We start from the raw sequence: 115,343 nt of genomic DNA, 5'->3' as shown, positions 1-115,343 counted from the left end.
TGGAGACCGGCTTCGGCCCGGAGGCTGGCTTGTCCGGCTCCGCCGGCGAACCCCGCGACACCGACGGCCTGGGTTTCTTCACCTCCGTTTTGACCAAGATTGTGGGAGGCGACAAGTGACCACGGAAACCACCAAGAAGTTCAACATCGACACCGTTGAGCATGCTGCCAAGACCCCGGACACGGAACTCCCGTGGGCCGAGCTGGGCCTGAAGCAGAACGAATTCGACGAGATCGTCAAGGTCCTGGGCCGCCGCCCCACCGGCGCCGAGCTGGCCATGTACTCGGTCATGTGGAGCGAGCACTGCTCCTACAAGTCCTCCAAGAACCACCTCCGCCAGTTCGGCGAGAAGGTCACCGAGGAAATGAAGAAGGACATGCTGGTGGGTATCGGCGAGAACGCCGGTGTCACCAACCTGGGCGACGGCTGGGCCGTGACGTTCAAGATCGAGTCCCACAACTCGCCGTCCTTCGTTGAGCCGTACCAGGGTGCCGCTACTGGCATCGGCGGTATTGTCCGAGACATCATCTCCATGGGCGCCCGCCCGGTTGCCGTGATGGACCCGTTGCGTTTCGGCGCAATCGACCACCCGGACACCGCACGCGTCATGCACGGTGCTGTCGCCGGCATCGGTGGCTACGGCAACTGCCTTGGCCTGCCGAACATCGGCGGCGAAATGGTCTTCGACTCCGTCTACCAGGGCAACCCGCTGGTGAACGCCCTGGCTGTTGGCGTCATGCGCCACGAAGATATTCGCCTCGCCAACGCCTCCGGCAAGGGCAACAAGGTAGTCCTGTTCGGTGCCCGCACGGGTGGCGACGGCATCGGCGGCGCTTCGGTGCTGGCCTCGGAGTCCTTCGATGACACCAAGCCATCCAAGCGTCCTGCCGTCCAGGTGGGCGACCCGTTCGCGGAGAAGGTCCTGATCGAGTGCTGCCTGGAGCTCTTCAAGGGCTCGCTGGTTGAAGGTATCCAGGACCTCGGCGCCGCAGGTATTTCCTGCGCCACGTCCGAGCTCGCCTCCAACGGCGACGGCGGCATGGAGGTGGAGCTGACCTCGGTCCTGCTGCGCGATCCCACGCTGACGCCGGGCGAGATCCTCATGTCCGAGTCGCAGGAACGCATGATGGCCGTGGTCACCCCGGAGAACATCGAAGCGTTCGAAGCTGTCATGGACAAGTGGGCCGTCGAGTACTCCTGGTTGGGTGAGGTCACCGACACCGGTCGCCTCATCATCACCTGGGAAGGCGAAGTAATCGTCGACGTCGATCCCCGCACCGTTGCGCACGACGGCCCGGTCTACGACCGTCCGTTCGCCCGCCCGGAGTGGCAGGACTCGGTGCAGGCCAACGCCTTCACCGGTTCCGTTGAGGATGCCGGCCGCCCGGCAGCTCCGTCCGAGCTGGCAGCAGCCGTCACCGAACTCGTTGCATCGCCCAACATGTGCAGCAAGGCCTGGATCACCAACCAGTACGACCGCTACGTTGGCGGCAACACGGCCATGGCCTTCCCGGATGACTCCGGCGTGGTCCGCGTTGACGAAGAAACCGGACTGGGTGTTGCCCTGGCTACCGACGCCAACGGCCGCTACACCTATCTGGAGCCGTACCAGGGTGCACAGCTTGCGCTGGCCGAGGCCTACCGCAACGTCGCAACGTCCGGCGCTGTTCCGATGGCTGTCAGCGACTGCCTGAACTTCGGTTCCCCTGAGGACCCGGACGTCATGTGGCAGCTCGCCGAGGCCATCCGCGGCCTGTCGGATGCCTGCATGGAGCTCGGCATCCCGGTCACGGGCGGCAACGTCTCCCTGTACAACCAGACCGGCACCACACCCATCCACCCCTCCCCCGTGGTGGCAGTCCTGGGCAAGCTCGACGACGTCGCCCGCCGCACGCCGTCGGGCTGGCGCGAGGACGGCCAGGCCATCTACCTGCTGGGCACCACCGCAGCAGAGTTGGACGGTTCGGAATGGTCAAACCTCCGCGGACACCTCGGTGGCCTGCCCCCGAAGGTCGACCTCGCAGCAGAGCGCGCCTTGGGCGAGATCCTGATCAACGCTTCCCGCGATGGCATGGTTGACGCAGCACACGACCTCTCCGAAGGTGGCCTCGCTGCTGCCTTGGTGGAATCCTCGCTGCGCTACGGTGTGGGTGCCCGGATCGCCCTTGAAGAACTCATGGAGCGCGATGGAGTGGACCTGTTCACAGCCCTCTTCTCCGAGTCCCAGGCCCGTGCGATCGTGTCCGTGCCGCGCTCCGAGGAAGTCCGCTTCAAGGACATGTGCACCGCCCGCGGCTTCGCCCACCTCCGGATCGGCGTTGTTGACGCTGCCGGTGGAAAGCTGGAGATCAACGGTGTGGACGAGCTCTCCTTGGACACTCTCCGCGAAGCACACGAAGCCACCCTGCCGAAGTACTTCGGCTAACGACTGGCCAAGCAAAAGGCCCCTGCACGCGCCCGCGAGGACGATTGCAGGGGCCTTTTGACGTCTTACAAGGAGATTACGCCGGCCAGGTCCGCAGCCGGGTCAACTGCTCCGTGAACTCAGCCCCGGGCAAGGGCCTGCCGAAGTAATACCCCTGGCCGCTGGCGCAGCCAATGCTCTGGAGCGCTGCTGCTTCCTCGGCGGTTTCAATGCCTTCCCACACTCCTTCCAGCCCACAGGACCGGATGACCTCCTGGATGGCCGCCAGGAACGCGAGCTGGGAGGGGTCCCTTCCGAGGTCCTTCACAAATTGCCGGTCCACTTTCACCCGGTCCACGGGGAGTTTCCGCAGGTAGCCCATGGACGAATATCCGGCACCGAAGTCATCGATTTCAAGTCCCACACCCAGCCTGTGCAGGCTCGCCAGGGTGTAGCGGTCCAGCTCATTGTTCTGGATGATGGCGCTTTCGGTCAGCTCCAGGACGAGCGATTCCGGCCGCAGGCTTTCCTCGGCAAGGGCTTCGCTGACGTCGTCCACGAACTCGAGGCTCTGCAGGTCCGCAGCGGAGACATTGATGCGCATGGAGAAGTCATGCTGGGCCGTGGCCGGGTTGTCCCGCCACTGCCGCAACTGCCCCACGGCCGTGCGCAGGACCCACCTCCCCAGTTCCGCGATGAGTCCCGTAGCCTCGGCCACGGGAATGAACTGGTCCGGCATGATCAAGCCGTGCACAGGGTGGTTCCACCGGACCAGGGCTTCGCAGCCTTCGATCCTTCCCGTGGCCAGCTCCACGATCGGCTGGTAGTTCAGAACCAACTGATCTGTACGGATGGCTTCGCGGAGTTCACCCACAATCTGCCGCTGGAGCTGCCGGGCGTGCAGCGTGGCGGGATCGAACACCCTGAGCTTGTTCCGGCCCTCGCTCTTGGATTCCTCCACAGCGATATCGGCTTCCTGGAGCAGGTCCTCGAGGGTATGGTGTGGCTCTGCTGTCCGCAGTCCCATGCTTGCACCGCAGCGGACGCTGTTGTTCCCAAGGTCGATGTTCGGTTCCAGCGCGGCCAGGATGCGGTTGCCGACGGCGGTGGCCCGGTTTTGCGGGGTGGCGGGCAACAGCACCGCATATTCGTCGGCACCCAGGCGGGTGACGACGTCGTTCTCCCGTGCGGCCGACCGGATTCGCATCGCCACGGTGACCAGGACTTGGTCCGCCGCGGCAAGGCCGGCGGAGTTCTTCAAAGCCTTGAAGCCGTCCAGGTTCACGAGGAGGAGCGCAGGTTGAGCCGAACCGTGGGCCGCGGCGTTCCGTGCCGCAACGAAGGCCTCCACCAAGGCCAGACGGTTGCCGAGTCCGGTGAGTGCATCAGTGAGCGCTTCGCGGCGCTGCTCATGGCGGACATGGTGGAGCTCTTCCATGAGCGCCTGGACGTGCCGTTCCAGTTTTTCGATGCGGGAGTCAGCGTCAGCGGGGACAAGTCTTCGGGGCTTGGTGCTGGTCACGATTCTTCCAGGCGCCGCAGCGTGGTATCAGCGACAGCCTGCGGCTTGGCGACGGGATTGCGGCGCTCGTCCAGGAACAGCCGGTAGGAGGCGACGTCCATCCTGCCATCGGGCTCCACCCTCTTGCCCGCGCGGTACACGTGGGTGATCCAGGAGCCGCCGAGGATGGCCTCGATCCAGGCGTCGCATTCGGCCAGAGGGAGGTGGACGCGGGTCCCGGTGTTCCTGCGGTGACCCGCGATGGACACCGTGATGCAACTGCCCAGCAGGCCTTTGTCAGCAGTGAACCAGGCCAGACCTTCCACATCGGCCACGATGGTCAGGTTGGCGTTCCCGTCCTCCACCGATTGAACGGGACCCATCCGGACTGACCGGCGGTCCGCATTCAGGGACGTCGGCGTTCCAGCCATGTAGGGAGCGCTGGTGATGTTTTGCCGGAAGGCGGACAGCTCCTGGGTGTGCTGGATCTGGATCCTGGTGGTGAGTTCGTTGAAGGTCATGATCGTGCCTCATCCGCGATAATGGCCGCCTGATGGCGGTCAGCTCCTACAATCCGGTTTCTTCCTTGCGCTTTGGCGCTGTACAGGGCTGCATCCGCCACCTCAATCATGAATTTCATGTCAGCACCAGCGGGGATGCTGGAGGTGACTCCATAGCTGATGGTGGGAAAAGCGACGCCCTCGGGCGCCGGGGTGGCTGCCATCCGGCGGCTGATTTCGGCTGCGATGTCCTCGGCCCGGTCCTGCGTGGCCCCGGGCAGGAACAGGATAAATTCCTCACCGCCGTAACGCCCGATCAGATCGGTGGACCTGACCGAGGCACCGCAGGCCTCGGCAAAGGCCTGGAGAGCCTTGTCCCCGGCTCCGTGACCGAATTCGTCGTTGACGGCCTTGAAATGGTCAAGGTCCGCAAGGACTATGGCTGCGCCGGATCCTGCGGACTGCAGGCGGTGGAGTTCAGTGGTGGCCATGTCCAGGAAGGTTCCCCGGTTAAGGAGGCCGGTCAGGTGGTCGCGGTCGGCCCGTTCCTTGAGTCCCTTGATGAGTTGGTCGCTGGTAAGTGCGGTCATGCTGAAGGACACGGTGACCAGAAGCACCATGGATATCAGTGCCGAAGGTGCAGGTCCAAAGTACGTAGTGAACGTGTGGCTTGACGGGCCTTCCAGTACAAAAACGAGCCACCTGCCCAGGTAATAGCCGGCAAGCAGGCCCGCCGCGACGGACAGGGCTTTGTGGACCTGGGAGTGCGAGGACTTGATGAACCACAAGTCATAGGCGGCCAAGGCAATGCCCACGGTCATCATCGCCAGATAGACGAATCCGCCGGACCATACATTGGTCCCGGGACTATCCAGGAAGGACGCGACGGCGGTAACGGCGGGACCGATGGCCAACTGCCATGGTGCCGCTTTCCGGTCCCGAAGGGTCTTTGCGCCTGCCCAAACGCTGAACGCTCCGGCCACCACCAGGATGTTGCCCACGGGGTTGGCCCATTGCTGGTGAGGGGTGCCGTTGAGCAGGAAAGCTGCGTTGCCCACCATGAATTCCAGCAGGGCCAGGCTCCACCAGCCCGCATAAGGTGAGCGGGTGCGCTGGAAGGAGATACAGAACAGCACCAAGAGCGTCACCGTGACTACGCCTAAACCAACCCGTACCGAGAAAGCATCGAGCACCGTGTCCAACCCCCTCAGCTGGTCATCCTGCGGCTTTGAGTTCAGTGTGGCGAGGCTTACTCAATCCCACTGCGGCATTTGCTCAGGATTTGCTCAAGATCAGGGGCGGATTCAACCGGCCGCGCCTCACCCAACCCAGTGCCCGTCGTCGTGGTATTCAGCCTCCAGCCCGTGCGGCGTCTTCTCCCACTTGTGAGGGCTGGTGAGCATCTGCCAGGCCGCCCGCCAGGCCGCTACTGAGTGCAGCACCCAATAAAACGGGTTGAGCAGGGCGAAGATCGCGATCCTCCATCCGTGCCGGCGAAGGGTAGCGAGACCGGAAACTACGATCATCATGGCGTTGCCGAACAGCATGGACACCACTCCGCCCACCAACAGCCATTCGGGCAGGACCAGGCCAACAATGTCGTAGCCGATGTACGTGACCACGGTGAAGCCCACCACGAGCGGGTAGGCAAGGAACGCCAGCGGGGTTCCCAGGATCAGGCCGAGGAACCCGACGGCGCCGGCAACACCTGTGCTCTTGATGTAACGCACCGTGTTCCGGGTATTGACGGCCGAGGTGACCATATCTCCCTTGATCCAGCGGGTGCGTTGCTTGATCCACGCCGGCACCTGCGAGCACGCTTCTTCCCACGTAGTGGAGTTGATGACGCCCACGCGGTATCCGTCCACGGCCGCCCGGAGTCCCAGATCGGCATCCTCCGTGACGTTCCATGGGTCCCACGCACCGACTTCCTTCAGCAGCGAGGTCACAAAGTGGTTGGAGGTCCCACCCAGCGGCAGCGGGATCCCTGAGTTGTCCAGGCCAGGGAGCATCGAGTCAAACCAGTGCGTGTATTCGATGGTGAACATCCGGGTGAGGACGTTCTGGTCCGCGTTGAAGTAGTTGAGCGCAGCCTGGACGCAGATCAACGGTTTGCGGTCCGGGTTGAGGTGTTCCCGTTCAAAGGCGTCCTGCTTGAACGCGGCGATGGAAGCACGCAGCTGGCCGGGCTCGGGGCGGTCCTCGGCATCGTAGATGACCACGTACTCACCGCGGGCGAACGTCAGCCCGTAGTTGCAGGCCCTTGGCTTGGTCTGCGGATCACCCTTGGGCACGATGAGGATTCGGACGTATTCCGGTGGCCGCGAAGCCTTCGCCGCGGCGATGGTCTCGGCGTCGTCTTCTTCCAGGAGGACCAGGACATCCAGCTTGGAACGTGGGTAGTCCAGTTGGCCCAGGTTGGCCAACAATTTGTCGATGATGTTCGCTTCCCGGAATACCGGAACCAGGATCGTGTAGACAGGCAAGTCGCCATCGGGGACCCGTTCCTCCGCCAAGGGAGGCAGTCCACGCGTGGCCCTCTCCTTGTCCCTGGCTTTGGCCACTGCGGCGTCACGCATCCGGTCGAAGGGGCTACGGAGACTGGCGAGCGTCTTGAAGCCGATGCTCACCAGGAATACGACGTTTGCTGCTGCCAGCAGGACGATCAAAGCCGTCAGCGGAGAGAGCACGAACGCAGTGATTAGTCCCGTGAGCAGGACCACCGGGAGGTAGCGCTGCCATGGGGTCAGGGCGGTACGTGCGGATTCGCCGGGCCGCTCTTCGGCAAGGCGCTCGGCGGATTCGTAGAGGAGGTGGCGCCGGAAGGAACGCTGGATGGACTGGTTGATGTCCCAGTCGGTGGTGGTGCGAAATTCAACAGATGCGGCGCCGAAAAGACGCGCCGCTTCCTCTGCGATGGCCGTTGACGGAGCCACCGCAGTGGCCACCGTCAATACGTCACCGTCCATCTTCCATGGCAGCCACTGCGGCTCGCCCACATCGCTGTACCCCAGCACCTCCATCAGCTGGTCGTCCACCGGTTCAGCCACCAGGTCCACCAGCGGCGCGTCCCAATGCTGTGCCAGGACTTCATAAATCCGACGGCGGTCCAGCCCGGCCTCCAGGATCAGGTGCCTGCCCAGCAGCCCACCTTCGCTCGCCGCTCGATCCAGCGCACGCTGCAGCTGTTCCGGGGTGATGAGCCCCGCCGCAAGCAGCGTCTGGCCAATCGACTGCCGGTTGAGCGTGGAGTCCGCCAAACGTGAAAGGGAAGTCATCAGTGGGAGGACCTTTCATAGATCCGGTGGGTTGGAGTCGAGAATGCCACGGAGTAGCGGACAGTGAACGACGGGTTCGCCACGATCGCCTGGTACACAAGGTCCGTGGGTCCCGAGTCCCGTGCTCCCTTTCCGGCTTCAACGTTGACGAATACCCACTGCGCGTACTTGGCCGGGTCCTTCAGCGCCGGAGCAAAGTAGTCTCCGGAGGCGCGGTTGTAGATCTCTTTAAGGGGAATGCCCATGACAGGAAGCACGGCATTGCCCCGGGCGCTCTCGTCCATGAGGATTCCACCGGACTGGTAGTGCTCTTTAAGCCAGCGCGCCGCGGCCGTGGAGTTAGTGGTGGATTCCGCTGACATCCGCCCCTCCGCCAGGACGGCGAGACGACCCGTGGGATCCTCCCCCCACCAAAGGTTCTGCACCACGAGTCCAGCAAGCAACACGCCGATCAGCACGGGCTTGATGCGGGCCGGGCGGGTGAACTCCTCCACCACCACAGCTGCCAGGATGGCCACCAGGGGCAGCGCCGTCAGCGCGAAGCGGTTGTTCCACCACGTTGACGGCAGCGAATGGTCGTTGTTGATGGCCGTCTGCCCCAGGAAGAGGCTCAGCACCGCAAAAGCATACGCACTGCCGGTCACCGCCACCAGCAGGGTGCTGTTGGCAAAGCCCCGCCTGAAGACCAGCACGACGGCGCCACATGCCGCCAGCGCGAGGACCACCACGCCGACTGTCTCCAGCAGGGACCAATGGAAAGTAGTCAGCGTGAGTCCCAGGTTGCCCTTGGTGGGCAACAGGCCGCCGTCGGTGATGTTCTTCTGCTGCGCGTAGGCGGAGTACTGCCCGAACATAAACTCCAGCGGGTTGCCGTAAATGGCCCAGTTGTAGGAGATCCACCAGAGGACCGCCGCGGCCGGAATCATCACGTAGCCACCGGCCATGATGAATGCCTCCCGCCACGCACCGGTGCGGCGCTTGGCGACGATCAACACCAACAGGGTTCCGGTCATCACCAGCGCCCAGCCTTCGTAACGGGAAAGCACTGCAGCGGCGGACGGAATACCGGCGAAGACGGCCAGCTCTCCGGCACTCATTCGACGGCGGCTGGTGGCCCAATGCGCCAAGCCAGCCATGCCGCCCACGATGCACATGATGAGCACCGGTTCCGTCAACGCCGTGGTGTAGACGTACAAAACCGCCGGGTTGGCCAGGACCACCAGGGTCGTGGCGAGACGTCCGGCCCTGCCCAATCCGAGTCGGGCTGCGATCAGGTACAGGCCGGTGGTGGTGGCGGACAACGCCAGGATCCCCAGGATTCCGGCAGCCCAGCCCGTGCTGAACAGCCACATATTCAGCACGAACGGCGCCAGCAGCAGGTGCGGCATGGGCAGCCACACGGTGCCCAATTGTTCAAAGCCGGGCGCCTTGCTGTCGAAGATTCGCCGGGCGATGGTCAGGTGGCTTTGGGCATCCGAATAGTCCAGGTTGGTGCCCTGGCCGATCGTGTACAGGCACGCGAGGTAGCCCACCAGCAGTGAAACCACGGCTACCACCCTGGTGCCGGGAACCTTGCGCCCTGCCACGGGCGCACCGAGGCGCGCCCAGGCCCACGTGACCAGCCCGGTCACCGAACGCAGCAGTGTCAGAGGCCGCACCGGTGTCAGCGACCGCGCCGCCGGACGCCGGTGGGCGGCCCGCGGACGAGCGGCGGCGCTAGTTGTCATGACCCGGTTTCGCAGGTCCTGTGGCATCTGCCGGTTGTCCCGCCATTTGCTCAGCATCCACATATGCCCGTGCTGCCCGGGCACGACGCCGCAGGAGCACTGTCCGGGCGGCGAACGCCAGGCCCAGGACCACCACTGCCCCGCTGATCCACCAGGCATAGGGACGGTAGTCATCGGTCACAGCCTTCTGCGGAACCAGCACGTTGCTCTCCAGCAGCACGGGAGTTCCCGACGGCTGGGTCACCAGGAGGTTCCGGGACAGCGATGCCCAGCCGCCTTCAACTGCACCAACATGGGAGGCCAATGAAGACTGGAGCGTGGACGCGGCGGCAGCGTCATTTTCAGGTGCCCAAGCACCCAGGAGCAGCAGATTCCGGCCGCTTTGCTCAAAAGCCTCCAACACGCCGTACGGAGCCGAGGCGCCTACGCCGTATTCGACCTCGTCAGGCGAGATGGTGCGGAACTCCGCCAAGCGCAGCGGTGCGGACAGCTTATTTGCGACGTCGGCGGTGGCACCCACCACCAGCCCGGACTCGCTGGAGCCAGCCAAGGCGTCTAGGCCCACCACACGGGTATCCAGCAGGGAGGCACTGTCACGCTGCAGGGAAGCCAGCAGCGTCGCTGCGTTGACGGTGTTGGCTTGGGCGTTGCCATCGCCGAACGCTACCTGAACGCTCTGTCCAAAAGCCTGGGGGAATCGTTCGAAGCCGGCTTTCGTGGATCCGCCACGGACCGCCGTGAGGGTGCTGCCAGAGGTGTCCAGGGTGACTTCCATGGGCATGACACCTGCGGGCCCGGTGCAATCGCCGCCTGCCGGGAGGGCGGCCAGACGGATCCGGAGGCCATTCTTCGCCTGTAGCTGGCCCGCTGGAACCTCAGCATCCACCGTGAAGGTGTCACCGCCGTCGAGGTTCTTGGAACTGAGCAGGTAGTCATTCCAGAAGACCGAGAGCTGCGCCTGTGCGTTGTCCGGGACAGCCGTGTGCGTGCCCTTGAGCTGGACTTTCACCGACGAAACCGGGCCTCCGAACTGCGACTGGGAGACGCCCACAAAGGATTCCGGGGTGCCGTAGCCGGAGAGTTTCAGGGTTGTGCTGCCCAGGTCCTTGAGGCTCTGGACCAGGCCCGGTGCGGCAGGCAGCGCCGAGGTCAGGCCGGTCACGGAGGAGGTCACGGCCAGCGCGGTTTTGTCGCTGGCAAGCGCCCGGGCGGCGGTGCGGAGTTGTTCGTCGTGGCCGCTGAGGATGAGCTGCGGGAGGTCCGCTGCCGTGGCCAGCTTGGTGGCGGTTTCTCCCGGGTCTGCGGTGACGCTGAGGATCCGGCTGCCGGCCGGGAGAGTGGCAGCACGCGCCACCAGCTCGGCTTCCGGAAGCACTGCGACGGCGGCGTCCGGATAGCGTTGGGCCATGGCGGCCGAGGCGGTCATGATGGCGGCGGAAACATCCGCGCCGGGATCCGCGGGGACGGGAAGCACGACGGCGGGCACGGACGCCGGGAAGAACTCGCCCACCGTGGTGGGTGCTTTGGCGGTCCCGCTGAAGTCGACCGTCATGTTGTTCAGGGTTGCCGTGGCGTTGGAGACCACGCACATGGTGTGGGTTACCGGTATGAGCTGCAGCCCCACCGTAAGCTGCTGGCCCATAACGTCGGCATTGCTGACCGCTTCGTCCAGGGGAACCGTGGCTGCAGCGTTCGTTTCGAGGATGACCCGGCCGTTGACCGTTGCCCGGACCGTACCCTCAGGTTTCCCCGACACCGCGATGGTCCCCTTCACCCGGGTGGGTTCCAACCCTGCCGTCACGGGCACCACTACCATCTGCTCAGTCTGGCCCGCGAGCGCTGAAACACTGGAGGATGCCCGGACAGCCGTTCCCTGGCCCGGAGAGGCATCTCCCGGTGAGGCGGAGGCAGGTGCAGCGCCGATTCCCAACACACTGACGGTGGCAAGTGCAAAGCTGGCGGTGGCGAGCAGGATCCGGACCGGATGAGAGGGGGCGTGGGTGCGCGGGCGTAGCCGGGAAGGGGTTTGGGGCACGATGTCAGTCCTGAGTAACTAGCAGCGAATGAGTCCGTCGGCCGGTTGGGCCAACCTCATAGACACTGCCGAACGGAACTCAAGGCGCCTTGCTGCGTTGGCTCAAGATTTGATCAAGTCCACATGGCATACGTCACCTGACCTGCGGTGATAATGGACCATGTGGATCGGATGGATTGAGTTCGACGTCCTTTTGGGCGATGTCCATAGTCTCAAAGAGAAGCGCTCCATGGTCCGGCCCCTCGTGGCCGAGCTCAAACGCCGCTTCGACGTGTCAGCTGCCGAGACCGGGCTCCAGGACCAGCATCGGCGTGCGCTGATTGGAGCCGCGTTGGTGGCCCCGGATCACGCCCACCTGCAGCAGGTGCTCGACGCCGTTGAACGGTTCGTGGCTGCCCGGCCTGAGTTTGAGCTGCTCAGCGCACGGCAACGGGAGCTGCACAGCGAGGACTAGCTACGTGATGGTCAGCTCGCCCATGCGGTCCCAACCGCTGCCTTCGAACTGGCGGCTGATGATGTGCGGAGTTTCCACGAGGGCCTGCGGCATGTCCGCCATGGCCTTCTTGAAGTGGGCGCTGTTGACGTGGGCTTCGGCGGCATCGTCCTGGAAGGCTTCCACCAACACGAACTCGTTGGGGTTATCCACGCTGCGGGACCAGTCGAACCAGAGGTTGCCCGGCTCAGCACGGGTTGCTTCGGTGAAGTCAGCCACGAGGTCCAGCCAGCGCTCGGACCAATCAGGCTTGACGTTGAATTTGACCACAATAAAGATCACGGGCTGCTGCCTTTCGTTGCACTACAGATCCGTTCCATCTTTACAGAAGTTAAACCCGACGGCGGCCGCCACCTCAGGTGACGACCGCCGTCGAACGCTGTCTTTGGCTTGGTTGAACTACTTGGACGTGCCCTGCGAAACGGAACCCTGCAGCTGGCGCTGGAAGATCACGTAGACGATGAGCACCGGGATGACCGTAACGCTGACGGCTGCGAACAGCGCGCCGTAGTCCACTGCGTAGCCCATCTGGCCGGCGAAGGCCGCGAGTTCCTGCGAGAGGACCCGGGGGCCGGCGGCGTTGATGGACACCGGAATCAGGAACTGGTTCCAAAGGCCCAGGAAGTTGAAGATGGCAACCGAGGCGAGGCCCGGCTTGGCCATCGGCAACATGACCTGGAAGAACGTCCTCCACTCCCCTGCGCCGTCAAGCGCTGCTGCTTCGGTGATTTCGTGCGGCAGAGACTTGAAGAAGGAGAAGAGGAAGAACACCGTGAACGGAAGCGCGAAGCCCACATACACCAGGATCAGGCCCGGCAGGGTGTTCAGCAGTCCCATGTTCTTCAGTACGAAGAACAACGGCACCATGGCAAGGAAGATCGGGAACGTCAGCCCGGCGAGCATCAGGTAGTAGATGGCCCTGCTGCCCCGGAAGGTGTACCGGGCCAGGACGTAGGCACACATCGCACCGAGGACCATGACGATCACCAGTGCTGCGGCCACAACGATGATCGAGTTCAGGAAGGCGCTGCCGATGCCGGCTTCGCTCCAGGCCTTGACATAGTTGTCCAGCTTCCATTCACCAGGCAAAGCGAACGGTGAAGCGAAAATCTCGCTGGAGGTCTTGAAGGAGGACATGAACGTCCACAGGAGCGGCAGGATAACTATCAGCGTCCAGATGGTCAGCGCGGTGTGGGACACCGCTCCCACCACTTTGTCGCCCTTCGTGGTTGCCGGGGTCCGGGGCTGGAAGTGCAGTGACTTCATTTCCGGGGTTGAGACTTTGGTACTCATTACAGGCTCACATCCTTATCGCCGCCGGTGAGCCGGTTGACCAAAAACACCAGTCCGGAAAAGATCAGCGTGGCAATGGCCAGCACAACGCCCATGGCGCTGGCGAGACCGAACTGTCCCTTGCTGAAAGCCGTGAAGAACAGTTGTTGTGCCATGACCAACGTGGAATTGTCCGGACCACCGCCGGAGTTCAGCGCGGCCATGTAGACGAACGCGTCCAGTGCCAGGATGCCCATGTAGATATAGGCGGTCTGGATGTTGTCGCGGATCAGCGGGATGGTGATGGACACTGCGGTGCGGAAGCGGCCCGCGCCGTCGATCCTGGCGGCCTCGAAAAGCTCCGCAGGAATGCCTTTGATGCCGGCGACGAACAGGACCATGTAGAAGCCTACGAAGCCCCACACAATCACGAACATCGTGGCGATCATTGCGGTGTTCTTGTCACCCAGCCAGGCGAAGTCCTTGAACTGGTCCAGGCCCAATCCGGTGAGGATGCCGTTCAGCAGTCCACCGGAGGGATCGTAGATCTGCCCCCACATGATGCCAATGGCCACTGCGGGAATGGTGTACGGGAAGAACGAGACCACGCGGTAGAAGCTGGAATTGCGCAGGCCCTTGATCTGGCCTTTGCTGCTTCCACCAACTGTCACCAAGGAGGCAAGGACCAAACTGAGGATGATGGTGATGATCGGGAGGAAGATCACCAGGACGATGTTGTTGGACATCGCCTTCATGAAGATGTCGTCCGTGAAGATCTTCACATAGTTTTCAAGGCCGATGAAGTTCTGGTTCGGCGAAAAACCGGACCAGTCCGTCAACGAATAACCGAAGGCCTGGATGAACGGCCAAATGACGAACAAGAGGTAGATCGCCAACGGCAGTCCGAGGAAGACGGCAAAGAAACTGACCTTGTCCCACGTCAACGGCTTCCGCCGCCGCTTAATCACTTGCGGTGGAGCCGGCGCCGGAACGACGGCGGCCAGGCCGTCGTCGTTCCGGCTCTGCTGAGTTTTCACTGACGTCACTTCACTTCGATCTTCTTGACCGAGCTGTCATTGCGGACCTTGTCGGTGATGTTCTGGAGTGCCGAGGTGAGGGTTGCGACGTCCGACTTGCCGTCCAGGAAGGTGTTCCAAACCACCAGCTGGTCCTTGTTGGTGCCGTACAGGTCGATGAAGTTCCAGGTGTAGATGTTCTCGCCGGCGTCACTGAGCATCTTCGTCTGCGAAACCAGGGCTGTGGACCCGAATCCATCGGCCGGGACGGTGTCCTTGACGATGGTGGGAGCAAGCTTGGTCTTGGCGAAGTTGGTGGCAGCTTCCTTGGAGAGCATGATCCGGAGCAACTCCTTGCCGCCGGCGGCGTTCTTGCCCTGGCTCGGAACAATGAACGGCTCGCCTGCAGCGCTGTGAAGTGCTGTCTGCGGCATCTTGGGGCTGGCGCTCACGGACGGGGCCGGGGCACCCATCATGTTGAAGCCGGCCTTGGTCTGGTCCTTCATTTCGTTCTCGATCCAGGAACCCGAGGGGTAGAACACAGCCTCCTGGGCGTTGCTCCACTGTGCCTGGGCGGCCGTGAACTGGGTGCCGGAACCGCCGGGCTTGAAGAAGCCGGCCTTGACGATCTTGTCCAAGGCCGTGAAGACGGACTGGATGGCCGGGTGCGACCAGCAATCGGCCTTGAGGTTCTCCAGGGCGAGGCGAACGTCGTCGCCGCCTTCCTTGATGGCAGAGGCAATGGCCAGTTCCTGGTAGTACGTGGCAGCTTCCTTGCCCCAGACAAAGAGGTACTTGCCCTTGGCTTTGGCCTGCTCGCCGAGTGCGTACATCTCATCCCAGGTCTTCGGAACGGTCCAGCCGTTTTCCTTGAGCAGGGAGTCGGAGTACCACACGGCAAAGACGGTCAGGACGTAGTTCAGTGCAGCAAGCTTGCCGTCGAATGTGCCCGGAGCCAGTACGCCTGTGTACAGGGTGTCCTTGATGACCTTGCCTTCAAGGTTCTTGGCCTCCACAACGCTGGTGAGGTCCTCGAGCTGGGCAAGGATGGTGCTGAAGCCGATGGCCTTGGCGCCGGAGTTGTCGATCAGGTCCGGCGGGTTGCCACCGACAAAGCGCGGCTGAAGTTCCTGGGCGATATCCGTGGACGGGGAGATCTTGGCCGTGGAACCCTCATGCGCCTTCTCGAAGGCCTTGCCTGCGAACTCGACGTAGTCGATCCCGTAGCCGCCCTTGAAGATCACGGCGTCCACTGTGGACTTGTCTGCCATGCCGAACGGGTTGGTGTCGGAGACAGTGCCTGTGGGGCCGGCGGTGGTGGTGCCGCCACCTGCGGCACATGAAGCAATGGTTCCCCCCATGGGCACGAGCACGGCTGCAGCGAGTGCTCCGCGCAGGAATCCACGGCGACCGACGGACTGGTGCTGAACGTTCATTTCTAAACCCTCCAGTGACTCGTAGTGTCGACTGTTGCGGCGGAAAAGCCGGTCAGTCAGACAGTCTGGGTTGGCGCTCTGGCAGCACCAACCTTCTGTGACATAATTCACCACGAATGATCGAAAATCAATATTTCGCGGCAGTTTCGATCAACATATGTCAAAGCGTGATCTTTCTATGGTCCTTCGGCGAGGGCTTTTCCGCACTCCGTGATGGCTTCCCGGGCCAACGCCTTCTGCCCCTCGGATCCCAGTCGTTCCGCCCATTGTTCGGCCAATTGGAACTCCACCATGGCCTCCGTGAGCCGCTTTTTACCCCTCAGAAACGTCCCGAGGCCAACGTGCAAAGCAATCATCCAGCGCTTGGTCCGCTCATCGCGTGCTGTCGAGGCATATTCGAGGGCACTTCGCATCCAAACCTCGGCGTGCGCGGCATCCGCGAGCGAGAGCATGTGGAGTGCATCGACGGCCAGGAATTCCTCACCAAGGTGGTCCGCCAACTCGGCAGCCTGCTCCAGGAGGGGAACAGCCATGGCGGGACGTCCGCCGGCGTTCAAAACCCGCCCGCGCTCCAGGAGGATGCGCACGCCTACGGTGGGCTCGTCGTCGTCGATGTCGTCCAGCAGCGCATCGGCTTCCTCAAAGCGTCCTTGCAAACTGATGGCCCGCCCAAGCTGGGTTGCCAACTCAGCACGTTCGTCGGCGTCGTACATTTCCTCGATCATCGCGGCACGGAATCTGGCTTCCGAGGCAGCCGGATCGCGAAAGTTCCATAAGTGGTCCAGTGTCTTCTGATCCAGCATCAAACCGCTCCTGACCAGCCCATGGCTGAGGTCTTTAGGTATGCAGTATCAATCTAGCCCCATGTCAGCGCCGTGGGGAGGGTGTGCGCGGGCGTGTCAGTTGCCTTGCGGCTTTGCGAGCCGGGCCCAGCCCAGTTGCTCCTGCTGCTTGCGGCTCAACGTTGCCACCACCAGGTCATAAGAGTCCTCCACCATGTCCCGCACCATTTGGTCGGATAGGCCACCATCCAGGCGAACACCGTTCCAATGGGTCTTGTTCATGTGCCAGGCACCCGTGATTTCAGGGTTTGCCGCCCTGAGCTGCTCTGCCAATGCGGGCTCGCACTTGAGGCTCACGGACCAGTTGTCCAAATCCATCGTGGAAAGGGCGAACATCTTCGCCTCGTGGCGGGCACCCCCGGCGACGGCGGCCCGCACCTTGAACACGGACGTCTCAGGCCCGAAGGGGAAGTCTTCAAAGGCGCCCGGAAAGCCCAGGCAGATGTCGCGGAGGGTGGAAACGTCCATGGAGCGAGCCTACTGGCGCTCCGGGCGCGGGGCCACGTCTACGCCGCTGCCTACGCCACGCCCAGGAAATCCTCCAGCAGCACTACTTCCAGCCCCGCAGCCAACTGGGCCGCGCGGAAAGCAGCGAGGTCGGCGGCGAATTCGGCTCGGAAATGCATGAGCACAATGTCCCCCGGGCGCAGGGAGTTCCCCACCTGATAGTCCATCTTGCCCGCGTTGGCCTTGGCTTCCCAGGTGACGATCGCCTTCATGCCCGATGCCGCCACGGCTTGCCGCATCACGTTGGAGTAAGCCCCTCCAGGCGGCCTGAAGAGCGTGGGCCGGCGGCCGTAGTGCTGGAACGCGTACTCCTGCATTCCCACCATGTCGTTGACCTGCTGCTGGTAACCCCACTGCCGGACCATGTTGATGTTGTGCGTGACCGTATGGTTCTCAATCAGGCTTCCCTGGGCTTTGAAGGCGTTGAAGAAAGCCGGGTTGTCCGCCACCGTGTCCTTGGTGAGGAACAGTGACGCGGGGTAGTCGTACTCCGCCATCAGTTTCACGGATTCAGGCGTCTTGATGTTGCCGTCATCGATGGTCAGGAACACCACCGGGTGCTTCGTCTCGATCTTGCTGATCACTGGCGCCAGGCCGCCCACGATCGGCGGGAGTTGGTAGTCCGGAATGAAGGTGCGCCGGATGCGCTTGGTGGGGGTGGGCGTTGTGCTAGGCGTCGGCGTCGTCGAAGCGGACGACGTCGGAACCTCGCCTCCGACCCCCAGTGCACCGTTCTGCCCCGGCGCCTCGGGCGACCCGGCGGCTCCAGTGGGCGTCAGCGCCGGCGTCGAACTTTCCGCTGCTGTACAAGCTGTCAGGCCGGCCACCACGGAAGCGCCAAGGATGCCGAAAGCGGCCCGCCTGCTGGGAGTGGAAAATGACACCGCAGAATGGCCGCCGAACATGGTTGTCCCCCAAGACTCAAGAATTGATTCAGCTGAAATCTAACAGAGGAACCGGGCCTGGAATCACAAGCCGTAGTGCCAGCCTTCGCGCGCCGGGCAGGAGTTCACTACCACTTCTAGCCCCGCGTCCTTGGCACGCTGGGTAGCTTCGTCGTCGAATACGCCCAATTGGAGCCACACGGCCTTGGCGCCGATCGCAATCGCTTGGTCGATCACCGCCCCAACGCGCTGGGAGTTGACGAAACACTCAACAACGTCGATGGGATGCCTGGCTGCCGGAATATCGGCAAGGGTTGGGTACCCTTTCTCGCCGTGAACGTCCTCCCCCTTGAGATTTACGGGAATGATTTCCATGCCCATGGTGTCCCTGACATAGAGCGAGACCTCATACGCGGAACGCCACTGGTTGGTGCTGAGACCGACGATGGCCCAGGTGCCCTTTGTTCGCATCAAGCGTTCCACGACGTCAGGATCGTTGACATGCATCATCCCCCCAGACTACCTGCCCACCGACGGGCCTTCTGGCCGAATATTCTGCGTCTGTGCCCAGATGGCGGGTGTCTAGCGGTGACCCTGCTTCAGCCACTTCTTCCACTGGTCCGTCACGGGCTGGAACTGTTCTGGGGTGCGTTTGTCGGACAGCGCCGGAAGCAACGCTCCTTGCTTGCCGCTGAGCCCGGGCTTTGCCGGCTTTCCGGTGTCGGTTTTTGACGCTTCAGCCTTAGGGGTATCCGCGCTCTGCCGCCCGAACTGGTCTTCCTTGGCCTGCGGCCCTTGGGCTGCGCCGCCAAGTGATTTGTTCGGCTTGGCAGTTCCTGGATGGGCAGAGCTTGCGTCGGCAGCGCCCGGCTGGGCAGCGCCGGCGTGGGCAGCGCCGGCGTCGGCAGGTTTAGGTACTGGCACTGCCGGGACGGCGTCGGGCGCCTCCGCCTGTGCCTCCGCCTGTGCCTGTGCCTGTGCCTGTGCCTGTGCCTGTGCCTGTGCCTGTGCCACATTGTCGGCATCAGCAGCCGCGGGGAGTGGAATGGTTGCCGCTTCCGAGGAAGGTGGAATCGCCGCGGGGTCTACCGCAGGAGCCGGTTCCGTAGTGACTCTGGGAGCGTCAGGCGATGGCAGTTCGGGTGCCGCGATTGATGGCCGGGGGTGGAAATTACTGATGAGCTGGTCAATGAAGGAAGGGTTCCGGGTGAATCCCGAGCTGGCCGCGGCGACGCCGCTCACCCCAAGTCCCATTGCAGCCACTACCGCGATGCTGACCACTGTGGTCCGGTGCTTGTGACGCCAGCGATGCTTGGACAGTTCATCGTGCGGGCCGGCGATCATGGCAGCGAGTTCCGGGCTGGGAGCGGGAGCCGGAAGGTTGGCGAAGGTACCCAGCGAAACCAGCGCTTGGCGGACGTCTGAAGCGTCGGCGAGTCCGGCGTCGAGCAGTAACTCGTCCACGATCGCTTCGCGTTCTGTATCCCTGCATGTCATGGCGACACATATTCCTTTACTGCCGAATGCTCACGGAGCGCAATGAGGGCCCGGCGCTGTAATTGCTTGACTGCGCCAGCAGTTTTCCCCATGATGTCGGCTACCTGTTCAACCGTCAGGCCGGCCACGATGCGGAGATGCAGGACCTCACGCTGGTCCTCGCCCAGGTTGTCCAGAAGCGCCGCAACCTCATATGGCGCCAGTCTGGACAAAGCTTCGGCCTCTGCAGAACTCGTCTCGCGCGTGTCCCGTTCGGGCTCGAACTCGTGCTGTATCGGCGCCCGGTTTTGCTTCCGGTGCTCATCCACCATCCGTGCATGGGCCACCGAGAAAATGAAAGTCCGCAAGCCATTGACGCCACCACTGAGGTCATCGAGCCGCGGCAACACCGCCAGGAACACGTCCTGCGTACTTGCTTCAGGATCGGGCACGCCTTTGGCCGTCAGGTATCCGAGAACCTGGCCCGCGTAGGCCTGGTAAACGGCGCTGAACAGTTCCGCGGTATTGCCCTTGAGCGCATGAAGCGCTTCGTCGGTCAACGCGTCGGTCACAATTGTGGGACTTTCGATCGGCGGCAGGTCCGTGGCTTTCCAGCCAGGTCACCCGTGTTGAACGACGGACAACCCCACCAAGGGTATCTGCTCTGCCGGGCCATCCCCAGGGAGGACCCGCTTGTCCGGGAAACTACTTTGGACAACTCCTCCGAACAAGGAAGAGCCGAGCTGGAACATGATGGGGGACAAATTCCAGCTCGGCCCTTTCACAGACGTAATCGACCAAGGACGCCAAAGGGTTACGCGAGGTACAGAGTTTTTTTGAAAACTTTTTGAGGGCAGCTGTTGCTACCTCCCTGCATCATGTTCTGGGGGCCGGTGTGGGAAGAGCCGGGCTCCCAACTAGGTAACAGTAAACGTCCCAGTGAGCGCTCAATGGGACGTTTACTGTTACCTAGTTGGGCTGTTGGTCCGGCGCGTCCGTGGGGGCTTCGTAGCCTTCGGGAATCATCGGCACTGCGGCATCCAGCGCTCCGGTGTAGACACGCGCTGAGCTAAGGCGGCCGCCGCCACCCTTACCGCTTAGTTTCACGTGCAACCTTTTTGCGGTGACAACGGGCATCTGGTGAATGCGTCGGTGCCCCACCGTCTGCCCCTCAACAAGCCCCGCTCCACCATCAAGCCCCGCTCCCCCAACGCCGTCATCACCAAACACCGTGTGCTGAGTGATCCGTTGCCCCGAACTCAGGTCCTCCGCGAGTTCCACATGGTTGAACGTCACGGCAGCAGGGAAGCTCAGGGTCGCTCCGCCGTCGTGGTGGTCAATAGTGGCCTCAACCGCGCCGGAGAGGCGACGGTCCAGCTCGGCCTTCCACTCCTGGAGCGTCGCGACATCCTGCTCCGGAAGCAGCCCCCGGGTGTCTGGAGGAAGGTTCAGCAGGAGGTTCGCACCCATTCCCACAGATTGGTAATAAATCGCCAGCAGGTGTTCGGTGGATTTGGGCTCGTCGTCCGGGTGCCAGAACCAGCCGCGGCGGAGGGAAACATCGCACTCCGGCGGTAGATAGTGTTCGATCCCCAGCCCTGAGCTGGACTCCGTGTACTGGGTGTCGGACGTGCGGTCCACCACGTAGTTCACGGGGTCCGACGCCAGCCCATTCTCATTGCCTACCCAGCGGATGGTGGGCTGGCCCATGTTGAAGATCATGGCGTCCGGCTGGTGCTCCTTAACAACAGCGATGATCCGTTCCCAGTCATACTCCCGGCCCACAGACCCGGCGCCGTCGAACCACAGTTCCATAAGCGGGCCATAACCGGTGCAGAGTTCCGTGAGCTGCTGGACGTAGAAGTCGTCGTAGGCCGCGGGATCGCTGTAACAGCCCGCGTTCCGGTCCCAGGGCGACAGGTAGAGCCCCAGTCCGACGCCCTGTTCTGCGCAGGCCTCGGCAACCTCGCGAACAACATCCCCTGACCCACCGCGCCAGGGCGAGGACGCGACAGAGTAGTCAGTTGTCGCCGTGGGCCAGAGGCAGAATCCGTCATGGTGCTTGGCAGTGAGGATCAAGTACCTCGCGCCCGCCTCCTTGGCCGCACGAACCCAGCTGCCGGCGTCGAGTTCTGTGGGGTTGAATTTCGACGGCGGTATGGTGCCGTCGCTCCACTCCTTGCCGGCAAAGGTATTGATGCCGAAGTGGATGAACGCGCCGAACTCGAGTTGCTGCCAGCGAAGCTGCGCGGGCGTGGGCGTCAGGTGGTTCACTGGGCGGTTTCCTGTCCGTGGATCAACCACTGCGCGGTGCGGATGATGGCATGATCGCCTTGTTCGGTTCGTAGCCCCGCGATGTCGGATCGTGTCACGGCCGCTCCCTCAAAGAGGCTGACGATAGCGGCCGCCACTCCCCTCAGGGACGGCTCCGACAGTTCCGGCCGGCCCCGCCGGACAACACCTTGAACGTGCGCAGCGTATTGGTGGTAAAAAGACCGCAGAGCACCGGCCGCCTGATCATCCGAGGCGGCCAGTGCCCAAATCTCCAAGTGCATCCTTACATCAGCCAACTCCGAATGCTCCAGAAGCAGCGCGGTGAGCAGACGGCCGGAATCGTCCCGGGACAACGTGCCTGACGCGTCTGAGCCGAGGCCGAACCCGGCTGTCTCCTCAAGCCGCCGCAGCGAGCGCTCCAGGGCTCGCTCAAGGACGGCGCGGATAAGGTCTGAACGGGTTGGAAAGTAGTGCTGCAGATGTCCGATCCGCACCCCTGCGGCAGCGGCAAAGTCCCGCATTGCAGCGTTCGCGTTGCCCTTGGTGACCAATACTTCTTCAGCAGCGTCAAGGAGCGCAGCCTTCCTGAGGGCGCCCTTGCTTTCGGTCATGACCTCAATATTGTCACACCGTGCGATTCAAGTTCCGCGAGCCGGGATGCAGGATCCGGCGCGGATTCGGGGAAGGAAACACCGGGCCGCGCACCCTCCGCGAGAACTGCGCGCAGCCCCAGCAATCCGCCCAACGCGGTCAGATGGGCCTGTCCCTGCGGATCTGAAATGACGGCCGTTCGTGTTGCCTCCGGCCCATTCACGTCAACACGGATGTGGGCCGTGCCGCCCGCGCCGGGCGAGTACAACAGGGAGCGTCGCAGCGGCGTCCACCGTTCCCCACTCCCCCAGCGGAACAGTCCCACCGCACGTGCGGCGAGCAACGCCGTCGTGGACGTATTGGAGCTGAACCCAATCCGGGTTGCCACCGATCCGGCACCGAGGGTGAGCGGCAAAGTGAACTGTTCAGGAGTGTCGAGCCGTGCCACCTTGGTGCGGTGCCCGGCAATGTCTACCCAGCGGGTGTCGCTCAACGGACGTACGACGGCGGCCTTACCGCCTTTGCGTACTTCAAAGTCCAGTCCCAGCCGGTCCATGAAGTCCACTGAATCAACTCCAGCGCTGTCGTTGATGTCGTAACGGATGGCGACGTCAATCTGGTCACTGCCGCCCGCGTCCTGGGCCAAGGCAGCTGCCACGATGTTGATCACGCCACCCATCCAGCCCGAGCTCAGCAATACAGGAGCAGTGGGCCGCAGGATTGTTGCCAGGGTGGCTGCCCTGGTGACGCGGCTGGTCCAGCGGGTGACATCGACGTACGGAATGCCGGCGCTGACGGCAGCGCGGAGAACTCTGTCGTCGGGGTCGTTGACAGTGCTGATCACCGCCCTGACCTTGGCTTCGAAGGGTTCCGGGCGGCTGAGGTCCCACCTTTGGAGGGTCACATTTCCGCTTGCCAGGTGGCTGCCGCGGTCCGGATTCCTGCCTGTGAGGAGCAATGGCCATTGGGTACCGGCCAGTCGCGTGAGTGCCGTACCGACGGTGCCGTAGCCGCCGACGATCAGGACGGGACCGGTGGGGTCAGATTCAAGGAGATCATTCATGACACTCACTTTAGGTCATTTGACCTAGAAATTCACAAACGCTGGAAACCCTATAGCTGCCACGCAACGGGGAGTAGGCTGCAAGCATCTGCCCGGAGCACTACACCGCGTACGCAAAGGAGAGATCATGACCCTTCCTCCCACTCACGAGCCCGAGCCATTCCCCCCGGACCCGGGTCCGGTGCCACCGCCACCGGACCCCACCACACCGTTTCCACCCAGCCCTATTCCGGATCCAAACCCCACACCCGGGCCATCGCCGGTTCCCGACCCAGGTCCGGTACCACCGCACCCCGATCCGACGCACCAGGAAGCCGATCCGGCACACTAGGAAAGGGCATTAGTCAGTAGGCTTATGTTTGATCAGGTCGGTTGACCGATGCGAACGAACAGGAGCCCCCATGACGGCACACGAGGAAACAGCGCCCGTTTCCGTCCGCAAGCAACGCAAGCCCGACCCCTGGAAGGACTCCTTGGGCCGCGCGTCCGTCCGGGCAGCGCAGGTACTGCTCATTCTGACCCTGACGGTGGTGGCGATCTTCGGGCTGCTTCAAATCCGCCTGCTCGTCATCCCGGTGCTCATATCCCTGATCCTGGCGGCGGCTATAGGGCCATTCGTCAACATGCTTCGACGGCGCGGCTGGCGCGGCGGCCTGGCCACCGGCGTCGCTTTCCTGGGCCTCCTGATAGTGCTCGGCGGGGTCATCACGGTGATCGTCCTGTCGGTGCGCAGCCAGTGGGACGAACTGATCAGCCAGGCCGCGGCCGGACTGGATGAGTTGGAGAATTTCCTGCTGACCGGGCCGTTTCCCATCGATCGGGAGCAGTTGAACCAGGCACGTGAAGCGGCAGTGGAGTTTGCCCAGAGCAGTCAGGTACGTTCCGGGGCGGTTACCGGGTTATCGGTGGTGACGGAGTTCCTTGCCGGCGCCAGCCTGGTGGTAGTGATCCTGTTCTTCTTCCTCAAGGACGGCGCCAAGATCTGGGAGTTCTTCCTGCGACCCTTCACCGGACTGAGGGAAGCCAAGCTTCGCCGGGTTGGAAAGCGAACCATGGAGGTTCTGGGCGGCTACGTCCGGGGCACGGCGATCGTTGCGTTGGTGGACACGGTAGCGATCGGCACGGTCCTGCTCATCCTCCAAGTGCCGCTGGCCATCCCCTTGGCAATCATCGTGTTCATTGGAGCTTTCATCCCCTTGGTAGGGGCGACGGTCGCCGGGATCCTGGCAGCTTTGGTCGCGCTTGTCGCCAACGGCCCCATCGTGGCGCTGATCGTCGTGATCGCAGTGATCGCCGTCAACCAACTTGAAGGTGACTTCCTTCAGCCGGTGGTCATGGGCAAGTCCCTGGAACTGCACGCACTGGTCATCCTGATGGCGCTGACGGCAGGCACCATCCTCGCCGGGATCATCGGCGCCGTGTTGTCGGTTCCCATTGCGGCGGTCGCATGGGCCATTGTGCAGGTATGGACGGCAGAAGATCCGGATCTGGAACCCATGAATCCGGATCTGCCGCCGGCCAACAGCCAACCGGCTTAGGGCCAAGGAAGAGGGCCCCGGAAGCCCGTGATTATCCGAGCGCCTTCTTGAGCAACTCCACGATCCTCGCCTCGACCCCCGGCGTGATTTCCTTGAGGGCAAACGAGGTGGGCCACATGTCGCCGTCGTCAAGCTTGGCGTTTTCTTCGAACCCGAGCGTGGCGTAGCGGGCCTTGAACTTGTGGGAGCTTTGGAAGAAGAGAATGTTCTTTCCGTCCTTGGCGTAGGCCGGCATCCCGTACCAGGTCTTGGGCGTGAGCTCGGGCGCATGCTCCTTGACGATCGCGTGAAGCGCTTCGGCCATGGCTTTGTCCCCCTCGGGCATCTCAGCGATTTTGGCCAGGACGTCAGCCTCGCCGTCGGCTTTGGACGCCTTCTTGCGCGGAGCCTTCTTCAGTTCCTGCGCACGCTCCTTCATCGCCGCGCGCTCTTCCTCCGTAAAACCGTCGTAGGACCTGGTCTTGTCGGTTGTTCCGGTCTCAGCCATGGTGGATTCCTTCTTCTGTCCTGCGTAACTGTGCGGTTAACCCCCAAGTTACGGTGCCAGCGGGACGAAAACTTCTCCGAAACTGCTCAGTTGGGGTTGCGGCGGGTCGAAGGGAAGCCGTCAGCTGACGGCGGTCAGGGCGTCGTCGTAGATCGCCAACGCCTGGCGTACTTCTTCGGGAGTCACGACGGCGGGAGGCACCACGTGCACGCGGTTGTCGGCGATGAAGGGCAACAGTCCGCGGTGGAGCAGTTCGGCTTTGAGCTTGCCCATGAAAGCCGAACTGACCGGCGTCCGGGTCTGGCGGTCCTCCACGAGCTCGAGTGCCCAGAACACACCACGGCCCCGGACTTCACCGATGGCGTCGTGCTTGGCAGCCAGGGCATTCAGGCCGGGCTCGAGGTGATCGGCGCCGATCCGGGCCGCGTTCCCGACGATGTTCTCTTCCTCGAAAGCCTCGATCGAGGCAACGATGGAGGCCGCAGCCAGCGGATGGCCTGAGTAGGTGAGGCCGCCAGGGAAAACCCGTTCGTCAAAGGTGGCGGAGATGTCCTCGTTGATGACGACCCCGCCTACCGGGACGTAGCCCGAGTTGACGCCCTTGGCGAAGGTGATGAGATCGGGCCTGACGTTGAAGGCATCCAGGGCGAACCAGTCCCCGGTGCGTCCGAAGCCGGCCATGACCTCATCGAGGATCAGGACGATTCCATGCTGATCGCAGAGTGCACGAACGCCCTCGAGGTAGCCAGGCGGCGGGAGCAGAATGCCGGCCGTCCCGGGAACGGTCTCGAGGAGCACAGCGGCAACGGACTGCGGACCTTCCAGTTCAATGGTGCGGCGCAGGTGCTGCAGGGCGCGCTCCGCTTCCTGTTCCGCAGTCTCGGCCCAGAACTCGGAACGGTAAAGGTACGGCCCAAAGACGTGGACGTGTCCGCGGGAGTATTCGTTGGGGATGCGGCGCCAGTCTCCGGTGGCCACGATGGCTGCGCCGGTGTTGCCATGGTACGAGCGGTAACGGGAGATGACCTTGTCCCGCCCTGTGTGCAAGCGGGCCATGCGGATGGCATTCTCGTTGGCGTCCGCACCCCCGTTGGTGAAGAACACCTTGTCCATAGTTGACGGCGCGTGGGACAGGACCTTCTGGGCCGCCAGGGCGCGGGTGTGATTGGCATGCGCGGGAGCAACCGTGGTGAGCGTGTCCAGTTGCTGCTTGATGGCTTCGATGAGGCGCGGGTGCTGGTGGCCGATGTTCGTGTTGACCAGTTGGCTGGAGAAATCCAGATATGTCCTGCCGTCGTGGTCCCAGACAGTACTGCCGGAACCACCGGCTATGGCCATAGGCTTCAGCGTCTTCTGGGCTGACCAGGAGTGGAAGACATTGCCAGTGTCCAGCGCGGCAACCTCTGCGTTGGAGGTGGGAACAGCCAGGGCGGTCCGGGTGGGAGACATTGAGGGTCCTCTCGAAAGGGCGGGTGGGGCTTCCCCTTCATCTTGAACTTTTGAACAGATCAACACCTCAGGACATTTGTATAGTTGGCAGGGTGTGGAACTACTTTTTTCCAAGGAGTGCCTGAGCATGCCGCCAACCATCAACACCATCCTTCGCAACAGCTCACTGAACCTGAGGCTGGTGACCCCGAAGGCAGGTGATCCTGCGGTGGAAGCGTCCGTGTCCTGGGTCCACAGTTCCGACCTTGACGATCCCACGCCGTTCCTCGATCCCGGGCAGCTGCTGCTGACAGACGGAACGCAGTTCCCGGGGGGCGACGGTCCCGTGGCGCTCTACAACGACTACGTGTCGCGGTTGGTCAAGCATGGGATCAGCGGCCTCGGTTTCGCCACCCAAGTGATTCACGGGGTGCTGCCACCAGGCCTGGTAGAGGCATGCCGCAACCACGCGTTGCCTTTACTGGAGGTCCCGGACAGGACGCCGTTCATCGCTGTCATTCGATTCGTTGCAGATTTGCTGGCGAGGGAACAGAACGCACGGTCCGAATGGTCGCTCCAAGCACAACGGGCCATCGCGCGGGCTGCCCTGCGTCCCGACGGACTGCGCTCCATCCTGGCCGAGCTTGAGCGGCAGCTGCATGGCTGGGTGGCGATGTTCGACGCTGCGGGAAACCATATCCTGATGCCCAACAACCGTCCCGTGCCGTCGTCGATCATGCCCGGCGTGATGGATGCCGTACGGAAATCCTTGGACCAAGGCTCGCGATCGGTCTCGCAATTGACGGTCGACGGCGAGCAGATCACCTTACAGACGCTGGGCCGCCGGCATCATTTGCGCGGAGTGCTGGTCCTGGGTGCCATCGAACCCCTGGATCCGGCCCGCACCGACATCATCAACAGTGTGATCGCGCTGGCCAGCCTCGCCCTGGAGCAAACGCGCACCCTCGATACCGCACGCCGCCACCTGCGTGCAGGCGTTTTCGAGCAATTGCTGGCAGGAAGCACGGATGTTGCCGAGCGCACGGCCCGCCAGGTCTGGGGCAGGCTGCCCGCCGACCCCGTTGTGGTGACCATGGCCCAACCTCCCGGGCAAGGACAGAACCTCCTGGAGGCGCTGGAACTGTTGTCGGACGACCACCGTGGCGCCGTCTTCTACGCCCAACGGAACGAGAACATCGTGGTGCTGGCAGGTCCGGCACTCCAACAAAAGGTCACAGTCCTCCTGGAACGGTACGGCGCAACGGCGGGCACGTCGGTGGAGACGGACTTCGTTCACCTCGCCAAGGCGTTGAAGGAAGCAGAGCGATCACTGCAAAGGGCTCGGGAACTCACCCGCCCCCTTGTGGCCTTCGAGGAAATCTCCCGGGGCGGGATGCTGGGCCTGCTGCACAGCGATGAAGCCGGCTCCGTTGCCCGGCGACTCATTCAGCCGTTGGCCAAGCACGACGAAACCGAACAGACCCAGCTGCTGCCAACAGTTTCGGCGTGGTTGGCGAACAACTGCGTCTGGGATCGGACGGCACGGCAGTTGGGGATCCACCGGCACACTCTCAGGAACCGGATCGATACTGCGGGCACCGTCCTGGGACTCAACCTGGACAGCCTGCGCGACAGGCTGGAACTGTTCGCCGCCGTCGAGTTCCTGGAAGAGCGTTAGCCCCCACTCCCCTCTAGTTCTGGGGGAAGCCGAGGTTGATGCCGCCGTGGCTGGGGTCGAGCCAGCGTGAGGTGATGGCCTTTTCGCGGGTGAAGAACTGGAATCCTTGCAGACCGTAAGCCTTCGAACTGCCGAAGATGGAGTCCTTGAACCCGCCGAACGAGTAGTAGGCCACCGGCACGGGGATCGGCACGTTGATGCCCACCATGCCCACCTCCACCTCGGTTTGGAAGCGGCGGGCGGCGCCGCCGTCGTTCGTGAAAATGGCCGTGCCGTTGCCGAAGGCGCCCGAGTTGATCAGGTGCAGGCCCTCTTCGTAGCTCTTGACGCGGACAACGGCCAGGACCGGGCCGAAGATTTCCTCTGTGTAGACGCGCGAGGTGACCGGGACGTCGTCGATCAACGTGGGGCCGAGCCAGAAGCCGTTCTGGTCGCCGTCCACCTCAATGCCGCGGCCGTCCACCACAACCTTGGCGCCGTCCTCGATGGCCACGTCGATGTAGGAGGCCACTTTGTCGCGGTGCTGGCGGGTGACCAGTGGGCCCATGTCGCAGTTGCGGCGTCCGTCGCCGATCCGGAGCGTGGACATGCGGGCGGTGATCTTCTCGATCAAGGCATCGGCGACAGGCTCGACGGCGACCACCACGCTGATGGCCATGCACCGTTCGCCGGCGGAGCCGAAGCCGGCGTTGATGGCGGCGTCGGCAGTCAGTTCGAGGTCGGCGTCGGGCAGGACCAGCATGTGGTTCTTGGCACCGCCGAGAGCCTGGACGCGCTTGCCGTTGCGGGCCGCGGTCTCGTAGATGTACTGCGCGATCGGGGTGGATCCAACGAACGAAATCGCCTTCACATCCGGGTGCTCCAGCAGTCCATCGACGGCTTCCTTGTCTCCATGCAGGACGTTGAAGACCCCATCCGGAAGTCCCGCCTCGGTGAAGAGTGCAGCGAGCCAGTTAGCCGCCGTCGGGTCCTTTTCGCTCGGCTTCAACACCACGGTGTTGCCGGCCGCGATGGCGATCGGCAGGAACCACAGCGGCACCATGGCGGGGAAGTTGAAGGGGCTGATGATGCCCACCACGCCCAGCGGCGACTTGGTGGAGTAAACATCGACGCCGGTGGAGACATTCTCTGAATGCTCGCCCTTGATGAGGTGCGGGAAGCCGGTGGCCAGTTCCACGACTTCCTGGCCGCGGGTGATTTCCCCGAGGGCATCGGAGATCACTTTGCCGTGCTCGGAGGTGATGATCTCCGCGAGTTCGCCCTTGCGTTCATTCAGCAGTTCCCGGAAGCGGAAGATGATCTGCTGGCGCTTGGTGATCGACATGTCGCGCCAAGCCGGGAAAGCCTTGTTCGCCGAGGCGATGGCCGACTCGATGTCCTCGGCATTGCCAAGGTTGACCAGCTTGGTTTCCCGGCCAAGGGCGGGATCGAAGACGGGGGCCGTGCGGTCCCCGGCCGACGGCGCCTCAGCGCCCCCGATCCAGTGCGGGACCACCTGGAGTTCGTTGATTTCAGACACTGCGTACTCTTCTCTGCCGACGGGATCGATGTGAAGCATCTGGTTCAACCGTAGGGAAGGGACCTGCCGTCACTGGCACGACATTGAGCGAAAATTCACCAGTAGGGTCGACATATGTACAGGGAAGCACGAGGTGTTCAGACCCTTGGCTATACAACTTGGAGCCGCGCTTGCCCCCGGAGATCGGCTCACCCTCCGTTAAAGGTCACCAAACGGCCAACCTGTCATGACAAGTTGGCCATGGTTACTTTGCCCGCAATTCACCGGACGAATCTACCTTCTGAGGGTCAACGCATCCCGTATGAATGAAAGGTTCCATCATGATTTCCCCCAGCCGCCGCTCTGCCATCGCAGCATCAATCGCAGGGTTGGCCACCATCGGGGCCACGGCCGCCGTCGCATCTCCCGCGCAAGCCTCTGAGAATGGACACGGCTACTGGGCATCCTGGGCAAATACAAGAACGTCTTCGTCTTCACGGCCCACACCCATTGGGCGCTTCAGTTGGCTGACTGGGAAGTTCGCCGCACGGTTCCAGGCACGGGCAACCTGCAGGGATTCCAAGTCATCAACACCGGCGCAGTCCAGACGCTCTGGGAGGACAATGGCGCGGGCGGTGAACGCGCCTTGGATGGTCGGGAAGCCAGTGGGCTGCAAGTTGAGGTCTACAACGACTGCGTAGTAGTCAGGGCCCGCGACTACCGACGAGGTGAATGGATCAAGGAAGTTCAGATTCCGCTGTTCTAGCCGGACCGCCTCCCCCAATCGTTCCCGCCCGGTTAACCTTCGTGCCACCCAGCTTCCCTACTGTGATCCCGCTGGGGGATCGGAATCGACAGAGGGAAGCGCTATGTGCACTGGAGAAGAAATGACGACCACCCACAGCCAGAGTGTGAAGCTGGCCGATGCTGAACTAAGGAGCATGGGGCTGAGCCGCCGGCGCATCCTGCAGTCGGCCGGCATCATAGCCGCAGGCACCGCTGCCACGGCTGCCACGGCCCGGCCGGCCATGGCGAACCCGGGCGGGAACGACCCCCAACTGAAGTGGCTCGTGGGTGACCACCACGTCCACACGCAGTACAGCCACGACGCGAAGTACATGATCAAGCAGCAGCTGGACACCGCGCAGGCCTACGGCGTTGACTGGCTGGCATTAACGGAACACAGCAACTTCGGCCACGCCAACAACGGCGGCGCAGTCAATGCCAACAAGGAAATCAAGGCGCAGCGTGCAGCACGTCCTGAGCTACTGATTTTCCAAGGACTCGAGTGGTACATCCCGGGTGCGGAGCACGCTTCGGTGCTGGTGGCACCGGGGCCCAACGAAGTGAACCTCCTGCGCACGTTCGAACTGGTGTGGGACGGCAAGCTGAACCAGTGGGAAAAATCGACGCCGGGAACGGCCCAAGTGGAAACCTTTGAACGCAAGGCCGTGGAAGCCATCGCCTGGTTGGCCAACCAGAAGCGCTCAGGCTACATCGAGGACGTGGTGGCTTTGGCCAACCACCCCATGCGCCTGGGCATCGATTCCCCGCATGAGCTCCGCGCCTGGCGCGACGCCGCCCGCGACGTCATGATCGGCATGGAAGGTGCACCCGGGGCCCAAGGCTCGGGAGTCAGCCAGTTCTCCAGGGCCGGAGACCAGCGCGGCGAGTACACCAACAACCCCACCCAGTTCAGCTTCCCCGGGTACCCGGCAGACGCGTTCCGACCTTACGGCGGTTTCGACTGGGCCACGGCGACAGTGGGCGGCGTATGGGATTCCATGCTCGCCGAGGGCCTGCCGTTCTGGATCACTTCCAACTCGGACAACCACCTCACGGTCAAGGACACGTGGAAGACCGGACCGTACCCGGCCGAGGAGCCCTATCTCAGCCTGCCCAACGAGTTCGACCGGTGGTCCGTCACCGGCAAACGGCCGGACCCGTTCGACGCCGGCGAAAAGCAGGGCGGCAGCGACTACTGGCCCGGCCAATTCAGCCGCCTGCACACCGGTGTCACCGAGCGCTCCTACACCGGCGTATTGGAAGCCATGCGCCGTGGACGCATGTGGGTGGACCACGGACACCTGCTGCAAGGGTTGGATGTCCGCGTCCGCGAAGTCCGCGGCAATGGCGCAGGCAACAGCAACGGACGCAACGGGGTCACCCTCGGTTCCCGGCTGCAGGTTCGGCGAGGCGCCGACGTCGAAATTTCCATCACCATTACGACGACGGACTACCGCAACTTTGCGGGGATTCTTCCGAAACTCGCCCATGTGGATGTGATCGGCGGCGCTGTGACCGGTGCTGTGACGGATCGCGACACGTTGAAGGCGCCGGGAACCACTGTATGGAAGCAGCTGGACGTTTCAGGCCGCACCGGCACGTTCACCATCAGGCACGTCATCAAGGACGTCCAAAAGTCCTGCTACTTCCGTCTTCGCGGGAGTGATGGAAACCGGCACGGCGCTGGATACTACGGCGCATCCGTAGACCCCGCCGGCCCCATCCGGCACGGTGACAACCTCGGGGATGCTGATCCGTGGACGGACACCTGGTTCTACGCCAACCCGGTGTTCATCGACGTCGTGTAGTCATCACTGCGATGCCGTGCCCACTTCGCCTTCCTCAGGGTCATCGGCCGAACGGACCTCACTGCGGATAACGCCCAACTCCTCAAGCTGGACCGACATTCCTGCGCCATCCGGAGCATAAATCCACGGCACGCCGGGTGTCGGCTGGCCGCCGGACTTTGAACGACCACCCGCAAGCACCGCTTCACCGGCAGAGAGTTGTCGGATGGCGATGGCCTTGACGTTCTCAGGATGACGCTGGGCAAACTCCGAGTAAATGGCTTCGTCATGTTGTCCGTCGTCGCCCACCAACAACCATTTGATGTGGGGGAACTCTTCCGCGAGTCGCTCAAGGGAGTTCCTCTTGTGCTCCTGGCCGCTGCGGAACCAGCGGTCAGGAGTAGGGCCCCAGTCAGTCAGCAGCTTAGGACCCGCGGGATACAAATTACGGGAGAGGAACCGCGACAGCGTCGGAGCGACGTTCCAAGCTCCGGTGGACAAATACAGCACCGGCGCAGACGGCGCCGTCCGGGCGATCCGTTCGTACAACACGGCCATTCCTGGCGTCGGGGTCCTGGCATGCTCGTTAAGGACGAACGTATTCCAAGCGGCCAGGAAGGGACGCGGCAGGGCGGTCACCATCACTGTGTCATCAATGTCGGACACCACGCCAAAGTCGGCATCGTCCGCGACGATCTCCACGGGAGCCTCCACGATCCGCGATTCCCCGGACCGGAGGGTGATGGTGTGCCAGCCGGCGTCAAGAACGACAGGAATCCGCGCGTCCACCACACCTCCACGGTCGGCGACCACCTCGTGAACGGTCCCTGCAATCGTCACCTGCACGGATGCGTTTGCCACGGGCGCACTCGTGAAGTTGCGCCAACCACGCATGCTTTCCTGCAGCGGTTTGGCGTGGCCTGCCGCATCCCTGGGATCACTGCGGACTACGCGCGCCAACACCCGAACCCAGGATGTGGAGCCATAGCCGGTGTACGGGATCACGGTCTCCACCCGGCCACGCCGGATGGCAAGACGTGTCTGAAAACCAAGCCACGCGTCGTCGAGCCTCAGCGCGAGGTGGCGCCGCCCGCTGCTCTGCGGTTTGCCTTGACTATCAACGGCATGGGATTGGGGTCGCGGTTTCATGGGACGGGGAGACATGCGTCCAGTCTTCCATGCCCCCAGGGTTCACCGCAGTCCGGCATGCATGTAGCCATCGACTATTGCGGTGGCAAAGGACTCGCCTGGACGATGATGTTCTTCCCCCAAAGATCAGCCGTGTAGCACGTGATGACCATCAGGCGCCCTGGCTGCTTGTCCCAGATCGCGCTGTCCTTCAAGGTGTCCTTGTACTCGGTGGTGACCGCATCAATCCTGTACCCCAAGTGCCCTTCCGCCGTAGTGACGGTGAGTAGATCACCCGGCTTTGCGTGCTCGCTGATGTTATTGAAGGGAGAAGGCCGGCCCTCCAGGCTGTGGCCAACAATGTAGGTCGTGTTGGTGGAGCCTCCGCCAGGCATCCCATAAGGGCTGAGCCAATAGGCATCTGAAGTGTGCGGCGGAACGATTGCACCGAGCCGGAGTTCCTCCGCGGTGGGCGCCAACGGCACCACGTTTTGGTCCAGTCCCACCGCTCCATAGGTGATGTGCAACGGCGGAGAACCGTCCTTCAACCCACCTTCCTGATTCGGCCCTTCGGATGGTTCGGACGGTACAGGTGGCACCAGGGCCGGGGACTTCGCGGCTAAAGGGTCAGTAGCCGTCGAAGCCGGGGCCTCCGACATGACAATCAGGGCGCCGCGGTTGGCTGAGGTTGTCTGCGCTGTCCACCATGCAGGAAGCAGGAGGGCCGCGGCGAGGAAGGTGGCGAACGCCACCTTCCTCCACCGTTTCCGACCTATCAAGGCCGGAACAAGCGTGCGGCGGTGCCTCCCGCGCTGGACGGGTTGTCGCCGCACCCCGCTACTTCTCCTGGCTTTGTCCGCGTCCGTTCATCAGCAGCCGGACTGCCAGGAAAAGGATGCCCGCCCCGCCGAGGCCGACGAACGTTGTTCCAAGGATTGTTGTCCGGCTTAAGGAACTGGCCTTGGACACCGTGGCGGTGTCCACGTTCGTGCCCCGGTTCCGACCGCCGGTTCCAGCCAAGGGAACCGCCTGATCCGTGGTGGTGGCCTGGGTAGTGGACGTTTCGGAAGGCCCTGTCACAGGTGCCGTCCTGGTAGCAGTCGCGGTCCTCGTCGGTCGGCTGGTCTCAGAGGCCGTCGCGGTTGCCGTCGCAGTCGCCGTCGCAGTCTGGGTTGCCGTTTCGGTCACCGTCGGCGTCGCGGTCGCAGTCGCCGTCTGGGTCGCGGTCGCAGTCGCCGTCTGGGTCGCCGTTTCAGTCGCCGTCGGCGTCGCGGTCGCAGTCTGGGTCGCTGTTTCAGTCACCGTCGGCGTCGCCGTCGCAGTCGCCGTCTGGGTTGTCGTTTCGGTCACCGTCGGCGTCGCCGTCGCAGTCTGGGTCGCTGTTTCAGTCACCGTCGGCGTCGCGGTCGCCGTCGCAGTCTGGGTCACCGTCTCAGTCGCCGTCGGCGTCGCGGTCGCAGTCGCAGTCTCGGTCGCCGTCTCGGTCACCGTCGGCGTCGCGGTCGCAGTCGCAGTCTGGGTCGCTGTTTCAGTCACCGTCGGCGTCGCGGTCGCAGTCGCGGTCACCGGTGGTGCTGACGTCGTCGGAGTCGTGGCGCAGGCAGGGGTAGTGATCACGTTGGTGTCGAGGGCCACCTGACCATTCCGGGCCAGGAGCCGCCCCTCAATCCTCGCGCTGGTTTGTGCTGTGATGGACGTCAGGGCCAGAACAGAACCTTTGAACCTCGAAGCGGTGCCCAATGTAGCCGAGCTGCCCACCTGCCAGAACACGTTGCAGGCTTGGGCTCCGTTAATGAGGACAATGCTGCTGGCTGACGCTGTGATCAGGGTCGAGGCAACCTGAAAAACGAACACAGAGGCCGGATTGCCCTGGCCATCCAACGTCAACTGTCCGCTGAGCGCCAAAGAAGACGTTGACTTATACACGCCCTCCCTCAGTGTTTGGCCTACCAGGTCGCCGGACACGCTGGCCGTGAGCGGCCGGCCTGCCGCGTTGTTGTACGCCGTTGTCAGGTCTGATTGTGCCTGCAGAGCGACAGCGTCGGCTGCGTGGGTAGTTCCGGCGGCGATGCCTGGTGGAAACCCGGTGATGGCAGTGCCCGGGCTAAGGCCAAGGTCTCCTTGGAGAGTGCTCGGACCCGTGTTGGTCACGGTGGTTGCGGCCAACACCGAATACGGCGCTGCGGTACCCAGTTGGACAGTCGCGGCCGCGAAAGCGGGAACCTGTTGCAACATGATGGCTCCCGCAAGGAGAAGAACTCCTGATGCAGCCCCAATCGCGGTTCCTGTTCGGCGGTGACTCGATCCACCGGTTCGAACACGTGGGTCTTTTTGCGCAGAGCTATGTCGCATGGCAGTTCCTTCCCCAGCAGGGCAAACGCCCCAAAGCAACTGCCCGACAGAGTGTGGGGGAGCTATACAGCGGACTGTACGCGCACACATTTGGCGTGCCTAGGGGGCACGGGGGCGGAAAGAAGCCCGGCTTCCAGGTCGGCAGGCGGCCGAAAGAACTGCCACACGAACATCGTGCCTGCTCAGGCCGTCAGCATGCTGATAAGTAGACTGTCGAGGAAGAACCTGAGTGGCCGAATAATTTCTCCAAAAAATTTATAAAAGAGCGGGATCCGGCCCTTATGCTGCCCTCGTCCTAGACAGCAGTGGTTGGTGCTCGGCCTTCGTCGCCATGTTGTTTGCGCGCTTCGGCAACGCGCAAACGGTCCAGTCGATTCATCAAGGGCGCAGTGGTGGCGCCGTGTACCACGATCGACAAAGCCACTACCAAACCGACCATGGCCCACAATTCGCGGGCCTCTGTCCCGAAGTTTCCATGGCTCAGCGCGAAGGCAACGTAGAACAGGGAGCCGATCCCGCGAATTCCGAAGTAGGAAATAGCCAGGCGTTCGCGGGGACCGGTCTTTCCGCGCATGAGCCCGATCCATCCGGCCACGGGGCGGACAACCAGAAGGAACGCCAGGGCGACCAACAGCTCCGCCCAGCCGATCCCCTCCAATAAGCCGCGGGCTATGGCGCCCCCAAGGAGGACCAGGATCACTACTGTCATGAGGCGTTCCAACTGCTCCACATAGCTGTGCAGCACTTGGTGGTACGCGTGGTTGCGTTCGGCGGATCGAATGGTCAAGGCGCAAATGAAAACTGCAACGAACCCATAGCCGGACACCATCTCCGTTGCACCGTAGGCCAGGAACGTCGCCGCCAGGGCCACAAATCCTTCGGAATGCTCGGACAAACGAAAACTCTTGCGTTTGGCTGCGAAAAAGACCAAGCTCAGCAACTTGCCCGTACCGTACCCAATGAGCACACCGGCAACAGTTCGCCATAGAACGTCCACAGCAACCCACTCCCCCAGCCAACCGGCCGGGGAGGCCCCCACGAGGCTGATGAGGATGGCGAGATAAACGAAGGGGAAGGCAAGCCCGTCATTCAAACCCGCCTCGGAGGTCAAGGCGAAACGAACCTCGTCTTCGTCCGGGTCCTCCTCGCTGTCCGCGGGCCTGCCAACCTGCACTTCCGACGCCAGCACAGGGTCCGTGGGTGCGATCGCGGCTGCCACGAGGATGGCTGCGGCGAGCCCCAAGCCCAGCACCCACAGCCCCAGGAGCGTCATCACAAGGATGCACAAAGGCATGACGATGCCGAGCAAGCGCCACGTGGTGGACCATCCACGCCAACGGAATGGCCGGTCCAACGCCAAACCGGCCCCCATAAGGGAGATGATGACGCAGATCTCGGTCAGGTGCGTGGTGAACTCGCCATACTGAACGGGATCCGGGTCCGGCAGCTCGGGAAGCAAGGTGAAGGCGAGGATGCCGCTGCCAAGAAAGACCATGGGCATGGACAGCGGCATGCGTCGCAACAACTTTGGCAAGACAGCAGCGGCCAACACCGCAACGCCTGCCGAAAGGAACAGGATGCTGGGGACTTCAAACACGGATGGTCTTCTTCCTGATGCGCCGTTCGGCGCATCCCAGAAGCCTAGTCCCGGCAGCGCCGTTCTGCTATCCCGCCCCTCCAGCCGGGCAAGATCCGGCCAGACCTCATCCAGCCCAGGCGACACCCAAGGCCGCGTCGATGAGGACCTCAGCCGCTTGACGCGCTTGCCCGGCGGCGTCGGACGTTCCGGCGATGGCCGCTGTCGTCTGGGCGCCTTCGGCGAGGATGGCCAGTTGCGGCGCCAAGTAGCCCGGAGCACCGGCCTCCACCGCCAGGCGGGCGACGTATTCCTGGAATGATTCTTTGTGCTTCCGCGCATACTCGGCGACCTCGGGGCTCACGGCACCCAGTTCGGCGAAGCTGTTAATGAAACCGCACCCGCGGAATGAGTCCTGGCAGAACCAACCGGCAAGGTAGTCGAAGATGGCAAGGAGCCGCTCCCGCGGCGTCCCGGCTTGTTTGACTGTAGCGTCCAGCCCTTCGGTCCAGGACTGATGCCGGTACTCCAGTACGGCCATGACAATGCTGCTCTTTGACGGGAATTCCCCGTAAAGCTTCTTCAGCGAAACCCCGGCAGCGGAACGCAACTCGTCCATCCCAACAGCCTGGATTCCCTTGGCATTGTAGAGCTCGTCAGCAGTGGCAACGATGCGTTCGCGGACTTCGGAAACATTCATGCATCCATTCTACTTGCAAAGAGAACGAACGTTCTCTACGATGGTAAACACCAGAAGAGAACGATCGTTCTCTACTCGCAGAAAAGGGACAATATCATGGGTTTCATCAAGGTCGGCACCGAAAACACCACTGACATCGAGCTCTACTACGAAGACCATGGAACAGGTCAGCCCGTAGTCCTGATCCACGGCTACCCGCTGGACGGCGGCTCCTGGGAGAAGCAAACCGTAGCCCTCCTCAACGCCGGCTACCGCGTCATCACCTACGACCGCCGCGGGTTCGGCAAGTCCAGCAAGCCGACCACCGGCTACGACTACGACACCTTCGCCGCCGACCTCAACACAGTCCTCGAAACCCTGGACCTGAACAACGCAGTACTGGTGGGCTTCTCGATGGGTACCGGCGAAGTAGGGCGCTACCTCGGCACCTACGGCGAAGGCCGCGTTGCGAAGGCCGCCTTCCTGGCATCCCTCGAGCCCTTCCTCCTCCAGACGGACGACAACCCCACCGGCGTCCCGTCCAGCGTGTTCGACGGCATTCGCAACGCAGCCATCGAGGACCGCTACGCCTGGTTCACCAACTTCTACAACGACTTCTTCAACACCGATAACTTCCTTGGCAACCGTCTCAGCGAGGAAGCCCTGCGGAACTCGTGGAATGTCGCCGCAGGATCGTCCTGGTACGCATCCTTCGCCGTCGTGGATTCATGGCTCACGGACTTCCGCGCCGACATCGGGAAGGTCACCGTCCCGTCTTTGATCGTTCACGGCACCGACGATCGCATCCTGCCGATCGACGCCACCGGACGGGAATTCACCAAGCGGCTCCCCTCCGCCGAATACGTCGAGATCGAGGGCGCGCCCCACGGCATGCTGTGGACACACGGCGCTGAGATCAACGAGATCCTGCTGCGCTTCCTGGCGAAGTAGCCACCCCCCGCCCCTTACCACGCACAACTAAAACCGTTACGACGGCGGCAGGTCACCTTGGTTCCAATCGAACCCACCGTGGCCTGCCGTCGTCGTGCGTTGACGTAGCGCACGTCACGTCCTATGCTTTATGAATCGATTCAAGATGTAACCTTCCTCACGCTGAATGACCACTTTGTTCAGTCCTGGATGGGAAGAGTTCTTGTTCCTTGCCAATGACGCCAGAGGAGTACAGCGACGTGACAGTCACGCACCGGAGGGATCCCGCCCCCTCCCCCGAGCACCCTGCCGGGCCCGAACGAACCACCGGCCAGAAGGATCCGAAGAAAGCCGCAATGAGCGGTTGGATCGGAAGCGCGCTGGAGTATTACGACTTCGCACTGTATTCGCTGGCGGCCACGCTGCTGTTTCCCACCATCTTCTTCCCCACCGAAAATCCCACGGTTGGCATCATCGCCTCGTTGGCGACCTACGCGGTGGGGTACGTTTCCCGCCCACTCGGTGCCGTGATCCTGGGAGCCTATGGTGACCGGCACGGACGCAAGAAGGTGCTCGTTTTCGCGATGCTGCTCATGGGCTTCGCTACTTTTGCCGTCGGGCTGCTGCCGACGTATGGGCAAGTTGGCCTCCTTGCGCCAGTCCTGCTGGTGATCCTCCGCCTGATCCAAGGATTCGCCGTTGCAGGTGAGCTCGGCGGCGCCAGCGCGATGATCGTGGAGCACTCTCCTGATGCGAAACGCGGCTTCTTCGCGAGCTTCAGCCTGCAGGGAACGCAGGTGGGTTCAATCCTGGCTACCGCGGTACTGATTCCGCTTGCCGCCCTCCTCCCCGACGAGCAGTTCCACTCCTGGGGCTGGCGCCTGCCGTTCCTGCTCAGCGCCGTGGTGATCGTGGCCGGGTACGTTATCCGGCGCCGCGTTGAAGAGCCACCCGCCTACCTGGCCCACTCCGAAGACGCCAGCGTTAAGCGCCGCTTCCCGCTGGTGGACCTCCTGCGCACCCACCCCTGGGTCCTGGTCCGATGCATCATCATGACCTTCACCAACGTGATCGGCATGGCGACCCTCATCTTCGGTGTCTCCTTCGCTACCCAGAAGGGATACGGCATCGGCTTCTCCAGCAGCGAGTTCCTCTGGGTAACCTTGGCAGCCAACGTGGCCGCAGTGCTGACCATCCCCCTGTTCGGCGCCCTGTCCGACAGGATTGGCCGGCGGACACTGATGGTGGCGGGCGGCATTGCCGGCGGATTGCTGACCGTGGTTTACCTGTGGGCCATCGAACAGCGCAGCCTGCCCCTGGTCTTCCTCTGCGTGGTGATTGTGCAGGGCATCCTCTTCCAGATGTGGAATGCCACGTTCGCCACATTCTTCCAGGAGCAGTTCCCCATGCGGATGCGGGTCACGGGCTTCGCAGTCTCCCAGAACATCGGGCTTATGATCGCGTCCTTCTTCCCCAGCCTGTTCACGGCGATCGCTCCCCCGGGATCGGCGAATATCCCCCTGGTCATCGGCTTGACCACCCTCGGGATTTGCCTCGTCTCAGCCGTAGCCACCCTCATGTCCTCTGACACGAAGGGCAAGTCGCTGGAGGACCTCGAAACCCGCTGACAGGTTTCGACGGCGGCCGTCGCCGAGGGCGGGCCGGCGCCGTCGAGATCGCCGTCCGTGCACCGGGATCGCCGGAAGGGCTCCAGTTCGCTGGTCCTTTCCGGCGATTTCGCATTTCTCCGGCGACTTCGCAGTTAGTCGTTGACCAGCTCTGTGGCAGCATGACATACAGCTTGCAAAGCCCACCAGCAAGGAGAACGAGAGTATGAGCACGCCCATTAAGATCGCTGTGACTGGCGCGGCCGGCCAGATCGGCTACAGCCTCCTCTTCCGGATAGCCAGCGGTGCCCTCTTCGGTGCTGATACGCCAGTGCAACTCCGGCTCCTGGAGATCACGCCGGCGTTGAAGGCACTGGAGGGTGTGGTGATGGAGCTCGATGACTGCGCGTTTCCCGCACTCGACTCGGTCGAAATCGGCGACGACGCCGACCACATTTTCGACGGCGTCAACCTTGCCTTGCTCGTCGGCGCACGTCCTCGGACCAAGGGCATGGAACGCGGCGACCTGCTCAGTGCCAATGGTGCTATTTTCACGGCCCAAGGCAAGGCGCTGAACCGGGTCGCAGCCGACGATGTCCGCATCGGCGTGACGGGCAACCCGGCCAACACCAACGCCTTGATCGCGATGAGCAACGCCCCGGACATCCCCGCCGGGCGGTTCAGCGCCCTGACCCGCCTTGATCACAACCGCGCCCTTGGACAGCTGGCGAAAAAGACCCAAGCCAAGGTGGGGGATATCCGCAAAATGACCGTCTGGGGCAATCATTCCGCCACGCAGTATCCGGACATCTTTCATGCAGAAGTCGCCGGCCGGAACGCGGCTGAGGTGGTGAATGACCAGGACTGGATCGAGAACGAATTCATCCCCACGGTTGCCAGGCGGGGTGCAGCCATCATCGATGCCCGGGGTGCGTCCTCCGCGGCATCGGCAGCGTCGGCAACCGTCGACGCAGCCCGCGACTGGCTGCTCGGCACCCCCGAGGGCGATTGGGTTTCGATGGCCGTTGCCTCCGATGGGTCATACGGGGTGCCCGAAGGTCTCATCTATTCGTACCCGGTGACTACCTCAGGCGGGAACTGGGAAATTGTTGAAGGGCTGGAAGTGAACGATTTCAGCCGCAGGAAGATGGATGCGACAGCCGCCGAGCTTGCCGAGGAGCGGGCTGCCGTGGCGGAACTGGGATTGATCTGATCTCCATCAGCGACGTTCCGTTGGCGTGACCAGCCGTGCAAGGTCGGTGCCGGGTGCCGCCAGCCGGTCAACTGTGCTGAAGATGAACTCCTGCATAGCTGCTGCGGCTGCCGAAGGACCAATGTCGTCGCGTCGGGCCAGGTTGACGGTTCTTGTCAGTGAGGGATTGACCAGACGGGCACTGTGCAGTCCGGGCCGGCCGATGACTACCATTGCCGGCACCACTGCAACACCCAGTCCCCGTTCCACGAACCGCAGCACGGCGTCCATCTCGGCGCCTTCGACGGCGATCACCGGTTCCAAGCCGCTGGCGGAGAATGCCGCCTCGGTGGCCACCCGCAGGTCATAGCTGCGGTTAAAGGCCACCTGCGGAATGCGCGCCAACTCTTCCAGGGTGAGTTCTTCGTGCGCCGCCGATCCCGCGGCGGAGACAACTACCAGCTCCTCAGTCAGCAATGGAATCAGCTCAGTTCCCTTCACAGTGGGGTCCACGCCGCGGGTGACCACCAAAGCCAGATCCAGCGCGCTTTCATTCAGGGCATCAACAAGGAACCGCGAACCGCCTTCAGTGATGTGCAATTCAATTCCGGGGTGCGCCTTTCGGAAAGAGGCCAGCACATCGGCCACCAGTGAGACACACAGCGTAGGCGGGGCGCCCAGGCGAATGCGGCCCCGGCGCAACCCTGCGAGCTCATTCATTTGCTCCCGCGCGGTCTGCGCGTCGCCGAGCATGCGCCGGGCGATGGGCAGGAGGAGCTCCCCCGCATTCGTCAGGGTCGCCCCGGACGGTCCGCGGTGGAAGAGAGCCATTCCAAGATCGGCCTCGAGTGCGGCGATCTGCCTGCTGAGGGAAGGTTGCGCGAGATAAAGCTGCTCGGCCGCGCGTGTGAAATGGCCCACTCGGGCGATCGCCTCGAAGGTGCGTAACTGCTCCAGCTTCATGGTCATAGCCTAAACGCATGATCTTCACTCAAATAATTCATTGGAGACATGAAGCCACTCCTCCTAGCGTTGACATCATGAACCTCAACTCCAATCCAGAACGACTCCTGTCCACCTCGGTGCTGGTGATCGGCACCGGCGGCGCCGGCTTGCGCGCCTCGATTGAGCTCGCCCAGCGGGGCGTGCAGGTGCTGGCGGTGGGAAAGCGGCGCAAGCACGACGCCCACACGAGCCTTGCCGCCGGTGGCATCAACGCTGCTTTGGGCACGATGGACCCGGAGGACAGCTGGCAACAGCACGCCGCCGACACCCTGAGGGAGTCCTACTTCCTGGCCGACCCGTCCATTGTCGAAACAGTTGCCCGCAACGCTGCCCGCGGCATTGAGGACCTTGAACAGTGGGGCATGCCCTTCGCCCGCGAGGAAGATGGACGGATCTCCCAGCGCTTCTTCGGAGCGCACAAGTATCGCCGCACGGCCTACGCCGGGGACTACACCGGGTTGGAGATCCAGCGCACGCTGATGCGCCGGGCGGCAGAGTTGAACGTGCCCATCATCGACACCGTCTACATCACCCGGTTGCTCGTCGCCGACGGCACCATCTTCGGAGCCTATGGATTTGACGTCGTGGATGGGACCCCTGTGCAGATCCACGCCGATGCCGTCATCCTGGCCGCAGGCGGACATACCCGCATCTGGCGGCACACCTCTTCCCGGCGCGATGAAAACACCGGGGACTCCTTCCGGCTGGCTGCCCTGGCCGGAGCCCGGATCCGAGACGCCGAGCTGGTCCAGTTCCACCCTTCCGGCCTGTTGGAGCCCGACGACGCGGCCGGCACGTTGGTCTCCGAGGCGGCCCGTGGAGAAGGAGGGATCCTCACCAACGCCCTCGGTGAGCGCTTCATGGAACGCTACGACCCCGAGCGCATGGAACTTTCCACCCGGGACCGGGTTGCGCTGGCCGCCTTCACCGAAGTCGCCGAAGGTCGCGGGACCCGGAAGGGCGGCGTCTACTTGGACGTGTCCCACCTGCCACGGGAAACCATCATGGCAAAGCTGCCTCGGGTCTACCGCACCCTGATCGACCTGCAGATGCTGGACATCACCACCACCAAAATCGAGATTGCGCCCACAGCCCACTACTCGATGGGTGGGGTCTGGGTTGCCCCGGAGGACCACGGAACAGGAGTGAACGGCCTCTACGCAATCGGCGAGGCATCGTCCGGGCTCCACGGCGCCAACCGTCTCGGCGGCAATTCACTGATTGAGCTGCTCGTTTACGGACGTATCACCGGCGAGCATGTGGCCGACTACGTCCATTCGCGTACCCATCTGGTCCGGGATCCCGCCGCTGTAGGAACAGCCCGCGGGGAAATGCAGTCACTGCTCAGTGAACGCGGGACAGAATCCGCACGGCGGCTGCAGCGTGAACTACGCAACCTCATGACCGAACACGCCGGGGTGGTCCGCACTGAACAGGGACTGGAACAAGGACTCGAGAAGCTGACGGCCTTGGAGGAGCGCGCCCAGCTGGTCACCGCCCACCCGGACATCGCCGGGTTCGATGACCTGGCCCACGCCTACGACCTTCTGGGCTCCCTGCTGGCAGCACGGGCCACCCTCGAGTGCGCCCTTGAACGCCGCGAAACCCGCGGCGCCCACAACCGTGCGGACTTCCCAACGGCAGATCCCTCACTCCAGGGGAACTTTGTCTGGTCAACGGACGAGGGCGTCAGATTCGAAAGTCTGCCTCCGGCTCCGGATTCCTTCCGAGCCCTTGCCGAGGCCTCCGCGGACGATTCCGTCTCCGGGAAGCTCGTCGAGTAAAACACCCGCCAGCTGACCGCGGCCCTTGGTACAGGACGTTTACCGGGTGACCTCTTCCAGCAACTCAAGTACATGCCGGTACTGGGATCCCGTGGCCCGTGTCATGCCGAGCTCACAGGTTCTGTTGCAGGAGGCGTGGGCAGCAGCGTTCAGGTCCGCTACGTCCGCGGCCTGACGCGCTGTTGCCGACGCCGTCAGTTCCGGATGCAACATGCCCCTGTCACCGGCAAACGCACAACAACCCCAGTTCTCGGGAATGTCCACGCGTTCCGCCACTGCACCGGCCACTACTCCCAGTGCGTCGTTGAGTCCCATCCGCGTTGACGAGCAGGTGGGATGCAGCACCAGTGTTTGAAGTTTTCCGTGCTCGGGCAGCAGGGGCAGTATCCGTTCTGCGGCGAAGTCCACGGCGTCAACGATGCGCAGGGGAAGCTGGCCCTCGGCGGGGACGTCGGATTCCATGGCATGGCGGAGGCCCTCCGTGCAGGAAGAGGCGTCGCAGACGATGGGCAACTCGCCGTCACGGGTGGCGTGCCGGAGCGCTGCGACTGTTTTCGCTTCCATGGTTTCCTGGCCGTCAGCCATCCCTTTGGAGGACCATGGCGTCCCGCAGCACAGGCCGTCAATACCTTGTGGAACCAGGAGCGTTAGCCCTGCCCGGGCAGAGAGTTGTTCAAAGCTGTACTGCACGCCGCGTCCACCGGCTTCAGGTAATGCCCCTGCCGGACCGAACATGGTGTTGACGCAGGCAGGGAAATAGACGGCATCAACACGCCCCGAAGGAGCAGGGCGTTTCCGCGGTGAACCTCCGCCTGGAAGCTCCGTGGAGTAGAGGGGTACAGCATCTGCCCCCAGGACAGCCCGCGCCGCTGTATTGGGTGGCTTGATGACGGCCGCTGGGAGCTTGTCCACCACGGTCAGGGCAAGGGCCGCCCCGCGGGTGACACCTTCCCAGTGCTTGGCTGCGGCGTTCCACGCGCCGTTGGCGAGTTTTCCGGCGTCGTTCTTCCTCAGGCGCTTCACCAGTGATCCTGTGTTGATGTCCACCGGGCAGGCGGTTTGGCACATGCCGTCCACGGCGCAGGTGTCCACCGACTCGTACCCGTAGTCTCGCTCCAGCTCCTTCACCAACGCCAAGTCTCCGGCCAGTCGCGCGGATTCAATGGCACGCAGCGTGACGATTCTCTGGCGCGGCGTGAGGGTGATGTCCTTACTGGGACACACCGGTTCGCAATATCCGCAGGAAACGCAGCGATCCACTTCCTCCGCTACTGGCGGGGCTGTCTTGATGTGCCGGAGGTGGGCCACAGGGTCCTCATCCATCACCACACCCGGGTTCAGCATGCCTGCGGGGTCGAAGAGCCGCTTGATGGTGCGCATGACGTCGTAGAGCTCCTCGCCGTATTGACGGCGGACGAACGGGGCCATGACACGCCCCGTGCCGTGCTCGGCCTTCAACGATCCTCCTTCGGCAAGGACAAGGTCCACCATGTCCTCGGTGAAAGCGCTGTATCGGTCCAGTTCGGACGTCGAGGCAAAGCCGTCGGTCAGCATGAAGTGGACGTTGCCGTCCTTGGCATGGCCGAAGATCACGCTGTTGCTGTACCCGTACTTGTCAAACAGCCCGATCAGGCCCCGGCAAGTGCGACCCAGCGCGGGCACCGGCACCACAATGTCTTCCAACAGAGCCGTGGTGCCTTGGGGGCGCGCGCCGGCCACGGAGGCGTACAGGCCTTTTCGCAGTTGCCACAGTTGCGCGCGCTCCCGCGGATCGGCGGTGAACTGCGCGGGGGCGGAAAGCCCAAGGCTCTGCAGGATTCCCGAGCCGCCCGCCCGAAGCTCCTCCAGTTGGCCGGCACTACCTGCGGAATACTCCACCAGGAGGGCGGCATTGTCACGGACCGCAATGTCATGCACGACGGCGGGAGTCCCCTTGAGCGTCTGGCCCACCTTGAGCGACAACGCATCCATGAGTTCGATGGTGGCGGCCCCGGTGTCAACGAGAGCGGGCAGCGCAGCATTGGCTGCCTCGAGATCAGGAAAAACCAGCAGACCCGTTGCAGCATACTGGAGCCGGGGAATGGTCCGGAACACCGCCTCAGCCACGAATCCCAGAGTGCCTTCGCTGCCGATGATCAGGTGCGCCATGATCTCCACCGGGTTCTGGAAGTCGAGCAGGGAGTTCAGGCCGTAGCCCATGGTGTTCTTCATGGAAAACTGCTGCCGGATCCTCTGGGCAGAGTCGGGGTTGCTCCGGACCCGTTCAGCCAACCGCGCCAGGCCACGGTAGAGATCCGGCTCAACGGTGCGGAGCTTTTCCCCGGCGTCGGGCGCCCCGGTGTCCACGACCGTCCCGGAAGGCAACACTACGGTCAGCGACTCCAAGGTGCGGTACGTGTTGTCCACGGTGCCGCAGTTCATGCCGGAGGAATTGTTGGCTACTACCCCGCCTATGGTGCACGCCGCTTCGCTGGCCGGATCGGGCCCGAACTTCCGGCCGTAGCGAGCGAGCCTCGCATTCAGGGCCCGAACGGTAACGCCGGGCTGGACACGAACCCGGGCGCCGTCGTCGAGCACCTCAATGTCCCTGAAGTTCCGGCGAACATCCACCAGCACGCCGTCGGTGACAGCCTGCCCGCTCAAGCTGGTACCGCCGGAGCGGAAAGTCAGCGGCACGCCCTGGGCGGCGCTGGCGCGCAACAAACCTCCGACGTCGGCAGCACTTCCCGCTGTCACCACAGCCTGCGGAATCAACAGAAAATGCGAGGCGTCATGGGCATTGGCGTGACGATCGATGGCCCTGGTGCGTACTGCGGCGGGATCCTGCAGCGCAGCGCGGAAACCAGCAAGGTCAAGGGAAGCCAACTAGGGCACCATCCAATCGAGTACGGGGGTGGACTGCCGGAAGATCAACACGATACGATTGTCTAACAAGTACACATGCCGGTCAAGAATTCTTTGCTGACTTGTCTGGCACGATAGGACGTGGAGATCCACTTCAACCCTTCAAGGAGGCCTCGTTGCAGGGCCGAGTTTCAGCAGTTTCAATCGTCGACGCCATCGCAGCGGACCTCCGCAGCCGCATCTTTGCCGGTGACCTGGGCCCGGGCGATACGCTCACGGAAACGGACGTCGCCACCTCCTACGAGGTAGCCCGGCCCACCGCCAAGGCCTCCATTGAGAAACTCGTACCCGAGGGCCTGCTGGAGCGCGGAACGCACAAGACCGCTCGCGTTGTGGATCTCGGACCAGACTCCGTGCGCGACATCTACCTCGCCCGGGCATACCTCGAAAGTGAAGTGCTGCGGCGGCTCGCCCACAGCAAGACGGTTCCGGAGGGAGCAGTGCAGGCGAACCGGGACATCGCCGCGCTCCAAAGCGGCACTCCCCTGGACGTGGTGGAACCTGACATGCGTTTCCACACCAGCCTGATTGACGCCGTGGGGAACGAGCGGCTCAGCCGGATGTACCGCTCGCTCGTGGGAGAAGTGCGGATGTGCATGGTCCGCGTCCAGTCCCTGCATCTCCTGGATACCTCGCTGATCCATGCCGAACACCGGAAAATACTTGAGCTCATCGAATCCGGCCAGGCGGACGCAGCAGCAGCCTTGCTGGACGAACACCTCGGCCGCGCGCGGGACCGCTTGGCCGAAGCCATGGGAGGGGACCCCGCTGCACGTCCGGACCCTGCACGTCCGCGGCCCGGGCACCCGAAGGGCTAGATATCGATGGGGCGCGCAAATTCGGGAGGGGTGCCGATCTCGTCGACGTGATGGCCCGTACATGGATGACGGGTGGCGGTTGCGCGCTGGATCCGGGTCAGATCAAACCAACGGATGCCGTCACGCAATCTGCACCATGCCACAAGCATCCACCGGTTACCGTTGAGAGCGAAGATCATCGGCTCCACCTCACGCCGCGTGGTGTCGCCCTTGGAATCGGTATACGTCAGTTTTACGGTGACTTGGTCAATAGTGGCTTGCTCAAGCACTGACATCACCTGACGGTGTGGCGCCGGGCCGACGTCGACCCAGATTCGCTGGGACAGTTCAGCGGCTCGACGGCGGGCAACTGGGTCCAGCACGTCCAGCACTTTCCGGATCGCGGCGCGGGCCGAATCGGAAAACGGTGCTTGATTGCTCGCGGACACTGCCGCGCTGAGGGCCAACGCCTGCGCGGCGGTGAGATTCACCGACGGCAGCGACGACATTTCCGTCAGCCCGTAACCGCCGCCTGGACCTGTTCGCCCCCAGACTGGCAACCCGCCGGCCTGGAGCGCGGCCAAGTCACGTTTGACGGTGCGAAGGGCCACCTCAAACTCATCGGCAAGCTGCTGCGCAGTGCGCCCACGAGTGCCTGCCCGGCGCAGTGACTCAGTAAGGGCATGAAGGCGCGCGGTTCTGTTCATTTTGCCACTATCGCAGAAATAGTGACTGAAATAGTGACATGGGGTTGTCCGGAGCGCGCGCGAGCATGGAGACATGGAAACAATCACAACCACTCAAACGTCAATCGTTCTCGTCCCTGGCCACTGGCTGGGTGGATGGGCGTGGGACGCCGTCGCGGCGGATCTGCGCAGCCGCGGCCACCGCGTCACAGCAGTGACGCTGCCGGGCCTTGACCCCGAGGATCCCGAGCGGGCTTCAAGGACTCTGGCCGACCAGGCCGACGCTTTGCGCTTGGCTGTGAGGACTGCCGGCAACGACGGTTCCCCCGTGGTGCTCGTCGTTCACAGCGGCGCCGGAGTCCCCGCTTCCGTCCTCCTGGACCAGAACCCCACCGCCGTCACCAGAATCATCTACGTCGACAGTGGCCCTGCCTCGAATGGCTCTGTCGTCGATGCGTCCGTGCCACCAGATCAACAAGAAGTAATGCTGCCACCCTTTGACCAGCTGGGCGCGAGCCTCGACGGGCTCAGCAGGAGGGACCTTGAACTATTCCGTCAGCGAGCGGTGCCGATGCCCGCGAACGTCGTGCGCGCTCCACTGCATCTTCAGCACGACTCCCGACGAGACGTCCCCTCGACGATCATCGCCTGCTCCTATCCCTCCGAGGTTCTGATGCAGATGGCGCGCGAAGGCGACCCCATGATGGCAGAGGTCGCCACCCTCCGTAACCTCGAACTTGTCGACCTCCCCACTGGCCACTGGCCGATGTGGAGCCGACCCGTCGACCTCAGCATCGTTATTGACGAAGCAACTGCCAAGGACCGCCGATGAGGCGGGGCGACCCGCCGTCGTCGCCCCTTCAGTGCGCGCAGGTCGAGTGCGACTCGGCCGGGACGCCGTGCCCAACGCCGGCCGCTGACGCGGGCACCGGCGGATCGTCGCTGAACTCCCGGCGGGCGTCGTGGACTACGGCGCCACCGACGATTGTCAGATCAGCCCGCTCGCCGAGCAGTTCCGAGGCCTCCAGCGTGTACAGGTTGGCAGACCAGACCACGACGTCGGCCCTGGCTCCTGCGCGGATAACGCCCAGTTCGTTCTCGGCATGCCACGCCCACGCGCCGCCTTGTGTATACGCACAAAGGGTGGTGTCGAGGTCGAGGCATTCATCGGGGGTCCAGGCCGAGCCGCCGTCGAGACCCGCCCTGGTGAGTGCGGTGTAGAAACCCACCAGGGGGTCCATCTCTCCCACCTGCCAGTCGCTGGAAAAAGCCAACCGGGCGCCCGAGTCTGCGAGTGACTTGAACCGCCACGCACGGTCCCAGCGCCCCTCACCAACGTTGTCCATCCACGTGCCGGCCACCAAGTCCGGGGAACAGTGCCGCGGCTGCATTGCAGGAACAACTCCCAACCGGGCGAAGCGGGGCAGATCGGCGTCGTCCAAACACTCCACATGCACAATTCCGTGACGGTGGTCTGTGGTGCGGTTGCTGCGTTGGGCGCTTTCAATCGCATCCAACGCCATGCGCACTCCCCAGTCGCCGGTGGCGTGGGTGTGGGTTTGGAAGCCAAGCCTATGGAGCTCGCCCAGCATCGCCGTGAACTCGTTGGGTGGCATACTCGGGGAGCCGCGGTGCCCTGGTCGGTTGGCGTAGTCTGCAAGCATGGCGGCAGTGTGTGGTTCGATCACATCATCCGCGTAGAGCTTGACCGGACCAAGCCGAAGCATGTCGTCCACCGGCGCACTGTCCACTGCCTCGCGCAGGTCCTTGCGGAACTCTGCGTCGGAACCCACGGGGTGGAAGAGAGCGGTGATCACGCGCGAGTGCATTTTTCCCTCTGCCCGGGCACGATACATAAGATCGAGCTCCGCCAAGGGCACCTGGGGTTCCACCACTGTGGTGATGCCGCTCGCTGCAGCCATCGCCAGGCTTGAGGTGATGCGCCGGTAGCGACGGTCAGGAGAATACATGGGGATATCGCGTTGCAGTCCGCGCAGTCCTGAGGCGGTCATGGCACTCGTGTAGAAGTCGGTGACCCACCCGGTCGGGTTCCCATCGGCATCGACTTCCGGACGTCCCCACGGGATGGATGATTCATGGGTGATGCCCAGCACTCTCAGCGCGGCGTCGTTGAGCCACACCGAGTGCTGGTCGTAGGTGGTGATGAAAACCGGGCGGTCCGTCACTCCACTTAGGTCCGAAGCATTGGGCCGCCGCCCTTCCACCACCGAATACACGGCATTCTCGGCGCAGATCCAGTCCAGCTCCGGCCGCTCCACTGCGTGTTCGGCGATCCGCTTCCGGACTTCGCCCAGGGAGGAAGCACCTTCGAGGCTAACGGCATCCGGGTCGAAGCCGAGGAGCAAGTGGTTGTGACTGTCAATGATGCCGGGAGTCAGCAGGCGTCCGTTGAGGTCGATCCGATGGCGGGCCGCCGGAGCATCATCGTCCGTTCCCACGTAGGTGATGTATCCGCCCGTAATCCCGACGGCTTGGGCCCAGCCGGCACCATCAAAAGTGCGGACAGCCCCGTTGTGAAGCAGCAGGTCAAGCATTGTGGTTCTCCTCGTCAAGAACAGCGTCAAGCAGTAGAAGGTGGGTCCCGCTCCGCGGCCGGAGGTACAGGAAGTAGTAGGCGAAACCGCCGGTCACGAAGACCAGGGAGATGCCCAGGCTGAGCCATTGTGCCGGGTCAAGAATTGCCACGATGAACACCAAGCACAGAGCCGCGATACACACAGCCGGCGGAAGGGGCCACCACGGCATCCGGTAGCCGGTCCGGCTGCCGTTGGTGCGGCGGTGGTGGATGGCTGCCAACGCAATGAAAAGGTAGCTGAACGTGAGCGTGGAACCCGTAGCCGTGAGCAGGACGTCAAGAGGAACGAAGCAGGCCAGGAAAGCAAAGACGCCCATGGCGGCGGTGGCCGCGACCGGCACTTGACCCTTGGCACTGACGCGGCGCAGGCCGCGGGACACCCCGCCGGGCAGGGCCTGATCACGGGCCGCCGCATACAGCAGGCGCCCGGCTTGGAGAGTGATGGCAATGATCGCGTTGATGATGGCAAACGCCACCGCCAGCAGAACCAGCATGGTGACTGCTTCCCCGGCACGCTCGCTCAGAAAGACTTCCACGGGGAGTTCAGAGCCGAACAGCTCCTCTTGGGAGGACGCACCAAGGAGGATCGCACCGAGCGGGACGATCTCGACGGCAATGGTGACGGCCGCGCTCCAGATCACCGCACGGGCAAGGTTGCGCTTGGGATTCTTGGTCTCCTCCGCAAAGTAGACCGCTCCCCCGTAACCGTTGAAGGAGAAGATCCCTTGCGTCACGCAGATCATGAGCCCGGATATCGCAAGCGGCGCCAATGACCCCGTGTCGGGATCCAGGGCTTGGGCCGTAAACAGTGTTTCGACAGGACGCTCAATGTGGATCAGGCCCAAAACCGCCAGGAGCACAAGGGCCGCCAGCTCTATGAACAGAAAGATACCCGTGAGCCAAGCATTGGCCCGAATATTGAAGCAGGCGGTGATGGTGGTGAGAACAACTACGGCAAGCGCCGTCTGCAATGGAGAGAGTCCCGCGATCGCTACTCCCAGATAGTCCGCTACACCCAGTGCGAAGACCGCCACGATCAGGGGCAAGGACACCAAGCTGATGAAGAAGGTGGCGACTCCGAACGCCGGACCCAAGGCCCTTGAAACGAGTGAATAATCGCCGCCTGCCACAGGATAGGCGGAAGCAAGTTCGGCATAGCAGAAGGCCACCAAAATGCTCACGACGCCAGCGATCAGGAATCCCCAGACGACGCCTGTGCCGAAGGCTGTCAGCGCGGCGCCGCCAAGGATGAAGACGCTGGAAGCAGGCGAGATGGAGGAAAGAGTGATGAGGATGTTTCCGCCGAGGCCAAGGCTGCGGGACAGTGAGGCGTCATAGTTTCGGCCGGTCCCGGCGCCCGGGGGACTTGGGGGTTGCGCCGGAACGGAGGTGATGGGCTGTTCCATGGGGATCCATTCGGGTTGAATTAGTTTTTTGACGTCAGTGTCAAATAACTATTGGAGTGTGGCAGCTCACATCGGATAGTGTCAAGAGCATGGCAAGACCCAACACCCAGGAACAGCGCCGATCCGAACTCGTGGAGGCTGCCCTCAAAGAGGCCTCAACCCAAGGTCTGCGCTCACTATCCCTCACCGATGTCGCCAAGAGGGCCGGGCTGACCAGAGGGGCTTTGCTCTACTATTTCGACGATCTGGATGCCCTCCTCGTCGAGGCGCATCGTGCCGGAACTGAGCGGTTCTGCGACCACAGGGACGCAGTGGTGGCCCAACTTTCCTCGCCCGCTGAAAAGCTCCGGGCGGCCATCTCCGCGGGCCTGCCCAGCGGTCCCGACGACGCCCTCATGCGCCTGCTCTACGAATTCGACTTCATGGCCGGACAGTCAGAACTGCACGACACCTTGGTCCAGCAGATGTACCTGCGGCAGACCGCCACCTACCGGGCGATCTTCGAAGAGGGCAACGCCTCGGGCGCGTTCAGCATCTCCACCGACCTGGACCAGGCAACCATGAACATGGTGGCACTTGAAGATGCGTACAGCCTGCACATTGTTGCCGGGAACAGGCTCGTGACAGTGGACATGGCATGCGACGCGATGCTTGCCTTTGCAGAACAGATTGGTTGCCGCCCACTGCCCTGATGCGTTGAGTTCCCACCAGGCGCCCGTAAGCGGTTTCTTAAGAGTCTGTTCAAGCTGGGTTCCCCGTTTGTACCTCATGCGGGAAAGCAAGCTGCCTACCGTCGTGAGGGTGAATACTCCAAAACGGCTTAGCTCCTGTCTCGTGGCAGCAGCACTGCTGGCCACAGCGCTTCTACCCCTCGCTCCCGCCAATGCTGCCCCGGCGTCCCCCGACCAGCAAGTCGAACCGGCGCCTGCCTACACTCAGGACTTCTCCGGCACTGGCCTCCCCGACGGCTTCACTGCTGTCGAGGGAACCTGGAAGGTGGAGAACGGCCGCCTCTACGGAACCAGCACCTCCTCCAACCAGCTTTCGCGGATCACCTTCGGGCCGCACCTGGCCAACTACCGGCTTGAAGCAACGGTCCGCTTTGAGAATGTGCTCAACGCTGCCCGCTGGTCCGCCTTGGCACTGGATATGAAGCCCGATGGCAGTGTCCCCTATTGGATTGCGACCATGCGCTCAGGGAGCACTGCCACCAACGGCTTGGAGTTTGCTGAGCGCAACGCCTCCAACGCATGGAACGTCACCAATACCGCCGCCGCTCCTTCGGACGCTGGTACGGGGAAGGACGTCCGCGTTTCCGTCGAGGTTCGAGGCAAGAAGGCCGCATGGTTCTTCAACGGCCAGAAAGTGATGGAAACCAACCGCCTGATCCGCACAGACAATGGCGTTCTTGGCCTCGTCGCCAACGGTGCAACAGTTTCCTACGACGACATCAAAGTCACCGAACTGCCTGCCACCGAATCCCTGCTGATCAAGCCCGGAGAAAAGCCCGCAGTGATCGCCCACCGGGGACTGTCCTCAGTCATCCCCGAGAACACACTCCAGGCCCTCCTCTCGGGAGGCCGGGCCGGCGCCGACTGGATCGAGATGGACGTCAACACCACGCAGGACGGCGTCCCAGTGGTCATTCACGACAACACTGTGGATCGCGTGACGTCCGGGACCGGCGACGTCTCTACCCTGAGCTCCGGCTACATTGCCGGGCTGGAAGCAGGATCCTGGTTCTCCCCGGCCTATGCCGGCGCCAAGGTTCCCACCCTTGCTGAGTTCCTGGACCAGACCAATACCGAGGGCGCCGGCTTGCTGCTGGAGATCAAAGGCCCGGAAACCCGCTCAGAAGTCCAGCGTGTGGTTGACATGCTCAAGGAGCGCGGCATGCTGGCGCAGACCATCCTGCAGAGCTTCGACACCAACGTTCTGAGCTACGCGCGCGAGTACGAGCCATCCCTGAGGCTCGGCCTGCTCCGGGGTGCCTTGGACGCTGACGTTGTGGCTGCAGCCAAGCAGTTCGGAGCCGTCACGTACAACCCGAGTTGGTCAGCGCTTGCCGCCCGTCCAGATGCCATCAAGGAATTGCACCAAGCCGGCATCGCCGTGATGCCCTACACCGTGGACAGCCCGCAGCAATGGAAGGATATGACCGAGGCCGGCGTGGACGGCATCATCACCAACCGCGCCGGCGCACTTGTGGGCTTCCAAAGCGCTACCCCCACCGCTCCCACCCCTGAGGCTCCGTCCGTCCGCTTCGCAGGAAAGCTCGAGGGCGCCACTCTGAGCCGCGGCGACACCGTCACCCCCGCTGTGGAAACCACCAACGCCGACAATGTCACCATCCAGCTCGACGGGCACACGGTCGCGGAAGGCGACGCCGTCAAGGCACTGACGCTCGCGGCCGGGCAGCACACCCTCATCGCCACAGCCAGCGGCCCGGGAGGAGAGGCGACGGCGTCCATCACCTTCACCGTCCAGGCCAGCAAGTCCGGACTTTACGTCGTCCTCATCTCAGACGGTATCGCCAGCAAGGTGCGCGACAAGCTCATGAAAAACGTGGACCGCGAACGGTGGGCAGACGTCGAGGCCGATGCCAAGGCTGCTTCGGGGAACGGCATCCCCGCGGAGCTCGCCGCGATCATCGCCAGCGACGCAGCAGCGCTCTGACCTTCGACGGACGACATCACGCGTTTCCCGGGATTCCCAGCTAGTCGAAGAAGCCGACGATGTAGCCGATGAAGAACAGCAGCGTCAGCAGCACGCCGGCACCGATGGCTGCCAGCCACAGGAATTGAGTGCCCTTCCTGGGGCCTCCCTCGTCATGGCCCTGCGGTCCGGCGGTGGAGGCTTCGCCAGGAGGGGTCTCCCCCGGGGGCACTCCTCCACCTGGCTCCAAACCGGTGATCTTGTCTTCATATGGATCGGGGTTGCTTCCTGACACGTTCACTCCCTCGATAGCAGCGGCGGGTGCTGTGTTCAGGGTACTCTCATGGTCGTGTCCCGTGTCGAGGTCCGGAGCCGGTACAAGGACGTCGTGGCCGTGAGGTAGAGATCGCGCCCATCAGGCCCGCCGAAGCAGAGATTGGAGACCTTTTCCGGAACGTCGACGGCGGCCAGCAGCGCACCGCTGGGGGCGTAGACGCGTACTGACGAGCCCGCCGACGTCCACACGCGACCCTCGATGTCCACACGGAAGCCGTCCGAGGCCGCATCGTCTTCGAGCTCAACGAATGTGCTGCCCTCTCCGCAGCCGCCGCCCTCAACCGGGTAGACAGCTATCCGGAACGGCACTCCCAAGGCTGGACCCGCCGTGTCTGCTACATACAGGAGTGACTCATCCGGGGAGAACGCCAGCCCGTTGGGGTGTACCAGATCCGTGACCATGGGAGTCAACTCTTCCGTGGCCGGGTCGAAGCGGAAGACATAGCAACCGCCGTACTCCTGCTCACCCTCGTGCCCTTCCACCGTCCCGGGAAGAATTCCATACGGAGGATCGGTAAACCAGACTGTGCCATCCCCAGCCACGACAACGTCGTTGGGCGAGTTGAGCCGATGCTCACCGAACGCCTCAACGATCGGCGTCACCACGCCGTCGTGGTCCCGCTCAATACGCCGGCGGCCGTGGCTGCACTGCACCACGCTGCCGTCACGGTCCAGCGTCCGCCCGTTGGTGTATTCGACGCCGGCGGCGTACTCGCGCGTCGCGCCGGTTGAAGGCGAGAACTCAAGGATCCTGTTGTTGGGAATGTCGCTCCAGCGCACGGTCTGCGACTGCGGAATCCAGAGAGGACCCTCCGCCCACACGGTTCCTTCAAACAACTTTTCCAAGGTGCCGGTGATCAGTTCATCCATGTCTTCGAGACTAGTCGTTCGCGTGTTCCGAGCTGGGTTTCGGGGCCGGTTCGGCGGTGTTGACTTTCCCCTCAGCAGGCATCGCCAGCACCGCCACGACGGTAAGGACTGCGCTGACAAGCACAGCCACGAATACCGCAGTGGACGCCGAAACGGTAGTTTGCGGATCGGGACCGCCGCTGGGGCCGTTGGCATAGACAGCGTTGGCGATGGCCCCGAAAACAGCCACGCCAATGGAACTGCCGATCGAACGGGCAAACAGGTTGGTACCGGTGACCACGCCGCGTTCGTTCCATTCGACGCTGGTCTGGGCGGCAATGAGGCTCGGCGTTGCCACCAGCCCGAGTCCGAGCCCAACGATGAAGCACGCCACTGCCACCAGGATGACGCTGGGCAATGAGGCCGTGAGGGCAAGGAGAGCCGTGCCGATGACTGTGATCACGATGCCGATGATGCCCGTGTTCCGAAATCCGATGCGGAGATACAACCGGCCGGCTTGCGAGGCACTGATGGGCCAGCCAATGGTTAAGGCCGCCAAGGCGAGCCCGGCCAGAAGGGGTGAGGTTTTCAGGGACCCTTCCAGGAACGTTGGGACGTAGGAAGTAAGCCCAAGCATGACGGCACCCACGCCGAAAGAGATCATCGCCGTCGTCGCCAGCAGCCTGCGGGAGACAACCCACGGTGGCAGGATCGGCTCTGCAGCCTTCCTTTCCACCAAGAGGAACGCTACGAACAACAAGGCCCCGCCGGCAAAAACAGAGATGCTGACCGCGGAGTCCCAAGGCCATGCCTGGCCGCCCTGAAGCGCCCCCAGAATGAGCAGGCTCAAAGAAACCGTCAGCAGCCCCGCTCCCAAGTAGTCGATCCGGTGTTTGGTCCGCTCCACTTCCTCGTGGAAGGCCCGGAGGAGCATCCAACCAGCCAGAAGGCACAATGGAATGTTGATGAGGAAGATCCAGCGCCAGATTCCCAGGGATGCGAAAACGCCTCCCAGAGTTGGTCCCACCACGGAAGAAACCGCCCACACACTGGCCAGGTAGCCCTGCACTTTGGCCCGCTCAGCCAGCGTGTAGATATCGCCGGCAATCGTGATCGCCACAGGTTGGACTGCCCCCGCCCCGAGGCCCTGAAGCACCCGGAACGCGATGAGCGCCGGCATGCTCCAAGCCAGGCCGCAGAGAATCGAGCCGAGCAGGAACAGGCCAATCCCGCCCAGGATCATCGGCTTACGGCCCACAACGTCAGAGAGCTTGGCATAGACGGGCACCGAGACCGCCTGCGCCAACAGGTACGCAGAAAAGAGCCACGGGAACGAGGCAAAACCGCCAATGTCCTCCACGATTGACGGCACCGCCGTGGCAACAATGGTGGCATCGATCGCCACCAGGCCCGTGGCGAGCATCAGTGCAATCAGAATGGGTCCCCGCTGGGATCGGAACCCGATTCCTTCTTCGGCCGCTGTGCTCATGCGCGCTTACCCCCGCCTGATGTCCAGTTCCGTTGGTGGAGTCGCTCGAATCCGTCAAGAAGCAGGTCCAGGGCAAACTCGAACTCGAACTGGTCGTCGCAGCCATTCCCCACCACTGACTCGTCATCATGCGCTGCCGCCACAGCGATCCGGAAAAGATTGGGGTAGCTCTCCGCCATGTGCCGGGCCATCGCAGCCTGGGCTTCCGCCGTGATATGTGGCTGGTCCTTGGCGCCGTTCCCTGCCGGGTCGTCAAAGACCTCTTGAGTGAACCCCCACATCCGACTACCCAAGGCGTGCATCACGTGGTGCGTCAGGTCCTCGGATAATCCGCCCGCAAGGAACATGCCCACGAAGGAATCCATGTACCCAAGGACCGCCGGCGTAGTGTTGGTGCGGGTTTCGATGACAGGGCGGGCCCAAGGATGTCGAAGGAGCGCCCGCCTGGCCGAAAGCACCCGGAGACGGACCACGGTCTTCCATGGAGCATCGGGCACAGGTGGGTCGATCTCCCCCACGATGGAATCCACCATGCCGTCGAGGAGTTCTTCCTTATTGGCCACGTGCTTGTAGAGCGCCATCGGAACTACCCCAAGTTCCTGGGCGAGCCGACGCATACTCAGTGATTCGAGACCTGCCTCGTCAGCGAGAGTAACGGCAGCTTGCAGCACTCGGTCGCGGTTCAAGGGCACGCGCTGCGCGGCCTCCGCAAGTTGGGTCATCGGTTGATCCCTTCCCCTCAGCCAAAATCCGGGCCGGGTCTTGACAGGTATACAGCGTACACCTAGTCTTTCGATCATCAAGGTGTACGCCGTACACCTCTACCCCCAAGGCGGAGTCATGAGATCGAAAACCACCACATCGTTCCGGAGCCGCCGCATGACGTGGGTCGTGCCCGCGGCGCTGATTGCCCTCAGTCTCATTCCTGTCATCGCGGGCGCGGCGCGTCTCACTCAGCTGACTGGTGGCGCAACCGTCACTCCGGAGAACGCGAGGTTCTTCGCTTCGCCACTCCCGGTGATTACGCACATCGTCACCGTGACGGTGTACAGCCTGCTGGGGGCTTTTCAGTTCGTCCCTCCTCTGCGGCGGGGCCCCGGACTTCGCCGACGCAGGCGGTCCTGGCACGAAATATCCGGGCGCATCCTGGTTCCTGCAGGCCTGCTCGCCGGCCTGTCCGGCCTGTGGATGTCCGTCTTCTACACCCTCCCGGAAACTGACGGTGAGGCACTGCTGGTTCTTCGGCTGATCTTTGGTACCGCCATGGTCGGGGGCATCATCCTCGGAATCCTGGCGATTCGCCGACGGGACTTCGCAGCGCACGGAGCCTGGATGACGCGCGCCTACGCCATCGCACTGGGAGCTGGAACGCAAGCCCTGGTGCTGCTGCCGTGGATCCTGATGGTGGGCCCCACCGACGAAACCACGCGAGCAACCCTGATGGGCGCGTCCTGGGTCATCAACCTGGTGGTGGCCGAGTACGCCATTCGACGGCGCCATGCAGCGCCCGGTCGCGGAACCCGCCCGGCGGGTCGCGTGCCCACCCCTGCGACGACGACGGCGGGCCACCGGTCGGTTCCGTGAGGAACCAAGGTGACCCGCCGTCGTCGTGACTGGGTAAAACTTAGTCGTTGATCAGGTCGTGAACAACGATCGTCTGGTCGCGGTCCGGGCCGACGCCGATGGCCGAGAAGCGCGTGCCGGAGAGCTTTTCCAGGGCCAGCACGTAGTTGCGGGCGTTCTCCGGGAGGTCTTCCAGAGTGCGGGCGCCGGTAATGTCCTCGGTCCAGCCGTCAAAGTACTCGAAGACGGGCACTGCGTGGTGGAACTCGGTCTGCGTCATGGGCATTTCGTCGTGGCGAACGCCGTCAACGTCATAGGCAACGCAGACGGGGATCTGCTCGATGCCCGTGAGGACGTCCAGCTTGGTGACGAAGTAGTCCGTGAAGCCGTTCACGCGTGCAGCGTGGCGGGCCAGGACGGCGTCGTACCAACCGCAACGGCGGGGACGGCCGGTGTTCACACCGAACTCGCCGCCGGTCTTCTGCAGGTACACGCCCATCTCGTCGAACAGTTCCGTGGGGAACGGGCCGGCGCCAACACGGGTGGTGTACGCCTTAATGATGCCGATGGAGCGCGAGATGCGGGTAGGACCAATGCCGGAGCCCACCGATGCGCCACCTGCTGTGGGGTTGGACGAGGTGACGAACGGGTAGGTGCCGTGATCAACGTCCAGGAACGTTGCCTGGCCACCTTCCATGAGCACAACCTTGCCCTCGTCCAGGGCGTTGTTGAGGACAAGTGTGCTGTCGATGACCAGAGGGCGCAGGCGCTCGGCGAAGGCGAGGAAGTACTCCACGATCTCGTCCACCACGATGTCCCGGCGGTTGTAGACCTTGACCAGGAGTTCATTCTTCTGGCGCAGCGAACCTTCCACCTTCTGGCGGAGGATGGACTCGTCGAAGACGTCCTGGACCCGGATGCCCAGGCGGGCAACCTTGTCCATGTAGGCAGGACCGATGCCACGGCCGGTAGTACCGATGGCGCGGCTGCCAAGGAAGCGCTCAGTCACCTTGTCCAGCACCTGGTGGTACGGAGCAACCAGGTGGGCGTTGGCCGAGACGCGCAGGCGGGACGTGTCCGCGCCACGGGCTTCGAGGCCGTCGATCTCCTGGAACAGGGCCTCGAGGTTCACCACGCAGCCGTTGCCAATAATAGGAATGGCGTTGGGGCTCAGGATGCCCGCGGGAAGGAGCTTCAGCTCATACTTCTCACCGCCAACAACCACGGTGTGCCCGGCGTTGTTACCGCCGTTGGGCTTGACCACGTAGTCAACGCGGCCACCGAGCAGATCGGTTGCTTTGCCTTTGCCTTCGTCGCCCCACTGGGCTCCGACGATCACGATAGCGGGCATGGGATCCTCCCCCATTCTTTCGGGCCAAGCCGCGATGGATTGGCGCCGTACATGAGAATGCCCCGACGATACCGGTGCAGCCTGCCATAAGGGCTGGCATACGCAAGAGTTCGGGGCTCTTACCAGCCAAGTTTAGCCGATGACGCCGGTTTCTCTGGTGTCAAGGTGTCTTGAAAGGCGGCCGGGTGAAGTTTTCCCCAGGGAAACTTCGGCGGGCCTGCGGGCCCTACGCCGCGGGCAGATTACGGTAGTTTCCGCCGAGACCGCCCAGGAACCCGCCCAAACAGGTTCGCCTGGACCTCTGTGGTGGATCCGGAGGTAGCATTCCCCTGTGGTGTTACCGGCCAGGTTTTACCCCGTCAGGGGAGCCAAAACCCGTCCCAGTCCCCTGGTGGATGCCTGCACAAGTGCTTTTAGGTGCCCTGCGCCCCCACCACGAATTGGAGCGCAGCTTCGGCGAACGCCGGCAATTCTTCATGCGCGTCGAACGGCAGCTCCACCCAGTCCTTGTAGGGCCTGTTCATACCCGAGGGATCAAAGGGCGCGGCTCCGGGAACCGCGAGTGCGCGGGCGTACTCCGCGGTATCACGGCCTAATTTGAAGACGACCTTGTCGCCGATCAAACAGGCCAGCGCCTTCTTGTTCAGCACGAGGGAGGTGGCGCCAAACATCCGGCCAATCACCACGCCGGCCGGCGCCAGGTCGGCCCCCAGCCCCTCAAAAGCGGAAACGGCGGCAGCGGACGATTCCTGTTTCTCCATACGGCGCATCATGCAGCACGCCGCATGGTGTCGTCGAGAGTTTGCACGTGGGCCGCGGCCGTCGAGACGCTGGACACGTTTCCGGGCAACACGCCGCGTCGCATTTAAAGGGCGCGCCGAAGCGGGCCCCGTTCACCCCCATAGTCCGGTAAGGTTAGTTAGCCCCCAACAGCACCCTTTGAGGTTCGGCTGCGGCATGCCCGCGGCCCCTTGGAACGGTGCGCTGTAACACCTAGGAGACCTAACCCCTGATGCAAGAACTGGCGACTGAATCACCCGAAGAAATCCTCTGGAACCGCCGCTACGAACCGCATATCGCCGAGGTCAACGAGCTGTGCGACTCCATCAAGGTGCAGAAGCCGGGCAGCGAGGTCCTCTACGTTGACCCCGCCCACAGCATGGATGACTGCCGCATCGTCAGCCTTTTCTCCAATCAGCGCACCACCACCGGCGAGGGTTTCATCAACCCGGGCGACGAAGAAGCCACCACCCGCATGCTTGGCATGCAGTGGCAGCTGGGCCTCCGTCCCGCGCTCATGATGCCGTGGAACGCCTACCCGTGGATCGAGCCCAATGAGGAACCGGGCAAGCTCACACCCGCCAACATCACCGAAGGCCTGAAACCGCTCCTGCGCCTCCTGCAGCTCCTGCCGCGCACCTCCGCCCTGGTGGCGCACGGCAATGAGGCACACCGCCTGGCCGACCAGCTCATGAAGGCCGCTCCGGCCAGCATCGCCCGCCGCGGCTTCAAGACCTTCAAGGTCCGTTCGCTGGGTGGCCGCTCCTTCGCCGGCACCCCGGCCCGCCAGCAGGAATACCTGGACGCCATCCACGGTGCTTACGCCGAGGCCATGGCACGTACGGGTATCCCCCGCAAGGCCTGATCACCAGCAGCAAACGACGGCGGCCCTCACCTTTCCGGTGAGGGCCGCCGTCGTCGTTGGGGTGCTTTTGTTGGGGCGGCGTTAGCCGACCAGCATGCTCCGGAGGTCCTTGAGGATCAGCTGCGCGCCGGTGGGGCCGAGGCCGAGGAACCAGACGTCGTCGCTGACAGCCTTGGCCTGGCCGGCTTTGACTGCGCCGAGCTTGGGCCAGACAGCACCTTCAACCACGGACGTTTCACCGGTTGCTGCGGGATCGCCGTAGCTGCTGTAGAAGATCCAGTCGGCGTCGCCTTGCTCGATGTTCTCGGCCGAGATTTCGGCAGCGAGTTCGTCGATGTTCTGGTTCTCCGGGCGGGCCAGGCCGGCGTCCTTCAGGATGACACCGATCAGCGACTTGTTGGCGTAGAGGCGGATCTTGCCAGGGAGGAAGCGCACCAGGGAGATCTTGGGATCGCCCTTCACATCCGCTTTCAGGGCGTCAGCCTCGGCCTGGTAATCGTTGAGGGCCTTGACGGCCTTGTCTTCCTCGCCCAGGGATTTGCCCACCAGGAGGAAGTTTTCCTTCCAGGGGAAGCCGGGACGGATGCTGAAGACCGTGGGGGCGATGGTGGACAGCTGCTTGTACAGCTTGTCGGCGCGGAGCTGGCTGCCCAGGATGAGGTCCGGCTTCAGCGCCGCGATTGCTTCGAGGTTGAGGTCCTGGATGGTGCCTACCGAAGCCACGTCCTTGACCTTGTCAGCCAGGTAGGTGGGGACAGGGTTGGCGCCTTCAGTAGTGGCCATGCCCACCGGCGTGATGCCGAGGGTCACGACGTCGTCCAACTCGCCGGTGTCGAGGACCACCACGCGGGTGGGCTTCTTCTCCAGGGTGGTCTCACCGTTGGCGTGCTTCAGGGTGCGCGGGAAAACGCCGGGAGCGGCGTCGGTGCCCAACTTGGCTGTTTCCTGGTCCGCAGTGGTGAACTTGGAGCCGCCGGTGGCAACATCGGCGTTGCCGGCGGCCGAACCTGAGCCACCACTGGCGCCGCAGCCCGCAAGGAGGCCTGCCACCACAGCGACTCCGGCCATCTTCATAGCCAGCCTGCGCACTGCACCTCGGCGCACGCGGGAAGCCTTGTGCGGCTGTACTTCAAAATCGTCATTTTTCACTGGGTAAGGCTAACCTAATTAAGGCACACTTTCGTGACGTTGTGATGACAGTCACGAAATGGCCGTCTTATTGTTGCCCCTCTTCGAAATGGTCCCCTGCTGTGTCCCCACTGACGGCGCTATGTCCCCGGTAGCCGCTCCCGCCCTTCCGGCTGCAAGCGCAGTTGCCAGTTCCGGCGTCGTCGTCAAGTCCCGCTGGCGGATCCTCTTTCTGGCGTTCGCTGCGGCGGTCCTTCTCGGCGCCGCGATCCTGAGCCTCGGTGTGGGAGCCAAATTCATCCCAGCGTCCACCGTCCTTGACGCCTTCACCAACCCCCAGGACTCAGCCGATCACGCGATCATCCTGCAGAACCGGCTGCCGCGAACGTTGATGGGCATCGCCGTCGGTGTTGCCCTGGGCGTGGCAGGCGCGCTCATCCAAGCGATCACGCGGAATCCTTTGGCCGATCCCGGCATCCTGGGCGTCAACGCTGGAGCGTCGTTTGCCATTGTCATTGCCATCGGCGTCTTCGGGATCGGATCCCTCAGCGGCTACATCTGGTTCGCGTTCATTGGAGCCATCCTGACAACCGCGGCCGTCTACCTGATCGGTACTTCCGGCAGGAACGTGGTGAACCCGATCCGCCTGACGTTGGCCGGCGTTGCTTTGGGCGCGGTCCTCACGGGGATCGGCTCTGGACTCACGCTCCTGAACCCCAAGGCGTTTGACCACCTGCGCTCTTGGAGCATTGGCTCACTGGACACCCGGAGCATGGAGTCGGTGATGACTGTTGCGCCGTTCATGGGTGCCGGGCTGCTGATCGCACTGTTTTGCGTCCGCGGCCTCAACGCCGTGGCGTTGGGCGACGACCTTGCTACCTCCCTCGGCGCCAACGTCAACCGCACCCGGATCATGGGCGTCGTGGCCATCACCCTCCTCAGCGGCGCGGCAACTGCCGGTGCCGGTGCCATCGGCTTCGTGGGCCTCATGATTCCACACGTTGCCCGTTGGATCGTCGGCCCTGACCAGCGATGGATCCTGGCAACCACAGTGCTGCTCTCCCCTATCCTGCTCTTGGTGTCAGACGTGGTGGGCCGGATCGCCGCTCCCGGGGAACTCCAGGTTGGTGTGGTGACCGCATTCATCGGGGCGCCGGTGCTGATCGCGTTGGCGCGGCGCCGGAAGGTGAGTGGGCTATGACGCGCCTGGATGTTGGCCGGCCCGTTGTCCTGCTTCGCAACCGTTCGCTGAGCCTCCGGTTCGATGTCCGCAGCATCCTTGTCTGCATCCCGTTGATCCTCGCCGCCCTGGCTGTTGCCGTGATCAGCTTGGCAACCGGCGACTACGACGTTTCAGTACAACAGGTCCTGCAAGCCTTCACCGGTGATGCCCCCGGGCTGGCCCAAACCATCGTCATGGAATGGCGCCTCCCCCGGGTACTCGCGGCGCTGGTGTTCGGTGCCGCACTTGGCATGAGCGGTGGCATCTTCCAATCCATGACCCGGAATCCCTTGGGCAGCCCGGACATCATCGGCTTCAATACGGGCGCCTACACCGGTGCGCTCATCGTCATGCTGACCCTTGGCGGGGGCTATCTTGGCATTGCCGCAGGAGCGCTCGTTGGCGGTATCCTCACCGCGTTGGCCGTCTACTTGCTGGCCTACCGGCGCGGCTCCCAAGGATTCCGGCTCATCATCGTGGGCATCGGCATCAGCGCGATGCTCGCCGCGTTCAACCACTGGCTGATCCTGCAGGCGGAACTTGAGGCCGCTTTGGCGGCAGCCGTCTGGGGAGCCGGGTCCCTCAACGGCATCACGTGGGAGCAAGCGGCGCCTGCCGCCGTCGTGGTTGTTGTGGTTGGTTTGGCTACACTGGCGGCCGCGCGCCGGATGCAGCTTTTGGAAATGGGCGACGACGCCGCGCGCGCCTTGGGCGTCCGGGCGGAACCCACCCGTTTGCTGTTGCTGATCCTGGGTGTGGCGTTGACTGCAGCCGTCACGGCGGTTGCCGGTCCCATCGCGTTCGTCGCCTTGGCCGCACCGCAGCTCGCCCGGCGTCTTACCCGCAGCGCCGGGATCACGCTGGTGCCTTCGGCCGCGATGGGGGCCTTCCTCCTGGTGGCCAGCGACCTCGCGGCCCAGCGTTTGTTCGCCCCGATCCAGTTGCCTGTGGGCGTGGTGACGGTGTGCATCGGCGGTATCTACCTCGTCTGGCTCCTGGCCAGCGAAGCAAGGAAATCATGAGCCTCACTACGGCCGCGCCACAGCTCCATGCCGAAGCACTGACCATCGGCTACGAGCAACGCATCATCTCCGAGAACCTCAATGTGCGCATTCCCGAGGGACAGTTCACGGTGATCGTGGGGCCCAACGCCTGCGGTAAATCCACGCTGCTGCGCGCACTCGCCCGGCTCATCAAGCCCCGCAGTGGACAGGTGCTGCTGGACGGAAAATCCGTGACGTCCCTGCCTGCGAAAGAACTGGCACGCCGCCTCGGGCTCCTGCCCCAGTCCTCCATCGCCCCCGACGGCATCACCGTGGCGGACCTTGTAGCCCGCGGCCGATACCCGCACCAGAAGCTGCTCCGCCAATGGTCAGTGACGGATGAAACGGCTGTGGTTGAAGCGATGGAGGCCACCGGCGTCGCTTCCTTGTCCGGCCGGCTGGTGGACGAACTGTCCGGCGGCCAGCGGCAGCGCGTGTGGGTAGCCATGGTCCTCGCCCAGCAGACACCGCTGATGCTCCTGGACGAGCCCACCACGTTCCTCGATATCGCGCACCAGATCGAGCTGTTGGAGCTGTTCCGCGAGCTCAACCTGGACAAGGGCCACACGCTGGTTGCCGTGCTGCACGACCTCAACCATGCCAGCCGCTACGCGGACCACATCATCGCCATGAAGGACGGCGTGGTGGTGGCCGAGGGCGCACCCGCTGCAGTAATCACCGAGTCCTTGGTGGAGGAAGTGTTCGGCATGGCGTGCCGGATCATCGATGACCCCGTGACACACACGCCGCTGGTGGTCCCGCTTGGACGGCCACGCCACTCTGCGGTCACGGACTGACGCTGTTCGACCAACGCTGTTAACGACGACGGCGACCCTCGCCTTTTGGTGATGGTCGCCGTCGTTGTTTGCTTGGGTCCTAACGGGCTTCGAGCGCAGCCTTGGCTTTCGGGTCCGAGTCGTTCAGGAACTTCTCGATCCGCTCCGGCTCTTCAGCCTCGCCGATCGCCGACGCCGCACGGCCCAGTGCGTAGAGCGCACGCAGGAAGCCCTGGTTGGGCTCGTGCTCCCACGGGATGGGTCCGACGCCGCGCCAACCGTTGCGGCGCAGCGAATCCAGGCCGCGGTGGTAGCCAACACGGGCGTAGGCGTAAGACTCGATGGTCCGGCCTTCAGCCCAGGCTTCCTCCGCGAGGATGGCCCAGAGGAGGGACGACGTGGGGTTCTGCGCTACGAGGTCCAGTGCTTCCTTGCCGAGTGCAAGGTGCTGGTAGATCTCGTTTTCGGCGGGCAGGAGCGTAGGCTCCGGCCCCATCAGGTTCTTACGGAATTCGTCGGACATTAGAAGGTCTTGCCCACCGATCCGAGCTGCTGCGCAGCTTCGACGATGCGCGCGGCCATGCCGGCTTCTGCCGAAGCGCCCCAGACACGGGGGTCGTAGGTCTTCTTGTTGCCCATTTCGCCGTCGACCTTCAGGACGCCGTCGTAGTTGGAGAACATGTGGCCGGCCACCGGGCGGGTGAACGCGTACTGGGTGTCGGTGTCGATGTTCATCTTGATCACACCGTAGGAAACGGCGTCAGCGATTTCCTGTTCCGTGGAGCCCGAACCGCCGTGGAAGACGAGGTCGAACGGGTTTTCCTTGCCGATCTTCGCGCCGACCTCGGCCTGGATCTGCTTGAGCAGTTCAGGGCGGAGCTTGACGTTGCCCGGCTTGTAGACGCCGTGCACGTTGCCGAAAGTCAGGGCGGTGAGGTAGCGGCCGTTTTCGCCGGCACCGAGGGCCTCGATGGTTGCAAGGGCGTCTTCGGTGGTGGTGTAGAGCTTCTCGTTGATTTCGTTCTCAACGCCGTCTTCTTCGCCACCAACCGTGCCGATTTCAACCTCAAGGATGATCTTCGCAGCAGCAGCGCGTTCCAGCAGTTCACGGCCGATGCGCAGGTTCTCGTCGAGGGCTTCGTGCGAGCCGTCCCACATGTGCGAGTTGAAGATCGGGTCCTTGCCGGCCTTGACGGCTTCCTCGGAAGCAGCCAGCAACGGCAGGACGAAGTCCGCCAGCTTGTCCTGCGGGCAGTGGTCCGTGTGCAGGGCGATGTTGACGTTGTAGTTCTTGGCAACTTCGCGGGCGAACGCTGCGAAGCCGAGGGAACCGGCAACCATGTCCTTAACCGAGGCACCGGACCAGTAGGCTGCGCCACCGGTGGAAACCTGGATGATGCCGTCAGATTCGGCCTCGGCGAAACCGCGGATCGCAGCGTTCAGAGTCTGCGACGACGTCACGTTGACCGCGGGGAAAGCGAATCCGCCTGCCTTTGCGCGGTCGATCATCTCGGAGTAAATCTCTGGGGTTGCAATGGGCATGGTGACTCCTATGCTGATTCGTCTGTGGGTTGGTAACCCTGGAGTAGACCGCTTACGGCTAGCACCCATCCTAGCGATATCCGCCGTGCCGCCGTGTTTCGGGTCACTGGAGCTCTTAACACTTCCGCCGGGTTGAGACTCCCCCTGCCACCCCCGATTCATCTAAACGGTGGATATACTGCGGGAATGGAGATCCCCCCGAGTGCAAACAACCAGCCCCACTTGACGCCATACCTGCAGCAGCAGGGCGGTACTTTTCCCGAAGGGCAACCCAGACGGAACCGGAAGCTGATTATTGCCATCGCAGCGGGCGCAGCGGTAGTCCTCACCGCTGCCACCGCTGGTGTGGTTCTCCTGGTTTCATCGTTGTCACCGGCGCAGGACGTCAGCGCAACAGCTGAAACATACTTCCAGGCCCTGATCGACGGGGACGGCGAGAAGGCCCTGAGCGTATCCGACCCTGGCGTCCCCGAAAATGAAAAGGCTCTCCTCCAGAGCAACGTGTACAAAAATGCAGGGCAGCACATTGACGGTTACCGGATCATGGACGCAAAGTCGGATTTTGTCACTGCCGAAGTCACCCAGAACGGCCGCAAGCAGGAAATCATTCTGAGGATGACCAAGTCACCTGAAGGCGAGTGGAAGGTTGGGGCTAAAAACTTCCAAAAGATCCGGCTCAGTTCCACCCGTCCCGTGGAGTCGTTCACCGTGAACGGCGTCGACGTTGCCGCTCCTGGCGCCGGAACCGGGGCGAGGGATTCCCAACTGCTGATGCCGGCCTTCCCCGGCGAGTACACCCTGGGCATTTCCGGAGACAAGTACGCAACGGCCGAAGAGCAGAAGGCCTTGGTCAGCATTGACCGGGCGATTTCCAAGACCACCGAACGTTTAACGGTGATACCCAGCCAACTGCTTCTGGATGAGACCCGGACGCTTCTTGAGAACAAACGAAGTGAATGTACTGCCACCACTCCGGTCAATGCATCCGAAGCGTCCCGTCGTGGTTGTTCCGGGTTCGCGCTCTACGAATACCGCCCTACCCGCAATCTGAAATGGACCATAGAGAAGGAGCCCACCTTCACTCTCCTTCGCAGCGAGGACGGTTGGATCATCCAGTCGGAGGAAGCGGGCAAGGCTTCCGTGAGCTACGAGGTCAACAGCGGCCGTGACGACGCCCCGCAATGGGAACCAAAGGTTGAGCTTGTAACACCCAGGGCCTCTGGTGAGATCCAGATCGTGGACGGAAAAGCCACCCTGAAAGATCGGTAGACGGGCATCGGCGGGGGCTGATACTTGAGGCTTGCCTAGCTGACAGGTTGCTGGAACACGTGTCGGCGGACCCACGCGTGCATGGCGATGGCCGCGGCTGAGGCCGCGTTCATGGACCGGGTGGAGCCGAACTGCTCAATGGACAGCGTGGCGACGGCGGAATCGTGCACCTCGGGCGACAGGCCGGGACCTTCCTGCCCGAACACCAATACACAGTTTTTCGGGAGGTCGTACGTCTCCAGGGGCACGGAATCCGGGAAGATATCGATGCCGATCACCGCAAGCCCCTCGCCCTCCGCCCACTGGACAAATTCCTCAACGGTGGGGTGGTGGCGCACGTGCTGGTAGCGGTCGGTGACCATGGCCCCGCGACGGTTCCACCGCCGTCGTCCTATGATGTGGACCTCTTTGGCGAGGAACGCGTTGGCGGTCCGCACCACGGTTCCGATGTTGAGGTCGTGCTGCCAATTCTCGATGGCGATGTGGAAGTCGTGACGCTTGGAATCGAGATCCGCCACGATTGCCTCGTGCTTCCAGTACCTGTAGTGGTCCACCACGTTGCGGCGGTCACCATCCCTCAACAGGTCCGGATCCCAATGGTCACCCGCCGGCAGCTCGCCTTCCCAAGGCCCGACGCCGACCTCGGGTTTCGCTTCTGCCTCGCCCTCCGGTGTGGTTTCGGCAGGGGTGGGCAGGGCTGTGTTGGGGGGAAGGTCAGTCACCCCTCAACTTTAGCCCTGCCCCGTCGCCCGTCTGGGCGGGCTGGGTCAAACGGCTCTTAGCCCATCTTCCACTTGTTGATGCGGTAGGAGTTAGCCAACTGCTCAAAGAGTCCCGGATGCGCATCCCAGTACGTCTTGTGACCACTGACGCCGAGCATCTGCGGCGTGCCCCAGGGGGTCACGGAGAACAAGTTCACGGCCTGGATGGCTTCGCCACGGGCATTGGTGCACGTAAAGCTGATGACTACTGCGGCACCACGGCGGAACTCACGGATTTCCGGCATGGACGTCTTGAAGTCGGAGGTGCACTTGTGGCCCACCAGGTTCTGGGGCAGCTCCGTGGCGGTCATGCCCTTGTATCGGGCTTCGATGTCCTGGATGGCCTTCTTGACCTCTTCCGGATCCTTGCCGAACTTGCCTTCCCCGGACTCTGCAAAGAACGCGTAGGCCAGCGCAATGCCATCGCCGTCGGCTTCTACCGTGCCTTGGGCCTTCTTTTGGATCTCTTCGCCAGTGGTGGGGTCCTTGGTGATGCCGAAAGACTCATCGTGGGTCCACTCGGCCAAGTACTGGAAGGAGGACTCGCCTGTCACCCACTTGCTGAACAGCGGATCGCCGTCCGCCGGAACGTTGCTGGGTCCGGCAAGCTCTTCCCACACGGCCGGCAGCGGGATGGCGCCGGCAGGGATATCACTCGACGCCGATGCGTCGCCCGAGGGTTCAGCAGAAGGCTCGGACGCTGCCTCCGAAGCTTCGTCCGAGGATGTTACCGACGGTGCCGGGGTCTCCACTGCGGTGGGCTTGGTCATCGACGGGATCAGCCAGGTGAACGCCACCACCAGCGCAATGATCACGACGACGGCGACACCACCGAGGATGAGGAACAGCGACTTCTTGTTGTGGTCGCCCGGGTTCTGGCCGGGCCCTCCGGGTCCTCCGGGTCCGTCCGGGTAGCCAGGCTGGCCCGGGTATGCGGCACCCGGCGGCGGGAAGCCTGGCTGGCCCTGCTGGGCGTCCTGACGCTGTGCCTCCGGCTGGTACATGGGCTGGGTCTGCCCCGGTTGGTACTGGCCGTACTGCCCCTGCCCGGTGTCATAGCGCGGCTGCGGCACGCCGTCGGGGTTGTAGGGAGGCTGAGGGGCTCCATTGTTGTTGCTCATGGCAGGACCTTTCGAAGGCAGTGAGTCACCGGGATGCTTCTGGGGACAACCCGATGGATAAACCGGAAGAGGGGACCTGCTGAAGCGTGGGCGACGCATAAAAACCACCATGTCGATCCCCCGACCCACGGTGGTGGCACGCCTGCGCCGCCCCCAGCGTAGTCGAGTCCGAGGCGTCCACCGCAAGTCACAGCGGATATCCACATGGGCAGAACTACCCACATAAGCGGGATCACAGGATGTTAGGGCCGCAGATTGATGAAAGACTGGTGGCAGTGCATGAACAATCCCAGCCGGAGGCAAATATGGCAGAAGAAACCACGTCCACATCGGTTTATCGAAACGGCCACGAAATTGAATGCTGGCTTACGGACATGGACGGAGTCCTGGTCCATGAAAACCAGGCGATCCCCGGCGCAGCTGAACTCATCCAGCGCTGGGTAGATACCTCCAAGCGCTTCCTGGTCCTGACCAACAACTCCATTTTCACCCCCCGCGACCTCGCAGCCCGCCTGCGCGCGTCCGGCCTGGAGGTTCCGGAGGAGAACATCTGGACGTCTGCCCTGGCCACCGCCCAGTTCCTCAAGGATCAGGTCCAGTCCTCGGATTCGGGCAACCGCGCCTACACCATCGGCGAAGCCGGGCTGACAACGGCCTTGCACGAGGCCGGGTTCATCCTCACCGATACCGATCCCGACTTTGTGGTCCTTGGCGAAACCCGCACTTACTCCTTTGAAGCGATCACTATGGCCGTCCGCCACATCCTGGCCGGCGCCCGCTTCATCGCCACCAACCCGGATGCCACTGGTCCTTCCAAGGACGGGCCCATGCCGGCAACCGGTGCTATCGCGGCCATGATCACCAAGGCCACCGGTCGCGAGCCCTACATTGTGGGCAAGCCGAACCCCATGATGTTCCGTTCAGCCATGAACCAGATCGACGCCCACTCCGAGACCACGGCCATGATCGGTGACCGCATGGACACGGACATCGTGGCGGGCATGGAAGCCGGCCTGCACACAGTCCTGGTGCTCAGCGGCATCACGCAGCGCGAGGAGATCGTTTCCTTCCCGTTCCGTCCCAACCAGATCCTGAACTCCGTGGCCGACCTCAAGAGCCAGATCTAAAAAGGACCAAAAGGACCGAACCATGGCTGTGCTCAATCTGCGTCCTCTGGCCGGTGGCCGGATTCTCAGGGGGAGCCAGCCGTTCGGTTTGGATGCCGCTGCGACGTCGGGGTTCCTGGCGGAGCACGGCATCCAAGCGATAGTGGACCTGCGCAGTGAGCTTGAGCGTTCCCTGGTTCCGTGGCTGATCCCTGGCCACGAAGCCGTTCAAAACGACAAAGTTCACGACGACGGTACCCGGCCTGCCGCCGTCGCCCCGCCCGTCGTCGAACTCGTGAACAACCCGCTGGACCCGAACGCAATCGCCGGCTCGCTCCATGCGGTGGAGACAGCGGAGGATCTGGGCGAGCTGTACCTCGGCTGGATCAAGATGCGTCCGGAGTGGGTCGCTGATGCGCTGCGGCCCGTTGCGCGCGGCAAGCGCACGCTGGTCCATTGCTCGCTGGGCAAGGACCGCACGGGGGTGGTGTCGGCGATCGCACTCCTGGCCGGTGGCGGATCAGAGGATGCCGTGGTGGAGGATTACACCACCACCACCCTCAGCCTTCCCACCATGCTGGAAGTCATGGCTGAAACGTGGCGACTGCATGTCCCCTCCACTCCTGCGGCCTATTTCAGCCCGGAACTGATGGTCCTGCAGAGCCCTGAAGCAGCGATGCGGCATTTCCTCGCTGCCTTCGCGGAGGAGTTCGGCGATGCGCGGAGCTTCCTGCGCGAGGCAGGCCTTACCGCCGTCGAGGTTGAAGCGCTGCGTTAATCGTGGGGCCTATGGTAGCCCGGTCAGCACCTAGGCCGGGCGGATGACCCTGCCATTCGGTTCCTGGTACGACGGCTCCTCAGGCTGGGGCGGGAGCGGCTGGAGTTCGTCCTGGACCCGTTCCAGCAGCGGGCGGTAGATGTTCCCGTTCCATTGCGGGCTGGCGTGGGCGGGCCGTGCGCCTTCCGTGCTGAGCGTGGGCAACGCCATATTGTTGCCGAAGACCTTGCTCCACCCCGCACGCGCCGACTCGTAATCCACGGTGCCGTCCTTGGCGTTGCCCAAAAAGGCCATCTTGGCGCCACCGATCTTTCCGGCCAGGCGGAGTCCGTCAAAGTGGTAAATGTACGCCGACTCCGTCTGGATGAGCACGCTGGAAGGAGCGATTGGCGAGAGCTGTTCGAGGCTTTGGTCGAGGATTTGCCGCCACGTGCGCTCGTCCTTGTGCGCCACGCGCTCCCCCAGCTCATAGCCGCCGCGGAGGACCGACGGAATGCGGAAGCCATTCTCGTACAGGAACACGACGCCGTCGAACCAGCTCTGGTCCAGGACGTCGGCGCGGCTGAACGGGCTCGAATCCAGGACAATCAGCTGCGTTTCCACGCCGTGCAGTTCCAAGAGGCGGGCGGCCACCTGGGTGGCGAGCATCCCGCCGAAACTGTGGCCGTAGAAGTAGAGCTTCTCCAGTTCCAGTTCGCGGACGTGCAGGATGATTTCCCGGACGATCTCGTCCACGTCCAGTCCCAGGTTGGAATATCCGACGGCGGCAAGGCGGCCGCGCTGGTGCAGGGCAGGACGCAGTGAGTTGAGGATCCACTGGGCTTCTTCCCAGCTGGTTTTGTACCCGGGGAACAGGATCCAGCTGGCTTTGGGGAAGTACAGGTCCGAGTACGGATCAGGAACCCGGAGGATCTTGGTAGCCCGCCGTTCAGCCTGGACACGGCGGGTGAAAAGCATGTCCCCGGCCAGCGCCGCGGAGGCTCCGGCGGTGATGAGGAAGTTCCGACGGGACGTCTTCTTGAGGCGGGCAGCGTAAGGCAGGATCCGGGCCCATGCGCCCGGATCCTCTGCCTGCTCCGGTTCAGGAGAAGCCGGCACGGCGGGGTTTTGATCCACCTCCGCCGGTGCCGGGAGCTTCCCTACTTGAACGTCCACGCAGCAAGCATAGGCTTCGGAAGGTGGTACCTCACAGCCCCATGGTTTGTGTGCAGCTGATGCCCTTAAGATGCGCCTTTACGGTCAACGGCTGTACAAAACTCCTTAGCTGAGGCCCAGCTCGTCCTTGCCGAAAGCGAAGAGGTACGGCACGCCGGTTTCGGCTTCGATCTTCTCTTTCGCGCCGGTGTCGCGGTCGACGATCACGGCGACGGCCACCACATTGCCGCCCGCTTTACGGACGCCTTCGACGGCGGTCAGCGCGGACCCGCCGGTGGTGGACGTATCCTCGAGGACCACCACGTTGCGGCCCTCAACGGAGGGACCTTCCACCTGGCGGCCCATGCCGTAGGACTTCTGGGCCTTGCGGACCACGAAGGCGTCCACGGCACGGCCGGCGTCGGCAGCGGCGTGCATCACAGCGGTTCCGACGGGGTCGGCACCCATGGTGAGTCCGCCCGCGCACTCAACTGAAACGCCGGCGTCGTCGATCATAGCCAACATGACCTGGCCCACCAGCTTGGAGGCCTCGTGGTGCAGGGTGATGCGGCGGAGGTCGATGTAGTAGTCCGCTTCCTTGCCGCTGGAGAGGATCACCTTGCCGCGGACCACCGCCAGTTCCTTGATGAGTTCAAGAAGGCGGGCGCGGGCAGCAGCAGTATCAAGCGTGGAGGTCATGGCTCCTAGTTTAGTAGGAGTGACGTTCAGCGAGGCGCAGGGGCGGCCGTGGTGGAGCGGATCACCAAGCGGGGCTTGACCATTTGTTCACCGCTTGCCTGCTCTCCATCCAACTGTTGAAGCACGGCCTCCATGCAGCGGCGGCCGAGTTCCTCGAAGTCCTGCTTGATGGAGGTCAGGGGAGGCATGAAGAATTCAGCTTCCGGTTGATCGTCATAGCCCACCACGCTGATGTCGCCGGGCACATGGCGTCCCGCTTCCTGGACGGCGCGGAGGACGCCCACGGCCATCTGGTCGTTGGCGACGAAGACCGCGGTGATGCTCTTGTGCTGAAGGAGATCGAGGCCGGCACGGTAACCCGAGGCGGCATCCCACCCACCTTCAAGGAGGACCTCAGCTCCCAGCCCTGCAGCACCGAGCGCTTCCTGCCAGCCTTTGATGCGCTCCGCAGCGTCGATCCAGTGCGGGGGGCCGGAGATGTGGGCAATACTGCGATGCCCCAGATCGATCAGGTGGTCGACGGCAAGGCGGGCTCCCAGCCGTTGGTCGAGGGAGGCGCCCGTCAGTTGGTTACCGGCTCCTGCGCCTACGGCAACGATCGGCACGGGTACTGAAACGTCGCGCAGGACGGCCAGGACATCGGGGTGCGGAACCAGGATGACAATGCCGTCCACGGACTGGTTGCGGAAATGCGCAATTGCATCGTTGATGCTTTCGCCGGTGACTTCGCGAAGATTCGCAATGCTGACGAAGTACCCGGCTTCCCTGCCCGCCTGCTCCACCCCGAGGAGCGTGTTCGCCGGACCAAACTGGCCCGTTTCGCACGCAAGTACCCCGATGGTCCGGGACCTCCGGGTCACCAGGCTGCGGGCTGCTGTGTTCCGCCTGTACCCAAGGTGCGCGATGGCCGATTCCACGCGTTCCCTGGTTTTTCCGCTGACGTTGGGATGGTTGTTCAGGACACGGGAAACGGTTTGGTGCGAGACCCCGGCCATCTTCGCGACGTCGCCCATGACGGGAGGCCGGGCCGGCAGCGCGGGCGGGTCCAGCGGGGCGGGCGGCCCCGGCGGGGCCCCGGGCTGCGCCCGGGACCCCGCTGCAGGCGGATGTTCGCCGCGTGACATGGTTCCTACTTTGCGTCGACGCCTACGGGCTGCGCTTTGGCGGCAGGGGCCGCCTCGGTTGCCGGAGGCGTGGTCTTCCACTTGAAGCGACGGCCCATGGAGGACCCTCCACCGGCACCTGTCCGGTTCTTGTTGAAGATGTCGAAGCCAACGGCGAGCAGGAGCACCAAGCCCTTGATGAGCTGCTGGTAATCGGTACCCAGGCCAAGGATGGACATGCCGTTGTTCAGGACGCCCATGATCAGGCCACCGATCATGGCACCGGCTACCGTGCCGATGCCGCCCTGGACCGCTGCGCCACCAATAAAAGCGGCAGCAATGGAGTCGAGTTCGAAGCCGGTACCACCGGCAGGCTGTGCCGAGTTCAGGCGGGCCGTGAACACCAGCCCTGCCAACGCGGCCAGGACACCCATATTGACGAACAGGCGGAAGGTGACTTTCTTGGTCTTGATGCCCGAAAGCTCGGCCGCGTGGAGGTTGCCACCGATCGCGTACGTGTGGCGGCCGAAAATGCTGTTGTTCATCAGTGCCGAGTAGACGATCACCAGGACAGCCAGGACGATCAGGACAATCGGGGTTCCGCGGTAGCTGGCCAGCAGGAACGTGATGATGAGCATCAGCACTGCGATGAAGCCGTTCTTGACGGCGAACCAGGCCATCGGCTCATTCTCCAGGTTGAACTTGCGGCGTACCCGACGTTCCTTCAATGCCTGGAAGAGGATGGCTGCCGTGCCGCCGACGCCAAGGATGACCGTCAACCATTCCAGGACGGAGGTACCCCCCGAGATGTCCGGCAGGAAGCCGCCACCCAGTGCGCGGAGCTCGCTCGGGAAGGGGGTGATCTGCTGGTTCTTGAGGGTGATGAGGGTCAGTCCACGGAAGATGAGCATGCCGGCCAGGGTGACGATGAAGGCTGGAATGCCCACATAGGCAATCCAGTAGCCTTGCCACGCTCCCACCAACGCGCCAACCAGGAGGCAGGCCGGGATGGCGAGCCACCACGCCCAGCCCCAGTGCACGATCATCACGCCGGCGACAGCGCCGATGAAGCCTGCGATGGACCCGACGGAAAGGTCAATGTGTCCGGCAATAATGACCATCACCATGCCGATGGCCAGGATCAGGATGTAGCTGTTCTGGACCACCAGGTTGGTGACGTTCTGCGGCTGCAGGAGGATGCCGTCGGTCAGGACCTGGAAAAGGATGACGATCAGGATCAGGGCGACGAAGATGCCAACCTGGCGGAGGCGGCTTGTGAGGAAGCCAAGGGATTCTCGTAGGGCGGACATGTTCGCTATTCCTTCTCTTGGGTCATGTAGTGCATGAGGGTTTCCTGGGTGGCTTCGGCGATGGGGACTTCGCCGGTGATGTGGCCTGCGGACAGGGTATAGATCCTGTCGCAGATGCCCAGGAGCTCCGGAAGCTCAGAGGAGATCACAATGACTGCTTTCCCCGCGGCTGCCAGCTCGGCAATGATGGTGTAGATCTCAAACTTGGCGCCGACGTCGATTCCACGGGTTGGTTCGTCCAGGATCAGGACATCAGGGTCTGAGAACATCCATTTGCTCAGCACTACCTTTTGCTGGTTTCCACCCGAGAGCTTGCCCGTGATGGCAGCAACGGAGGGAGCTTTGATGTTCATGCTCTGGCGGTAGTGGTTGGCTACGGTGGTCTCTTTGTTGCCGTCCACCCAGCCGCGCTTGGCCAGCTTGTTCAGTGCGGCCATGGAGATGTTGCGCTTGATGTCCTCGATCAGGTTCAGGCCGTAGTGCTTACGGTCCTCGGTTGCGTAGGCGATCCCGTGTTCGATGGCATCGGAAACGGTGGAAGTGTTGATTTCTTCCCCGTACTTGTAAACCTTGCCCGATACTGCCCGCCCGTACGTCCGGCCAAAGACGCTCATGGCCAGCTCGGTCCGGCCGGCACCCATGAGGCCTGCCAGCCCTACAACTTCACCCTTGCGTACGTTCAGGCTGGCATTGTTCACCACCATGCGGGAATGGTCCTGGGGATGCTGGACAGTCCAATCCTCGATGCGGAGGACTTCCTCGCCGATATTGGGAGTCCGGTCCGGATAGAGGCTTTCAAGGTCGCGGCCCACCATTCCACGGATGATGCGTTCCTGCGTGATCTGGCCCTGATCCAGCCGCAGGGTCTCGATGGACTTGCCATCGCGGATGATGGTGACGGCGTCTGCCACTTTGCGGATCTCGTTGAGTTTGTGGCTGATGATGATGCTGGTGACGCCCTGGCCCTTGAGGTGAAGGATGAGGTCCAGCAAGTGGTCTGAGTCTTCATCGTTCAGCGCCGCGGTCGGCTCGTCCAGAATGAGGAGTTTGACCTCTTTGGACAGTGCCTTGGCGATCTCCACCAGTTGCTGCTTGCCAACACTGATGTGCTGGATGGGGGTCACCGGATTTTCACTGAGGCCCACCCGGGCCAGCAGCTTGGCGGCTTCCAGATTGGTCTTCCGCCAGTCCACCCAGCCGTTCCTGGCCAGCTCGTTGCCGAGGTAGATGTTCTCGGCGATGGACAGGTACGGGCTCAGGGCCAGTTCCTGGTGGATGATCACGATGCCGCGCTTTTCGCTGTCCGTGATGCTTGAAAATTCGCAGGGTTCGTTCTCGAAAAGGATGTCGCCGTCGAAAGTGTTGTGGGCGTAAACGCCGGAGAGCACTTTCATGAGGGTGGACTTCCCGGCGCCGTTCTCACCACAGATGGCATGAACCTCACCTCGGTTGACGTCCAGGGTGACGTCCTGCAGGGCTTTTACCCCGGGGAAGGTCTTGGTGATTCCTCGCATTTGAAGAATGGGTACGTTCATCGTCAATTCCCGCTGACTGGTTGGAACTTGGCCGGGCCGAGGACTCGACAGGCTCTGAGGGAGGCTGCGGTCCCGCCGCACTGCGCGCTGCAGCACAGGGCGGCGGGACCACAGACCGGGAACTACTTACTTGACGTCGGATTCCTTGTAGTAGCCCGAGTCGATGAGTTCCTTCTGGAAGTTGTCCTTCGTGATGATGACGGACTTCAGCAGGAAGGCCGGAACAACCTTGACCTTGTTGTTGTAGGTCTTGGTGTCATTGGTTTCCGGCTCGGTGCCCTTGAGGACAGCGTCCACCATCTTCACGGCCTGAGCGCCGAGCTGGCGGGTGTCCTTGAAGATCGTGGAGTACTGCTCGCCTGCGACGATGGACTTAACGGAGCCCTTTTCTGCATCCTGTCCGGTGACCACGGGAAGGCTTCCGGTGGAGTAGCCGCCGGTGCTGGTCAGGGCGGAAATGATACCGATGGAAAGGCCGTCGTACGGGGACAGAACGCCGTCCAGCTTGGTGCCGGAGCTGTAGGCCGAGGTAAGGATGTCTTCCATGCGCTTCTGGGCTACTGGTGCCTGCCAGCGCAGGATGGCTGCCTGCTCAAACTTGGTCTGACCGCTGGGGACCTTCAACGTACCGGCATCCAGGTACGGCTTGAGGGTGTCCATGGCGCCGGTCCAGAAGAAGTTGGCGTTGTTGTCGTCCGGGCTTCCCGCGAACAGCTCTACGTTGAACGGGCCCTTGCCCTCTACCTTCTTGCCGCTGGCGTCAACCAGGCCAAGCCCGGTCAGCAGCGAGGTAGCCTGTTGGACGCCCACGGTGTAGTTGTCGAAGGTGGTGTAGTAGTCCACGTTCGGTGTTCCGTTGATGAGCCGGTCATAGGCGATGACCTTGACGTTCTGCTCCTTGGCTTTGGCCAGGACGTCGGTCAGGGTGGTGCCATCGATGGCCGCGATGATCAAGGCCTTCGCGCCCTTGGTCAGCATGTTCTCAATCTGGGAAACCTGCGTAGGAATGTCGTCGTTGGCGAACTGAAGGTCCGTCTTGTAGCCGAGGTCCTTCAGGGACTTCTCCACGTTGGCGCCATCCGCGATCCAGCGTTCGGAGGTCTGGGTAGGCATCGAAATGCCCACCAGGGAATCGCTGGGGTTCGCGCTGCTGGTGGACTCCGCAGTGCCTCCACGGCTTCCGCAGCCCGTGGCTCCCACGGTCAAGGTCAGGACAACCGCTACGGCGCCCAGGAGTTTTTTCAATCTCACGATGCTCTCCTTCCGCGGCAGCATTGCCGCGAACTCTGATGCAGCCGGAGCATCTGCGCGTCCGGCACGGTAAAGCTGGGTGGCCTGTGTGCTGGGGGCGGCACATGCCGGTGAAAAGTGATGCGACTGCCATTGTGAACGCTAACAATACCGTCGGTCAAGTGCCGTGGATCACGAATTGATTGCAGACCCGAACCTTCCCCGGAACTCTTGACTTGAAACGTTGTTAGCGTTAACAATTGGCCACTTCGCCCGCCTGCAACGTTCCGGACGGCAGGACCAAGCCCCCCGGGGGCAGGAAAAAGCCCGGCACCGCTTTGTGGGCGGTACCGGGCTGGGATCGCTCCTGGCGTGATGGCCGCAAGGAGCTCTTCCCTGCTGGGAACAGGGAAATCAGAGGCGGGTGTCGAACGAATCGCAGAAGACGTTCTGGTTGAACGTCCCCTGGAACCCGGACTTGCCCTGGATCTTTTGAATGGTCGCCCGGATGGCCTCGCGCGTTGCCGCGTGTGCGTGGATGGCGGTCTTGACCATGGGCACGTCAATCAAGTGGTTCGGCTGGTTCAAGGAGACAAACACCGTGGGAACCTCCGTGGCGTACCAAGGAATTTCGGCGGCCATGGGCGAGGACCACTTGATCCGAATGGAAGCCTCCTGTGCGAAACCCTTCACATTGGCGAAGACGAAAGCGGCGTCATACCGCTCCGCATAGTCGCCCGTGGCTTCCTCGGACAGGACCCGCATGAAGTTCATGCCGGCCTCCCCCGCAGCCTCGCGCTGTTCAGCGGTCCTGAAGACGCTGACCTCAAATCCTGCGGCTTCCAGCTCTTCCCGGACGGTGTCCAGGTAGGCCAGGGGATCGGCGCGGGTGAAGTCGGCGCCACCGGAGATGCCGTAGAGGCGGATCCGCGGATGCGTCCGAGGGGTGATGGGCAGGTTGCGGGCGGTGTCCTTCACCAGCGTGACGGTCTTGTCAGCAACGTCCGCAGCAATGGCACGGTGGGCCTCACTGCCGATGGCGGCCAAGGCTTCGGCCGACGGAACCAAGGATTCCCGCGACGCGAGGTGCAAGCCGAGGCTCGCCTTCAGGCCCAGGATCCGCCGCAGGGCATCCTGCAAACGCCCCTCGCTGATGACCCCGGACTTGTAGCCATCCAGCATGTACCCGAAGTCCTCCTCCGGGTTCCGGAAGAACAGGAACATGTCGCAGCCGGCCGCGATGGTCGCAGGTACAAGGTCGCGCCGCTTCATGGCCTGTGTCAGCCCCACCATGAGGGACGCATCCGTGAGGACCAGCCCATTGAAGCCCAGTTCGCCACGCAGCAGGTCCTGCAACAACTCAGGCGCCAGCGTGGCCGGGAGGATTTCAGCGTCCGACAAGCCTGGCCGGAAATGCCGGGACAGCTCGGGAGCGCCGATGTGGCCCACCATGATGGACTGCACACCGTGCACGATCATTTCGCGGTACACGTGACCGTAGCTGGCGTTCCAGTCGTCATAGCCAAGGGTGTTGTAGGACGTGACTACGTGTTGATCACGTTCGTCAATGCCGTCCCCCGGGAAGTGCTTCATGGCGCAGACGGTGGGTGATTCGCTGATGCCGTCGAAGTATTCCTTGGCCCGCTCCACCACAATCTCCGGGGTGTTGCCGAAAGCCCGCGTGGAAATGACCGTGTTGCGCCAGTTGTAGTGAATGTCCACGATCGGCGCGAAGGCCCAGTTGCAGCCCAGCGCGGCAGTCTCGACGCCGGCCACCTGGCCCATCTGCCGCGCAATGGCCCTGTCCGGATGCGAGCCCGCCTGCAAGTGCGTGGAAACGAACGTGCCGTCGTCGCAACTGCCGGCGCCGCCCATCTCCGGATTGGACGCGATCAACAGCGGAATCCGGGTTTTGGACTGGGCGTAACGGATGTGTTCCTGCACGGCGGACGAGGGCCCTGGCCGGTACCGCATACCGCCCACGTGGAAGTTCTCCAGCACGCCGTCAAGATATGCCGGGGAGTAATCGTTGTTGTGATTGATGAACAGCTGGCCGATCTTCTCTTCCAGCGTCATGGAGCCAATGGTGTTCTCCACCCACTCCACCGCGGCGTCATCCAGGTTGTAGGGAGCCGCTGCCAAATCCACCAAGTGCGGCCCGGCGTACGCTGCGGACTGGCCTGTCAGCGCGGCATGTACGTCATTCACGATGTCCTCCACGGGAGATGCGATGTCCACGACGATCCCGGCCTCGTCGTCGTCGAGCGCTTCCAACGCAGCCAGTTGCGAGTCCAGCAGCGAGGCCGGCATGAAGTGCCCGGGACGGGCAGTCATACGGGCATTCAGCAACTCACGGGTGCCGTGCAGGTGCACGAACACCACGGATGGATCGGCGCTGCGGATGATGTTCCGGTAGGAGCGCTTGAGCGCGCTGCACGCGATGACAAGAGCAGAGTTCGACGCCGGGAACCGCCTGCCGATCTCGGCCAGCCATGGTGCGCGGTCGTCGTCGTTCAGCGGAGTACCCGAGGCCATCTTGTCGATGTTCGCCTGAGGGTGCAGCGAATCGCCGTCGAGGAATTCAGCGCCAATACGGTCCGCGAGCGCGGCGCCCACGGTGCTCTTGCCGCAGCCGGCCACGCCCATCACTACGATGTGGTGGCGGTGCCCATCTTCAGAGCCGGCAGGTTTACCAGTCATGAACAGTGCCGTCCACGAGGCGGTTGTACGGCAGGTAGGCCTGCTGGTACGGGAACGCAGCGGCTGCTTCTTCATTGAATTCGACGCCGATACCGGGGTTGTCGCCCGGGTGCAGGTAGCCGTCCTTGAAGGTCATGGACTGCTGGAAGACCTCGTTGGTCTTGTCAGAGTGCTGCATGTATTCCTGGATGCCGTAGTTGTGGATGGCCAGGCCTACGTGCAGCTGGGCGGCGAAGCCCACCGGGGAGATGTCCGTGGGGCCGTGGAAGCCGGACTTGATCTGGTACTGCGCGGCGAAGTCCATGACCTTCTTCAGCGGTGAGATGCCGCCGAAGTGGGTGGAGGCTGCGCGGACGTAGTCGATCAGCTGTTCCTTGATGAGGGTCTGGAAGTCATACACGGTATTGAAAATTTCGCCGATGGCCAGCGGGGTGGTGGTGTGCTGGCGGACCAGGCGCAGCCCTTCCTGGTTCTCGGCGGGGGTGCAGTCCTCCAACCAAAAGAGGTCGTACGGTTCCAGGGCCTTGCCGAGCTTGGCGGCCTGGATGGGCGTCATGCGGTGGTGGCCATCATGCAGCAGCGGGATTTCCGGGCCGAACTCGTTGCGCACCGCCTCGAAAACGGTGGGCAAGTGGCGCAGGTAGGCGCGGGTGTCCCAGTCTTCTTCCAACGGGAAGTTGCCGCGGCCGGCGGGCTCGTAGTCGTAGCGTTCGCCCGAGGCCTGGGCCTGGGCGGCAACACCATAGACGGCCTTGATGCCGGGGACGGCAGTCTGGATGCGGATGGACTTGTAGCCCAGCTCCAAGTGTTCGCGAACGGAGTCGAACAGCGACGGAATGTCAGCCCCGGATGCGTGGCCGTAAGCGCGCAGACCGTTGCGGGAAGCCCCTCCCAGCAGCTGGTACACCGGCAGGCCGGCAACCTTGCCTTTGATGTCCCACAGTGCCATGTCGACGGCGGCGATGGCCGCCATGGTGACGGGCCCGCGGCGCCAGTAGGAGCTGCGGTACAGGAACTGCCACGTGTCCTCGATCCGGTGCGGATCCTTCCCGATCAGCAACTGCGCAACATGCTCCTTGAGGTACGCGGCCACGGCGAGTTCCCGGCCGTTGAGGGTCGCGTCACCGATGCCCGTCACACCGTCCTCCGTGGTAATGCGCAAGGTGACGAAGTTCCGGGACGGGCTGGTCACAAAGACTTCAGCGGCAATGATTTTCACAGCTTTTCCTTTCGGGATGTGGCTGGGTTGAAGGGTTAGGTTGGATTACCACTGATGGCAACCGGTTGCGCCTGTGCTGCGAATGTTTGGCCAAGCCGATGGACCAGTTCCACGACGGCGGGCTCCCCTGCAAGCCCGGCATCCAGTAACGACACCAGCGCAGCAATGCGGTCAAGGCCGGAAAGCTGGTTGGCATGCTCCACCTCCGACGCACGGGGATCCTGCAGGCCGGCGTTCGTTTCCACGTACGCGGCCCACACTGCGATCATCCGGGCCGCGGCTTCACCGGTTCGCCCTGCTGCACGTTCGGCGCGGAGTACAGGGACGGCCCGCATGCGCAGTTTGGTGCTGGCATCCACAGCGATCTGGGCCAAGTGGTGTGCAATCCGGGAGTTGCCAAAGCGCTGCAGAAGCGCCTCCCTGTACTCGGGAATGTCCAGGTCGTCACCGGCAAGGTGCCTGGACGCTTCGTCCCAGAAATCTTCGACAGCCCGCAGGCATACGGGATCGGCAAGTGCTTCGGCCACCGTCGAGTGCCCACGCAGTTGCCCGGCGTAGGCCAGGATGGAGTGCGCACCATTGAGAAGCCAGAGCTTGCGGTTTTCGTAGGGCTCGATGTCATCCACAAAGACAGCCCCGGCGTCCTCCCACCGCGGACGGCCTGCAGGGAAGTCTCCGCTCAGTACCCAGTTGCGGAAAGGTTCAGTGACCACCGGAGCGTCGTCCCGGTAGCCGCACTTTTCACTCACCAGGGCAACGTCATCCGCAGTTGTTCGGGGTGTAATCCGGTCAACTGACGTGCTCACGAAGCTCACGTTCGCCTCGATCCAGACGGCCAGGCCGCCGTCGAATTCTCCGGCGATACCCAGGACGCCATCCCGGGTGACGTTTCCGTTGTCTGAAAGGTTGTCGCACGAAACGACGGCCAAGGGGCCGGCATCGGCATCCTTACGCGCGGCGAGGCCCAGGACCAAGCGGCCCAACGGCGTCGCGGGCTCTTGCCCGGAAAGCAGCAGCGGGGCGTCGCCGGCACCGAGGCCGTACGCTGCCTCTGTGATGGTCAGGGTGACCACGGCTGTCTGCGGCGCGGCGACCAGTTCAACCAGCCGGCCAACGTTGGCGCCATCCACGGCTTCGACGACGCTGCCCACTACCTCAAAGGAGTCACCGGCGTCGGATCGCTCCACCACGGTAAACAAACCGTCCTGTCCGGCGAGGACATCAGCGGCGTCCGGTCGGCGTCCGGTGAAGGAGGCGATTCCCCACTCCCCCGCGTCGGCGGCGTGCTGCGTGTACCAGGCCTGGTGCGAACGGTGGAAGGCACCGAGGCCCAGGTGGACAATCCGGACCGGCGCCTTGCCGGCGGGGCGGGTCTCGCGGTTGAGACGCGGAAGCCCGGCGTTCACAGCTTGAACACCCTGCGCGGGGAGGAATCGACGACGTCGAGAATCAGCTCGTGCGCGCGGTCTTCAGTGACGCGGTGCTCGGCCACGAGGCGCGCGAGGAAGGCGGCTTCGATCCTGCGGGAGGCGTCGTGCCGTGCCGGGATGGAGCAGAAGGCGCGGGTGTCATCGATGAAGCCGGAGGACCGCGAGAAGCCAGCCGTTTCGGTGACGGCGGAGCGGAAGCGCAGCATGGCGTCCGGCGCATCGAGGAACCACCACGGGGCACCGATGTACACGGACGGATAGAAACCTGCCAGCGGTGCCAGTTCGCGGGAAAAGACGGTTTCGTCGAGCGTGAAGAGCACCACGTGGAAGCCCTTGGCCGTACCGAAATCCTGCAGCAACGGACGGATGGCCTCGGTGTAGTTCACGGCGAACGGAATGTCGTGACCGGTATCGGCACCAAAGGACTCGAACGTAGGGCCGTGGTGGTTCCGGTACGAACCCGGGTGAATGGTCATGACCAGGCCGTCCTCCACGGACATCCGGGCCATTTGGTACATCATGTGGGCCTCGAAGGCGTCGCGGTCTTCCGCAGTTGCGCTCCCGGCACGGGCACGTTCAAAGAGCGTTTCTGCTTCCGCGGCATCAAGCTTGAGGGTGGCCGGGGTGCGGACGCCATGGTCCGCCGATACCGCGCCATGCTCTACGAAATAACGACGCCGGTTTTCCAGGGCGGCGATGTAGCCGGCGTAGCCGGTGGCGCCATCAGCCGCGGTCTCGATGAGGCGATCGACGTTGGCACTCCAGCTGGGGTGGGCCACATTCAGGTAGGCGTCCGGGCGGAACGTGGGCACGACGCGGCCATTGAAGCTCGGATCTTCGGTGAGTGCCTTGTGGCTGGCCAAACTGTCCAGCGGATCATCCGTGGTGGCGAGGACCTCGATATTGAAGTCCTTGAAGAGCTGCCGCGGACGGAAGTCGGGTTCCACCAACTTGGCAGCAATAGCGTCGTAACTTGCATCTGCGGACAGCTCACTGAGGTCCGCACCGAGTTTGAACACATCGTTGAACTGGGTGCGCAGCCAATATCCGGAGGCAGTGCCTTCGAAGAGCGGCCAGGCCTGGACAAAGGTCCGCCAGATCTCCCTGGACTCCGGGGCGGACGCGGTGCCTGCCAGCAGCTGATCCATCGGAACTCCGTTGGCGTGGATCAGGCGGGTGACGTAGTGATCCGGGCTGACCAGGAGCGCAGCAGGATCGGGGAACGGCGTGTTCTGCTCGATGACTGCGGCGTCAACGTGGCCGTGCGGGGAAATGATGGGCAGGTCCTGGACGCGCTCCAGCAAGGACCGCGCGATGCTGCGCGTCCCGGGATCTGCGGGCAGGAGCCTGTCAGGGTGTGCTGCGATGGACTGTGACATAGGTCAATCTTGGCGGTCCGGTCCAACTTTTGTCAACCGGTTGCCAAAAATTGCCAACTAGTTGCTGGGTGGCCGCCCAGCACGGCCATTGGCGTTCCTCAGGTGGGCTGGACCAACAGCCGTCCACTGGAGCCGCGCACCACGAGCTCCGTTTCCACCCGGACAGCTTCGCCCGGGGCGTCCTGGCCTTGGAGCATGTCCAGCAGGATGGTCACGGCGCGGGTACCGCACTCTCCCAACGGCGAGCGGACCGTGGTCAGGGCGGGAGTAGTGAAATCGGCGCCAAAAATGTCGTCAAAGCCAACAATGCTGATCTGGTCCGGAACGCGCATGCCCCCGGCCTGCAATTCCTGCATCAAGCCAATGGCCAGGAGGTCGTTGTAGGTGATGACCGCCGTGGCACCGCTCTCCAGGACGTCGCGCGCAACCTGCCGGCCGCCGTCGACCGTTGGTTTGGACGACTCGAGGCGCACCGCGCTCAGCTTGGACCATTCGGCGGCGGCTTTGACGCCTTCCCAACGGCGGGCCGTCATCCAGGACTGCTTGGGGCCGGCGACGTACGCCAGCTTTTCGTGGCCATTGGCGGCCAAACTGCGCACGGCTTCGCTGATGCCCTTGTTGACGTCGGGAACAACGCAGGGCACACCTTGGATCTCGCGGTTGATGACGGCCACGGGTTTGTCCGCGGCCAAGGCGCGGATGTGGTCGTCATCCATGCGCGGGCTGGCCAAAATAAGGCCGTCCACCGTGCTGAGGAGGCGCCGGGCGGCGGTTACCTCAGTCTCCGGCGACTCGGCCGACTCAGCCAGAACCAACGTGTAATCGCGGGCTGAGCCGGTGGTTTCAGCGCCGCGGATGATGTCGAAGAACGTGGGGTTGGTGATGTCCGCGACGATCAAGCCGATGGTCTGGGTGCGGCCGGTGGGCAAGGCCCGCGCGAAGGGGTTGACCTGATAGTTCAGCTCCGCTGCCGCATCCTCAATAATCTTCTGCGTCTTGGCGCTAACGCGGCCAGGCTTACTCAGGGCGCGGGACACAGTGGAGGGATTCACGCCCGCCAGCTTCGCGATGTCGTAGATCGTGGCAGAGGACTTCTCCCCCCGGCCTCGTTTGGTGGGCGTGGTTGCTGTTCCAATGCTCGTCACGTCAGTCACCGCTCCATCGTAGACCGCTTGGCAACAAAAAAGGCCGGTTGCCAAATAAATCAGCAACCGGCCCGTTTCGCAATTGTTAGGAACGCTCGGGGAACTTGCCCTCTTCCGCGATGCGCTTATTGAGCTCGTGCAGGAACTCGTCCTCATCAAAGTCCAGCGATACTTCCTTGCCGGTCCAAGCCGAGAGGTGGATGGCGTTGGCCAGGCGGACACCGTTGATGCCATCGGACCCCGGAGCCAGCAGCGGCGTCCCGTCCAGGATGTTGGCAGCGAAGTTCTCCAGGACACCTGCGTGCTGGCCGCCCCACACGGACTCGAACTCAATGACCTCGCTGGTGTACAGCTCGTCGCGGTTCAGCTGGCCCATGAAGAGCTTGCGGACGTCGTCCATGCCCATCGCATCGCTGATTTCCCGTTCCGGCTTGACCAAGCGGGTCACGGTGGCAACCTTGCTGCCCTCCACCACGATCTTGCCTTGGTCGCCCAGGATTTCGAACCGGTCCGTTCCCACAATGTCATGGGTGGCCGTGACGAAAACGCCAGTGGCGCCGTTGCCATAATCCACTACCGCGGTGACCTCGTCCTCGACGGCGATATCGCGGCGGAAGCCGAACGCCACTTTCGAGTACACGGACTTAGGGACGCCGCAGATCCACTGCCAGAGGTCCAGCTGGTGCGGCGCCTGGTTGACCAGAACGCCGCCGCCTTCGCCGCCCCAGGTGGCGCGCCATTCGCTGGAGTTGTAGTAGCCCTGGGGACGCCACCAGTTGGTGATGATCCAGTTGGTGCGCCGGATGCTGCCAATCTCGCCGTTATCGACGATTTCCTTGAGCTTCTTGTACAGCGGGTTGTTGCGCTGGTTGAACATGATGCCGAAGGAGAGCTCCGGTTTGGAGGCCGCGAACTCGTTGAGCTCCTTGACCTGCTTGGTGTAAACGCCGGCGGGCTTCTCCACGAGCGCGTGGATATTGCGCTTGAGTGTCTCGATGCCCATCTCCGGGTGCAGGAAATGCGGCACGCAGGTGACGATCGCGTCCACGGAACCGCTCTCCAGCATCGTGATGTAGTCGTCGAAGAACGGGACATCCGGGTACTGGGTAGCGGCCAGCTCCTTCTTGGCGGGATCGATGTCGCAGATGGCGGCGATCTCCATGTTCGGCACGAGGCCGTCGGCGATGAACTTGGCGTAAGCGCCGCCCTGTTGGCCCAAGCCGATGATGCCGAGACGTACTTTCTTGCTCATGACTGCAATCTCCCGTGTCTAAGAACTGAAACTTGTTGAATTCTGGAAAAGGTCGGCGTGGCCCATGGCCACCAGGTTGTCGTATGAGGTCTGGAGCGCATCCCACACGGTCCGCCCATAGAGCTCGTCCTGCTCCACCAGGAGGTACCTGGCCCCCGCGGCCACGGCGGCGGGAACGATGGACGGGAAGTCCAGGTTGCCCTCTCCCACTTCGGCGAACTGCACCACGTTGCGGAACTCGGCCATGAAGCCGGGGAAATCGCCCTTCTCCAGGAGCCCGAAGGACGATTCCGGCAGTTGACCAATCCTGTAGTCCTTGAGGTGAACCATGGCAGTCTTGCCCGCGTATTTTTCGAGGGTGCGTACTGGGTCCAAGCCACCGCGCTGGACCCAGTGGACGTCAATTTCCATGCCCATGGCCGGGGAGTTCTCGGCGATGATGTCCAGCATGTACTTGCCGTCAAACTTCGCGAACTCAATGTGATGGTTGTGGTAGTAGAGGCTGATGCCGTGCTCCTGGAGGCGTTCAGCGTAGCCGTTGGCTTGCTTGGCGAATTCAACCACCGAGTCCAATGACCTCATGGCCCCGAACGGAAGCATGCCGATGCGCAGCAAGGAGGAGTCCAGGCGCTTGGCGTCGTCCACGATCTTGTCGAAGTTGTCCGCCAGTGATTCCACGGGCATGCCCTTGCGGCCTTCGATATTGACCGAGAGCGCTGCGATGTCCATGCCCAGCTCCGTACGGGAGCGGTCCAGTTCACCCACGTTCTCCGGAGTCATGGGGATTTGGGAAATCTCGACGGCGTTATAGCCGATCGCGCTGACCTTGCGGAGCGTTTCGAACGCTCCGACGTCTGCAAAACTGTCCTTCAGCATCATGGCTTGGACGCCTATTGTGGCCACTTTTTCCTCCGGGGTTTCCGGGCCCTTCCGGACCCTGGGATGTTTGATGGGTGCAGGGCCGTTCAGGCCACGGCACCTTGCTGTTCTGTTTGGCTGTGTTGGTTCGCGAGCAAGCGGTGCCGGTCTGCGCGGCGTTGTTCCTGGCGGTCCGGATCGGGCACTGGCGAGGCGAGCAAAAGCCGTTGCGTGTAGGGATGTTCGGGATCGCGGGTGACCACCTCGGCGGGGCCTTGCTCCACGATTTCACCGTGGTACATGACGGCGACGCGGTGGCTGATGTGCCGGACCACATCGAGGTCGTGGGACACGAACAGGTACGAAACGCCGGTGTCCTGCTGGATCTGCAGGAAGAGATCCAGCACGCGGGCCTGGGTGGACAGGTCCAATGCACTGACGGGTTCGTCGCAAACGATGAGTTTGGGTGAGAGCGCCAAAGCCCGGGCAATCGCGACGCGCTGGCGCTGGCCACCGCTGAACTCGCGGGGAAGGCGGTGAATGGCGTCAGTTGGCAGCCCCACCTGGTCCAGCAATTCCTTGACGCGCTTCTTGGCCGCTGCGGGCTCCATGCCTTGCACGCCCAGTGGTTCGGCCAGGATGTCGCCGATTTCCAGCGCCGGGTTCAGTGAAGTGTAAGGGTCCTGGAACACCACTTGGAGGTCGCGGCTCAGCGTACGGCGTTCCTTGCGGGACGCGTTGCTGATGTCGTTGCCTTCGAAGATCACTTTTCCGGAGGTGACCGGCGCGAGGCCCAGGACGGCGCGGCCAAGGGTGGTCTTGCCTGAGCCGGACTCCCCCACCAAGCCCAGGGTCTCCCCCTGGCCGATGGTGACGTTGATGTCCGTCAGGGCCCGGAAAGGCTTGGCCCGGAACCGCTTGCTGGGGTATTCCACCACCAGGTTTTCCACGCTCAAGAGCGGGGACTTATCCGATGAGTCCGGCTTCTGGCTTAGGGAAGTGCTCATGCCACCGGCTCCTTCTGTGCTGATCCGGACTGTGCTGCTGATCCAGGCTTCGATACAAGCATGGTCATGGGGGTCTTTCCTTCGAGCATGGACCCCAGCAGGGTCTGTGTGTACGGCTCTTTCGGGTTTCGGAGGATCTCCCGGACGGGGCCTTCTTCCACCAGCCGCCCGTTCTGCATCACGGCCACGCGGTCGCACAGATCGGCAACCACTCCGAAGTTGTGGGTCACCAGGATCACGCCGATGTTCAGGCGCTGCTGCAGTTCGCGGAGCAGGTCCAGCACATCCGCCTGGACCGTGACATCCAGCGCCGTGGTGGGTTCGTCAGCGATCACCAGGTCCGGTTCACAGCTGATGGCCCCGGCGATGAGTACACGCTGTGCCATGCCACCGGAAACCTCGTGCGGGTAAGCGCTGAAGGTTCGCTCCGGGTTGGCAATGCCGACGTCGGCGAGCAGCTTGAGTGCACGCTGGCGGGCTTCTGCCTTGGAGATTCCGAGGACCCTGACCATGGGTGTCACCAACTGGTAGCCGATGGTGAAGGCCGGGTCCAGGTTGCTCATGGGTTCCTGCGGAATGTAGGAGATCCGCTTGCCGCGCAGCTTGGACAGCCGTTCCTGGTTGACGCGGTCATCGCCGGGAGCCACTGTGTAGTTGCCGTCGAACTGGATGGAACCACCCACAATGCGGGCGTTGTCCGGCAGCAAGCCCAGGATGGAGAACGCGGTCTGGGACTTGCCCGAACCCGACTCGCCAACAATGCCCAGGATCTCTCCACGGTCCACGTGGAACGAGACGTCGTCCACTACCTTTTTGACGGAGCCATCAGCCTGCGGATAACCGACGCCGAGGTTGGTCACCTTGACCAGGTGGTGTTCGGTTCCGACGTCGACGGCGGCCACGGACTTCCGTGACTGCCGCACCTTGGCGGGGTCCGTCGTCGTGCTTTCTGCTGTTGCAACCGCACGCTTCTTACGGTGCTTGATCTTTTCGCCGTCTTCCAGGGCGTCACGGATGGCGTTGCCCAGCAGGACCAGTCCGCCGATGGTGAGTGCCATGGCCAGTGCCGGCCAGAGCAGCAGGGTGGGCGTGAGGTAGACGTTCTTGAAGCCTTCGGAGAGCATGACGCCCCACGTTGCCTTGGTGGGATCGCCCAGGCCCAGGAATTCGAGTCCGGACTGGATGGCGATGGCAACACCGGCGATGGCCGCGGTCTGGATGATGATCGGTGCGCGGACTACGGAGAAGATGTGGCGGGCGATGATGCTCAGGTCAGACAAGCCGGAGACCCGGGCGGCGTCCACGTAGAGCTCGTTCCGGACCGACTGCACGGCGGTGCGGGTAAGCCGGAAGTAGGCCGGGCTGATCAGGACACCGAAGGCGATCATGGAGATCCATACCGACGGGCCGAACGCTGCGCGGATGGTGAGGAGGACGATCAGGCCGGGCAGGCTCATGAGGATGCTGACTACCCAGTTGGAGACGGCCTCGAATTTGCCCGCGTAGTAGCCGGCGATCAGGCCCGCCGGGAGTCCGATGGCAATGGCCACGCCGGCACACAGCAACGCGGACAACAAGGTCAGCTGGGCGCCGAAGAGCAGCCGGCTCCACGTATCGCGTCCTGCACTGTCAGTGCCCAGGATGTTGACTGAGTCCGGGGCTGCCAAGGTCTTGGAGATGTTGGCGAAGTTCTCTTCGAAAGGCGCTATCACCGGGGCGAGGATGGCCAGCGCAGCGATGGTCAGCAGGATCACCAGCGAGGCGATGCCCATGGGGTTTTTCAGGAGGCGGCGCAGGACGGTGGAACGGACCACCGTGCCGCTCTGGCCTGCCTTGGCCGCGACGCCCATGGAGTCTGCGGATACTGCTGCTGAATCTACGGAGTCGCTCATGAGACACGTACTTTCGGGTTGAGCCAACCATTGAGGATGTCCACCAGGAGGTTCACGACGATGACCACCACCACGGTGTACATCACCACTCCCATGACGACGGGAAGATCGGTTTGGGTGGTGGCGGCGACGGCCAGCGGACCCATGCCCGGAAGGGCGAAGATCTGCTCGATGATCACCACACCACCCAGCATGCCGATCAATTGCAGGCTCAAGACGGTGAGGCCTGCCGGTGCGGCACTGCGCAGCACATGCTTGAAGAGGATTTCACGCTCTCCGATGCCGCGGCTGCGCAGCGTCCTGACATAATCGCGCTCGAGCTGCTTGATCACGGCGGACCGGATCTGCTGCGCGCCGCCGGTCACGCCGTTGATCAGCAGTGCAATGACCGGGAGGGTCATGGAGTAGACCCAGGCCTCCGGTCCCACCTCCGGGGAGATGGTGCTGGTGGCGGGGAACAAGCCGAGCTGGATGGCCAGGATGGTTACCAGGAACACGCCGATCACGTAGCCGGGGATGGAGTCCCCCACGATCGCGCCAATCTGGACCACCCTGTCCACCCAGCCGCGCTTGACGGCTGCGGCAACACCGATCAGTGCTGCGCAGATGGCGATCAGGATCATTGCGGTGAAGACCATGGTCATGGTCACCGGGATGCGGGTGGCAAGCGAGTTGGCCACCGGCTCCGACGTGAACCAAGAGGCTCCAAGGTTGCCGGTCAGGGCATCTCCCAACCAGGCGAAGTAACGGACAAAGAGCGGCTGGTCGAGTCCCAGTTCCTGTTCCTTCAGGGCCACCTGTTCAGGTGTTGCCTGATCCCCCAGGATGTTCTGGGCAATACTTCCGCTGGAGGTGTACAGCAGGGTGAAGGTGAGGACCGAGACGACGAACAACACCACCAGACCGCTGCCCAGTCTTTTCGCAATGAACTTGATCATGGGGTCCTACTTGGCGGGCGAGTAGTTGTAGATGGAAGGAACGGCCTGCTGGACCTGCGGCGTGACGTTCACTTTGTCGTTGTGGTAGTACATCTGGTTCACGCGGAACAGCGGGGCGAACCAAGCCTGTTCCACCACGTACTTGTTGACGTCCTGGGCCAGCTTGCCGGCATCCGTACCACCGGTGCGCACGGCCGCGATCTTGGCCTCAAGCTCAGGGGTGGTGGTCTTGAACGGGTTGTACAGGGCTTTGGTGGAGACGATCTGGTCGATTGCCACCGTCGGCTGCCCCTGGAAGAGGTTGAAGAAGAGAGCCGGGTACTTCTGGGCGGCAACATCCGAGGTGAAGGTGTTGGTGATGGCTGCGCCGGGGTTCAGCGTGATTCCCACATCTGCGAGCTGCTGCTTGAGGACGGAGATCAAGGTTTCCGCGCCGGGAAGGGTGGGAACTTCAAAGCTGACCTTGCCCTCGAAGCCGGACTCCTTCAGGAGCTGCTTGGCTTTCTCGGGATCGTAGCTGTAGTAGTTCTCCAGCTCCTCAGACCAGGCACCGCTGTCCTTGCCGAATGGCTGCGTGGTGGGAGTGCCCTGGCCCAGCATGACCTGGTCCAGGATGGTCTTACGGTCAAAGGCGTGGTTGATGGCCTGGCGGACCTTGAGGTTGGCCAGGGCCGGGTTCTTGGTGCCGTCACGGTCCAGCAGGAGCAGGCCTGACCAGTCAACCTGGTTGGTTTCGAGCTTCATCTTGGCACCCTCGGCCTGCTTGCCGTTCTTGGGGTCCAGGAGCGTGGCGTCAATCTGGCCGGACACCAGAGCGTTGGTGCGGGCGGTGGGGTCCAGGAGGATCTTCAGCGTCAGCTTCTTGAACTTCTGGAGATCCTTGTTCCAATACCCTTCGCGGGCGGTGAACACGGACTGGGAGTCCTTCACGGAAGCGGCCTTGTCCATCACGTACGGGCCGGACCCTACCGGAACGGTCTTGATGGCATCGGTTCCCAGCGCGGCGGGGCTTCCCATCAGGCCGGCTGCCTGGCTGAGGAAGTACTCAAGGGCCGGTTCCGGTGAGCTGAGGTTGATGTCAATGGTGTCAGCATCCACCACGGCAACATCGGACACCGAGGCAAGCTGACCCATCTGCGGGCCGTTGGCCTTCTTGAAGTGGTCCATATTGGCTTTGGCTGCCGTGGCGTCGAATTTGGCACCGTCACTGAAGGTGACGTCCGTGCGGAGGTCGACGGTGAGCTTGGTGTTGGTGTCGTTGTACTTCCAGGCGGTTGCCAGCATGGGGCTCAGCTTGCCGTCCGGTTCGCGGAGGATCAGTGAATCGTAGGCTGCCTGGTAGGGCTGGAGCGCGTGGCCAACGTGGGCCTGTGCCGGATCCCAGGAGGTGAGGTCCCTCAGGGTGCCCAACGTCAGGGCCGTGACGGTCTTGCTGCCGGCAGTCGAACCACTTCCAGCGCCGGCACCCCCGCCGCCACATGCGGTAAGCGCAAGGGAGGCGCTGAGGACGATGGCGGCTGCTGCCGCCTTGGGACCTAACTTCATTGTCGGCTCCTACTGAGTCTTTGCCTGATGCGAGTCAGAGCTTGGGGCGTGTGGCCTGCGCCACACTTTTCTGGTTGTGAGATTTACAGTACGGACTTTGTTTGATTTTGGCAACCGATTGTCAAAAGTTTCTTAAATTGTTGCCAAGCGTCGGGGTGAGACGTCTGGAGACACTGAACGTCACGCGAAAACAGCCGGAATCCCTGGGGTTTCCGGCCCTTCGCCCAACGGTTGCACGGATGGTTCAGCGCACCCGCTCGAGCATGTCCGGGTAGCTTTGCGCGTAAATGTCCTTGATGATCCCCAGGGACTTGCCCGCCTCGGCAGGGTTGATCCAGAAAGGTCCGGGGTGGGCCAGCGTGGAGTAGAAGTCCGCGATCAACAACTGATGGGAAACACCCCAGTAGGACCTTCCCCCGGTTTCCGCCACCCGCTCCTGGACGACGTCGACGGTCCCATCGACATAAGTCACCGTAAGATCGCCCCGCAGGTTCAGAGTTGCCTTCTCGGTGACAATGTCCAGCGTCACCGGGGCATTGACGGCATTGGCCAGGGTTGCGTAGAAAACGCTGCGGGCGCCGTTGACATGCTCGGCAACAAACTCCGCAGTGTCTTCCACCTCGATCACGCCGCCCAACGAACGGGTGGACGCGTGGCCCTCCACTTTGGCAACATCACCCACCAGCCACTGCAGCAGGTCCACCGTGTGGATGGCCTGGTTCATCATCAGGCCGCCTCCACCCTCCGCCCAGGTTCCACGCCATGGACGGCTTTCGTAATAGCTGCCGTCCCGGTGCCACATGACGGTTGCCGAGGCGCCGATCACCTGACCCAAGGTGCCGCCGTCGAGCAGTTCACGCATGGCTTGCGAGGTCGCGTTGTACCGGTTCTGGAAGCAGACGCCGATCTTCGCCGCGCTCCGCTCCGCCACCTCAATCAGGCGCTGCCCCTCTTCCAACGTGTGGGCCAGGGGCTTCTCGACGATCACATGGACGCCGCGTTCAAGGCAGTTGGCGGCCACGGAGGCATGAAGGTGGTGTGGCGTACAAACATGCACGACGTCGGGACGCACCTTCTGGAGCATGTCCAGGTAGTCCGCATAGCCGGGGACGCCGTGGGCGGCTGCCGCCGCCTCCAACCTTTCCGGATTGGTATCGCAAACTGCCACCAACTCCGCGCTCCCGACCGCAGATAGTGCCTCAAAATGAACGGTTGAAATGTCGCCGCAACCGATGACTGCCGCTGTTGGCATGTCCTGCTCCTTCGAAGGATGATGCTGCCGGATGGTGATGCTGATGCGTTGAGTGCTGGTGGAGCTGGATGCTGGTGGAGCTGAGTGCTGGTCCTGCTTGCCGGTCTCAGGCGAGGGTGACGTTGTTCTTGGCGGCCAGGCCGGCGAAGGCCCTGGCTGCGACGCCGAAAGCCACAGGGCCGGAGTAGCCGCCCAGTTCGTGGGCGCTGGCAAGGTGCGGCTCCAGCGACGCGAAGCCTTTGTACCCGTCGGCGGCCAATGCAGCGATGGTGGCATCCAGCTCGCCGTCGCCTTCGCCGGAAGGAACAACCTCGCCAGTAGTGGCGATCGCATCCTTCACCTGCAAGTACTCCAGGTATGGGCGCAGCAAGGCGTAGCCCTCGGTGTACGGTTTGACGCCCACCTGGACGAAGTTGGCGTTGTCCCATGCGACGCGCAGGGCCGGGGAGTTCACCGTTTCCATGATGTCCAGGACACGCTCAGGGGTGTCGCCGTAGATACCCTTTTCGTTTTCGTGAAGCAGAACCACATCATGGGCGGCTGCCTCGGAAGCCAAGGCCTTCATGCGCTCCATCACGGCATCCCGAATCTCCTCCTGGCCCTGGGCCTCGCCCCGGTAGAAGGAGAAGATGCGTACGTACTTGGTGTCCAGGGCTTTCGCGACCGAGATGATCCGGCGGAGGCGTCCAAGCTCATGCTCCACCGGCAGGCTGACATCCACCTTGCCGATGGGGCTGGCTACAGCCGAGACCCTGAGGCCCTTGTCGTCGAGGATCGCCTTCAGTCGCTGGACAGCTTCCGGCTCCAGTTCGGACACGTTGACGCCCCAGGCACTGCGGACTTCAAGGTGGCTCGCGCCGAGGGCCAGCAGCACGGCGGCTTGGATAGCGGGATCTGGATCTACTTCGTCGCCGAAACCGGACAGGCTCCACACGGCTTGGGGGTGGGTCACGAATTCTCCTAGGTAGCCCTGCGACGCCACCGGCCGGAGCACGGTGACGCAGTTCACAGGAGTGTCTTGTCATCACGAGTTTAGCCACCTTGGCACACTTTTGACAACCGATTGCCATGCGCTGCCATCATGTGGCATATTTGATTCACGGTGTGGCAGTGGTCACAGCCGGATGATCTTGTCGTTCAGAGAGGAACGCCCGTGGCGACGCAACCCATGGCAACAGGCCGGCCTGCCACCATCCACGACATCGCTGCGCTGTGCGGCGTCGCGGCATCCACTGTTTCGAGGGCCCTTGCCAACCCGGAGCGCGTCAATATCCGCACCCGCGAGCGGATCCAGGCTGCCGCCGTCGAGCTTAATTACACGCCCAACTCGCAGGCGAAAGCCCTGAGTTCAGGGAAGACCGGAGCTGTTGGAGTCCTGGTTCCGGACATCACCAACCCGTTCTACTTCGACCTCATCCGAGGCACCCAGTTGCAGCTCAAGGCCGCCGGCTACACGCAGTTGCTTGTGGATACCGAAGAATCGGACGAGGTGGAGGCCAGCACGCTGGAGCAGCTGCGCAAAAGCGCCGACGGCGTGATTGTGGCAGCGTCCCGCCTCAACGATGAAGCTCTGGCCGCTGCCGCAGCCCTGATGCCCATGGTCACTGTAAACCGCGACGTCGATGGCGTCCCCGCAGTCATAATCGACACCCCCTCAGCCATGCCGCAGGCCCTGGACCACCTGATTTCATGGGGCCACACGTCCGTTGCCTACGTTTCCGGTCCCGCCGTTTCGCAGTCCAGTGCCCGGCGCTGGGCCGCACTGTCAGCAGCCGCGGAGGAACGCGGAGTTGAGGTCCGCCGCCTTGGCCCCTTCGCACCCAAAACCCAATCCGGCGCTGCTGCTGCGGATGCTGCCGTCCACAGCGGAGTCACGGCGTGCATCGTGTTCAATGACCTCATCGCCATCGGGATGCTGCAACGACTCCGCGAACGCGGCCTCCGGGTGCCTGAAGATATGAGCATCGTGGGTTGCGACGATATCTTTGGCGCGGATTTCTGCAACCCTCCCCTGACCACCATGAGCTCGCCGATCGAGCAGGCCGGCCGGGTGGCCGTGTCCATGCTGCTGGCCCAGTTGAACCCGCTCGCCGGTGGCGGGAACCGGAATCGCTCGGTCATGCCCACCCATCTCACAGTCCGCGGCTCAACGGGTCCGGTTCCTTCCGATTAGCCCGAATCGCGGCGCAACATGGTTGAGCCTGGGTGACCGGGCTGACTAGTGTTGGACCATGCGCGAACTACAGGAAAAGATCATTGAAGAAATGGGCGTCCAGCCCCGGATCAACCCTGCAGAGGAGGTCCGCAAGCGCGTTGATTTCCTGAAGGATTACCTGAAGGCGACACACACCAAGGGATTCGTTCTTGGCATCTCCGGCGGCATAGATTCCTCGCTTGCCGGCCGCTTGGCGCAATTGGCCGTCGAGGAGCTCGAAGCCGAAGGCGTTGAAGCGAACTTCGTCGCCGTCCGACTCCCCTACGGTATCCAGCATGACGAAGACGACGCGCAGGCGGCCCTCGATTTCATCAAGGCCAAGACCGAGTGGACCTACAACATTTCCCAGGCAGTGGACGGTTTCGAGGACGAATTCGAAAAGACCACGGGGGCACCGATCTCCGATTTCCATAAGGGCAATACGAAAGCCCGCGCGCGCATGATCGCCCAATATGCACTGGCCGGCGAACACAACTACCTGGTGATCGGCACTGACCATGGCGCAGAGTCAGTGACGGGCTTCTTCACGAAGTTCGGCGACGGCGGCGCGGACATCCTGCCGCTGTTCGGCCTGAACAAGCGCCAGAACCGCACCCTCCTGGCCGAACTCGGCGCACCTTCTCGGGTCTGGGAAAAGGTTCCCACCGCCGATCTCCTGGATAACAAGCCAGGCCGCACCGACGAAGACGAGCTCGGCATCACCTACGACCAGATCGACGACTACCTCGAAGGCCGCGACGTCCCCCAGGACGCCGCGGAACTGATCGAACAGAAGTATCTCCGCACGCGCCACAAGAGAACAGTTCCGGTCACGATCTTTGATACGTGGTGGAAATAACCTGACCTAGCGGCCAACGGCGTAAGGCTCGGCCGCGAGCACCGTAGGTTTGCCGTCGATCAGGTCCGCCAGCATCTCTGCGGACCCGCAGGCCATGGTCCACCCGAGGTGCCCGTGACCGGTGTTGATGTAGAGGTTGCTTTCGCCTGCCCGGCCAATGATGGGCGGTCCGTCCGGAGTCATGGGCCTTAGCCCCACTTTGTAGGTAGCCCTGCTGAGGTCCAGCACCCCGGGGAAGAGTTCCTTCCCTGCTTTGAGGATGTTTGCAAAGTCCTTCCGGGCGTACTGCTGCGAGTAACCGGCGAACTCTGCCGTAGCGGACATCCTCAAATGATCCCCAAACCTTGACCATGCCACCAAGGACCTCTCGTCAATGCCGCCCAAGCCGGGGGCGGGGGCTCCTTCATTGATGGGAGCGGTGAGGCTGTAGCCTTTCGCCGGATAAACGGGGAGGCGGACACCGGCAGTTCTGGCCAGGCGCGCGCTCTCCGGGCCACCTGCAAGGATGAACCGGTCAGCGACAAGCTCACCTTGGCTGCTCCTGAGCGCTGCCACACGGGGAACACCGGCCGGTGAACTGTCTGATCGGATCCCCACTATGGCCGTGTCGAACGTGAAGCGCACCCCCAACTCCTCACACAGCTTTCGCACCTCCGCGGCAAATATGGCGGGATTTCCCGTTGCATCAGTTTCATCATGGACAGCTCCGATGAACCTGACGTGGCTGTTGGCCAGGGCTGGCTCGAGCTGGAGCAGCTCCTCCCGGGACACGATCCGCTGTGCCTGGCCGTTCTCCCGCATGATGCTGCCATGCGCCGTCGCCCGTTCCAAGGCATCCGCGTCGCGATAGAGATAGAGGACGCCGCCAGTTGAAGGCCGGAAGTCCATGCCCTTTCCTGCGATCATCGCGTTGAAGAGCTGTTGGCTCCGCTGGGCGAGGCGCAGCTTTGCCAGGGTGTTTCGATGTGCCCGTGGGCCGGTGCATTCACGCAGGAACTTCAGCCCCCACGACACAAGCTCAGCGTCGAGGCGCGGCTTTACCCGGATGGAGGTATCTGCGCTGAAGATTGATTTCAGCAATTCCTTGGGTGCGGACGGCGAGGCCCAGGCGAAGGAGTGCCCCGGCGCGATCAGGCCCGCCGTCGCGTCACTGGTGGCGAGTGTTTCAGCGGCCTCCCTGTCCACTACTTCAACGTCGTGTCCGCGCCGAGCCAACTCGTAGGCCGTTGTGACACCAATGATGCCAGCGCCGACCACCAGGAGTTTCATTTCCATGCCTCCGCCCGGTCAGGTCCGCCCTGCGGCAAACAGGCTGTTGCCTGCACTTCCACAAGGAGCCGCGGGTCCAGCAACTCGGCAACAACCGTGGCCCTGGACGGTCGATGTCCGGCGAAGACAGAGACCCAGGTCCTGTTGAATGCCTCCGCGAGCGCGGCGTCCCGGAGATAGACCGTGCAGGAAACCACGTTGCTAAGGCTGGCGCCGTAGGTGGACAGGACCTTGCCAAGCCTCTCCAGGGAACACCGGGTCTGAGCCTCGATGTCGCCTTCACCTACGACGGATCCGCCGTCGCCAAACGAAACCTGACCCGATACGTAGACGGTATCCCCTGCCCGTGTGGCCGATGGATAGGGCGAATCCGGGGTTGTGATGCCGTCGACGTCAACCGTCCGGCCGGGGCTATGAAGTGAAGTCATGGTTCTCTTTCAAGGAAATTGGGCGCGTAGGAGCGTGAAGCGGCAAGGCGTGTCAGGCCAAATGGACGCCGCCGGTGCGGGAGTGGAACTTAGCTGTCCGAGTTGTAAGAGCGGAGGAATGCCTTGGTGCGTTCTTCGCGCGGATTATCGATGACCTCGGACGGAGGACCTTGTTCGATGATGTGGCCGCCATCTATGAAGACGATTTGGTCGGAGATCTCCCTGGCAAAGGGCACCTCGTGCGTGACGATGACCATGGTCATACCGGACTGGGCCAAGCGGCGCATGACGGCCAGCACGTCCCGGGTGGATTCGGGGTCGAGCGCGGATGTCGGCTCGTCAAACAGGAGGAGGCTGGGACCCAGGGCCAATGCCCGGGCAATCGCAACCCTCTGCTGTTCGCCTCCGGACATCTGTTCCGGAAATGCCAGGGCCCGGTGCGACAGGCCCACTTCGGCGAGCAACTCCAGGGCAGTGTGGAGGGCTTTCTTCTCAGGGATCTTCAGCCCCTTCATTTGGGCCAACATGACATTCTCCACGGCTGTCAGGTGGGGAAAAAGGTAGAAGCGTTGGAAGACCATCCCAACCCGCTGCCTCAGCTTGGCCGAATCCTTGCAGACCGTCTTCCTCCCTGCGAACACCGGCTCACCCTGCAACGTTATGGTGCCTGAATCGGGTTGCTCAAGGAGGTTGATGCATCGCATCAAGGTGGTCTTGCCACCGCCGCTTCGGCCGATGATGCTGACAATGTTGCCTGGCTCGACCGTAAAGTCCACGTTGTCCAGCACGACGCGGCCTGAGAACGACTTCACCAGGGATTTGATCTCGACCACCGGACGGGCGTTGTTCACCGTTTGACCTTTGGTTTCAATTCTTCCGATCGTCATGGCTTTACCTCCGAGTATGACGTGGTTTCCGCTGCTGCCAAGAGGGCGCGTGCCTGAGCCAATCTGCGGTACCGGCGGAGGGACAAGGGGGCGCCTGCTTGCACGCGGCGTTCGAGCCTGAGGACCAATTGCGAGAGCGGGTAGCAGACCACAAAGTAGATCGCGGAAATGACGATGTAGACCTCAAGGGCGCGGAACGTTTCGCTGGCGATCAGCTGCGCCTGGGACATGAGCTCCGCTGCCGAAATCACCACCAGCAGGGAGGTGGACTTCAAAAGGTCCACCAGCATGGTGCCGGTTCCGGGCAATGCGAGCCGGAGTGCCTGCGGGAAGATGATGCCAGTGAAGGTCACCGTGGGCCCAAGGCCCAGGGCTTGGCCTGCTTCCCGCTGTCCGGGGTGGACTCCGAGGAGGGCAGCCCGGAAAATCTCCGAAAGGTATGCTCCGTAGAAGATCACCAGGCTAAGAGTGCCCGCTTGGAAGGCATCAAGACGGATACCGATGGAAGCCAAGCCGAAGTAGGTAATGAAAATGATGGCCAGCAGGGGGATGTTCTTGAACAGTTCCGTGTAGACGGCAGCCGGAATCCGGAGCAGCCGACGGGAACTGATGCGCAGGAGTGCGACGCCGAGTCCAATCACCACTGCGCCGGCGAAGCCGGCGGCGGTGTAGCCAAGGGACCTCAGCAGACCATCGGCAAGTGCTGGCACGTATTCCTGCCATGGCACCTGAAACAGGCCGGGTGCGGGGTTCATGATTGTTCCTGTCCTTTGGAATGGGTACCGGGCGGTTCAGTTCGAAGGAGCCGTCCAGTCAGCCGGGCGGTCCTCGGCCCGCCGATCCGCTGTCATGGACGGCGACGGCTTCAGGTACTGGTCCGGGTCGCCACCGTATTTGGTGATCAGGCTCGCAAGCTCCCCGTTGGCGTACATTTCGCGGATCACTCCGGAGACGGCCTTCTCCAGCTTCGGTGCCTCCCTTGGCACGTAGAAGCTGGTCATGTACGGCTGGAAATAGGCCAGGTCCGGAGATTTTTGCACTTCTTCGTCCGTGGGCGGCGTCAGGTACTTGGTCTGCATGCCCAGATCAGGGCGCTGCGCCTGGGTATAGGAAATGAGCAAAGGGTCCACGAAACCTACGTCAACCCGTCCGGAGCCGACGTCGGCGAACAGCCCATTGGCGTCAGGGTAGGCATTGAGCTTGGCCTCTGGAACCGCCTTGATTGACTTCACCCAAACGTAGCCCGTAACGGTGCCCAGGTTCTTGCCGCGGAGGTCTGCAAGGGTTTTGACGTCCTTGTCGCCTTGGACGGCCATCGCCGGCGGGGAGTAGTAGGGAGGATCGGTGAACAGGCCGGCCTTCGCACGTTCTTTGGTCCAGGCAATTCCCCCGATGGAGATGTCAACGCGGCGGCTTTGTACACCTCCAAGCATGCCGTTGAAATCGGTGACCTGGGGTTCGATAGTGAGGTTCAGCTTCTTCGCTGCAGCCTGCAGGATCTCGGCATCAAGGCCAACCAGCTGGCCGTCCTTCATTGCCGTGTATGGCATATAGGGCTGAATGGCCACTTTCAGCTTGCCCGGTTCGATGGTGTCCAGTGCGTCTGAATTACTGGCGACGCCGTTGCCGCCACAGGCTGTCAGCGCCAACGTCACGGCGCCAAGGACAGCGACGACGGATGTACGAAGGGGTTTGGGGATGCGACGAAACATGGTGGTCGCCTTTCGATGGGTTTAATGCTGATGCAGAACGCCGTCTGCTGTTTCGGCTTTGCGCCGCTTAGTAACAACCGTAGGCTTGGGTGTGATGAAAGTCATTGGACTATTCATCCATGTTCTCTGCGATTCCAGGCCGATTTGTTGTACGAATAAACCGAAGGCGATCCCGACATGGCAGCGACCACCATCCGAACCGGCTCCGGACCCCTGACCCCGGCGCTTGCCCAGCAAATCGCTGGTGACACCAGCCATATCGTGGGCTTCAACATCCTAATCACCGACGCCCACGGCACTGTTATCGGCAGTGGCGATACGAGCCGGGTTGGCAGCTTCCATGAAGCGTCCCTGGAGGTGATCCGAACACGGCTGTCGGCCACCCACTCGGCTGCCCAAGCCCGGGCGCTGGAGGGCGTCAAACCCGGCGTCACCCTACCCATCCTGCTCAATGGCCAGGCCGTGGGCACTGTGGGTATCACCGGTTCCCCGGCCCAGGTCACCCGCTTTGGGTTGATGGTGGAACGCCAGACGGAAATCCTGCTCCATCAAGCTTCCCTGCTGCGCTCCACCCTTCAACGCGAGCGTGAGCTGGAAGACCTGGTGCGCAGCATTCTTGCGTTCGATCCCTTGGTGACGGGGCATTCAACCCTGCTGGACCAAGCGAACGACCAAGGCGTAGACCTTACCGCCAGCCGGGTCGCCGTCGTCGTCCACACACCCGGCCGCACCCCTGTTCCTTCCACTACTTCGGAGTGGCTTCCACGGGCACTGGTACTGCTCCGTGAGAGCTTTCAGCATCGCCAGACAATCGCGGTCTCCATCAGCGCCAATCGCTACGTCGTCTTCGCACACCCCACGCCGGATGGAATGGACGGAATCCTGTCCCAAGCCCGTCATTGCGTCGAGCAGTTCCGCACGCACTTAGGCTCCGACGTCGAAATCGGCATCGGAACCGAAGGGGCCGGCCCCACCCAAATGCGCACCGCCTACGAAGACGCAGCCGATGCCCTTCATCTGGGTCGCCGGATCACCCGCCGCAGCGTCACCACCATCGATGAAGTACGCATGGAACAGTTGCTGTCAGGCATCGGCCTGCGTGCCAGGCAGCGCTACACAGCGGCCGTGGCCGAGCCACTTATGGCCGCGGGCGATTGGAACACCGTTCGCAGCACCGTGATTGCCTGGTGCGAAAGCGGCTTTTCCTTGGTGGGTGCTGCGCGCCGCCTTCATATCCATCGGAACACGCTTATTCATCGGCTGGAGAGGATCGAGCATCTCCAAGGCTGGACCACACGAACAGCCGTGGCCTACCTGGCGTTGTATCTGGCGTGCAAGACCAACGAGTTCGACGCCGGCGAGCCATCCGATTCCTGACGGCTGCGGGTGTGAAGGAACTCAGGCCAGGAAGCCGCGCAGGAGCGAAGCGGTTCCTTCAAGGTGCTCCACGGCAGCCCGCTCGGCAGCAGGAGCATCACCACGCAGAATGGCATCCGCAATCTCGACATGCTGCTCGTTGGCATGGTCCAGGTTGGTAGCAAGCAGTGGAATGCGGTCCAGGAGATCATTGAGTCGCGCACGGGTTTCAGCCACTGCACTGACCAAGCTTGCGGATCCGGACAATTCTGCGATCGCGATGTGGAATCGCGCATCCCGTGGACGGTAGCCCTCCGCAGGGGACGCGCTGACTTCGGAAAGGCACACCTGGAGGTGCTGCCGTGCTGCCGCCGATAGATCCGCTTTCGCTGCCAGGACGGCCGCAGCGGGTTCAATGATGGACCGGAAGAGCAGGACGTCTTCAACTTCGGCCGGGTCCAGTGGGCTGTTATCAGGCGTCCGTTGCACTGTGGCGGTGGAGACGTATGTTCCCCCGTACCGCCCCCGCTGCACCTCAAGGTAACCAGCGCTCTGCAGTTCCCCTAAGGCGTCCCGGAGTGTTGCACGGGAGACCCCCAGCTGTTCGGCCAGTTCACGTTCCGGGGGCAACTTTTCAGAGGGAGCGAAAATACCCAGCTTGATGGTCTGCAGTATGTGCTCGATGGTTTCCTCGAACGCATTGCCGCCCCTCACCGGACGCAGCATCGAGAAGGACGGGCCAAAGGGCGAGTCGGGCACTGCATCTCCTTCCGCGCGGACCGCGGCACCCAGGGTGCCTGCTGCTTTCATAGTAGCCGTGTGGATCATCAATGGTCATCAAAGACACCATTGGGCCGGTACCTATACGAGCAAAAGTGAGTGTTTTTACGAAAACACTTGACGAGGCGCAGATCACACTTCAGACTTTGAAACACACTTTGGACTGAAAACAGTCCTTTAGGATCTCCCCTTGATCCTCACGTTGAACTCTCCCACAAGCATTCCTCAGACGTTAGGAACACGCATGGAAACAGCGCACCAGCCACCCGGTGGCGAGGAAGAGTATTTGAAGCACCGCCGCCTCAAAAGAGGTGCCGCCGGCTGGATCCTCCTGGCCGGTTTGGGGGTTGCGTATGTCATCTCCGGAGACTTCGCGGGCTGGAACCTGGGCCTCGCCCAGGGAGGCTGGGGCGGCCTGCTCATTGCCTTCGTGCTGATGGCCGTGATGTATACCTGCATGGTCTTCGGCCTCGCCGAACTTTCATCAACGCTCCCGACGGCGGGCGCCGGCTATGCGTTCGCACGCAGGGCTTTAGGTCCACTCGGCGGATACGCCACGGGTATGGCAGTCCTGATTGAGTACGCGGTAGCGCCGGCTGCCATTGCTACGTTCATCGGCGGCTATGTGGAAGCGCTGGGGCTCTTCGGGCTCACCAACTCCTGGCCGGTCTACCTCGTCACCTACGTGATCTTCATTGGGATCCACCTCCGTGGCGTAGGTGAGGCGCTGAAGATCATGTTCGGCATCACGGCAGTAGCCACAGTTGCGTTGATCGCCGCGGTGATAGGCCTCCTTCCCAAATTCGACCCTGCCAGGCTCTTCGACATCGTCCCGGACGGCTCCGCAGGCTCCAGCGCCTTCCTACCCATGGGTGTCAGCGGCATCCTCGCAGCACTCGTCTACGGCATCTGGTTCTTCCTGGCCGTGGAGGGCGTTCCACTGGCGGCCGAAGAAACGTCCAACCCGAAGCGGGACATGCCACGAGGCATCATCGTGGCCGTCATCATCCTGGTGGTCTTCGGAGCGTTGATGCTGGTCCTCGTACCCGGAGCCGCCGGCTCCCAAGCCATGAGCGGATCCGACAACCCGCTCCCCGAAGCATTGCGCATCGCCTACGGCGGTAACACGTTCCTGGCCGACTTCGTCAACTACGCCGGCCTGGCAGGGTTGGTTGCCAGTTTCTTCTCCATCATCTACGCCTACTCCCGGCAGCTCTTCGCACTCTCGAGGGCAGGTTACCTCCCCCGCTGGCTCTCCCTCACCGGGGCGCGTCGCACCCCCTACTGGGCCCTCATCATTCCCGGCACCATAGGCTTCCTGCTCGCAGCAGTGACGCAGGACGGCGCCCTGTTGATCAACATAGCCGTCTTTGGAGCCACGGTCTCCTACGTCCTGCTCAACCTCTCCCACATCGTTTTGCGCAAAAAGGAACCCCATTTGGAGCGCGGCTACAGGACTCCCGGCGGGATCGTCACAACCTCGGTTGCCCTGGTCCTTTCCGCCGTGGCAGTCGTGGCGACGTTCGTCGTCGACGTCTTTGCAGCTTCCATCACGGCGGCAATCTTTGCCGCCGCCCTTCTCTACTACTGGCTCTACAGCCGGCACCGGATCGTGGCGGGCGCGCCCGAAGAAGAGTTCGCCCAACTGGCCATGGCGGAAGCCGAACTGAAGTAACAACAAATGTCCACACACAAGAACCCCGGAGACACCATGAATGAGCAAAACAAAGCGTCAGCCCGGAACCAACAACTGACCCTCGACGAACTGCGGGGGCTGATAGACAGCGGCGACATCGATACCGTCATTGTCGCCATCACAGATGCGCTGGGACGCCTGCAGGGCAAGCGCTGTGGAGCACGGTCCTTCATAGAGGACGTCCTGGACCACGGAGCCGAAGGCTGCAACTACCTTCTCGCCGTCGATGTCGAGATGAAGACGGTGGACGGTTACGCCATGTCCTCGTGGGAGACAGGCTATGGGGACATGGTGATGATGCCTGATATCTCAACCCTGCGGCGGGTTCCGTGGCTGGAAGGCACCGCGATAGTGCAGTGCGACGTGCTCTGGACCGATCACACCCCTGTTGCTGCCTCCCCCCGCCAGATCCTGAAGGCCCAGATCGAACGCCTCGAAAAGCTTGGCTACCGTGCCTACGCCGGCACCGAGCTGGAGTTCATCATGTTCGACGACTCCTACAGCCAGGCCTGGGAGAAGAACTACACCAGCCTCACGCCCGCAACGCAGTACAACGTGGACTATTCGCTGCTGGCTACCGCGCGCCTGGAACCGGTGATCCGCTCCATCCGCACCAACATGGAGGCCGCCGGATTGGTTGTGGAATCGTCCAAGGGCGAATGCAACCTGGGGCAGCAGGAAATCACGTTCCGCTTCGACGAGGCCCTGGCGGCCTGTGACAAGCACTCGTTCTACAAGAACGGTGCCAAGGAGATCGCGGACCGGCACGGCAAGAGCATCACCTTCATGTCCAAGTTCAACGAGCGCGAAGGCAACTCCTGCCACATCCACTTCAGCCTCACCGACCTTGAGGGCAACCCCGTCTTGGCGGGCGACGGCGAACACGGCTTCAGTCCCGTGATGGAACGTTTCGTGGCGGGACAGTTGGCAGCACTGCGCGAACTCACCTACTTCCTGGCCCCGAACATCAACTCCTACAAGCGGTTCGTGGAGGGCAGCTTTGCGCCGACGGCTATCGCCTGGGGCCTTGATAACCGCAGCTGTGCGCTGCGCGTCGTGGGACACGGCCGGGGCCTCCGCACCGAAAACCGTGTGGGCGGCGGCGACGTCAACCCGTACCTCGCCGTCGCAGCCATGATCGCGGCGGTGATTCACGGGATCGAGAATGACCTCCCGTTGCAGGCCATCACCAAGGGCAACGCGTACGAATCCGATGCGGACCGTCTGCCCACCACCCTGCGGGACGCCCGCGATCTGCTCGCCGAAAGCAGCATCGCCCGCAAGGCCTTCGGCGACGACGTGGTGGACCACTACGTCCACGCCGCCACGGTGGAACTCACCGCGTACGACAGCGCCATCACAGACTGGGAGCGGACCCGTGGCTTCGAGCGACTCTGAAAAGTACAGGCCCCGGATCGCACTCACGAGCTACCTGCAGGAGGCCTCCTGGGGAGTGTGGAATACGACGGCGGCCATCCTCCCCGCCACGTACGTCGAGGCTGTGGTGGCGGCCGGCGCCACTCCAATACTGCTGCCACCCAGCGGTACCGACCCTACGGTCCTGGACCTGGTGGACGGGCTGATCGTGGTGGGAGGGCCCGACGTCGATCCTTCACTTTACGGGCAGGCTCCCCATCCCAGGACGCAGCCGCAGCCCTTGCGGGACAGCCACGATTCCGTCCTTCTCCGCGCTGCGCTGGAACGTGAGCTGCCGCTGTTCGCCATCTGCCGTGGCGCGCAACTCCTGAACGTCGTGTTGGGCGGGACCCTGATCCAGCACATCCCGGACGTCAACCCGGATGCCAGGTGCCAACCAGCGCCCGGTGTGTATGGCGAGGCGGCCTTCAGCACCACGCCGGGCAGCCTGATCAACGATCTCCTCGGCGACACCGCTGAGTCGCCCTGCTACCACCACCAGGCCATGGACTCTGTGCCCCGGGCCCTGCGCGTGACAGCCCGCTCCGCAGACGGCATGGTCCAAGCCCTGGAAACCAGGGAGGGCGGCTGGGTGTTGGGAGTCCAATTCCACCCGGAGCAGAACCCGCACGATCTCCGGCTCTTCCGCGGCTTCGTGGAAGCAGCCGCGAACTACCGTAACGACCACACCGCAACCATGAAAGCGATGTCCCCCGCATGACTGCAACAGTCTTTGATGTCATCAATCCGGCCACCGAGGAGGTCATCCAGACGGTCCCACTCGCAGGCCTGACAGAGACGGACGCTGCGATCGCAAAGGCCGCTGCCGCATACGAGTCGTGGCGGTCCGTGGCGCCCGCGGACCGTGCGCTGCTGCTCCGGCGGTTCGCCGCCGCCGTCGACCATGACCTGGAGAACCTCGCCCAACTGGAGGTACGCAACGCAGGGCACACCATCGGAAATGCCCGGTGGGAAGCCGGCAATGTCCGTGATGTGCTGAACTATTATGCCGCAGCTCCGGAACGGCATTTCGGCCGCCAGATTCCCGTGGCCGGCGGGGTCAACATGACGTTCCATGAGCCGCTGGGCGTGGTGGGTGTGATCGTCCCGTGGAACTTTCCCATGCCGATTGCCGGCTGGGGTTTCGCACCTGCACTGGCGGCAGGGAACACCGTGGTGCTCAAGCCCGCAGAGGTGACACCGCTGACGGCGATCCGGCTGGGTGAGCTTGCCCTTGAAGCAGGCATTCCCGAAGGCGTCTTCCAGGTGATTCCCGGGAAGGGCTCCGTGGTGGGGCAGCGATTCGTCACCCACCCTGCCGTGCGCAAAGTGGTTTTCACCGGCTCCACCGGAGTCGGGAAGCAGATCATGGCCGGCTGTGCAGACCAAGTGAAGCGGGTGACGCTGGAACTTGGCGGCAAGAGCGCCAACATCGTTTTCGACGACGCCGATCTTGAGCTTGCGGCGGCTGCGGCGCCGGGTGGCGCTTTCGACAACGCGGGCCAGGATTGCTGCGCACGCTCCCGGATCCTGGTTCAACGAAATGTCTACGACCGCTTCCTCGAACTGCTGGAACCCGAGGTTATGGGAATGCGCGTCGGCGATCCCGCCGACGCAGCCACAACGATGGGTCCACTGATCTCCGCACAGCAGCTCAGTACAGTTTCAGGATTCGTGCCCGACGGCGCCCCGGTCGCCTTCCAGGGCAAGGCGCCGGAGGGTCCGGGTTTCTGGTTCCCACCCACCGTTCTGACTCCGGACGTGGACGCGCCGTCATTCACCGATGAGATCTTCGGTCCGGTAGTCGCCGTCGTCCCTTTCGAGGACGAAGCCGAAGCCATCCGGATCGCCAACAACACCGAGTATGGCCTGTCCGGTTCCATCTGGACGTCCAAGGTAGACCGGGCCCTTCGCGTGGCGCGCGGCGTCGAGTCCGGCAACTTGTCCGTCAATTCACACTCGTCCGTCCGTTACTCCACACCTTTTGGCGGCTTCAAACAATCAGGTCTGGGGCGCGAGCTCGGCCCGGATGCCTTGGACGCCTTCACCGACGTCAAGAACGTTTTCATCTCAACCCAATCCGCCTAGTCTTTTCCACCACTTCCCTAAGGAGCACCCCATGCAAGCAGTAGTTTCCAACCGCCTCGCAGGCCGCAGTGCAGTCATTACGGGCGGCGCCAGCGGCATCGGCCTGGCCACAGCACGCCGGATGGCCGCAGAGGGCGCCAATGTCGTGATCGCGGACATCGAGCCGACCTCCGGCATTGCCGCGGCCAGCGAAGTTGGCGGCCTGTTCGTGAAGGTGGACGTGACCAGCGAGGAAGAAGTCCGCAACCTTTATGCCCAGACCAAAGAGACATATGGCAGCGTTGACATTGCCTTCAACAATGCCGGCATCTCCCCCGCGGACGATGCCTCGATCCTGGACACGGGCATCGATGCCTGGCGGAGGGTCCAGGAAGTGAACCTGACCTCGGTCTACTACTGCTGCAAATACGCCATTCCCTACATGCAGGAGCAGGGCAAGGGCTCCATCATCAACACGGCGTCCTTCGTTGCCGTCATGGGTGCCGCTACTTCCCAGATTTCCTACAGCGCCTCCAAAGGTGGCGTGCTCTCCATGAGCCGGGAACTCGGCGTCGAATTCGCGCGCCAGGGCATCCGCATCAACGCACTCTGCCCGGGGCCGGTGAACACGCCGCTGTTGAAGGAACTCTTCGCCAAGGATCCGGAGAAGGCAGCACGCCGCCTGGTCCATGTGCCGCTGGGTCGCTTCGCGGAACCGGAAGAGCTGGCGGCTGCCGTCGCCTTCTTGGCCAGTGACGACGCATCCTTCATTACGGCGTCGACATTCCTGGTGGATGGCGGTATTTCGGGAGCTTACGTCACCCCGCTGTCATAGCCGCCCTTCGCCCCACATTGCTGCCCCTGCCCTCTGGGCGGGGGCAGTTTTGGTTTTTATCGACTCTTGACGTCGCGATAGTCACCGATATATCGTTAACTATCGCCGATCATCCTTCGGCGTAAGGACAACCGAAAGGACGATGCTGTTATGAAAGGCATCAACGAACACGGCAACCCATTCCCCGAGCACGACCACGGACACCCCGAACCCGGACACGGCCGAGGCCGCTTTAACCGGGGCAAGGGCCGACGAGGGCCGGGCGGACACGGAGGCGGCGGGTTTGGCCCGGGCTTCGGACCGGGCGGGTTTGGCCCCGGCTTTGGACCCGGATTCGGCCCAAGGGGCTTCGGTCCTGGCGGCTCCCGCCGAGCCAACCGCGGCGACGTCCGGGCAGCGATACTCTCGCTCTTGGCGGAGGCTCCTTCCAACGGCTATGGCCTCATCAAGACCATCGCGGAGAAAACATCCGGCGCATGGCGTCCCAGCCCCGGATCCGTCTACCCCACCCTCCAGCAACTGGTGGATGAAGAACTGATCGTCGCCGTCGGCGAAGGCCGACGTACCGAGTTCACGCTCACGGACGATGGCAAGGCCTATGTTGCCGAGCACGAGGAAGAACTGGCCAACGCCTGGAATACGGAGGCCGACGGAACTGCCGCCGCCTTCCACCAGAGCGTCGGCAAGCTCATGGGCGTCGTCCACCAGTTCCGCTCAGCCGCCACCGATGACCAGCGCCAGGCAGCCATTGAGAAGCTGGACGAAACCCGCCGCGCCCTCTACCTGATCCTGGCCGACTAAGTGCTGGCAGCCATCCCCTTGACCTTGACGTAACGTCAACCCCTACTGTCGAAGAACAGGCACAGGACGGAGGACGTATGGACTGGTCAATTCAGGAAATCGCCAAGATTGCAGGAACCACCAGCCGCACGCTGCGTCACTACGACGACATCGGGCTGCTGAAACCAAGCCGGACCGGCCATAACGGCTATCGCTACTATGACGGTCCGGCCCTGGTCCAACTCCAGCGCATCCTCCTGCTCCGGGAACTGGGGCTTGGCCTCCCGGCCATCGCCGAAGTTCTCGATCGAGAGACGGACACCGTCAAAGCGTTAAGCAGCCATCTGGAATGGCTCGCGCAGGAGCAGGACAGGCTGACCCGGCAGATCGCGTCCGTCCGGCAGACCATCGACACAATGAAAGGGGATGGAAAGTACATGGCACAGAACATGTTTGATGGCTTCGACCACAATCAGTACAAGGACGAGGTGGAGGAGCGCTGGGGCAAGGATGCTTACGCCGCCAGCGATGCGTGGTGGCGCGGAATGAGCGCCGACGAGAAGCAGCAGTGGAAAGACCGCTCACAAAAGCTGGGCACGGACTGGATAACCGCCGCCGAATCAGGCGTAGCACCGGACAGCGCTGAAGCGCAGGATCTTGCACGGCGCCACGTCGAATGGCTTCGCGGAATTCCGGGAACCCCGACGACGGCACCCGGCGGAGACGTCAAGGGTTACGTCACGGGACTCGGCGAGATGTACGTCGCTGATCCGAGGTTTGCCGCCAATTATGGCGGTGAAACAGGGGCGGCCTTCGTCCGGGATGCGCTGCGGGTTTACGCGGAAAGGAACCTCTGAATGGTCAGGATGCGCTGATCTGGCTTAGGCAATAGTCTGGCCGGATGGGTACAAGCACCGTCAAGTCCGGCGAACAGGTTGACAGACAGAAGCGCATTCTTGAAGCGGCACTGGAACTACTGTCCCGCCACGGCATTTCAGGCATCAATATGCGTGCCGTGGCACGGGAAGCCGGCGTCGCCTTGGGGCTGGTGAATTACTACTACGAAGACAAATCGAGTTTGATCCGCGCGGTGCTCCACCAGATTGAAGAGCACGACCTCCTGTTGGTGGAGCCTTCGCCCACTTCCACCCCGGACGAACAACTCCGCGAGTCTCTCCGTAGGGTTGCGGACCCAGGGCTCCTGACCACACCGTATCTGTCCCTCCGCCTCCATCTGTGGGCCCTGGCCCAGGCACATGAGGACTTTGCACAGATCAATGCCGCAGCTTTTGACCGGTATCTCCAAGGGCTTGCGGCATTGATCGGGAATGCCATTTCCGGCTTGTCTCCCGAAGAATGCAGGGAGCGGGCGGCCGACATCGTTGTGGTGCAAAACGGCATGTGGCTCACCACGCTTCTGGGCATCGACAAGGCGGCCATTGAGCGAGGCATTGCCCGCACCGAGGAGATCGCTTTCGCGCCGTCGCAGCGCTAAGCACCCCCTGCTACAAGGACATCTTGTCGATGGAGTACTCTTTGCTCGCGTAGATCCCGCCCTGAGGCAAGTTTGGATCATAATCCTCCGCCGCTCCCCATCGGGCTGCGTCATCCTCAGGAATGAACCCGACGGCGTCTCCCGCCTTTAGGTCCCACCACCGG

The 115,343-nt window shown here is 63.0% G+C and carries 104 protein-coding genes and 1 pseudogene (2 of these 105 running past the window's edge); 35 read left to right on the top strand and 70 right to left on the bottom strand.

What is annotated here, in order from left to right:
• A protein-coding gene (purQ, locus tag ABQM86_RS03825; protein WP_337340491.1) for a phosphoribosylformylglycinamidine synthase subunit PurQ crosses the window boundary here: on the top strand, positions 1-119 show its final stretch. Its footprint begins 664 nt before the window's first position; the window shows 119 of its 783 coding nt (coding positions 665-783); its start codon lies beyond the left edge, outside the window; the stop codon is at positions 117-119.
• A complete protein-coding gene (gene purL, locus ABQM86_RS03820) occupies positions 116-2,425 on the top strand; it encodes a phosphoribosylformylglycinamidine synthase subunit PurL (protein WP_280626484.1) in 2,310 nt (769 codons plus the stop codon). The genes purQ and purL overlap by 4 nt, the downstream gene beginning before the upstream one ends.
• Positions 2,426-2,501: 76 nt before the next feature.
• Here purL and ABQM86_RS03815 read toward each other — a convergent pair whose 3' ends face one another.
• From ABQM86_RS03815 to ABQM86_RS03790, 6 genes are all read right to left on the bottom strand, one after another.
• Positions 2,502-3,926 (bottom strand): putative bifunctional diguanylate cyclase/phosphodiesterase, encoded by a 1,425-nt coding sequence (locus ABQM86_RS03815; RefSeq protein WP_369745971.1) that lies wholly within the window; start codon positions 3,924-3,926, stop codon positions 2,502-2,504.
• Positions 3,923-4,426, bottom strand: coding sequence for a hypothetical protein (locus tag ABQM86_RS03810; protein ID WP_207596166.1), 504 nt, complete (start codon positions 4,424-4,426; stop codon positions 3,923-3,925). The genes ABQM86_RS03815 and ABQM86_RS03810 overlap by 4 nt, the downstream gene beginning before the upstream one ends.
• Positions 4,423-5,607 carry a GGDEF domain-containing protein gene (locus ABQM86_RS03805; protein WP_207596165.1) on the bottom strand — a complete coding sequence of 395 codons (1,185 nt, stop codon included), beginning with the start codon at positions 5,605-5,607 and terminating at the stop codon, positions 4,423-4,425. The genes ABQM86_RS03810 and ABQM86_RS03805 overlap by 4 nt, the downstream gene beginning before the upstream one ends.
• Before the next feature lie 117 nt (positions 5,608-5,724).
• The gene (locus tag ABQM86_RS03800; protein WP_369745969.1) at positions 5,725-7,683 is read right to left on the bottom strand and encodes a glycosyltransferase; all 1,959 of its coding nucleotides are present in this window, start codon (positions 7,681-7,683) and stop codon (positions 5,725-5,727) included.
• On the bottom strand, positions 7,683-9,410 hold the full coding sequence (locus ABQM86_RS03795) for an ArnT family glycosyltransferase (protein WP_369745968.1): 1,728 nt from the start codon (positions 9,408-9,410) through the stop codon (positions 7,683-7,685). The genes ABQM86_RS03800 and ABQM86_RS03795 overlap by 1 nt, the downstream gene beginning before the upstream one ends.
• Positions 9,400-11,445 carry a cellulose biosynthesis cyclic di-GMP-binding regulatory protein BcsB gene (locus ABQM86_RS03790; RefSeq protein ID WP_369745967.1) on the bottom strand — a complete coding sequence of 682 codons (2,046 nt, stop codon included), beginning with the start codon at positions 11,443-11,445 and terminating at the stop codon, positions 9,400-9,402. The genes ABQM86_RS03795 and ABQM86_RS03790 overlap by 11 nt, the downstream gene beginning before the upstream one ends.
• A gap of 160 nt (positions 11,446-11,605) precedes the next feature.
• Between ABQM86_RS03790 and ABQM86_RS03785 the strand changes: the two genes are divergently transcribed.
• Positions 11,606-11,899 carry a DUF503 domain-containing protein gene (locus ABQM86_RS03785; protein WP_207596162.1) on the top strand — a complete coding sequence of 98 codons (294 nt, stop codon included), beginning with the start codon at positions 11,606-11,608 and terminating at the stop codon, positions 11,897-11,899.
• On the opposite strand, the gene ABQM86_RS03780 is transcribed toward ABQM86_RS03785, so the two are convergent.
• The 13 genes from ABQM86_RS03780 to ABQM86_RS03720 form a co-directional block, all read right to left on the bottom strand.
• On the bottom strand, positions 11,900-12,220 hold the full coding sequence (locus ABQM86_RS03780) for a putative quinol monooxygenase (RefSeq protein WP_369745966.1): 321 nt from the start codon (positions 12,218-12,220) through the stop codon (positions 11,900-11,902). It abuts the gene before it with no gap.
• 117 nt (positions 12,221-12,337) lie between these two features.
• Positions 12,338-13,231: a carbohydrate ABC transporter permease gene (locus ABQM86_RS03775; protein ID WP_026541797.1), complete on the bottom strand. Its 894-nt coding sequence runs from the start codon at positions 13,229-13,231 to the stop codon at positions 12,338-12,340.
• Positions 13,231-14,247 carry a carbohydrate ABC transporter permease gene (locus ABQM86_RS03770; RefSeq protein WP_242703509.1) on the bottom strand — a complete coding sequence of 339 codons (1,017 nt, stop codon included), beginning with the start codon at positions 14,245-14,247 and terminating at the stop codon, positions 13,231-13,233. Before ABQM86_RS03770 ends, ABQM86_RS03775 begins: the two co-directional genes overlap by 1 nt.
• A gap of 5 nt (positions 14,248-14,252) precedes the next feature.
• The gene (gene ngcE, locus ABQM86_RS03765; protein ID WP_089593576.1) at positions 14,253-15,662 is read right to left on the bottom strand and encodes an N-acetylglucosamine/diacetylchitobiose ABC transporter substrate-binding protein; all 1,410 of its coding nucleotides are present in this window, start codon (positions 15,660-15,662) and stop codon (positions 14,253-14,255) included.
• Between the two features lie 176 nt (positions 15,663-15,838).
• Complete coding sequence (locus ABQM86_RS03760) at positions 15,839-16,465, bottom strand: hypothetical protein (RefSeq protein WP_207596153.1); 627 nt, start codon at positions 16,463-16,465, stop codon at positions 15,839-15,841.
• Between the two features lie 96 nt (positions 16,466-16,561).
• The gene (locus tag ABQM86_RS03755) at positions 16,562-16,972 is read right to left on the bottom strand and encodes an MmcQ/YjbR family DNA-binding protein (protein ID WP_369745965.1); all 411 of its coding nucleotides are present in this window, start codon (positions 16,970-16,972) and stop codon (positions 16,562-16,564) included.
• A 50-nt stretch (positions 16,973-17,022) separates the two neighbouring features.
• Positions 17,023-17,895, bottom strand: a complete 873-nt coding sequence (locus ABQM86_RS03750; RefSeq protein WP_369745964.1) for a polysaccharide deacetylase family protein — start codon at positions 17,893-17,895, stop codon at positions 17,023-17,025.
• Positions 17,896-17,979: 84 nt separating this feature from the next.
• Positions 17,980-18,405: a CoA-binding protein gene (locus tag ABQM86_RS03745; protein ID WP_207596150.1), complete on the bottom strand. Its 426-nt coding sequence runs from the start codon at positions 18,403-18,405 to the stop codon at positions 17,980-17,982.
• A 72-nt stretch (positions 18,406-18,477) separates the two neighbouring features.
• Entirely contained in the window at positions 18,478-19,392 is a 915-nt protein-coding gene (locus ABQM86_RS03740; RefSeq protein WP_369745963.1) for a hypothetical protein, read from the bottom strand.
• Complete coding sequence (locus ABQM86_RS03735) at positions 19,389-19,943, bottom strand: RNA polymerase sigma factor (RefSeq protein ID WP_207596148.1); 555 nt, start codon at positions 19,941-19,943, stop codon at positions 19,389-19,391. Before ABQM86_RS03735 ends, ABQM86_RS03740 begins: the two co-directional genes overlap by 4 nt.
• A gap of 397 nt (positions 19,944-20,340) precedes the next feature.
• Positions 20,341-21,645, bottom strand: a complete 1,305-nt coding sequence (locus tag ABQM86_RS03730) for an alpha-L-fucosidase (RefSeq protein WP_369745961.1) — start codon at positions 21,643-21,645, stop codon at positions 20,341-20,343.
• Positions 21,642-22,256: a TetR family transcriptional regulator gene (locus ABQM86_RS03725; protein WP_369745960.1), complete on the bottom strand. Its 615-nt coding sequence runs from the start codon at positions 22,254-22,256 to the stop codon at positions 21,642-21,644. The genes ABQM86_RS03730 and ABQM86_RS03725 overlap by 4 nt, the downstream gene beginning before the upstream one ends.
• Positions 22,253-23,299: a saccharopine dehydrogenase gene (locus tag ABQM86_RS03720; protein WP_369745959.1), complete on the bottom strand. Its 1,047-nt coding sequence runs from the start codon at positions 23,297-23,299 to the stop codon at positions 22,253-22,255. The genes ABQM86_RS03725 and ABQM86_RS03720 overlap by 4 nt, the downstream gene beginning before the upstream one ends.
• A 401-nt stretch (positions 23,300-23,700) precedes the next feature.
• Between ABQM86_RS03720 and ABQM86_RS03715 the strand changes: the two genes are divergently transcribed.
• Positions 23,701-24,837, top strand: a complete 1,137-nt coding sequence (locus ABQM86_RS03715) for an AI-2E family transporter (protein WP_280626444.1) — start codon at positions 23,701-23,703, stop codon at positions 24,835-24,837.
• A gap of 31 nt (positions 24,838-24,868) precedes the next feature.
• Here ABQM86_RS03715 and ABQM86_RS03710 read toward each other — a convergent pair whose 3' ends face one another.
• Together ABQM86_RS03710 and ABQM86_RS03705 are read right to left on the bottom strand one after the other, a co-directional pair.
• Positions 24,869-25,324 carry an iron chaperone gene (locus ABQM86_RS03710; RefSeq protein WP_369745958.1) on the bottom strand — a complete coding sequence of 152 codons (456 nt, stop codon included), beginning with the start codon at positions 25,322-25,324 and terminating at the stop codon, positions 24,869-24,871.
• A 120-nt stretch (positions 25,325-25,444) separates the two neighbouring features.
• Complete coding sequence (locus tag ABQM86_RS03705; protein WP_369745957.1) at positions 25,445-26,773, bottom strand: aspartate aminotransferase family protein; 1,329 nt, start codon at positions 26,771-26,773, stop codon at positions 25,445-25,447.
• Between the two features lie 127 nt (positions 26,774-26,900).
• Here ABQM86_RS03705 and ABQM86_RS03700 point away from each other — a divergent pair, with 127 nt between their 5' ends.
• On the top strand, positions 26,901-28,430 hold the full coding sequence (locus tag ABQM86_RS03700) for a PucR family transcriptional regulator (protein ID WP_369745956.1): 1,530 nt from the start codon (positions 26,901-26,903) through the stop codon (positions 28,428-28,430).
• Between the two features lie 13 nt (positions 28,431-28,443).
• Here ABQM86_RS03700 and ABQM86_RS03695 read toward each other — a convergent pair whose 3' ends face one another.
• Positions 28,444-29,949 (bottom strand): CoA-acylating methylmalonate-semialdehyde dehydrogenase, encoded by a 1,506-nt coding sequence (locus tag ABQM86_RS03695; RefSeq protein ID WP_369745955.1) that lies wholly within the window; start codon positions 29,947-29,949, stop codon positions 28,444-28,446.
• 502 nt (positions 29,950-30,451) lie between these two features.
• Here ABQM86_RS03695 and ABQM86_RS03690 point away from each other — a divergent pair.
• Together ABQM86_RS03690 and ABQM86_RS03685 are read left to right on the top strand one after the other, a co-directional pair.
• Entirely contained in the window at positions 30,452-30,694 is a 243-nt protein-coding gene (locus ABQM86_RS03690; protein ID WP_369745954.1) for a DUF4073 domain-containing protein, read from the top strand.
• Between the two features lie 121 nt (positions 30,695-30,815).
• Positions 30,816-32,522 carry a PHP domain-containing protein gene (locus ABQM86_RS03685; RefSeq protein ID WP_369745953.1) on the top strand — a complete coding sequence of 569 codons (1,707 nt, stop codon included), beginning with the start codon at positions 30,816-30,818 and terminating at the stop codon, positions 32,520-32,522.
• Positions 32,523-32,525: 3 nt separating this feature from the next.
• Here ABQM86_RS03685 and ABQM86_RS03680 read toward each other — a convergent pair whose 3' ends face one another.
• From ABQM86_RS03680 to ABQM86_RS03670, 3 genes are all read right to left on the bottom strand, one after another.
• Positions 32,526-33,665 (bottom strand): App1 family protein, encoded by a 1,140-nt coding sequence (locus ABQM86_RS03680; protein ID WP_369745952.1) that lies wholly within the window; start codon positions 33,663-33,665, stop codon positions 32,526-32,528.
• 59 nt (positions 33,666-33,724) lie between these two features.
• Positions 33,725-34,381: a class F sortase gene (locus ABQM86_RS03675; protein WP_369745951.1), complete on the bottom strand. Its 657-nt coding sequence runs from the start codon at positions 34,379-34,381 to the stop codon at positions 33,725-33,727.
• An 85-nt stretch (positions 34,382-34,466) separates the two neighbouring features.
• Positions 34,467-34,709 carry a hypothetical protein gene (locus tag ABQM86_RS03670; protein ID WP_369746710.1) on the bottom strand — a complete coding sequence of 81 codons (243 nt, stop codon included), beginning with the start codon at positions 34,707-34,709 and terminating at the stop codon, positions 34,467-34,469.
• On the opposite strand from ABQM86_RS03670, the gene ABQM86_RS03665 reads away from it, so the two are divergent.
• On the top strand, positions 34,684-35,268 hold the full coding sequence (locus tag ABQM86_RS03665; RefSeq protein WP_369746709.1) for a hypothetical protein: 585 nt from the start codon (positions 34,684-34,686) through the stop codon (positions 35,266-35,268). The genes ABQM86_RS03670 and ABQM86_RS03665 overlap by 26 nt on opposite strands.
• A 14-nt stretch (positions 35,269-35,282) precedes the next feature.
• On the opposite strand, the pseudogene ABQM86_RS03660 reads toward ABQM86_RS03665, so the two are convergent.
• The 3 genes and pseudogenes from ABQM86_RS03660 to ABQM86_RS03650 all read right to left on the bottom strand — a co-directional run.
• A pseudogene (locus ABQM86_RS03660) lies at positions 35,283-35,981 on the bottom strand (ice-binding family protein); the annotation flags it as partial.
• 295 nt (positions 35,982-36,276) lie between these two features.
• Positions 36,277-37,578, bottom strand: coding sequence for a cation:proton antiporter (locus ABQM86_RS03655; protein WP_337340509.1), 1,302 nt, complete (start codon positions 37,576-37,578; stop codon positions 36,277-36,279).
• Between the two features lie 106 nt (positions 37,579-37,684).
• Positions 37,685-38,257, bottom strand: a complete 573-nt coding sequence (locus ABQM86_RS03650) for a TetR/AcrR family transcriptional regulator (protein WP_369745950.1) — start codon at positions 38,255-38,257, stop codon at positions 37,685-37,687.
• A gap of 96 nt (positions 38,258-38,353) precedes the next feature.
• Here ABQM86_RS03650 and ABQM86_RS03645 point away from each other — a divergent pair, with 96 nt between their 5' ends.
• From ABQM86_RS03645 to ABQM86_RS03635, 3 genes are all read left to right on the top strand, one after another.
• Positions 38,354-39,187: an alpha/beta fold hydrolase gene (locus ABQM86_RS03645; RefSeq protein WP_369745949.1), complete on the top strand. Its 834-nt coding sequence runs from the start codon at positions 38,354-38,356 to the stop codon at positions 39,185-39,187.
• Positions 39,188-39,426: 239 nt separating this feature from the next.
• Positions 39,427-40,794 carry an MFS transporter gene (locus tag ABQM86_RS03640; protein ID WP_337340849.1) on the top strand — a complete coding sequence of 456 codons (1,368 nt, stop codon included), beginning with the start codon at positions 39,427-39,429 and terminating at the stop codon, positions 40,792-40,794.
• Between the two features lie 205 nt (positions 40,795-40,999).
• Positions 41,000-41,986 (top strand): malate dehydrogenase, encoded by a 987-nt coding sequence (locus tag ABQM86_RS03635; RefSeq protein ID WP_280626421.1) that lies wholly within the window; start codon positions 41,000-41,002, stop codon positions 41,984-41,986.
• 6 nt (positions 41,987-41,992) lie between these two features.
• On the opposite strand, the gene ABQM86_RS03630 is transcribed toward ABQM86_RS03635, so the two are convergent.
• On the bottom strand, positions 41,993-42,934 hold the full coding sequence (locus ABQM86_RS03630) for a LysR family transcriptional regulator (RefSeq protein WP_207596131.1): 942 nt from the start codon (positions 42,932-42,934) through the stop codon (positions 41,993-41,995).
• 71 nt (positions 42,935-43,005) lie between these two features.
• Between ABQM86_RS03630 and ABQM86_RS03625 the strand changes: the two genes are divergently transcribed.
• Positions 43,006-44,754 (top strand): L-aspartate oxidase, encoded by a 1,749-nt coding sequence (locus tag ABQM86_RS03625; protein WP_369745948.1) that lies wholly within the window; start codon positions 43,006-43,008, stop codon positions 44,752-44,754.
• A 39-nt stretch (positions 44,755-44,793) separates the two neighbouring features.
• Here the strand turns inward: ABQM86_RS03625 and ABQM86_RS03620 are convergent, their stop codons facing one another.
• Complete coding sequence (locus tag ABQM86_RS03620; RefSeq protein ID WP_369745947.1) at positions 44,794-47,619, bottom strand: FAD-binding and (Fe-S)-binding domain-containing protein; 2,826 nt, start codon at positions 47,617-47,619, stop codon at positions 44,794-44,796.
• A 155-nt stretch (positions 47,620-47,774) separates the two neighbouring features.
• On the opposite strand from ABQM86_RS03620, the gene ABQM86_RS03615 reads away from it, so the two are divergent.
• Positions 47,775-48,476: a GntR family transcriptional regulator gene (locus ABQM86_RS03615; RefSeq protein WP_369745946.1), complete on the top strand. Its 702-nt coding sequence runs from the start codon at positions 47,775-47,777 to the stop codon at positions 48,474-48,476.
• Here the strand turns inward: ABQM86_RS03615 and ABQM86_RS03610 are convergent.
• Positions 48,473-49,162, bottom strand: a complete 690-nt coding sequence (locus tag ABQM86_RS03610; protein WP_369745945.1) for a helix-turn-helix transcriptional regulator — start codon at positions 49,160-49,162, stop codon at positions 48,473-48,475. The genes ABQM86_RS03615 and ABQM86_RS03610 overlap by 4 nt on opposite strands.
• 73 nt (positions 49,163-49,235) lie before the next feature.
• Between ABQM86_RS03610 and ABQM86_RS03605 the strand changes: the two genes are divergently transcribed.
• Positions 49,236-49,973 (top strand): alpha/beta hydrolase, encoded by a 738-nt coding sequence (locus ABQM86_RS03605; RefSeq protein ID WP_280626414.1) that lies wholly within the window; start codon positions 49,236-49,238, stop codon positions 49,971-49,973.
• A gap of 28 nt (positions 49,974-50,001) precedes the next feature.
• Here ABQM86_RS03605 and ABQM86_RS03600 read toward each other — a convergent pair whose 3' ends face one another.
• Both ABQM86_RS03600 and ABQM86_RS03595 read right to left on the bottom strand, forming a co-directional pair.
• Complete coding sequence (locus tag ABQM86_RS03600) at positions 50,002-51,696, bottom strand: amidohydrolase (RefSeq protein ID WP_369745944.1); 1,695 nt, start codon at positions 51,694-51,696, stop codon at positions 50,002-50,004.
• Entirely contained in the window at positions 51,689-53,143 is a 1,455-nt protein-coding gene (locus ABQM86_RS03595) for an APC family permease (protein WP_369745943.1), read from the bottom strand. The genes ABQM86_RS03600 and ABQM86_RS03595 overlap by 8 nt, the downstream gene beginning before the upstream one ends.
• Before the next feature lie 89 nt (positions 53,144-53,232).
• Here ABQM86_RS03595 and ABQM86_RS03590 point away from each other — a divergent pair, with 89 nt between their 5' ends.
• Both ABQM86_RS03590 and ABQM86_RS03585 read left to right on the top strand, forming a co-directional pair.
• Positions 53,233-53,835 carry a TetR/AcrR family transcriptional regulator gene (locus ABQM86_RS03590; protein ID WP_207596123.1) on the top strand — a complete coding sequence of 201 codons (603 nt, stop codon included), beginning with the start codon at positions 53,233-53,235 and terminating at the stop codon, positions 53,833-53,835.
• A 109-nt stretch (positions 53,836-53,944) separates the two neighbouring features.
• On the top strand, positions 53,945-55,819 hold the full coding sequence (locus ABQM86_RS03585) for a glycerophosphodiester phosphodiesterase family protein (RefSeq protein WP_369745942.1): 1,875 nt from the start codon (positions 53,945-53,947) through the stop codon (positions 55,817-55,819).
• A gap of 40 nt (positions 55,820-55,859) precedes the next feature.
• Here ABQM86_RS03585 and ABQM86_RS03580 read toward each other — a convergent pair whose 3' ends face one another.
• The 4 genes from ABQM86_RS03580 to ABQM86_RS03565 are packed head-to-tail and all read right to left on the bottom strand — an operon-like array spanning position 55,860 to position 59,194.
• Positions 55,860-56,093, bottom strand: a complete 234-nt coding sequence (locus tag ABQM86_RS03580; RefSeq protein ID WP_091465072.1) for a DUF6480 family protein — start codon at positions 56,091-56,093, stop codon at positions 55,860-55,862.
• A gap of 35 nt (positions 56,094-56,128) precedes the next feature.
• Entirely contained in the window at positions 56,129-57,004 is an 876-nt protein-coding gene (locus ABQM86_RS03575) for an SMP-30/gluconolactonase/LRE family protein (protein WP_337340839.1), read from the bottom strand.
• A 10-nt stretch (positions 57,005-57,014) separates the two neighbouring features.
• Positions 57,015-58,472 carry an MFS transporter gene (locus ABQM86_RS03570; protein WP_369745941.1) on the bottom strand — a complete coding sequence of 486 codons (1,458 nt, stop codon included), beginning with the start codon at positions 58,470-58,472 and terminating at the stop codon, positions 57,015-57,017.
• Positions 58,469-59,194 (bottom strand): TetR/AcrR family transcriptional regulator C-terminal domain-containing protein, encoded by a 726-nt coding sequence (locus tag ABQM86_RS03565; RefSeq protein ID WP_207596119.1) that lies wholly within the window; start codon positions 59,192-59,194, stop codon positions 58,469-58,471. Before ABQM86_RS03565 ends, ABQM86_RS03570 begins: the two co-directional genes overlap by 4 nt.
• Before the next feature lie 118 nt (positions 59,195-59,312).
• Here ABQM86_RS03565 and ABQM86_RS03560 point away from each other — a divergent pair, with 118 nt between their 5' ends.
• Complete coding sequence (locus ABQM86_RS03560; RefSeq protein ID WP_369745940.1) at positions 59,313-60,056, top strand: DUF2306 domain-containing protein; 744 nt, start codon at positions 59,313-59,315, stop codon at positions 60,054-60,056.
• A gap of 40 nt (positions 60,057-60,096) precedes the next feature.
• Here the strand turns inward: ABQM86_RS03560 and ABQM86_RS03555 are convergent, their stop codons facing one another.
• Positions 60,097-61,386, bottom strand: a complete 1,290-nt coding sequence (locus ABQM86_RS03555) for an adenylosuccinate synthase (RefSeq protein WP_280626404.1) — start codon at positions 61,384-61,386, stop codon at positions 60,097-60,099.
• A 413-nt stretch (positions 61,387-61,799) separates the two neighbouring features.
• Positions 61,800-62,147, bottom strand: a complete 348-nt coding sequence (locus ABQM86_RS03550; protein ID WP_207596117.1) for a hypothetical protein — start codon at positions 62,145-62,147, stop codon at positions 61,800-61,802.
• Positions 62,148-62,398: 251 nt separating this feature from the next.
• Here ABQM86_RS03550 and ABQM86_RS03545 point away from each other — a divergent pair, with 251 nt between their 5' ends.
• Positions 62,399-63,031: a hypothetical protein gene (locus ABQM86_RS03545; protein WP_089593534.1), complete on the top strand. Its 633-nt coding sequence runs from the start codon at positions 62,399-62,401 to the stop codon at positions 63,029-63,031.
• An 81-nt stretch (positions 63,032-63,112) separates the two neighbouring features.
• Here the strand turns inward: ABQM86_RS03545 and ABQM86_RS03540 are convergent, their stop codons facing one another.
• Complete coding sequence (locus tag ABQM86_RS03540; RefSeq protein ID WP_369746624.1) at positions 63,113-64,105, bottom strand: ABC transporter substrate-binding protein; 993 nt, start codon at positions 64,103-64,105, stop codon at positions 63,113-63,115.
• Positions 64,106-64,268: 163 nt separating this feature from the next.
• On the opposite strand from ABQM86_RS03540, the gene ABQM86_RS03535 reads away from it, so the two are divergent.
• From ABQM86_RS03535 to ABQM86_RS03525, 3 genes are read left to right on the top strand one after another with little or no spacing between them, the layout of a single operon-like run.
• The gene (locus tag ABQM86_RS03535; protein ID WP_207597450.1) at positions 64,269-65,360 is read left to right on the top strand and encodes an iron chelate uptake ABC transporter family permease subunit; all 1,092 of its coding nucleotides are present in this window, start codon (positions 64,269-64,271) and stop codon (positions 65,358-65,360) included.
• The gene (gene fepG / locus ABQM86_RS03530; RefSeq protein ID WP_369745939.1) at positions 65,357-66,403 is read left to right on the top strand and encodes an iron-enterobactin ABC transporter permease; all 1,047 of its coding nucleotides are present in this window, start codon (positions 65,357-65,359) and stop codon (positions 66,401-66,403) included. Before ABQM86_RS03535 ends, fepG begins: the two co-directional genes overlap by 4 nt.
• On the top strand, positions 66,400-67,221 hold the full coding sequence (locus ABQM86_RS03525) for an ABC transporter ATP-binding protein (RefSeq protein ID WP_207596114.1): 822 nt from the start codon (positions 66,400-66,402) through the stop codon (positions 67,219-67,221). Before fepG ends, ABQM86_RS03525 begins: the two co-directional genes overlap by 4 nt.
• Positions 67,222-67,300: 79 nt before the next feature.
• On the opposite strand, the gene ABQM86_RS03520 is transcribed toward ABQM86_RS03525, so the two are convergent.
• Entirely contained in the window at positions 67,301-67,723 is a 423-nt protein-coding gene (locus ABQM86_RS03520; RefSeq protein ID WP_039239501.1) for a DUF3151 domain-containing protein, read from the bottom strand.
• Complete coding sequence (gene fbaA / locus ABQM86_RS03515; RefSeq protein WP_207596113.1) at positions 67,723-68,742, bottom strand: class II fructose-bisphosphate aldolase; 1,020 nt, start codon at positions 68,740-68,742, stop codon at positions 67,723-67,725. Before fbaA ends, ABQM86_RS03520 begins: the two co-directional genes overlap by 1 nt.
• A gap of 186 nt (positions 68,743-68,928) precedes the next feature.
• Between fbaA and ABQM86_RS03510 the strand changes: the two genes are divergently transcribed.
• On the top strand, positions 68,929-70,011 hold the full coding sequence (locus ABQM86_RS03510; RefSeq protein WP_369745938.1) for a hypothetical protein: 1,083 nt from the start codon (positions 68,929-68,931) through the stop codon (positions 70,009-70,011).
• Between the two features lie 35 nt (positions 70,012-70,046).
• Here the strand turns inward: ABQM86_RS03510 and ABQM86_RS03505 are convergent, their stop codons facing one another.
• Positions 70,047-70,733, bottom strand: a complete 687-nt coding sequence (locus ABQM86_RS03505) for a TrmH family RNA methyltransferase (protein ID WP_369745937.1) — start codon at positions 70,731-70,733, stop codon at positions 70,047-70,049.
• A 56-nt stretch (positions 70,734-70,789) separates the two neighbouring features.
• Complete coding sequence (locus ABQM86_RS03500) at positions 70,790-71,893, bottom strand: hypothetical protein (RefSeq protein ID WP_369745936.1); 1,104 nt, start codon at positions 71,891-71,893, stop codon at positions 70,790-70,792.
• 305 nt (positions 71,894-72,198) lie between these two features.
• Here ABQM86_RS03500 and ABQM86_RS03495 point away from each other — a divergent pair, with 305 nt between their 5' ends.
• Positions 72,199-73,020: an HAD-IIA family hydrolase gene (locus tag ABQM86_RS03495; RefSeq protein WP_035761154.1), complete on the top strand. Its 822-nt coding sequence runs from the start codon at positions 72,199-72,201 to the stop codon at positions 73,018-73,020.
• A gap of 22 nt (positions 73,021-73,042) precedes the next feature.
• A complete protein-coding gene (locus ABQM86_RS03490) occupies positions 73,043-73,777 on the top strand; it encodes a tyrosine-protein phosphatase (RefSeq protein ID WP_369745935.1) in 735 nt (244 codons plus the stop codon).
• A gap of 30 nt (positions 73,778-73,807) precedes the next feature.
• On the opposite strand, the gene ABQM86_RS03485 is transcribed toward ABQM86_RS03490, so the two are convergent.
• From ABQM86_RS03485 to ABQM86_RS03395, 19 genes are all read right to left on the bottom strand, one after another.
• Positions 73,808-74,932, bottom strand: a complete 1,125-nt coding sequence (locus tag ABQM86_RS03485; RefSeq protein ID WP_369745934.1) for a thioesterase domain-containing protein — start codon at positions 74,930-74,932, stop codon at positions 73,808-73,810.
• Positions 74,933-75,037: 105 nt separating this feature from the next.
• A complete protein-coding gene (pyrE, locus tag ABQM86_RS03480; protein WP_207596107.1) occupies positions 75,038-75,610 on the bottom strand; it encodes an orotate phosphoribosyltransferase in 573 nt (190 codons plus the stop codon).
• A 26-nt stretch (positions 75,611-75,636) separates the two neighbouring features.
• Complete coding sequence (locus tag ABQM86_RS03475; RefSeq protein ID WP_369746623.1) at positions 75,637-76,623, bottom strand: LacI family DNA-binding transcriptional regulator; 987 nt, start codon at positions 76,621-76,623, stop codon at positions 75,637-75,639.
• Between the two features lie 116 nt (positions 76,624-76,739).
• Positions 76,740-78,023: a multiple monosaccharide ABC transporter permease gene (gene mmsB / locus ABQM86_RS03470; protein WP_207596106.1), complete on the bottom strand. Its 1,284-nt coding sequence runs from the start codon at positions 78,021-78,023 to the stop codon at positions 76,740-76,742.
• A 5-nt stretch (positions 78,024-78,028) separates the two neighbouring features.
• Positions 78,029-79,558, bottom strand: coding sequence for a multiple monosaccharide ABC transporter ATP-binding protein (gene mmsA, locus ABQM86_RS03465; protein ID WP_207596105.1), 1,530 nt, complete (start codon positions 79,556-79,558; stop codon positions 78,029-78,031).
• 126 nt (positions 79,559-79,684) lie between these two features.
• A complete protein-coding gene (gene chvE / locus ABQM86_RS03460; protein ID WP_280626368.1) occupies positions 79,685-80,833 on the bottom strand; it encodes a multiple monosaccharide ABC transporter substrate-binding protein in 1,149 nt (382 codons plus the stop codon).
• A gap of 369 nt (positions 80,834-81,202) precedes the next feature.
• On the bottom strand, positions 81,203-83,488 hold the full coding sequence (locus ABQM86_RS03455; protein ID WP_369745933.1) for a gluconokinase, GntK/IdnK-type: 2,286 nt from the start codon (positions 83,486-83,488) through the stop codon (positions 81,203-81,205).
• Entirely contained in the window at positions 83,478-84,707 is a 1,230-nt protein-coding gene (gene manD, locus ABQM86_RS03450; protein WP_089593517.1) for a D-mannonate dehydratase ManD, read from the bottom strand. The genes ABQM86_RS03455 and manD overlap by 11 nt, the downstream gene beginning before the upstream one ends.
• 35 nt (positions 84,708-84,742) lie before the next feature.
• Positions 84,743-86,113: a mannitol dehydrogenase family protein gene (locus ABQM86_RS03445; RefSeq protein WP_369745932.1), complete on the bottom strand. Its 1,371-nt coding sequence runs from the start codon at positions 86,111-86,113 to the stop codon at positions 84,743-84,745.
• Positions 86,110-87,516 (bottom strand): glucuronate isomerase, encoded by a 1,407-nt coding sequence (gene uxaC / locus ABQM86_RS03440; RefSeq protein WP_369745930.1) that lies wholly within the window; start codon positions 87,514-87,516, stop codon positions 86,110-86,112. The genes ABQM86_RS03445 and uxaC overlap by 4 nt, the downstream gene beginning before the upstream one ends.
• Positions 87,517-87,614: 98 nt before the next feature.
• The gene (locus tag ABQM86_RS03435; RefSeq protein ID WP_207596101.1) at positions 87,615-88,670 is read right to left on the bottom strand and encodes a LacI family DNA-binding transcriptional regulator; all 1,056 of its coding nucleotides are present in this window, start codon (positions 88,668-88,670) and stop codon (positions 87,615-87,617) included.
• 76 nt (positions 88,671-88,746) lie between these two features.
• On the bottom strand, positions 88,747-89,913 hold the full coding sequence (locus tag ABQM86_RS03430; RefSeq protein ID WP_337340825.1) for a Gfo/Idh/MocA family oxidoreductase: 1,167 nt from the start codon (positions 89,911-89,913) through the stop codon (positions 88,747-88,749).
• Between the two features lie 18 nt (positions 89,914-89,931).
• Positions 89,932-90,816, bottom strand: coding sequence for a sugar phosphate isomerase/epimerase (locus ABQM86_RS03425; RefSeq protein ID WP_280626363.1), 885 nt, complete (start codon positions 90,814-90,816; stop codon positions 89,932-89,934).
• A 62-nt stretch (positions 90,817-90,878) separates the two neighbouring features.
• Positions 90,879-91,778, bottom strand: coding sequence for an ATP-binding cassette domain-containing protein (locus ABQM86_RS03420; protein WP_369745929.1), 900 nt, complete (start codon positions 91,776-91,778; stop codon positions 90,879-90,881).
• Positions 91,775-93,670 carry a dipeptide/oligopeptide/nickel ABC transporter permease/ATP-binding protein gene (locus tag ABQM86_RS03415; protein WP_369745928.1) on the bottom strand — a complete coding sequence of 632 codons (1,896 nt, stop codon included), beginning with the start codon at positions 93,668-93,670 and terminating at the stop codon, positions 91,775-91,777. Before ABQM86_RS03415 ends, ABQM86_RS03420 begins: the two co-directional genes overlap by 4 nt.
• Positions 93,667-94,608 carry an ABC transporter permease gene (locus ABQM86_RS03410; RefSeq protein WP_207596097.1) on the bottom strand — a complete coding sequence of 314 codons (942 nt, stop codon included), beginning with the start codon at positions 94,606-94,608 and terminating at the stop codon, positions 93,667-93,669. The genes ABQM86_RS03415 and ABQM86_RS03410 overlap by 4 nt, the downstream gene beginning before the upstream one ends.
• A 6-nt stretch (positions 94,609-94,614) precedes the next feature.
• Positions 94,615-96,153 (bottom strand): ABC transporter substrate-binding protein, encoded by a 1,539-nt coding sequence (locus ABQM86_RS03405; protein ID WP_207596096.1) that lies wholly within the window; start codon positions 96,151-96,153, stop codon positions 94,615-94,617.
• A gap of 244 nt (positions 96,154-96,397) precedes the next feature.
• Positions 96,398-97,405: a Gfo/Idh/MocA family oxidoreductase gene (locus ABQM86_RS03400; RefSeq protein ID WP_369745927.1), complete on the bottom strand. Its 1,008-nt coding sequence runs from the start codon at positions 97,403-97,405 to the stop codon at positions 96,398-96,400.
• Between the two features lie 106 nt (positions 97,406-97,511).
• Positions 97,512-98,357 carry a sugar phosphate isomerase/epimerase family protein gene (locus tag ABQM86_RS03395; protein ID WP_369745926.1) on the bottom strand — a complete coding sequence of 282 codons (846 nt, stop codon included), beginning with the start codon at positions 98,355-98,357 and terminating at the stop codon, positions 97,512-97,514.
• Between the two features lie 216 nt (positions 98,358-98,573).
• Here ABQM86_RS03395 and ABQM86_RS03390 point away from each other — a divergent pair, with 216 nt between their 5' ends.
• Positions 98,574-99,578: a LacI family DNA-binding transcriptional regulator gene (locus ABQM86_RS03390; protein ID WP_207597446.1), complete on the top strand. Its 1,005-nt coding sequence runs from the start codon at positions 98,574-98,576 to the stop codon at positions 99,576-99,578.
• 58 nt (positions 99,579-99,636) lie between these two features.
• Positions 99,637-100,458: an ammonia-dependent NAD(+) synthetase gene (gene nadE, locus ABQM86_RS03385; RefSeq protein WP_369745925.1), complete on the top strand. Its 822-nt coding sequence runs from the start codon at positions 99,637-99,639 to the stop codon at positions 100,456-100,458.
• Between the two features lie 6 nt (positions 100,459-100,464).
• On the opposite strand, the gene ABQM86_RS03380 is transcribed toward nadE, so the two are convergent.
• From ABQM86_RS03380 to ABQM86_RS03360, 5 genes are all read right to left on the bottom strand, one after another.
• Complete coding sequence (locus ABQM86_RS03380) at positions 100,465-101,733, bottom strand: FAD-dependent oxidoreductase (RefSeq protein WP_369745924.1); 1,269 nt, start codon at positions 101,731-101,733, stop codon at positions 100,465-100,467.
• Complete coding sequence (locus ABQM86_RS03375; protein ID WP_369745923.1) at positions 101,724-102,155, bottom strand: RidA family protein; 432 nt, start codon at positions 102,153-102,155, stop codon at positions 101,724-101,726. Before ABQM86_RS03375 ends, ABQM86_RS03380 begins: the two co-directional genes overlap by 10 nt.
• Positions 102,156-102,244: 89 nt before the next feature.
• A complete protein-coding gene (locus tag ABQM86_RS03370) occupies positions 102,245-103,042 on the bottom strand; it encodes an amino acid ABC transporter ATP-binding protein (protein WP_369745922.1) in 798 nt (265 codons plus the stop codon).
• Positions 103,039-103,797: an amino acid ABC transporter permease gene (locus ABQM86_RS03365; RefSeq protein WP_089593502.1), complete on the bottom strand. Its 759-nt coding sequence runs from the start codon at positions 103,795-103,797 to the stop codon at positions 103,039-103,041. Before ABQM86_RS03365 ends, ABQM86_RS03370 begins: the two co-directional genes overlap by 4 nt.
• 36 nt (positions 103,798-103,833) lie before the next feature.
• Positions 103,834-104,754 (bottom strand): ABC transporter substrate-binding protein, encoded by a 921-nt coding sequence (locus ABQM86_RS03360; protein ID WP_089593501.1) that lies wholly within the window; start codon positions 104,752-104,754, stop codon positions 103,834-103,836.
• A 177-nt stretch (positions 104,755-104,931) separates the two neighbouring features.
• On the opposite strand from ABQM86_RS03360, the gene ABQM86_RS03355 reads away from it, so the two are divergent.
• Complete coding sequence (locus ABQM86_RS03355) at positions 104,932-106,131, top strand: sugar diacid recognition domain-containing protein (protein ID WP_207596091.1); 1,200 nt, start codon at positions 104,932-104,934, stop codon at positions 106,129-106,131.
• A 21-nt stretch (positions 106,132-106,152) separates the two neighbouring features.
• Here the strand turns inward: ABQM86_RS03355 and ABQM86_RS03350 are convergent, their stop codons facing one another.
• Positions 106,153-106,869 carry a FadR/GntR family transcriptional regulator gene (locus ABQM86_RS03350; protein WP_232481525.1) on the bottom strand — a complete coding sequence of 239 codons (717 nt, stop codon included), beginning with the start codon at positions 106,867-106,869 and terminating at the stop codon, positions 106,153-106,155.
• Between the two features lie 265 nt (positions 106,870-107,134).
• Here ABQM86_RS03350 and eat point away from each other — a divergent pair, with 265 nt between their 5' ends.
• The 8 genes from eat (at position 107,135) to ABQM86_RS03310 (ending at position 115,179) form a co-directional block, all read left to right on the top strand.
• Complete coding sequence (gene eat / locus ABQM86_RS03345) at positions 107,135-108,565, top strand: ethanolamine permease (RefSeq protein WP_207596090.1); 1,431 nt, start codon at positions 107,135-107,137, stop codon at positions 108,563-108,565.
• Positions 108,566-108,601: 36 nt separating this feature from the next.
• A complete protein-coding gene (locus ABQM86_RS03340) occupies positions 108,602-109,984 on the top strand; it encodes a glutamine synthetase family protein (RefSeq protein ID WP_369746622.1) in 1,383 nt (460 codons plus the stop codon).
• Positions 109,965-110,723 (top strand): gamma-glutamyl-gamma-aminobutyrate hydrolase family protein, encoded by a 759-nt coding sequence (locus ABQM86_RS03335; protein WP_280626358.1) that lies wholly within the window; start codon positions 109,965-109,967, stop codon positions 110,721-110,723. Before ABQM86_RS03340 ends, ABQM86_RS03335 begins: the two co-directional genes overlap by 20 nt.
• Positions 110,720-112,090: an aldehyde dehydrogenase gene (locus ABQM86_RS03330; RefSeq protein WP_369745921.1), complete on the top strand. Its 1,371-nt coding sequence runs from the start codon at positions 110,720-110,722 to the stop codon at positions 112,088-112,090. Before ABQM86_RS03335 ends, ABQM86_RS03330 begins: the two co-directional genes overlap by 4 nt.
• A 31-nt stretch (positions 112,091-112,121) precedes the next feature.
• A complete protein-coding gene (locus tag ABQM86_RS03325) occupies positions 112,122-112,904 on the top strand; it encodes a 3-oxoacyl-ACP reductase (RefSeq protein WP_280626356.1) in 783 nt (260 codons plus the stop codon).
• Positions 112,905-113,054: 150 nt separating this feature from the next.
• Entirely contained in the window at positions 113,055-113,705 is a 651-nt protein-coding gene (locus ABQM86_RS03320) for a PadR family transcriptional regulator (RefSeq protein WP_369745920.1), read from the top strand.
• 77 nt (positions 113,706-113,782) lie between these two features.
• A complete protein-coding gene (locus tag ABQM86_RS03315) occupies positions 113,783-114,541 on the top strand; it encodes a MerR family transcriptional regulator (protein ID WP_369745919.1) in 759 nt (252 codons plus the stop codon).
• Positions 114,542-114,585: 44 nt separating this feature from the next.
• Positions 114,586-115,179 carry a TetR/AcrR family transcriptional regulator gene (locus ABQM86_RS03310; RefSeq protein WP_089593492.1) on the top strand — a complete coding sequence of 198 codons (594 nt, stop codon included), beginning with the start codon at positions 114,586-114,588 and terminating at the stop codon, positions 115,177-115,179.
• 10 nt (positions 115,180-115,189) lie between these two features.
• Here the strand turns inward: ABQM86_RS03310 and ABQM86_RS03305 are convergent, their stop codons facing one another.
• A protein-coding gene (locus ABQM86_RS03305) for an NAD-dependent epimerase/dehydratase family protein (protein WP_369745918.1) crosses the window boundary here: on the bottom strand, positions 115,190-115,343 show its 3' portion. The gene runs 494 nt beyond the window's last position; only the last 154 of its 648 coding nucleotides appear in the window; its start codon lies beyond the right edge, outside the window — the gene reads right to left on this strand; the stop codon is at positions 115,190-115,192.

The organism is Paenarthrobacter sp. AMU7 (assembly GCF_041200195.1).
Taxonomy (GTDB): Bacteria; Actinomycetota; Actinomycetes; order Actinomycetales; family Micrococcaceae; genus Arthrobacter.
This window is presented reverse-complemented; position numbering and strand designations above follow the sequence as displayed.

Coding starts and splice junctions, on each gene's coding strand:
- ABQM86_RS03680 (WP_369745952.1), bottom strand. CDS start 33,665: ATGTCTCCCCGTCCCATGAAACCGCGACCCCAATCCCATGCCGTTGAT.
- ABQM86_RS03625 (WP_369745948.1), top strand. CDS start 43,006: ATGAACCTCAACTCCAATCCAGAACGACTCCTGTCCACCTCGGTGCTG.
- ABQM86_RS03755 (WP_369745965.1), bottom strand. CDS start 16,972: ATGGACGTTTCCACCCTCCGCGACATCTGCCTGGGCTTTCCGGGCGCC.
- mmsB (WP_207596106.1), bottom strand. CDS start 78,023: ATGTCCGCCCTACGAGAATCCCTTGGCTTCCTCACAAGCCGCCTCCGC.
- ABQM86_RS03520 (WP_039239501.1), bottom strand. CDS start 67,723: ATGTCCGACGAATTCCGTAAGAACCTGATGGGGCCGGAGCCTACGCTC.
- ABQM86_RS03405 (WP_207596096.1), bottom strand. CDS start 96,153: ATGAAGTTAGGTCCCAAGGCGGCAGCAGCCGCCATCGTCCTCAGCGCC.
- ABQM86_RS03725 (WP_369745960.1), bottom strand. CDS start 22,256: ATGACCGAAAGCAAGGGCGCCCTCAGGAAGGCTGCGCTCCTTGACGCT.
- pyrE (WP_207596107.1), bottom strand. CDS start 75,610: ATGACCTCCACGCTTGATACTGCTGCTGCCCGCGCCCGCCTTCTTGAA.
- ABQM86_RS03575 (WP_337340839.1), bottom strand. CDS start 57,004: ATGGATGAACTGATCACCGGCACCTTGGAAAAGTTGTTTGAAGGAACC.
- ABQM86_RS03540 (WP_369746624.1), bottom strand. CDS start 64,105: ATGAAGATGGCCGGAGTCGCTGTGGTGGCAGGCCTCCTTGCGGGCTGC.
- ABQM86_RS03535 (WP_207597450.1), top strand. CDS start 64,269: ATGGTCCCCTGCTGTGTCCCCACTGACGGCGCTATGTCCCCGGTAGCC.
- ABQM86_RS03340 (WP_369746622.1), top strand. CDS start 108,602: ATGAATGAGCAAAACAAAGCGTCAGCCCGGAACCAACAACTGACCCTC.
- ABQM86_RS03650 (WP_369745950.1), bottom strand. CDS start 38,257: ATGAATGTTTCCGAAGTCCGCGAACGCATCGTTGCCACTGCTGACGAG.
- ABQM86_RS03320 (WP_369745920.1), top strand. CDS start 113,055: ATGAAAGGCATCAACGAACACGGCAACCCATTCCCCGAGCACGACCAC.
- mmsA (WP_207596105.1), bottom strand. CDS start 79,558: ATGAACGTACCCATTCTTCAAATGCGAGGAATCACCAAGACCTTCCCC.
- ABQM86_RS03645 (WP_369745949.1), top strand. CDS start 38,354: ATGGGTTTCATCAAGGTCGGCACCGAAAACACCACTGACATCGAGCTC.
- ABQM86_RS03720 (WP_369745959.1), bottom strand. CDS start 23,299: ATGAATGATCTCCTTGAATCTGACCCCACCGGTCCCGTCCTGATCGTC.
- uxaC (WP_369745930.1), bottom strand. CDS start 87,516: ATGTCACAGTCCATCGCAGCACACCCTGACAGGCTCCTGCCCGCAGAT.
- ABQM86_RS03715 (WP_280626444.1), top strand. CDS start 23,701: ATGACGGCACACGAGGAAACAGCGCCCGTTTCCGTCCGCAAGCAACGC.
- ABQM86_RS03420 (WP_369745929.1), bottom strand. CDS start 91,778: ATGAGCACTTCCCTAAGCCAGAAGCCGGACTCATCGGATAAGTCCCCG.
- ABQM86_RS03510 (WP_369745938.1), top strand. CDS start 68,929: ATGGAGATCCCCCCGAGTGCAAACAACCAGCCCCACTTGACGCCATAC.
- ABQM86_RS03610 (WP_369745945.1), bottom strand. CDS start 49,162: ATGAACAGAACCGCGCGCCTTCATGCCCTTACTGAGTCACTGCGCCGG.
- ABQM86_RS03415 (WP_369745928.1), bottom strand. CDS start 93,670: ATGAGCGACTCCGTAGATTCAGCAGCAGTATCCGCAGACTCCATGGGC.
- ABQM86_RS03775 (WP_026541797.1), bottom strand. CDS start 13,231: ATGAGTACCAAAGTCTCAACCCCGGAAATGAAGTCACTGCACTTCCAG.
- ABQM86_RS03590 (WP_207596123.1), top strand. CDS start 53,233: ATGGCAAGACCCAACACCCAGGAACAGCGCCGATCCGAACTCGTGGAG.
- ABQM86_RS03760 (WP_207596153.1), bottom strand. CDS start 16,465: ATGCTGGATCAGAAGACACTGGACCACTTATGGAACTTTCGCGATCCG.
- ABQM86_RS03330 (WP_369745921.1), top strand. CDS start 110,720: ATGACTGCAACAGTCTTTGATGTCATCAATCCGGCCACCGAGGAGGTC.
- ABQM86_RS03550 (WP_207596117.1), bottom strand. CDS start 62,147: ATGGAGAAACAGGAATCGTCCGCTGCCGCCGTTTCCGCTTTTGAGGGG.
- ABQM86_RS03325 (WP_280626356.1), top strand. CDS start 112,122: ATGCAAGCAGTAGTTTCCAACCGCCTCGCAGGCCGCAGTGCAGTCATT.
- ABQM86_RS03400 (WP_369745927.1), bottom strand. CDS start 97,405: ATGCCAACAGCGGCAGTCATCGGTTGCGGCGACATTTCAACCGTTCAT.
- ABQM86_RS03315 (WP_369745919.1), top strand. CDS start 113,783: ATGGACTGGTCAATTCAGGAAATCGCCAAGATTGCAGGAACCACCAGC.
- ABQM86_RS03685 (WP_369745953.1), top strand. CDS start 30,816: ATGACGACCACCCACAGCCAGAGTGTGAAGCTGGCCGATGCTGAACTA.
- ABQM86_RS03570 (WP_369745941.1), bottom strand. CDS start 58,472: ATGAGCACAGCGGCCGAAGAAGGAATCGGGTTCCGATCCCAGCGGGGA.
- ABQM86_RS03705 (WP_369745957.1), bottom strand. CDS start 26,773: ATGTCTCCCACCCGGACCGCCCTGGCTGTTCCCACCTCCAACGCAGAG.
- ABQM86_RS03810 (WP_207596166.1), bottom strand. CDS start 4,426: ATGACCTTCAACGAACTCACCACCAGGATCCAGATCCAGCACACCCAG.
- ABQM86_RS03390 (WP_207597446.1), top strand. CDS start 98,574: ATGGCAACAGGCCGGCCTGCCACCATCCACGACATCGCTGCGCTGTGC.
- ABQM86_RS03700 (WP_369745956.1), top strand. CDS start 26,901: ATGCCGCCAACCATCAACACCATCCTTCGCAACAGCTCACTGAACCTG.
- ABQM86_RS03500 (WP_369745936.1), bottom strand. CDS start 71,893: ATGAGCAACAACAATGGAGCCCCTCAGCCTCCCTACAACCCCGACGGC.
- ABQM86_RS03630 (WP_207596131.1), bottom strand. CDS start 42,934: ATGACCATGAAGCTGGAGCAGTTACGCACCTTCGAGGCGATCGCCCGA.
- ABQM86_RS03525 (WP_207596114.1), top strand. CDS start 66,400: ATGAGCCTCACTACGGCCGCGCCACAGCTCCATGCCGAAGCACTGACC.
- ABQM86_RS03745 (WP_207596150.1), bottom strand. CDS start 18,405: ATGATGCATGTCAACGATCCTGACGTCGTGGAACGCTTGATGCGAACA.
- ABQM86_RS03600 (WP_369745944.1), bottom strand. CDS start 51,696: ATGCTTGACCTGCTGCTTCACAACGGGGCTGTCCGCACTTTTGATGGT.
- ABQM86_RS03410 (WP_207596097.1), bottom strand. CDS start 94,608: ATGATCAAGTTCATTGCGAAAAGACTGGGCAGCGGTCTGGTGGTGTTG.
- nadE (WP_369745925.1), top strand. CDS start 99,637: ATGCGCGAACTACAGGAAAAGATCATTGAAGAAATGGGCGTCCAGCCC.
- ABQM86_RS03380 (WP_369745924.1), bottom strand. CDS start 101,733: ATGGAAATGAAACTCCTGGTGGTCGGCGCTGGCATCATTGGTGTCACA.
- ABQM86_RS03555 (WP_280626404.1), bottom strand. CDS start 61,386: ATGCCCGCTATCGTGATCGTCGGAGCCCAGTGGGGCGACGAAGGCAAA.
- ABQM86_RS03430 (WP_337340825.1), bottom strand. CDS start 89,913: ATGAGCAAGAAAGTACGTCTCGGCATCATCGGCTTGGGCCAACAGGGC.
- ABQM86_RS03310 (WP_089593492.1), top strand. CDS start 114,586: ATGGGTACAAGCACCGTCAAGTCCGGCGAACAGGTTGACAGACAGAAG.
- ABQM86_RS03565 (WP_207596119.1), bottom strand. CDS start 59,194: ATGACCCAACTTGCGGAGGCCGCGCAGCGCGTGCCCTTGAACCGCGAC.
- ABQM86_RS03740 (WP_369745963.1), bottom strand. CDS start 19,392: ATGACATGCAGGGATACAGAACGCGAAGCGATCGTGGACGAGTTACTG.
- ABQM86_RS03375 (WP_369745923.1), bottom strand. CDS start 102,155: ATGACTTCACTTCATAGCCCCGGCCGGACGGTTGACGTCGACGGCATC.
- ABQM86_RS03370 (WP_369745922.1), bottom strand. CDS start 103,042: ATGACGATCGGAAGAATTGAAACCAAAGGTCAAACGGTGAACAACGCC.
- ABQM86_RS03455 (WP_369745933.1), bottom strand. CDS start 83,488: ATGACTGGTAAACCTGCCGGCTCTGAAGATGGGCACCGCCACCACATC.
- ABQM86_RS03495 (WP_035761154.1), top strand. CDS start 72,199: ATGGCAGAAGAAACCACGTCCACATCGGTTTATCGAAACGGCCACGAA.
- ABQM86_RS03365 (WP_089593502.1), bottom strand. CDS start 103,797: ATGAACCCCGCACCCGGCCTGTTTCAGGTGCCATGGCAGGAATACGTG.
- ABQM86_RS03560 (WP_369745940.1), top strand. CDS start 59,313: ATGAGATCGAAAACCACCACATCGTTCCGGAGCCGCCGCATGACGTGG.
- ABQM86_RS03545 (WP_089593534.1), top strand. CDS start 62,399: ATGCAAGAACTGGCGACTGAATCACCCGAAGAAATCCTCTGGAACCGC.
- ABQM86_RS03785 (WP_207596162.1), top strand. CDS start 11,606: ATGTGGATCGGATGGATTGAGTTCGACGTCCTTTTGGGCGATGTCCAT.
- ABQM86_RS03800 (WP_369745969.1), bottom strand. CDS start 7,683: ATGACTTCCCTTTCACGTTTGGCGGACTCCACGCTCAACCGGCAGTCG.
- ABQM86_RS03475 (WP_369746623.1), bottom strand. CDS start 76,623: ATGGGCGACGTCGCGAAGATGGCCGGGGTCTCGCACCAAACCGTTTCC.
- eat (WP_207596090.1), top strand. CDS start 107,135: ATGGAAACAGCGCACCAGCCACCCGGTGGCGAGGAAGAGTATTTGAAG.
- ABQM86_RS03360 (WP_089593501.1), bottom strand. CDS start 104,754: ATGTTTCGTCGCATCCCCAAACCCCTTCGTACATCCGTCGTCGCTGTC.
- ABQM86_RS03795 (WP_369745968.1), bottom strand. CDS start 9,410: ATGACAACTAGCGCCGCCGCTCGTCCGCGGGCCGCCCACCGGCGTCCG.
- ABQM86_RS03605 (WP_280626414.1), top strand. CDS start 49,236: ATGGAAACAATCACAACCACTCAAACGTCAATCGTTCTCGTCCCTGGC.
- ABQM86_RS03710 (WP_369745958.1), bottom strand. CDS start 25,324: ATGGCTGAGACCGGAACAACCGACAAGACCAGGTCCTACGACGGTTTT.
- fbaA (WP_207596113.1), bottom strand. CDS start 68,742: ATGCCCATTGCAACCCCAGAGATTTACTCCGAGATGATCGACCGCGCA.
- fepG (WP_369745939.1), top strand. CDS start 65,357: ATGACGCGCCTGGATGTTGGCCGGCCCGTTGTCCTGCTTCGCAACCGT.
- ABQM86_RS03635 (WP_280626421.1), top strand. CDS start 41,000: ATGAGCACGCCCATTAAGATCGCTGTGACTGGCGCGGCCGGCCAGATC.
- ngcE (WP_089593576.1), bottom strand. CDS start 15,662: ATGAACGTTCAGCACCAGTCCGTCGGTCGCCGTGGATTCCTGCGCGGA.
- ABQM86_RS03355 (WP_207596091.1), top strand. CDS start 104,932: ATGGCAGCGACCACCATCCGAACCGGCTCCGGACCCCTGACCCCGGCG.
- ABQM86_RS03595 (WP_369745943.1), bottom strand. CDS start 53,143: ATGGAACAGCCCATCACCTCCGTTCCGGCGCAACCCCCAAGTCCCCCG.
- ABQM86_RS03490 (WP_369745935.1), top strand. CDS start 73,043: ATGGCTGTGCTCAATCTGCGTCCTCTGGCCGGTGGCCGGATTCTCAGG.
- chvE (WP_280626368.1), bottom strand. CDS start 80,833: ATGCTGCCGCGGAAGGAGAGCATCGTGAGATTGAAAAAACTCCTGGGC.